This window comes from Thermoproteus thermophilus, assembly GCF_055392855.1.
Genome location: NZ_AP042466.1, coordinates 1,535,528 through 1,645,676, shown reverse-complemented (window position 1 = coordinate 1,645,676; position 110,149 = coordinate 1,535,528). Strand labels below are relative to the sequence as shown.

The 110,149-nt window shown below is 58.8% G+C and carries 121 protein-coding genes and 5 tRNA genes (2 of these 126 cut by a window edge); 67 read left to right on the top strand and 59 right to left on the bottom strand.

What is annotated here, in order from left to right; all coding sequences use genetic code 11:
* Together hisG and ACZ5PA_RS09490 are read right to left on the bottom strand one after the other, a co-directional pair.
* On the bottom strand, positions 1–484 hold the 5' portion of the coding sequence (gene hisG / locus ACZ5PA_RS09495; protein WP_464930093.1) for an ATP phosphoribosyltransferase. 329 nt of this gene lie to the left of the window's left edge; the window shows 484 of its 813 coding nt (coding positions 1–484); the start codon lies at positions 482–484; the stop codon falls past the left edge of the window.
* 70 nt (positions 485–554) lie between these two features.
* Complete coding sequence (locus ACZ5PA_RS09490) at positions 555–1,577, bottom strand: pyridoxal phosphate-dependent aminotransferase (protein WP_464930092.1); 1,023 nt, start codon at positions 1,575–1,577, stop codon at positions 555–557.
* A gap of 63 nt (positions 1,578–1,640) precedes the next feature.
* Here ACZ5PA_RS09490 and hisI point away from each other — a divergent pair, with 63 nt between their 5' ends.
* Positions 1,641–2,042 carry a phosphoribosyl-AMP cyclohydrolase gene (hisI, locus tag ACZ5PA_RS09485; protein WP_464931248.1) on the top strand — a complete coding sequence of 134 codons (402 nt, stop codon included), beginning with the start codon at positions 1,641–1,643 and terminating at the stop codon, positions 2,040–2,042.
* Here hisI and hisE read toward each other — a convergent pair.
* Together hisE and hisD are read right to left on the bottom strand one after the other, a co-directional pair.
* A complete protein-coding gene (gene hisE, locus ACZ5PA_RS09480) occupies positions 2,023–2,325 on the bottom strand; it encodes a phosphoribosyl-ATP diphosphatase (RefSeq protein ID WP_464930091.1) in 303 nt (100 codons plus the stop codon). The genes hisI and hisE overlap by 20 nt on opposite strands.
* On the bottom strand, positions 2,322–3,437 hold the full coding sequence (gene hisD, locus ACZ5PA_RS09475) for a histidinol dehydrogenase (RefSeq protein WP_464930090.1): 1,116 nt from the start codon (positions 3,435–3,437) through the stop codon (positions 2,322–2,324). The genes hisE and hisD overlap by 4 nt, the downstream gene beginning before the upstream one ends.
* An 80-nt stretch (positions 3,438–3,517) precedes the next feature.
* On the opposite strand from hisD, the gene ACZ5PA_RS09470 reads away from it, so the two are divergent.
* The 6 genes from ACZ5PA_RS09470 to ACZ5PA_RS09445 are packed head-to-tail and all read left to right on the top strand — an operon-like array spanning position 3,518 to position 10,862.
* Positions 3,518–4,921 (top strand): hypothetical protein, encoded by a 1,404-nt coding sequence (locus tag ACZ5PA_RS09470; RefSeq protein WP_464930089.1) that lies wholly within the window; start codon positions 3,518–3,520, stop codon positions 4,919–4,921.
* On the top strand, positions 4,918–5,361 hold the full coding sequence (locus ACZ5PA_RS09465) for a hypothetical protein (protein WP_464930088.1): 444 nt from the start codon (positions 4,918–4,920) through the stop codon (positions 5,359–5,361). The genes ACZ5PA_RS09470 and ACZ5PA_RS09465 overlap by 4 nt, the downstream gene beginning before the upstream one ends.
* Positions 5,358–8,978, top strand: a complete 3,621-nt coding sequence (locus tag ACZ5PA_RS09460; RefSeq protein WP_464930087.1) for a hypothetical protein — start codon at positions 5,358–5,360, stop codon at positions 8,976–8,978. Before ACZ5PA_RS09465 ends, ACZ5PA_RS09460 begins: the two co-directional genes overlap by 4 nt.
* Entirely contained in the window at positions 8,975–9,658 is a 684-nt protein-coding gene (locus tag ACZ5PA_RS09455) for a hypothetical protein (protein ID WP_464930086.1), read from the top strand. The genes ACZ5PA_RS09460 and ACZ5PA_RS09455 overlap by 4 nt, the downstream gene beginning before the upstream one ends.
* Positions 9,655–10,236: a hypothetical protein gene (locus ACZ5PA_RS09450; RefSeq protein WP_464930085.1), complete on the top strand. Its 582-nt coding sequence runs from the start codon at positions 9,655–9,657 to the stop codon at positions 10,234–10,236. Before ACZ5PA_RS09455 ends, ACZ5PA_RS09450 begins: the two co-directional genes overlap by 4 nt.
* Positions 10,237–10,247: 11 nt before the next feature.
* Positions 10,248–10,862: a 6-hydroxymethylpterin diphosphokinase MptE-like protein gene (locus ACZ5PA_RS09445; RefSeq protein WP_464931247.1), complete on the top strand. Its 615-nt coding sequence runs from the start codon at positions 10,248–10,250 to the stop codon at positions 10,860–10,862.
* Here ACZ5PA_RS09445 and ACZ5PA_RS09440 read toward each other — a convergent pair.
* On the bottom strand, positions 10,845–11,132 hold the full coding sequence (locus tag ACZ5PA_RS09440) for a hypothetical protein (protein ID WP_464930084.1): 288 nt from the start codon (positions 11,130–11,132) through the stop codon (positions 10,845–10,847). The two genes, ACZ5PA_RS09445 and ACZ5PA_RS09440, sit on opposite strands and share 18 nt — an antisense overlap.
* 87 nt (positions 11,133–11,219) lie before the next feature.
* Here ACZ5PA_RS09440 and ACZ5PA_RS09435 point away from each other — a divergent pair, with 87 nt between their 5' ends.
* Genes ACZ5PA_RS09435 through ACZ5PA_RS09420 form a run of 4 tightly spaced genes read left to right on the top strand, consistent with a single transcriptional unit; the run spans position 11,220 to position 14,984 of the window.
* Positions 11,220–12,782 (top strand): type II secretion system F family protein, encoded by a 1,563-nt coding sequence (locus ACZ5PA_RS09435; RefSeq protein WP_464931246.1) that lies wholly within the window; start codon positions 11,220–11,222, stop codon positions 12,780–12,782.
* Positions 12,779–14,266 carry a type II/IV secretion system ATPase subunit gene (locus tag ACZ5PA_RS09430; RefSeq protein WP_464930083.1) on the top strand — a complete coding sequence of 496 codons (1,488 nt, stop codon included), beginning with the start codon at positions 12,779–12,781 and terminating at the stop codon, positions 14,264–14,266. Before ACZ5PA_RS09435 ends, ACZ5PA_RS09430 begins: the two co-directional genes overlap by 4 nt.
* Positions 14,266–14,475, top strand: coding sequence for a type II/IV secretion system protein (locus tag ACZ5PA_RS09425; RefSeq protein ID WP_464931245.1), 210 nt, complete (start codon positions 14,266–14,268; stop codon positions 14,473–14,475). Before ACZ5PA_RS09430 ends, ACZ5PA_RS09425 begins: the two co-directional genes overlap by 1 nt.
* Complete coding sequence (locus ACZ5PA_RS09420; protein ID WP_464930082.1) at positions 14,472–14,984, top strand: secretion system protein; 513 nt, start codon at positions 14,472–14,474, stop codon at positions 14,982–14,984. The genes ACZ5PA_RS09425 and ACZ5PA_RS09420 overlap by 4 nt, the downstream gene beginning before the upstream one ends.
* Here the strand turns inward: ACZ5PA_RS09420 and ACZ5PA_RS09415 are convergent, their stop codons facing one another.
* Complete coding sequence (locus ACZ5PA_RS09415; protein ID WP_464930081.1) at positions 14,985–15,422, bottom strand: phosphatase domain-containing protein; 438 nt, start codon at positions 15,420–15,422, stop codon at positions 14,985–14,987.
* 40 nt (positions 15,423–15,462) lie between these two features.
* Here ACZ5PA_RS09415 and ACZ5PA_RS09410 point away from each other — a divergent pair, with 40 nt between their 5' ends.
* Genes ACZ5PA_RS09410 through ACZ5PA_RS09390 form a run of 5 tightly spaced genes read left to right on the top strand, consistent with a single transcriptional unit; the run spans position 15,463 to position 21,408 of the window.
* Positions 15,463–18,207, top strand: coding sequence for a DEAD/DEAH box helicase (locus ACZ5PA_RS09410; protein ID WP_464930080.1), 2,745 nt, complete (start codon positions 15,463–15,465; stop codon positions 18,205–18,207).
* Positions 18,208–18,243: 36 nt separating this feature from the next.
* Positions 18,244–18,573: a hypothetical protein gene (locus ACZ5PA_RS09405; RefSeq protein ID WP_464930079.1), complete on the top strand. Its 330-nt coding sequence runs from the start codon at positions 18,244–18,246 to the stop codon at positions 18,571–18,573.
* 33 nt (positions 18,574–18,606) lie between these two features.
* Positions 18,607–19,722 (top strand): substrate-binding domain-containing protein, encoded by a 1,116-nt coding sequence (locus tag ACZ5PA_RS09400; protein ID WP_464930078.1) that lies wholly within the window; start codon positions 18,607–18,609, stop codon positions 19,720–19,722.
* Positions 19,722–20,516, top strand: coding sequence for an ABC transporter permease (locus ACZ5PA_RS09395; protein ID WP_464930077.1), 795 nt, complete (start codon positions 19,722–19,724; stop codon positions 20,514–20,516). The genes ACZ5PA_RS09400 and ACZ5PA_RS09395 overlap by 1 nt, the downstream gene beginning before the upstream one ends.
* Positions 20,494–21,408, top strand: coding sequence for an ABC transporter ATP-binding protein (locus tag ACZ5PA_RS09390; protein ID WP_464930076.1), 915 nt, complete (start codon positions 20,494–20,496; stop codon positions 21,406–21,408). The genes ACZ5PA_RS09395 and ACZ5PA_RS09390 overlap by 23 nt, the downstream gene beginning before the upstream one ends.
* Here ACZ5PA_RS09390 and ACZ5PA_RS09385 read toward each other — a convergent pair.
* Entirely contained in the window at positions 21,405–21,608 is a 204-nt protein-coding gene (locus tag ACZ5PA_RS09385) for a hypothetical protein (protein ID WP_464930075.1), read from the bottom strand. The genes ACZ5PA_RS09390 and ACZ5PA_RS09385 overlap by 4 nt on opposite strands.
* Positions 21,609–21,660: 52 nt before the next feature.
* On the opposite strand from ACZ5PA_RS09385, the gene ACZ5PA_RS09380 reads away from it, so the two are divergent.
* Together ACZ5PA_RS09380 and ACZ5PA_RS09375 are read left to right on the top strand one after the other, a co-directional pair.
* Positions 21,661–23,133: a DUF3536 domain-containing protein gene (locus tag ACZ5PA_RS09380; protein WP_464930074.1), complete on the top strand. Its 1,473-nt coding sequence runs from the start codon at positions 21,661–21,663 to the stop codon at positions 23,131–23,133.
* A 126-nt stretch (positions 23,134–23,259) separates the two neighbouring features.
* Positions 23,260–24,450, top strand: coding sequence for a pyridoxal phosphate-dependent aminotransferase (locus tag ACZ5PA_RS09375; protein WP_464930073.1), 1,191 nt, complete (start codon positions 23,260–23,262; stop codon positions 24,448–24,450).
* On the opposite strand, the gene ACZ5PA_RS09370 is transcribed toward ACZ5PA_RS09375, so the two are convergent.
* Together ACZ5PA_RS09370 and ACZ5PA_RS09365 are read right to left on the bottom strand one after the other, a co-directional pair.
* Complete coding sequence (locus tag ACZ5PA_RS09370; RefSeq protein ID WP_464930072.1) at positions 24,431–25,381, bottom strand: mechanosensitive ion channel family protein; 951 nt, start codon at positions 25,379–25,381, stop codon at positions 24,431–24,433. The two genes, ACZ5PA_RS09375 and ACZ5PA_RS09370, sit on opposite strands and share 20 nt — an antisense overlap.
* Entirely contained in the window at positions 25,378–26,295 is a 918-nt protein-coding gene (locus tag ACZ5PA_RS09365) for an MBL fold metallo-hydrolase (protein ID WP_464930071.1), read from the bottom strand. The genes ACZ5PA_RS09370 and ACZ5PA_RS09365 overlap by 4 nt, the downstream gene beginning before the upstream one ends.
* A gap of 100 nt (positions 26,296–26,395) precedes the next feature.
* Between ACZ5PA_RS09365 and ACZ5PA_RS09360 the strand changes: the two genes are divergently transcribed.
* A tRNA-Val gene (locus tag ACZ5PA_RS09360) sits at positions 26,396–26,514 on the top strand.
* 34 nt (positions 26,515–26,548) lie between these two features.
* On the opposite strand, the gene ACZ5PA_RS09355 is transcribed toward ACZ5PA_RS09360, so the two are convergent.
* From ACZ5PA_RS09355 to pyrE, 3 genes are read right to left on the bottom strand one after another with little or no spacing between them, the layout of a single operon-like run.
* Positions 26,549–27,505, bottom strand: a complete 957-nt coding sequence (locus ACZ5PA_RS09355; protein ID WP_464930070.1) for a M42 family metallopeptidase — start codon at positions 27,503–27,505, stop codon at positions 26,549–26,551.
* A 47-nt stretch (positions 27,506–27,552) separates the two neighbouring features.
* The gene (locus tag ACZ5PA_RS09350; RefSeq protein WP_464930069.1) at positions 27,553–28,446 is read right to left on the bottom strand and encodes a beta/alpha barrel domain-containing protein; all 894 of its coding nucleotides are present in this window, start codon (positions 28,444–28,446) and stop codon (positions 27,553–27,555) included.
* Entirely contained in the window at positions 28,440–29,021 is a 582-nt protein-coding gene (pyrE, locus tag ACZ5PA_RS09345; protein ID WP_464930068.1) for an orotate phosphoribosyltransferase, read from the bottom strand. Before pyrE ends, ACZ5PA_RS09350 begins: the two co-directional genes overlap by 7 nt.
* Positions 29,022–29,218: 197 nt before the next feature.
* Between pyrE and ACZ5PA_RS09340 the strand changes: the two genes are divergently transcribed.
* Both ACZ5PA_RS09340 and ACZ5PA_RS09335 read left to right on the top strand, forming a co-directional pair.
* Positions 29,219–29,331, top strand: a tRNA-Glu gene (locus ACZ5PA_RS09340).
* 177 nt (positions 29,332–29,508) lie between these two features.
* A tRNA-Glu gene (locus ACZ5PA_RS09335) sits at positions 29,509–29,597 on the top strand.
* Between the two features lie 403 nt (positions 29,598–30,000).
* Here ACZ5PA_RS09335 and ACZ5PA_RS09330 read toward each other — a convergent pair.
* Together ACZ5PA_RS09330 and ACZ5PA_RS09325 are read right to left on the bottom strand one after the other, a co-directional pair.
* Positions 30,001–30,762, bottom strand: coding sequence for an enoyl-CoA hydratase/isomerase family protein (locus ACZ5PA_RS09330; RefSeq protein WP_464930067.1), 762 nt, complete (start codon positions 30,760–30,762; stop codon positions 30,001–30,003).
* 162 nt (positions 30,763–30,924) lie between these two features.
* Entirely contained in the window at positions 30,925–31,098 is a 174-nt protein-coding gene (locus tag ACZ5PA_RS09325) for a hypothetical protein (RefSeq protein ID WP_464930066.1), read from the bottom strand.
* Positions 31,099–31,518: 420 nt separating this feature from the next.
* On the opposite strand from ACZ5PA_RS09325, the gene ACZ5PA_RS09320 reads away from it, so the two are divergent.
* Entirely contained in the window at positions 31,519–31,743 is a 225-nt protein-coding gene (locus ACZ5PA_RS09320; RefSeq protein WP_464930065.1) for a hypothetical protein, read from the top strand.
* Here the strand turns inward: ACZ5PA_RS09320 and ACZ5PA_RS09315 are convergent.
* The gene (locus tag ACZ5PA_RS09315; protein WP_464930064.1) at positions 31,720–33,069 is read right to left on the bottom strand and encodes an acetyl ornithine aminotransferase family protein; all 1,350 of its coding nucleotides are present in this window, start codon (positions 33,067–33,069) and stop codon (positions 31,720–31,722) included. The genes ACZ5PA_RS09320 and ACZ5PA_RS09315 overlap by 24 nt on opposite strands.
* A gap of 197 nt (positions 33,070–33,266) precedes the next feature.
* Here ACZ5PA_RS09315 and ACZ5PA_RS09310 point away from each other — a divergent pair, with 197 nt between their 5' ends.
* Positions 33,267–33,929, top strand: a complete 663-nt coding sequence (locus ACZ5PA_RS09310) for an ACT domain-containing protein (RefSeq protein WP_464930063.1) — start codon at positions 33,267–33,269, stop codon at positions 33,927–33,929.
* Here ACZ5PA_RS09310 and ACZ5PA_RS09305 read toward each other — a convergent pair.
* Together ACZ5PA_RS09305 and ACZ5PA_RS09300 are read right to left on the bottom strand one after the other, a co-directional pair.
* Positions 33,881–34,879 carry a TIGR00269 family protein gene (locus ACZ5PA_RS09305; protein ID WP_464930062.1) on the bottom strand — a complete coding sequence of 333 codons (999 nt, stop codon included), beginning with the start codon at positions 34,877–34,879 and terminating at the stop codon, positions 33,881–33,883. The two genes, ACZ5PA_RS09310 and ACZ5PA_RS09305, sit on opposite strands and share 49 nt — an antisense overlap.
* Positions 34,876–35,091 (bottom strand): hypothetical protein, encoded by a 216-nt coding sequence (locus ACZ5PA_RS09300; RefSeq protein WP_464931280.1) that lies wholly within the window; start codon positions 35,089–35,091, stop codon positions 34,876–34,878. The genes ACZ5PA_RS09305 and ACZ5PA_RS09300 overlap by 4 nt, the downstream gene beginning before the upstream one ends.
* Positions 35,092–35,158: 67 nt before the next feature.
* Here ACZ5PA_RS09300 and thyX point away from each other — a divergent pair, with 67 nt between their 5' ends.
* The 6 genes from thyX to ACZ5PA_RS09270 are packed head-to-tail and all read left to right on the top strand — an operon-like array spanning position 35,159 to position 38,448.
* Complete coding sequence (gene thyX / locus ACZ5PA_RS09295; RefSeq protein ID WP_464930061.1) at positions 35,159–35,890, top strand: FAD-dependent thymidylate synthase; 732 nt, start codon at positions 35,159–35,161, stop codon at positions 35,888–35,890.
* Positions 35,863–36,735, top strand: a complete 873-nt coding sequence (locus ACZ5PA_RS09290) for a hypothetical protein (RefSeq protein ID WP_464930060.1) — start codon at positions 35,863–35,865, stop codon at positions 36,733–36,735. Before thyX ends, ACZ5PA_RS09290 begins: the two co-directional genes overlap by 28 nt.
* Before the next feature lie 23 nt (positions 36,736–36,758).
* A complete protein-coding gene (locus tag ACZ5PA_RS09285) occupies positions 36,759–37,331 on the top strand; it encodes a 50S ribosomal protein L15e (protein ID WP_464930059.1) in 573 nt (190 codons plus the stop codon).
* Positions 37,328–37,660 carry an RNA-binding domain-containing protein gene (locus tag ACZ5PA_RS09280; RefSeq protein WP_464930058.1) on the top strand — a complete coding sequence of 111 codons (333 nt, stop codon included), beginning with the start codon at positions 37,328–37,330 and terminating at the stop codon, positions 37,658–37,660. Before ACZ5PA_RS09285 ends, ACZ5PA_RS09280 begins: the two co-directional genes overlap by 4 nt.
* Positions 37,644–38,171: a hypothetical protein gene (locus ACZ5PA_RS09275; RefSeq protein ID WP_464930057.1), complete on the top strand. Its 528-nt coding sequence runs from the start codon at positions 37,644–37,646 to the stop codon at positions 38,169–38,171. The genes ACZ5PA_RS09280 and ACZ5PA_RS09275 overlap by 17 nt, the downstream gene beginning before the upstream one ends.
* A complete protein-coding gene (locus tag ACZ5PA_RS09270; protein ID WP_464930056.1) occupies positions 38,164–38,448 on the top strand; it encodes a hypothetical protein in 285 nt (94 codons plus the stop codon). The genes ACZ5PA_RS09275 and ACZ5PA_RS09270 overlap by 8 nt, the downstream gene beginning before the upstream one ends.
* 76 nt (positions 38,449–38,524) lie before the next feature.
* On the opposite strand, the gene ACZ5PA_RS09265 is transcribed toward ACZ5PA_RS09270, so the two are convergent.
* The 4 genes from ACZ5PA_RS09265 to sufC form a co-directional block, all read right to left on the bottom strand.
* On the bottom strand, positions 38,525–39,421 hold the full coding sequence (locus ACZ5PA_RS09265) for an ATP-grasp domain-containing protein (RefSeq protein WP_464930055.1): 897 nt from the start codon (positions 39,419–39,421) through the stop codon (positions 38,525–38,527).
* A gap of 33 nt (positions 39,422–39,454) precedes the next feature.
* A complete protein-coding gene (locus tag ACZ5PA_RS09260; protein ID WP_464930054.1) occupies positions 39,455–40,084 on the bottom strand; it encodes a hypothetical protein in 630 nt (209 codons plus the stop codon).
* Between the two features lie 29 nt (positions 40,085–40,113).
* The gene (gene sufB, locus ACZ5PA_RS09255) at positions 40,114–41,541 is read right to left on the bottom strand and encodes a Fe-S cluster assembly protein SufB (protein WP_464930053.1); all 1,428 of its coding nucleotides are present in this window, start codon (positions 41,539–41,541) and stop codon (positions 40,114–40,116) included.
* Positions 41,542–41,607: 66 nt separating this feature from the next.
* Complete coding sequence (gene sufC, locus ACZ5PA_RS09250) at positions 41,608–42,360, bottom strand: Fe-S cluster assembly ATPase SufC (RefSeq protein WP_464930052.1); 753 nt, start codon at positions 42,358–42,360, stop codon at positions 41,608–41,610.
* Between the two features lie 77 nt (positions 42,361–42,437).
* Here sufC and ACZ5PA_RS09245 point away from each other — a divergent pair, with 77 nt between their 5' ends.
* Positions 42,438–44,825 (top strand): valine--tRNA ligase, encoded by a 2,388-nt coding sequence (locus tag ACZ5PA_RS09245; protein WP_464930051.1) that lies wholly within the window; start codon positions 42,438–42,440, stop codon positions 44,823–44,825.
* Here the strand turns inward: ACZ5PA_RS09245 and ACZ5PA_RS09240 are convergent.
* The 3 genes from ACZ5PA_RS09240 to ACZ5PA_RS09230 form a co-directional block, all read right to left on the bottom strand.
* On the bottom strand, positions 44,822–47,056 hold the full coding sequence (locus ACZ5PA_RS09240) for a DEAD/DEAH box helicase (protein WP_464930050.1): 2,235 nt from the start codon (positions 47,054–47,056) through the stop codon (positions 44,822–44,824). The two genes, ACZ5PA_RS09245 and ACZ5PA_RS09240, sit on opposite strands and share 4 nt — an antisense overlap.
* A gap of 38 nt (positions 47,057–47,094) precedes the next feature.
* Positions 47,095–47,586, bottom strand: a complete 492-nt coding sequence (locus ACZ5PA_RS09235; RefSeq protein WP_464930049.1) for an adenosine-specific kinase — start codon at positions 47,584–47,586, stop codon at positions 47,095–47,097.
* Between the two features lie 90 nt (positions 47,587–47,676).
* Positions 47,677–48,096: a Fur family transcriptional regulator gene (locus tag ACZ5PA_RS09230; RefSeq protein ID WP_464930048.1), complete on the bottom strand. Its 420-nt coding sequence runs from the start codon at positions 48,094–48,096 to the stop codon at positions 47,677–47,679.
* A gap of 81 nt (positions 48,097–48,177) precedes the next feature.
* On the opposite strand from ACZ5PA_RS09230, the gene ACZ5PA_RS09225 reads away from it, so the two are divergent.
* Complete coding sequence (locus tag ACZ5PA_RS09225) at positions 48,178–49,422, top strand: NAD(P)/FAD-dependent oxidoreductase (RefSeq protein WP_464930047.1); 1,245 nt, start codon at positions 48,178–48,180, stop codon at positions 49,420–49,422.
* On the opposite strand, the gene alaXM is transcribed toward ACZ5PA_RS09225, so the two are convergent.
* Genes alaXM through sucC form a run of 6 tightly spaced genes read right to left on the bottom strand, consistent with a single transcriptional unit; the run spans position 49,419 to position 54,944 of the window.
* A complete protein-coding gene (alaXM, locus tag ACZ5PA_RS09220) occupies positions 49,419–50,132 on the bottom strand; it encodes an alanyl-tRNA editing protein AlaXM (RefSeq protein ID WP_464930046.1) in 714 nt (237 codons plus the stop codon). The genes ACZ5PA_RS09225 and alaXM overlap by 4 nt on opposite strands.
* A gap of 35 nt (positions 50,133–50,167) precedes the next feature.
* Positions 50,168–51,379 carry a threonine ammonia-lyase gene (gene ilvA / locus ACZ5PA_RS09215; protein ID WP_464930045.1) on the bottom strand — a complete coding sequence of 404 codons (1,212 nt, stop codon included), beginning with the start codon at positions 51,377–51,379 and terminating at the stop codon, positions 50,168–50,170.
* Positions 51,376–52,578, bottom strand: coding sequence for an aminotransferase-like domain-containing protein (locus ACZ5PA_RS09210; protein WP_464930044.1), 1,203 nt, complete (start codon positions 52,576–52,578; stop codon positions 51,376–51,378). Before ACZ5PA_RS09210 ends, ilvA begins: the two co-directional genes overlap by 4 nt.
* A gap of 44 nt (positions 52,579–52,622) precedes the next feature.
* Positions 52,623–52,883 carry a hypothetical protein gene (locus tag ACZ5PA_RS09205; protein ID WP_464930043.1) on the bottom strand — a complete coding sequence of 87 codons (261 nt, stop codon included), beginning with the start codon at positions 52,881–52,883 and terminating at the stop codon, positions 52,623–52,625.
* 34 nt (positions 52,884–52,917) lie between these two features.
* Entirely contained in the window at positions 52,918–53,799 is an 882-nt protein-coding gene (sucD, locus tag ACZ5PA_RS09200) for a succinate--CoA ligase subunit alpha (RefSeq protein ID WP_464930042.1), read from the bottom strand.
* Positions 53,796–54,944, bottom strand: coding sequence for an ADP-forming succinate--CoA ligase subunit beta (gene sucC / locus ACZ5PA_RS09195; protein ID WP_464930041.1), 1,149 nt, complete (start codon positions 54,942–54,944; stop codon positions 53,796–53,798). Before sucC ends, sucD begins: the two co-directional genes overlap by 4 nt.
* Positions 54,945–55,128: 184 nt before the next feature.
* Between sucC and ACZ5PA_RS09190 the strand changes: the two genes are divergently transcribed.
* From ACZ5PA_RS09190 to ACZ5PA_RS09180, 3 genes are read left to right on the top strand one after another with little or no spacing between them, the layout of a single operon-like run.
* Positions 55,129–56,244 (top strand): Nramp family divalent metal transporter, encoded by a 1,116-nt coding sequence (locus ACZ5PA_RS09190; RefSeq protein ID WP_464930040.1) that lies wholly within the window; start codon positions 55,129–55,131, stop codon positions 56,242–56,244.
* A gap of 1 nt (position 56,245) precedes the next feature.
* Positions 56,246–56,662, top strand: a complete 417-nt coding sequence (locus ACZ5PA_RS09185; RefSeq protein ID WP_464930039.1) for a metal-dependent transcriptional regulator — start codon at positions 56,246–56,248, stop codon at positions 56,660–56,662.
* Positions 56,659–57,144 (top strand): CPBP family glutamic-type intramembrane protease, encoded by a 486-nt coding sequence (locus tag ACZ5PA_RS09180; protein WP_464930038.1) that lies wholly within the window; start codon positions 56,659–56,661, stop codon positions 57,142–57,144. Before ACZ5PA_RS09185 ends, ACZ5PA_RS09180 begins: the two co-directional genes overlap by 4 nt.
* On the opposite strand, the gene ACZ5PA_RS09175 is transcribed toward ACZ5PA_RS09180, so the two are convergent.
* On the bottom strand, positions 57,130–57,750 hold the full coding sequence (locus ACZ5PA_RS09175; RefSeq protein WP_464930037.1) for a class I SAM-dependent methyltransferase: 621 nt from the start codon (positions 57,748–57,750) through the stop codon (positions 57,130–57,132). The two genes, ACZ5PA_RS09180 and ACZ5PA_RS09175, sit on opposite strands and share 15 nt — an antisense overlap.
* Positions 57,751–57,786: 36 nt before the next feature.
* Here ACZ5PA_RS09175 and ACZ5PA_RS09170 point away from each other — a divergent pair, with 36 nt between their 5' ends.
* From ACZ5PA_RS09170 to kae1, 4 genes are read left to right on the top strand one after another with little or no spacing between them, the layout of a single operon-like run.
* Positions 57,787–58,188 (top strand): phosphate-starvation-inducible PsiE family protein, encoded by a 402-nt coding sequence (locus tag ACZ5PA_RS09170; protein ID WP_464930036.1) that lies wholly within the window; start codon positions 57,787–57,789, stop codon positions 58,186–58,188.
* 30 nt (positions 58,189–58,218) lie between these two features.
* Positions 58,219–58,584 (top strand): 30S ribosomal protein S24e, encoded by a 366-nt coding sequence (locus tag ACZ5PA_RS09165; protein ID WP_464930035.1) that lies wholly within the window; start codon positions 58,219–58,221, stop codon positions 58,582–58,584.
* A complete protein-coding gene (locus ACZ5PA_RS09160) occupies positions 58,581–58,766 on the top strand; it encodes a 30S ribosomal protein S27ae (protein ID WP_464930034.1) in 186 nt (61 codons plus the stop codon). Before ACZ5PA_RS09165 ends, ACZ5PA_RS09160 begins: the two co-directional genes overlap by 4 nt.
* Positions 58,766–59,791: a KEOPS complex N(6)-L-threonylcarbamoyladenine synthase Kae1 gene (gene kae1 / locus ACZ5PA_RS09155; protein WP_464930033.1), complete on the top strand. Its 1,026-nt coding sequence runs from the start codon at positions 58,766–58,768 to the stop codon at positions 59,789–59,791. The genes ACZ5PA_RS09160 and kae1 overlap by 1 nt, the downstream gene beginning before the upstream one ends.
* Here the strand turns inward: kae1 and ppsA are convergent.
* On the bottom strand, positions 59,760–62,174 hold the full coding sequence (gene ppsA, locus ACZ5PA_RS09150) for a phosphoenolpyruvate synthase (RefSeq protein WP_464930032.1): 2,415 nt from the start codon (positions 62,172–62,174) through the stop codon (positions 59,760–59,762). The genes kae1 and ppsA overlap by 32 nt on opposite strands.
* Before the next feature lie 94 nt (positions 62,175–62,268).
* On the bottom strand, positions 62,269–62,973 hold the full coding sequence (locus ACZ5PA_RS09145; protein ID WP_464930031.1) for a hypothetical protein: 705 nt from the start codon (positions 62,971–62,973) through the stop codon (positions 62,269–62,271).
* Between the two features lie 46 nt (positions 62,974–63,019).
* On the opposite strand from ACZ5PA_RS09145, the gene ACZ5PA_RS09140 reads away from it, so the two are divergent.
* Positions 63,020–64,255 (top strand): TIGR04013 family B12-binding domain/radical SAM domain-containing protein, encoded by a 1,236-nt coding sequence (locus ACZ5PA_RS09140; RefSeq protein ID WP_464930030.1) that lies wholly within the window; start codon positions 63,020–63,022, stop codon positions 64,253–64,255.
* Here ACZ5PA_RS09140 and ACZ5PA_RS09135 read toward each other — a convergent pair.
* Both ACZ5PA_RS09135 and ACZ5PA_RS09130 read right to left on the bottom strand, forming a co-directional pair.
* On the bottom strand, positions 64,214–64,534 hold the full coding sequence (locus ACZ5PA_RS09135; RefSeq protein ID WP_464930029.1) for a hypothetical protein: 321 nt from the start codon (positions 64,532–64,534) through the stop codon (positions 64,214–64,216). The two genes, ACZ5PA_RS09140 and ACZ5PA_RS09135, sit on opposite strands and share 42 nt — an antisense overlap.
* Before the next feature lie 37 nt (positions 64,535–64,571).
* A complete protein-coding gene (locus tag ACZ5PA_RS09130) occupies positions 64,572–65,195 on the bottom strand; it encodes an ABC transporter ATP-binding protein (protein WP_464930028.1) in 624 nt (207 codons plus the stop codon).
* A 222-nt stretch (positions 65,196–65,417) separates the two neighbouring features.
* Between ACZ5PA_RS09130 and ACZ5PA_RS09125 the strand changes: the two genes are divergently transcribed.
* From ACZ5PA_RS09125 to ACZ5PA_RS09115, 3 genes are read left to right on the top strand one after another with little or no spacing between them, the layout of a single operon-like run.
* Positions 65,418–66,452 carry an extracellular solute-binding protein gene (locus ACZ5PA_RS09125; RefSeq protein WP_464930027.1) on the top strand — a complete coding sequence of 345 codons (1,035 nt, stop codon included), beginning with the start codon at positions 65,418–65,420 and terminating at the stop codon, positions 66,450–66,452.
* Positions 66,453–66,467: 15 nt separating this feature from the next.
* Positions 66,468–66,896: a tRNA (N6-threonylcarbamoyladenosine(37)-N6)-methyltransferase TrmO gene (gene tsaA / locus ACZ5PA_RS09120; RefSeq protein ID WP_464930026.1), complete on the top strand. Its 429-nt coding sequence runs from the start codon at positions 66,468–66,470 to the stop codon at positions 66,894–66,896.
* Complete coding sequence (locus ACZ5PA_RS09115; RefSeq protein ID WP_464930025.1) at positions 66,889–67,647, top strand: ABC transporter permease subunit; 759 nt, start codon at positions 66,889–66,891, stop codon at positions 67,645–67,647. The genes tsaA and ACZ5PA_RS09115 overlap by 8 nt, the downstream gene beginning before the upstream one ends.
* An 8-nt stretch (positions 67,648–67,655) precedes the next feature.
* Here the strand turns inward: ACZ5PA_RS09115 and ACZ5PA_RS09110 are convergent, their stop codons facing one another.
* Both ACZ5PA_RS09110 and ACZ5PA_RS09105 read right to left on the bottom strand, forming a co-directional pair.
* The gene (locus ACZ5PA_RS09110) at positions 67,656–68,246 is read right to left on the bottom strand and encodes a helix-turn-helix transcriptional regulator (protein WP_464930024.1); all 591 of its coding nucleotides are present in this window, start codon (positions 68,244–68,246) and stop codon (positions 67,656–67,658) included.
* Positions 68,247–68,303: 57 nt separating this feature from the next.
* The gene (locus ACZ5PA_RS09105; protein WP_464930023.1) at positions 68,304–68,930 is read right to left on the bottom strand and encodes a superoxide dismutase; all 627 of its coding nucleotides are present in this window, start codon (positions 68,928–68,930) and stop codon (positions 68,304–68,306) included.
* A gap of 99 nt (positions 68,931–69,029) precedes the next feature.
* Here ACZ5PA_RS09105 and ACZ5PA_RS09100 point away from each other — a divergent pair.
* Positions 69,030–69,138 (top strand) — tRNA-Trp (locus tag ACZ5PA_RS09100).
* 15 nt (positions 69,139–69,153) lie between these two features.
* On the opposite strand, the gene ACZ5PA_RS09095 is transcribed toward ACZ5PA_RS09100, so the two are convergent.
* Entirely contained in the window at positions 69,154–70,332 is a 1,179-nt protein-coding gene (locus ACZ5PA_RS09095; protein ID WP_464930022.1) for an enolase C-terminal domain-like protein, read from the bottom strand.
* Between the two features lie 54 nt (positions 70,333–70,386).
* Between ACZ5PA_RS09095 and ACZ5PA_RS09090 the strand changes: the two genes are divergently transcribed.
* From ACZ5PA_RS09090 to ACZ5PA_RS09080, 3 genes are read left to right on the top strand one after another with little or no spacing between them, the layout of a single operon-like run.
* Positions 70,387–70,581, top strand: a complete 195-nt coding sequence (locus ACZ5PA_RS09090) for a chromatin protein Cren7 (RefSeq protein ID WP_464930021.1) — start codon at positions 70,387–70,389, stop codon at positions 70,579–70,581.
* Positions 70,582–70,591: 10 nt separating this feature from the next.
* On the top strand, positions 70,592–71,182 hold the full coding sequence (locus ACZ5PA_RS09085) for a MarC family protein (RefSeq protein WP_464930020.1): 591 nt from the start codon (positions 70,592–70,594) through the stop codon (positions 71,180–71,182).
* A gap of 20 nt (positions 71,183–71,202) precedes the next feature.
* Positions 71,203–72,465 (top strand): hypothetical protein, encoded by a 1,263-nt coding sequence (locus ACZ5PA_RS09080; protein WP_464930019.1) that lies wholly within the window; start codon positions 71,203–71,205, stop codon positions 72,463–72,465.
* Here the strand turns inward: ACZ5PA_RS09080 and ACZ5PA_RS09075 are convergent.
* The 4 genes from ACZ5PA_RS09075 to ACZ5PA_RS09060 are packed head-to-tail and all read right to left on the bottom strand — an operon-like array spanning position 72,462 to position 76,589.
* Positions 72,462–73,613, bottom strand: a complete 1,152-nt coding sequence (locus ACZ5PA_RS09075; RefSeq protein WP_464930018.1) for a cobalamin-independent methionine synthase II family protein — start codon at positions 73,611–73,613, stop codon at positions 72,462–72,464. The genes ACZ5PA_RS09080 and ACZ5PA_RS09075 overlap by 4 nt on opposite strands.
* Before the next feature lie 32 nt (positions 73,614–73,645).
* On the bottom strand, positions 73,646–74,191 hold the full coding sequence (locus ACZ5PA_RS09070) for a Zn-ribbon domain-containing OB-fold protein (RefSeq protein WP_464930017.1): 546 nt from the start codon (positions 74,189–74,191) through the stop codon (positions 73,646–73,648).
* Positions 74,188–75,360, bottom strand: a complete 1,173-nt coding sequence (locus ACZ5PA_RS09065; RefSeq protein ID WP_464930016.1) for a thiolase domain-containing protein — start codon at positions 75,358–75,360, stop codon at positions 74,188–74,190. The genes ACZ5PA_RS09070 and ACZ5PA_RS09065 overlap by 4 nt, the downstream gene beginning before the upstream one ends.
* On the bottom strand, positions 75,357–76,589 hold the full coding sequence (locus tag ACZ5PA_RS09060) for an acyl-CoA dehydrogenase family protein (RefSeq protein WP_464930015.1): 1,233 nt from the start codon (positions 76,587–76,589) through the stop codon (positions 75,357–75,359). Before ACZ5PA_RS09060 ends, ACZ5PA_RS09065 begins: the two co-directional genes overlap by 4 nt.
* Positions 76,590–76,665: 76 nt before the next feature.
* Here ACZ5PA_RS09060 and ACZ5PA_RS09055 point away from each other — a divergent pair, with 76 nt between their 5' ends.
* The 8 genes from ACZ5PA_RS09055 (at position 76,666) to ACZ5PA_RS09020 (ending at position 84,134) form a co-directional block, all read left to right on the top strand.
* Entirely contained in the window at positions 76,666–78,399 is a 1,734-nt protein-coding gene (locus tag ACZ5PA_RS09055; RefSeq protein WP_464930014.1) for a long-chain-fatty-acid--CoA ligase, read from the top strand.
* Positions 78,396–79,340: an aldo/keto reductase gene (locus tag ACZ5PA_RS09050; RefSeq protein ID WP_464930013.1), complete on the top strand. Its 945-nt coding sequence runs from the start codon at positions 78,396–78,398 to the stop codon at positions 79,338–79,340. The genes ACZ5PA_RS09055 and ACZ5PA_RS09050 overlap by 4 nt, the downstream gene beginning before the upstream one ends.
* Positions 79,341–79,367: 27 nt before the next feature.
* On the top strand, positions 79,368–81,026 hold the full coding sequence (locus ACZ5PA_RS09045; RefSeq protein ID WP_464930012.1) for a long-chain-fatty-acid--CoA ligase: 1,659 nt from the start codon (positions 79,368–79,370) through the stop codon (positions 81,024–81,026).
* 122 nt (positions 81,027–81,148) lie between these two features.
* Positions 81,149–81,661 carry a hypothetical protein gene (locus ACZ5PA_RS09040; protein ID WP_464930011.1) on the top strand — a complete coding sequence of 171 codons (513 nt, stop codon included), beginning with the start codon at positions 81,149–81,151 and terminating at the stop codon, positions 81,659–81,661.
* Between the two features lie 291 nt (positions 81,662–81,952).
* Positions 81,953–82,819, top strand: a complete 867-nt coding sequence (locus ACZ5PA_RS09035; protein WP_464930010.1) for a ZIP family metal transporter — start codon at positions 81,953–81,955, stop codon at positions 82,817–82,819.
* A 42-nt stretch (positions 82,820–82,861) separates the two neighbouring features.
* Positions 82,862–83,401, top strand: a complete 540-nt coding sequence (locus ACZ5PA_RS09030) for a hemerythrin domain-containing protein (protein ID WP_464930009.1) — start codon at positions 82,862–82,864, stop codon at positions 83,399–83,401.
* Entirely contained in the window at positions 83,391–83,714 is a 324-nt protein-coding gene (locus ACZ5PA_RS09025; RefSeq protein ID WP_464930008.1) for a hypothetical protein, read from the top strand. The genes ACZ5PA_RS09030 and ACZ5PA_RS09025 overlap by 11 nt, the downstream gene beginning before the upstream one ends.
* 282 nt (positions 83,715–83,996) lie before the next feature.
* Positions 83,997–84,134: a hypothetical protein gene (locus ACZ5PA_RS09020; RefSeq protein WP_464930007.1), complete on the top strand. Its 138-nt coding sequence runs from the start codon at positions 83,997–83,999 to the stop codon at positions 84,132–84,134.
* A 54-nt stretch (positions 84,135–84,188) separates the two neighbouring features.
* Here ACZ5PA_RS09020 and ACZ5PA_RS09015 read toward each other — a convergent pair whose 3' ends face one another.
* The 4 genes from ACZ5PA_RS09015 to ACZ5PA_RS09000 form a co-directional block, all read right to left on the bottom strand.
* Positions 84,189–84,590, bottom strand: coding sequence for a CBS domain-containing protein (locus ACZ5PA_RS09015; protein ID WP_464930006.1), 402 nt, complete (start codon positions 84,588–84,590; stop codon positions 84,189–84,191).
* A 346-nt stretch (positions 84,591–84,936) separates the two neighbouring features.
* Positions 84,937–85,731, bottom strand: coding sequence for a hypothetical protein (locus tag ACZ5PA_RS09010; protein ID WP_464930005.1), 795 nt, complete (start codon positions 85,729–85,731; stop codon positions 84,937–84,939).
* A 658-nt stretch (positions 85,732–86,389) separates the two neighbouring features.
* The gene (locus tag ACZ5PA_RS09005; protein WP_464930004.1) at positions 86,390–86,602 is read right to left on the bottom strand and encodes a TRASH domain-containing protein; all 213 of its coding nucleotides are present in this window, start codon (positions 86,600–86,602) and stop codon (positions 86,390–86,392) included.
* A complete protein-coding gene (locus ACZ5PA_RS09000) occupies positions 86,586–87,371 on the bottom strand; it encodes a sulfide-dependent adenosine diphosphate thiazole synthase (protein WP_464930003.1) in 786 nt (261 codons plus the stop codon). Before ACZ5PA_RS09000 ends, ACZ5PA_RS09005 begins: the two co-directional genes overlap by 17 nt.
* A 180-nt stretch (positions 87,372–87,551) precedes the next feature.
* On the opposite strand from ACZ5PA_RS09000, the gene tenA reads away from it, so the two are divergent.
* Both tenA and ACZ5PA_RS08990 read left to right on the top strand, forming a co-directional pair.
* Positions 87,552–88,190, top strand: coding sequence for a thiaminase II (gene tenA / locus ACZ5PA_RS08995; RefSeq protein WP_464930002.1), 639 nt, complete (start codon positions 87,552–87,554; stop codon positions 88,188–88,190).
* Positions 88,177–88,767: a thiaminase II/PqqC family protein gene (locus tag ACZ5PA_RS08990; RefSeq protein WP_464930001.1), complete on the top strand. Its 591-nt coding sequence runs from the start codon at positions 88,177–88,179 to the stop codon at positions 88,765–88,767. Before tenA ends, ACZ5PA_RS08990 begins: the two co-directional genes overlap by 14 nt.
* 9 nt (positions 88,768–88,776) lie before the next feature.
* Here the strand turns inward: ACZ5PA_RS08990 and ACZ5PA_RS08985 are convergent, their stop codons facing one another.
* The 4 genes from ACZ5PA_RS08985 to ACZ5PA_RS08970 all read right to left on the bottom strand — a co-directional run bounded on the left by ACZ5PA_RS08985 (position 88,777) and on the right by ACZ5PA_RS08970 (position 91,398).
* The gene (locus ACZ5PA_RS08985) at positions 88,777–89,874 is read right to left on the bottom strand and encodes a 5-(carboxyamino)imidazole ribonucleotide synthase (protein ID WP_464930000.1); all 1,098 of its coding nucleotides are present in this window, start codon (positions 89,872–89,874) and stop codon (positions 88,777–88,779) included.
* A 75-nt stretch (positions 89,875–89,949) separates the two neighbouring features.
* Positions 89,950–90,438, bottom strand: coding sequence for a 5-(carboxyamino)imidazole ribonucleotide mutase (gene purE, locus ACZ5PA_RS08980; protein ID WP_464929999.1), 489 nt, complete (start codon positions 90,436–90,438; stop codon positions 89,950–89,952).
* Positions 90,439–90,511: 73 nt separating this feature from the next.
* The gene (purQ, locus tag ACZ5PA_RS08975) at positions 90,512–91,147 is read right to left on the bottom strand and encodes a phosphoribosylformylglycinamidine synthase I (RefSeq protein WP_464929998.1); all 636 of its coding nucleotides are present in this window, start codon (positions 91,145–91,147) and stop codon (positions 90,512–90,514) included.
* On the bottom strand, positions 91,144–91,398 hold the full coding sequence (locus ACZ5PA_RS08970; RefSeq protein WP_464929997.1) for a phosphoribosylformylglycinamidine synthase subunit PurS: 255 nt from the start codon (positions 91,396–91,398) through the stop codon (positions 91,144–91,146). Before ACZ5PA_RS08970 ends, purQ begins: the two co-directional genes overlap by 4 nt.
* Before the next feature lie 153 nt (positions 91,399–91,551).
* Here ACZ5PA_RS08970 and purL point away from each other — a divergent pair, with 153 nt between their 5' ends.
* The 4 genes from purL to ACZ5PA_RS08950 all read left to right on the top strand — a co-directional run bounded on the left by purL (position 91,552) and on the right by ACZ5PA_RS08950 (position 95,637).
* On the top strand, positions 91,552–93,645 hold the full coding sequence (gene purL / locus ACZ5PA_RS08965) for a phosphoribosylformylglycinamidine synthase subunit PurL (protein WP_464929996.1): 2,094 nt from the start codon (positions 91,552–91,554) through the stop codon (positions 93,643–93,645).
* Between the two features lies 1 nt (position 93,646).
* On the top strand, positions 93,647–94,912 hold the full coding sequence (locus ACZ5PA_RS08960) for an amidophosphoribosyltransferase (RefSeq protein WP_464929995.1): 1,266 nt from the start codon (positions 93,647–93,649) through the stop codon (positions 94,910–94,912).
* Between the two features lie 85 nt (positions 94,913–94,997).
* Positions 94,998–95,153, top strand: coding sequence for a hypothetical protein (locus tag ACZ5PA_RS08955; RefSeq protein WP_464929994.1), 156 nt, complete (start codon positions 94,998–95,000; stop codon positions 95,151–95,153).
* Positions 95,154–95,382: 229 nt separating this feature from the next.
* A complete protein-coding gene (locus ACZ5PA_RS08950; protein ID WP_464929993.1) occupies positions 95,383–95,637 on the top strand; it encodes a hypothetical protein in 255 nt (84 codons plus the stop codon).
* A gap of 5 nt (positions 95,638–95,642) precedes the next feature.
* Here the strand turns inward: ACZ5PA_RS08950 and ACZ5PA_RS08945 are convergent, their stop codons facing one another.
* Positions 95,643–96,770 (bottom strand): citrate/2-methylcitrate synthase, encoded by a 1,128-nt coding sequence (locus tag ACZ5PA_RS08945; RefSeq protein ID WP_464929992.1) that lies wholly within the window; start codon positions 96,768–96,770, stop codon positions 95,643–95,645.
* A gap of 511 nt (positions 96,771–97,281) precedes the next feature.
* Between ACZ5PA_RS08945 and ACZ5PA_RS08940 the strand changes: the two genes are divergently transcribed.
* Positions 97,282–99,171, top strand: a complete 1,890-nt coding sequence (locus tag ACZ5PA_RS08940) for an acetate--CoA ligase (protein ID WP_464929991.1) — start codon at positions 97,282–97,284, stop codon at positions 99,169–99,171.
* Here ACZ5PA_RS08940 and ACZ5PA_RS08935 read toward each other — a convergent pair.
* Together ACZ5PA_RS08935 and ACZ5PA_RS08930 are read right to left on the bottom strand one after the other, a co-directional pair.
* Complete coding sequence (locus tag ACZ5PA_RS08935) at positions 99,168–99,440, bottom strand: hypothetical protein (protein ID WP_464929990.1); 273 nt, start codon at positions 99,438–99,440, stop codon at positions 99,168–99,170. The genes ACZ5PA_RS08940 and ACZ5PA_RS08935 overlap by 4 nt on opposite strands.
* Positions 99,440–99,715, bottom strand: coding sequence for an ArsR/SmtB family transcription factor (locus ACZ5PA_RS08930; RefSeq protein WP_464929989.1), 276 nt, complete (start codon positions 99,713–99,715; stop codon positions 99,440–99,442). The genes ACZ5PA_RS08935 and ACZ5PA_RS08930 overlap by 1 nt, the downstream gene beginning before the upstream one ends.
* 78 nt (positions 99,716–99,793) lie before the next feature.
* Here ACZ5PA_RS08930 and ACZ5PA_RS08925 point away from each other — a divergent pair, with 78 nt between their 5' ends.
* The gene (locus tag ACZ5PA_RS08925) at positions 99,794–101,065 is read left to right on the top strand and encodes a hypothetical protein (protein WP_464929988.1); all 1,272 of its coding nucleotides are present in this window, start codon (positions 99,794–99,796) and stop codon (positions 101,063–101,065) included.
* Positions 101,066–101,133: 68 nt separating this feature from the next.
* Here the strand turns inward: ACZ5PA_RS08925 and ACZ5PA_RS08920 are convergent.
* From ACZ5PA_RS08920 to ACZ5PA_RS08900, 5 genes are all read right to left on the bottom strand, one after another.
* Positions 101,134–101,231: transfer RNA gene (locus ACZ5PA_RS08920), tRNA-Ser, on the bottom strand.
* 47 nt (positions 101,232–101,278) lie between these two features.
* A complete protein-coding gene (locus ACZ5PA_RS08915; protein ID WP_464929987.1) occupies positions 101,279–102,202 on the bottom strand; it encodes an aldo/keto reductase in 924 nt (307 codons plus the stop codon).
* 4 nt (positions 102,203–102,206) lie between these two features.
* Positions 102,207–103,199, bottom strand: a complete 993-nt coding sequence (cobT, locus tag ACZ5PA_RS08910) for a nicotinate mononucleotide-dependent phosphoribosyltransferase CobT (RefSeq protein ID WP_464929986.1) — start codon at positions 103,197–103,199, stop codon at positions 102,207–102,209.
* Positions 103,200–103,256: 57 nt separating this feature from the next.
* Positions 103,257–103,898: an adenosylcobinamide-GDP ribazoletransferase gene (locus ACZ5PA_RS08905; protein ID WP_464929985.1), complete on the bottom strand. Its 642-nt coding sequence runs from the start codon at positions 103,896–103,898 to the stop codon at positions 103,257–103,259.
* Positions 103,888–104,829 carry an aminotransferase class I/II-fold pyridoxal phosphate-dependent enzyme gene (locus ACZ5PA_RS08900; protein WP_464929984.1) on the bottom strand — a complete coding sequence of 314 codons (942 nt, stop codon included), beginning with the start codon at positions 104,827–104,829 and terminating at the stop codon, positions 103,888–103,890. Before ACZ5PA_RS08900 ends, ACZ5PA_RS08905 begins: the two co-directional genes overlap by 11 nt.
* Positions 104,830–104,870: 41 nt before the next feature.
* Here ACZ5PA_RS08900 and ACZ5PA_RS08895 point away from each other — a divergent pair, with 41 nt between their 5' ends.
* Complete coding sequence (locus ACZ5PA_RS08895; RefSeq protein WP_464929983.1) at positions 104,871–105,407, top strand: nicotinamide-nucleotide adenylyltransferase; 537 nt, start codon at positions 104,871–104,873, stop codon at positions 105,405–105,407.
* Here the strand turns inward: ACZ5PA_RS08895 and ACZ5PA_RS08890 are convergent, their stop codons facing one another.
* Entirely contained in the window at positions 105,408–107,618 is a 2,211-nt protein-coding gene (locus ACZ5PA_RS08890) for a bifunctional alpha,alpha-trehalose-phosphate synthase (UDP-forming)/trehalose-phosphatase (protein ID WP_464929982.1), read from the bottom strand.
* Positions 107,619–107,692: 74 nt separating this feature from the next.
* On the opposite strand from ACZ5PA_RS08890, the gene ACZ5PA_RS08885 reads away from it, so the two are divergent.
* The 4 genes in view from ACZ5PA_RS08885 to cutA are tightly spaced (at most 21 nt apart) and all read left to right on the top strand, a layout consistent with a single transcriptional unit that may run on beyond the window.
* Positions 107,693–108,739, top strand: coding sequence for a glucose 1-dehydrogenase (locus tag ACZ5PA_RS08885; protein ID WP_464929981.1), 1,047 nt, complete (start codon positions 107,693–107,695; stop codon positions 108,737–108,739).
* Between the two features lie 21 nt (positions 108,740–108,760).
* Positions 108,761–109,600: a glyceraldehyde dehydrogenase subunit beta gene (gene cutB / locus ACZ5PA_RS08880; protein WP_464929980.1), complete on the top strand. Its 840-nt coding sequence runs from the start codon at positions 108,761–108,763 to the stop codon at positions 109,598–109,600.
* Positions 109,597–110,043 carry a 2Fe-2S iron-sulfur cluster-binding protein gene (locus ACZ5PA_RS08875; protein ID WP_464929979.1) on the top strand — a complete coding sequence of 149 codons (447 nt, stop codon included), beginning with the start codon at positions 109,597–109,599 and terminating at the stop codon, positions 110,041–110,043. The genes cutB and ACZ5PA_RS08875 overlap by 4 nt, the downstream gene beginning before the upstream one ends.
* Positions 110,040–110,149, top strand: the beginning of a protein-coding gene (gene cutA / locus ACZ5PA_RS08870; protein WP_464929978.1) for a glyceraldehyde dehydrogenase subunit alpha. Its footprint extends 2,080 nt past the window's final position; 110 of the gene's 2,190 nt are visible here — the first part of the coding sequence; it begins with the start codon at positions 110,040–110,042; the stop codon falls past the right edge of the window. The genes ACZ5PA_RS08875 and cutA overlap by 4 nt, the downstream gene beginning before the upstream one ends.

Sequence of the window (110,149 nt, the reverse complement as noted above, 5' to 3'; positions counted from 1 at the left end):
TCTCGAGGGGCTGAAGGCCGTGTAGCGCCAGCGTCGTGCCGGTGGCCATGACGTCGACCACGACGTCCGCTACGCCGAGGAGAGGCATGACCTCGACCGAGCCCGACACTTTCACTATCCTCACCTTTTTCCCCCTCTCCTCGAAGAACTTGGAGGCTATGTTGACGTACTTAGTGGCGACCTTGACCCCGTCGGGCAAATCGTCGACGGAGCTCCACTTCCCCCTGACGGCGGCGACGACTATGGAGCCTTTGCCTATTCTCAAATCCAACAGCTCCTCCACGTCCGCGCCCGACTCCACGACGTAGTCGTGGCCCGTGATGCCAGCCGCGATCCTCCCCGCCGACACTATCTGCGGTATGTCCTCGGGCCTGAGCTTGACCACGTTGAGGTCCGGCCAATTGGTCGGCAAGATGATGGACCTCTCGTCGGATGCGAGGAGGCTTATGCCCGCGAGCTCGAGGAGCTTAAGCGCGGGCTCCATTAAACGGCCCTTATTGGGGACCGCCAACAATATGGGGACTGTCCGTAGGCATGTCGCCCTTGGAAGGCCCTTATATAAATCTTTTCACCGCGTCCGACAACGCGGCGAGGAACTTGTCCATGACGTCCATGGGCGCCACGGTGAACCTCAAGCAGGACTCGCAAAGGGGCTTCCCGCCGAGCGCCCTCACCGCGAACCCCCTCTTGTAGAGCTCTGAGGCGATCGCCTCTGCGTTTTCGAGCTTGAGCGTTATGAAGTTTGCCTCGCCTACGTATTTGTCGAAGGCCAATCTACGCGCCACCTCCTCCCTCACAGCTCGCGCCTCGTCCACGGACCTCCTCACGTAGCCCTCCAAGGCCAACGCCCTCTCGACGACTTTGGCCGAATAGCTACTTATGGGGTGGGGATAGGCCAAGGCCCTAAGCGCCGACGCCAAGGCCCTCCGGGCCACGAGATAGCCGACTCTGAGGCCCGCGAGGCCCCAAGCCTTCGAGAAGGTCCTCGCCTCGACCACGTTGCCGTACTCGTAGAGCTCCGGCCTCCACAGCCCCGCGAACTCGGCGTAGGCCGCGTCGTATATGAGGAGCCCCTCGAGGCGTGAGGCCAACTCCTCTAGCTCCCTCACTAGATGGCCCGTCGGGTTATTGGGGGAGCAGACGTAGACGGCGCCGCCTTTAGCCGTCTTGACCAGCTCGTCGACGTCGACGCCGAGGTCTTGCCTATACGACAACTGGATGTGCTCGACGCCGAGCTGTTCGGCGAGGATCCGCGGCATGCTGTAGGCGGGCTCCAGCACCACCAGCCTCTTCTCTTCTGCGAAGTGGAGCAACTGGATGGCGAGTCTCAGCCCGTCGTCGGCGCCTGCGGTTATCACGACGGAGCCCCTCGGGAGGCCCATGTGGTCCTCTATCTTGGCCGCCAACGACGCGTTGTTGGGCTGAGTGTAGAAACGCGCCTCCCAGCTCTCCAAGCCGTCGAGGATCTCCTTGTAGTACTCCTCGGGCAAGAACAAGTTCTCGTTGAAGTGTAACCTATACACGCCGTATCCGACGTCGGGCTCTTCGTAAAATACCGGGAGCTTTTTGAACGCCATGAGGGGGCCGCCTCGGATCCTTAAATACGCGTCTAGGGAAAACCTATGGCGGCGTTGAATATCGTGGAGCCCAAACCCCTCGCGTCGGCCGAGGAGGCCTGGAGGATAGCCAATGGGCTCAACTACCGCCAGAGAGACGGCACGGTCGTGGCCGTGGTGCAGGACGCGGAGACGGGCGAGGTGCTCATGGTGGGCCACATGGACCCCGTCGCGGTCTTCCTCACCCTCATCACGGGTGTAGCGCATTATTGGTCCACCAGCAGGAGGAGGTTGTGGCTTAAGGGCGAGACGTCGGGACACTACCAATACGTGGTTGAGTTCAGGAGCGATTGCGACGGCGATGCTGTCTTGTTGAAGGTGGTGCAGATAGGGGCCGCATGCCACACGGGCTCCCGTTCTTGTTTCAGCTCTAGGCAATCTCGGCTTCTGCCCAGCCCCGAGAAGCTCAAGGCGAGGATCGACTAGCCCCTCTACGCCGCCTTAACTCCGCGCACACGTCCTCGAGGCTTAAGCCTTGCGCCGCGAGGAGGACCAGTAGATGGTACAAGAGGTCGGCCGACTCCTCGACCACCCTCTGTCTCCCCTCGGCTAGGGCGGCGACCGCCAGCTCCACGGCCTCCTCGCCGACTTTCCTAGCTATATAGCCCACGCCTTTGCTATATATAGCGTAGGTGTAGCTGTTGGGGTCGCGCGAATTTATCCTCTCCCTTATCACGCGCTCGAGCTCGTCCAAGACGGCGCAGCTCATCGCAAGGCCTCGGCGTGTTTCTTAAAGCCCTCGTATTCGGCCAACCTCACCGCATGTCCCCTCAGCTTGGTGTCCGCCAAAAGCCAGGCGATGCCTATGGGCTTCATGAAGGTCAAGGGCGTCACGGGGCCCCTCCACTTGGCGCTGCCGCCCGTGGGCAACACGTGCGATACGCCCGCCACGTAGTCGAGCAGAGGGCTCGGCGCGTTGACGGAAATCGCGCCGACGTTTTTGACCATATACGCCAGCTCGGGCGCGCCCCAGACCTCGAGGTGTTCGGGCGCCGTCTCGTCCACTACCCTCGCGGCCTCCTCTAGCGACGAGACCCTCTGCGTCTTCAAAGGCCCCATGGAGCTGGTCCTCTCGGAGGCGTATATGCGCTCTACCCCCTCCAGAAGCGCGGGATCTCTGGAGAGGACCAGCGCGAAGGACGCGGGCCCGTGTTCCAGCTGGGCGAGGGCCCCGGCCGCGGCGCGCCGCGGCTCCACGCCCTCCGCGTACACGACCAGCTCGGTGGGCCCCTCGATACCGTCGATGCCCACGTAGCGGGATAAGACGTACTTGGCCGCCTGCACGTAGACGCCGCCGGGCCCCGCCAACATGTCAACGCCTAGGTGGAAGGCCGCGTACGCCAGCCCTTGTGGGCCCCCCAACTGGACGATCCCCTTGACGCCGAGCTTTTCGGCCACGGCGAATAGCTCTGGCGTGGCGCCTCTGGGCGGCGTCACGACGTATATGTCGGAGACGCCGGCTATCTTTGCGGGGACCACCAACATGACCAAGGTCGATACATAACGGGCCGGCACGTAGAGCGCGGCCGCCTTCACGGGCTTCCAGAAAAGCGCCCTCAATATGCCCTCGTAGTAGTCCACCGCATCGGACGGCTTGACCTTGACGTAGAGGCGCTCCAGGGACTTGGCCGCCTCGAGCGCGGCCTCGACCACGGCGGGATCGGCGTTAGGTCTCAACGAGGGGGGCGCCACGAGCTCGTCGGGGGCTACGCCGTCCAGCCGCCTCGACCACTCGAGCGCGGCCGGAGCTCCTCTATCCCTCACATCCTTGACGATTTCATAAGCGGCTTTCAAGGCCTCTTCGGGGAAGGCCTCCCGCATGCCGCGGAGGGGGTCCGGGTATATAAGCAAGCGCTTGCCGACGCAACGTAAGGTTTTTATCGAGCTTCTCAACTCCCAACGTGCAGTCCATAGAACTCGCCGTAATCGGCTTTATTATCGTGTTCTTCATAGCAATCACGTTCTACATTGTGGGGGCCATGTCGGCGAGCCAACAACAAAGCCAAGCCGAGTTGAACGTACTAGCTCAACAAATACTCCAGAGGATTACATCGTACGCGGCGTATAATTTGTCCAGAGATATCGGCGTGGCCAACCCCAGGGCGCCGGGCTATCTCAACGACTACGCCATCGATTACTTAGCCCTGGCGTCCGTTCAGCTATCCGGGTATCCGGCTTGCTACGTGTGGAACCCGCAAAGCACGTTGGCGCAAGCAGTGGGCAACACGGTCTACATGGCGGGATACGGCTACGTGATACTGAACGTAATAAACACTGCGTTAAATTTGACGTCAATAGCTAAGAGCCTCTTCGGCGAAAAATACGCCAAATACGATGTCGAGATCCAGATAAAGCCGCTCGTGAGGTTGGCCGTATGTCCGTACGTGAACTCCGGCGGCGTGGCCTTCAAGAATAACGATCCAATATGTCAAAAATTCTATTCTTCCTATAATCTCAACAACGGGACTATATACATAGTGGCCAGAGGCGTTGGGTCGTATCCTCAAGGACAAGTGGTGTATACCCTCTACTACTGTACTACGTCCAGTTGCTATCCGCCGTATACCGGCAACGTCGTCCTCACGCCCCTTCTAAACGACGGGAGGTACTATTACAGCTATGCCGCTATCGCCGCGACGCCCCCCTTCGTGGACTATAGCCAGATAGCCCAGCTCAACGCTGCGTTGGTGATCTACGCGCAGAAGACGACTTATCCCTACAGCGCGTCTTTCTACGTCTTCAACGCGACCTCTGTGTCGCTCATATACGGAGCCCCGTTTCCCGGCACTACGTCCACGACCTTGTACCTAATACACGACGCGGATTACGTGTACCCGAACAGCAACACGCCTTGTGATAGAGCTCCTAGCGCGCAAGGCCGCCAATCGCTCGGAGTGAGATACCTATCGCTCTACACGGGCCAAGGATTCTTGACCTATGCGTCCAATATAATCTTAGATCCGGGGACGGGGAACTCCCCCGTGAAGGTCGACAACTGCAACAACTGCGTGCCCAACGCTCACTGCACTGCTTGTTGGGCTGATCTGCCGACCGACGCGTTGCTCGCCGTAGTTTACGTGACGCCTAGCTCTAGCTCCGGCAAGATACCCAACGCGGCGTTAGTCCCCATACCCCTCTTCCCGGCGCCTCCCGCCGTCGACGTCGATATAAGGACTTGGCTTAGGTGGGGCTTCACCAACACGCCGCAGACCTACGCCGCGTCGGCCTGGGGAGTTTTCAACTCGCTCACCACTACGTATCTCGTCAACGTGACGGTCTACGAGTACCCGAGCCCGTTGAGATGAGGTGGCTCCTCGAGCTCCTATTCGCCGTCTTGTTGGTCGCCTTGGCCATATACGCGTTGACGTTGCTCCCGAAGAACCCTGTGTCGGTCACGGCCGGTAGACAAGACGTGGAGACCGCCTACAACACGCTCCTCCAGCTGGCGCTGAGCCCTACGTTCCTCAACGCCTTATTGTCGTCCATATGTTCCAACAATGCAGCAGCCGTAAAGGCCGCGTTGGACTCGGCCATACCCCAGCCCTACGTCTACAACTTCACCGTATATCTAGCCGGAGGCCCCCCGCCCTCTTGCCTCGTATGCGCCTCTTGGAGCCAAAAGCTCCTAAGCGTCGCGAGGCCCAACGGCTGGAGCGGAACGACCTCCACCGCGTCGGCGTCGATAACGACGGTCCTCCCTGACGGAACTCAGGTAAGGCTAGTGTTATACATAGCTAGGCCATGAAGCGGCTTAGGCCTATGGCCGCCCGGAGAAACGCGCCGCGCGTTAGGGGTCAGTGGATAATCCTCACTGCACTCGCCGTCGTGGTGGCCGCCGCGGTGATATATATGGCGTACGTCGCCACGAGCATAACCCCCCTCGCCTCGGTGCAGAGGCCCGCCTACGGCATAATGAGCCAGAACTGGCCAGAGCTGGTCCAGCTACTCGCGGGGTACACGGCGTTCCTCGCCCAAAGCGGGGCGTCGAAGGTCTCCACTGCCGCGCTCGAAGCCGGGTTGTACAACAACTTGGTCCAAGGATATCCTAGTTCGTATTTCCAACTCCAGTCGGCCTCCCAGTATTTAAGACAAGCTCTACAAGCAGTGGAGCAGAGCTTGATACCTCTCGGCACCTTCGTGACGGCCAACTATAGTATAAGCCAAGGAGGCTTCGGCGGCACTCTAGGCCCCTACCCTGCTGCCGTTGTTTTGAGCGACTCCTACAACTTCACTTACTGGTGGCTACAAGGGGCCCTCTCGGCGCCGGGGGCCTATAAGGTTTACAGATTCGTCGTCACGCCCTATACGTCAATACAGAGCGATTATGTGATCATATATTCGGCAGACGTCAGAAGGCCCGCCTCCATCGGGGAGCCCTACAACGAGGCTGTGTCCGAGATACTTAAGCAAGCCCAAAACGGTAATGGATACGACGCATCTCTCCTAAAACGTAAGCTGTACTTGATATTAGTCAACAACACGGCGCTTAGAGAGGCCTTGGCCTATTACGCTAATCAACTTTGTAATTACCACAACCCCAACGTAGTCGAGGAATTCAACGAGATGCTCTCCAAGGCCTTCGTGCAACTCCCCTGGTGGTCCGAGTATTTGAAATGCCCCTTCTGCCTCTTCGACTTCAAGATGCCGAGGGGATCTTTGACCTCGCCCGGCGTGTCGGACGAGGTCATGGTCGTCCTCTACAACAGCCCCACCGACAACGTGTACTTAACGCTCAACATACCGTTGATGTTATCCCTCTTCGGGATCACGCCGTCTCAGCCCTTCTGCTACGACCCGGCCAATTATTATTACACGTACCAAGTGCCGGCGTTCCCCGACCTCAACAACAACCCATATGCCACATACACCATAGGCGGATCCCAGTGGTTCGTCAGCGCGGCCGGGCTGTATAATTGGCCAAGCGCTATTGTCGAGAGCACATGTCACATAATTTACCCTCCTCAATCCAGCCCAACGCCGATAAAACAACTGATCCCGACGTCCGTCTACGGCAACTCGACGCAAGGGCTCCTCCTAGGCGCCGTGTACCCAGCTGGGATTCACGACGTGGGGTACCAAATATGGAACAACTACTCAATACCGTCTAGCTGGCCCGGTTTCCAGGTCAGAGTGTTGGTGAACGTGACGACGATCGGCAGAGAGAAGATGGGCTATCTGGCCTTGTTCTGGGGCGGCTATGACGGCGGAACTTTCCCCTGGTGCGCCGACATGGTCGCGGTGCAGCCGGAGAGCTATCCGCCGTCTTTCGTCTGGTCCTACCTGCCCAATGGGATCTACTCAGGTCCTTGGCAGACCTATTTGTGGGACTATGGCGGCTCTTTCGTGGGCTTGGAACAAGGCCGGTGGTACGTGCTCTCGATATCCGGTATATTGCAGGGCAACAACGCGGGCAACGTGTACCTCTCGGTTTACAAATTCCTCTCGAACAACACCGGGCCCATGACGCAGTACGTTGGGCAGTGGATTTCGGCCCAATTGCCGTTGAGTTTTAACGTAGTCCTCGGCACCGACACAGAGGATTTCCCGCAGTCCAGCTCCACGCCTTGGAGCAACGCCGCCGTGTACGACTTCTTGGCCATAAGGCCTTGGACCTACCCCGAGCCGTCGGCGGTGTTGACCGCGCTCGGCTCAGCCCCCGTGGTGGATTCGCCTAGGCGGGTGGTGTTAGCTTGGGGCAACTCGTCCTACGTTAACGCGAGGGCGTCGGCCGTGGGCAACATATCGCTGGCGCTCGTGGTGGGCCTCAACATAACCCAGAGCGCCTACGTCAACGCGTCGGCGTCGAGGGCCTTTGTATACCCCTTCAACACCACACACGTGAGGTACAGCTACGGAGTCCTCGTCAAGTCAAACGTCCCCAGAAGCGCATTGGGAGCCTCGTTCACCCTCTATATAAATACAGGTAACGTGCTCTATAATTATACTTGTGGTATAACTAATATATGTAATTTAACTCTTGTTACATATTATGGATATTCCAGCGGCGTGGACTCAGCTCTATATAATTTGACCTTCCTCGTGCCCAAGTACTCGAGCTTCTCGCCCGTGTTGCGGTTGCTGGGGGCCCAGCTGGCCGTCAATAACTTAACTTTGGTTCACCCGCAAGTGTACTACTTATGGAGCGGCAACTCCTTGTACTTGATCAACGTTGGCAATATGGATGCGCTTTTCTACTTCCCCTGGCGGTCGGGCCAGCCCGTGGTCCAGTCGGTTTCGCCCAACGACGGGGTCTTCGGAGCTCGCCTCGATATATCCAACGGTAGCGCCAGCTGGACCTTGGTGATGGTCCCGCCTCGAAGCGCCGTGAACGTTACCCTCTATCCGGCCTACGTACAACAAATACAGGGGGCGTTCCCGACCGGCTACGCGCCGGTTTGGGAGCTGAAATACGTGAGCCCAATACAAATCGCGTCGGGATGCCGCGTGCTCCAAGTGTACTTCCCCTCGGCCTACGCGGGCAGTTACTTCGTCTTGGTCATACCGCCGAGCCTCTTGACCGCGCTCGGCTTTAGCGACTTCACTAGGCTCAACATGTACGTGTTCACGAAGAGCGGCTGGAGCGGCCCTCTCGCGTACTCCGTCGCCGCTTGGAACGACGTATGGGTCAAGATAGTACAGAGCCCCGGCTGGTTCGCCTATAGGGGCACGTTGCTCGAGATATGTCCGTCGAGCCAAACGACTGCCAGATCTCTATCGCAAGTGGTGGACCTATACGTGCCGAAGACTAGTTCCTCCTCGTACACGTTCAGCACGCCTGTATCTCTCCTCAACTACCCCTCGGGCTTCGCCGTGATCGTGAACATGACCCTCGCCGTGAAGAACGGCTACCTGCCCTCTCGATATCTCCAGTATATCTACTTGGCCAACTCCACCAACACTATCACCTACTGTGTAGAGGGCTCGCCCGCTGGTAGGTTACTAGAGTTCTACAACGGCTATCTGACCGGAATTCCCGGCTGGAATATTTGGTGGAACCAATACGCCAGCGTGTGCGCCGATCAGTACGTGTGGACGACGTACGGAAACGGCATTGAGGCGTACTTCATCTTCGCCCTAACTCCGCAATTCGCCAACTTCCACATAGCCACTGTCGGCGGCTCGCAATTAAACCCCTATAGCTCTTGGTGGTACAACGGCTGGCCCAACACGGCATATAGCCCAGTTCTGCTCACGACTAATCCTCCGTGTAGCAATCTGCAGAGTTGTAACGGCCCCATGTGGAGCTTCAATAACTTGTACGTCGGGTGGTCTGGCAGTACTTATTACGGCATCGACGTCATCCCGTACATGTGGCCTCTCCCGTACTTCGTTCTGAACGGCAAGACCTATCAGACCATATGAGGGGCCTGGAGGCCGTCGAGACGGCCATATTGCTCTCCATATCCTTGGCGATAATATTCGCCGCTATTCCCTACATAATACAGAACATCTTCCAGATAGAGGCCGGGCTCGAGGCTAGGAACGTCCAAGCGCTCCTCGTCGCGCTCGCCGACTCGCTCGAGGCGGATTTCGGGATGACGGGGGTCCAGAGGACGTATCAACTCCCCTCGACTTACTTCGGCACGTTCTACGTCAGAACCCCGGGCCTCTCGGTGACCGTGAACTGCAGCGGCGTCTCGAAGACGTACTACTTCAAGGAGCTGATAGTCGGGTACAACTCGACCTACGCCGAGTTCGGCACCAACATGTTGAGAGGGCTCGTCGACTCCACGGTTGTGCAGATAGGGGAGCCCGTAATAGCGGTGAAGTCCATCTACCCGCGCACGCTTATGTTGTACAGCAGAGTGGTGTACGTCAACGGCTCCTCCCTCTATCTATACACCATATCGGCCTCCTTATCGGTACAAGGGAGCGGGCAAGCGTTGTCGTACGCGATCGGGCCCCTTAACTCGACCCAACTGATCTGCTCCGGCCCCGCCACCGTCACCGTCTCGGGCAAATACGGTACGGCCTCAGTCGCCTTCAAGGGGATAAACGCGGTGTACCTCGTCTGGAACAACGTGACGATTTTCTGGAAATGAGGAGCATAGCGGCCGTCGAGGCGGCCTTGCTCTTCAGCTTCATGGCCGCCGCCTATATAGTAGCGGCGTATCTGGCCTGGTCCTCGTCGCTACAAGCGTTCCAGAACGAGGCCGCGTCCACCGCGTCGTTGATGGTCCGCTACGTCGCGTCGCAGACGGCCGACCTGATATCGTCCTCGTTGACCCCCGGCGTCGTCGCCATCAGCTATAAACTCTTCCTCCCCACGCAGTTCCCCAACTTCGACGCGTACGGGTACTCGATAGCCCTCGTCAACAACTCCACGAGGCCCGGCGTCGTGGCGCTCTACGTCGTGGCCAACTTCACGGCGTATCGCGGCTCCTTCTCGGCGTCCCTCTACCGCGTATCGGCGTTCGCCTACAGCCTCAACGCGTCGTTCGCCAGAGTTAAGATATACGCCACCAACTTCGACCGCGTCATAGGAGGCGCGGCTTGCCTCGCGCCCTCGCCCGTAGTCCCCGGGGCGCAAGCCGTCAACTTGACGATGCCGGGCTGCGGCGCGCTCTGGTACGCCCCGACGCCTTCGAACTACAAGCTGCTCACCGTGGTCAGGAAATGAAAAACGACGGGCTGTGGCTCGTGGACCCCTTGGAGTGGCGATATGTGATGACCTTGGCTAAGGCCCTCTTGCCGGAGCTCTCGTTCTGGAAAGACGCCGAGGCCGCCGAGCTTGCCTCGCGCCTCGGCGGTTTGCCCGTCGACGTGTTGTTCAAGCTGGACTGGTCGAGGCCGGTGATATATATGCCTCCCTTTAAACGACTCGCCGAGGGGTCGGTGATCGTGGCGGTGGAGGGCTTCACGGCCAAGCGCCTCCTCGCCGAGGGCGTCAAGCCCGACGTGGTGGTGACCGATCTCGACTACGAGCCGGAGCACGTCGGCGTCGGCCGAGTGGCGGTGGTCCACGCCCACGGCGACAACATCGCAAAGCTCGGCGCGGCTCCCCCGCGCAGAATCTTCACGGTCCAGACCGAGCCGCGGCCGGGCACCTACAACGTCGGAGGCTTCACCGACGGCGATAGGGCGGTCTATCTGGCGTACGCCATGGGCGCGCGGGAGGCGACCATAAGCGGCTTTTACCCCGACGTCGAGATAAAACGCGCGGACTCCATAAAGGCCAGGAAGCTCGCGCTCGCCGCGGCCCTGTTGCGCCGGCTGTCCCGGCGGCTTTCACTTCGCCTTCTCTGAAAACGAGGCGAGCATCTCCAACGATTTGGCCAACTGCCTCAACCTCTCCTCGTCGTTCTCGAACTCCAGATAGCGCTCTAGGGGAAGCCTCATGTCCATCATGTCCTCCCCCGCTATGTAGACGCAGATAACTCCCCGGCACACCGTTAAGGTGTATATGGTCCTATAGGGGTAGAGCTCTGTGTAGTACCACAAGAAGCCGCCCATAGAGCGCAACGCCTCGACGACGTTAGGATCCCTCGCCAGCTTGAGCATATACTCCTTGTCCACGTATGGGAGCAGTTTTACATTTATAACATTGCCGCCGTCCGGCAGCTTAACGCAAAAAATATATCTAAGAACTGGGCATATCGCGTGGTGAGTATATACAACTTCCTCATGAAGGGCATAGAGAGGACCGATCTGGACCCCCTCAGATTCCGCCAGACCGTTAGACTGGCCCTTCTCGGAGGCGTCGCGTTGGCCGCGCTGGGCGCCTTCTTCACGGCAACGCGCTCCTTTCCCCTAGGCCCTCTCTTCCTGGGGCTGGGACTCTTCCTCTTGTTCACGCCTAAAGTCATAATAAGAGTCCGCGCTATGTCCATAAGGGAGATGCTCAACATGGAGATACCGTTCTTGACGGTGTTGATCCAGATGACGTTCGCCACGAAGGCCCCCTTAGACTTGGCCATCCAGCGCATGATGCGCTACAAGGAGCTCCCCGGCATAAGGACCCTCTCGACCGCCGCCTGGAACAACACGCGTATGTTGGGCATGGAGCCGCTGGACGCCTTGAAGAGAGCCGTGGAGAAGCTGGCGCCTCAGAAACTAGTGTACCGCTTCAACTCGTTGTACACAGCTCTGAGAGTAGGCGAGGACATAATAGCGAAGCTCTCGTTGTATATGGATATGGACATGGTGGAGTTCTCCACGGCGATGCAGAGGAGGACCGATTCCTTGGTGTCGGCCATATCCGCCACGATAGTGGGCTTGGCGATGCTCTCGGTCACTGCGATAGTCGTGGGCCGCGGCAACGCTGGGATTTTCGTGCTCATGGGAGGCCTTCTGCCGGCGGTGATGGGGGCCATTATGGGGCTAGTGATAAACGTCCCTCTGCTCAAGATGGATTTCAGAATATGGCCGGTCATCGCGGCCATAACGTCGGGCGCGGCCATGGTGGTGTTGGGCTTCTTCTTGAACTTCGGCATCTACACGCCCCTGGCGGCCGCCGCCATATCCGGTATCGGCTACCTCGCGACTAGGGAGAGGGTGAACGCGCGCTCCTTCGAGAGGGGGTTCATGGACTTCTCCTATGTTGTCCTCGACGAGCTCAAGCGCTCCCCCTCGGTGGTCAAGGCCATGGAGAACGCGATAACGTACGGCAATTTCGGCGACTTCACGCCTAGGGGCGCCGCCATGCTCAACGCGGTGAAGTCGGGCGTGGCGGAGCTGGAAGAGATAGTGGTCAAGGGGATGCAGCCCATAATGGCGATAGTGAGCAGGATATTCTTCGACATACACAGGCTGGGCACTCTCCCCCGCTCCACGATCGACCAACTACAGAACTTCGTGGCCAAGCTTTTCGATTACCGCGAGCAGTTGAGCAAGTCGTTGGGCATAGTGAGGCTCCTCGCCGTGTTAGGCGCCGCCATGGTCGCATTCGTCAACGCCTCGATGGTCATAATGAGCCAGGCCATGGCCAACGTGGCCGGAGGAGGCGTCGGGGGCCTCGCGGGGGGAGGAATAGGCATGAAATTCCTCTACCTCGCCTTCGGGATGTTGGCCGTAGGCTATTACTTCCTATTCGCCAAGGTCAGCTTCTCCACGAGAGGAGGCCTTATATATCTCTCTATCTTCTACGTGGCGATGTTCGTAGTAATAATGCTCACAACGAGCATCTTGAAGCCGCCTAGTAACCCCTCCGCCCCGGGAGCGCCATGAGCGCGCGCGGCCTGGGCTTCCGGACTGAGCAGTGCCCCGGGATCCCCGTCGAAGAATACGCCGTTGAGGGGGCGAGAATAGTGATACACAAGTTCGAGGACGGCTTCTGCTACTCGGTCAACTACGCGTTCCCGTACTCGGACAAGGTGGGGGAGTACGTCTACAAGGTAATAGAGTACTTGACGGCGAGGCAAGTGGTCAAGCCCGACATGACGAGGGAGGAGCTGGGCAAGCTCATCGAGATGGCCATGGCCGACATAGGCGTTCCGAGGCCTCTGAGGGCGCCCGTGCGATTCTACGTCCAGCTGGAAGCCGCCGACTACTCCTACCTCACGCCGCTCCTCTACGACGTGAGGCTCGAGAACGTCAACATAAACGGGACCAACAGCCCGATCTACGTCGATCATAGGGATTACGGGTACAACATAAGGACCAACATAGTGCCCACCGACGGCGAGGTGCTCCTCAGGATAGTGGGCAGAGTATACGCCGAGACCGGCCGTCCTCTAAACGAGCAATACCCCATACAAGACACCTACCTGCGTCTGTCCAACGGCGCCTTGTTGAGGTTCGCCACGGCGATGTCTGGCAAGACCTCGCGCAATCCGCCCTACGTCTCCATACGTATCCAGCCGCCGGAGCCTATATCGCCCACTAAGCTCATCAAGAACAAGACAATCTCGGCGCTCGGCCTCGCTTATTTGTGGTACCTCTTTGAGAACCTCAAATCGATACTCATTATAGGAGGCACGGGCTCCGGCAAGACCACTCTCCTCAACGCGTTGTTGGTCCTCTTGCCACATAAGCGCATAGCGGTGGCGGAGGAGACCCCCGAAATACGCTTGCCGAAGAGCTTCACCAACTCGGTCCTGCTCTTCACGTCGCCCCTCTACGACTACCAGAAGAACTTGCCCGGATCTGAGTCGGCCATCTACTTGATCGACTTGGTCCGTTATCTGTTGCGCGCCAGACCCGATATAGTCGTGATAGGGGAGAGCCGCGGCCGCGAGATACACGAGCTGATACAAGGCATCTTGACGGGACACGGAGGCGCGACGACGTTCCACGCCGAGGACATGGTCGAGGCCTTCATGAGGATGACCGGAGAGGCCATGGGAGTCTCGCCCGAGCACATATCGGCGTTCAGCGCCGTCGCCGTGGTGAAGAAGTTCGATTGGGGGAGGCGCGTCACCTCGCTCACAGAAGTGGTGTGGCTCAGGGCATATCCGTACCCCGCCCTCAACAGGATAAAGATAAAGGACGAGGAGTTCGGCCTAGTGGAGGTGGGCGTGTACGACCGCAATAAGGACGTCTTCACGATGGATCTCAAGAGGTCTTTCTGGCTCCAGAGACTGGGCGGCATCGAGGAGGTCATGGCGCGCGCCGAGCTCCTACAAGCCCTAGCCGACAAGGGCGTGCTCGAGGCGGAGGCGGTCGCCGAGGCCGTCAGGCAGTACTATAGGCTGAGGAAGAAATCGCCGTGATGTTGTACGGAACGCCCGAGGAGCTTATCAAGGCCTTGGAGGAGGAGTCCTATAAATTAATCTCACTTAAAGGCAGAGACCCCCATCTCGATAAGTTCATAGACAAGAAGTTGAGGATCTTAAAAGAGTGTATAACTAAGTTAAGACAAGCTAAGTCCAATAAGGTCCAAGTAATAGCCATCTCCTCTTGTTATTTAGTGGAACTATGATGGACGTCTATGTGGCCCTCTTCGTAGCTCTCCTCTCCGCCTTAGGGGGCGCTCTGATTAGGAGAGATATACTCGCCCTCTCCATTTACGTGGCTCTGGTCTCAGCCGCAGGCTTCTTGATCAGCTTCTTGTTGAACGCGCCTGCAGCGCTCCTCGGCCTCTTGGGCCTATCGACGGCGGCTTACAGAGTGGTTAAGATATCCAGCTTAAGAGCGCCGAGAATTAGGATATATAGATCCCGGCGGAGGCTACAAGAGTTGGAGGAGATGACGCGCAGCCTCGCGCGCGTGAATATCCTAGACGTAGTGCCCGCCGGGTCCAAGAGGGCGCTTCACCCTAAGATAGTCGAGATGATAGAGATAGCTGAGAGAGCGCGCTCTTTGGGGTATAGAGTTGAGGAGCCCGGCTGGCTCAAGGACGCGAGGACTTACAGGAGGCTTCTCGGCTCCCAATTCGTCTCCGACGAGGACACCGTGGTGGGCGAGACTGAGGTGTTCGCGCTGGGGTAATCAGTAGATCAACACTGCGTCTATCCCCAGAGCCTTGAGCGCCTTTACGGTCTCCGCATTGTCGTCGAAGTGGACTAATACTTCGACGCCGTTCCTCCTCAAGGCCGCCACGACATCTGCCTTGTAGAGAGGGTCGCGCCTCCTATCGCCGTCCGGCCTCATGTACAATGCTCTGTACTCCACGCCGTAGTGTTTAAGTTGCTCCTCGGTGCACTCCCTCATCCTCTCGGGTCTACCCGTGATCACCACGACGTGGTGTCCCCTCTTAGACAAGAAACGCGTCAGCTCGACGTTATGCACCTTGGGCTTGTCGAGGGCTAACTTCTCGCAGTCCAGGAAACAATCCCAGTCCACGTCATCGCCGTTTAGGCACAAACGTAATCTACTCAATGCGTCGACCAATACGCCGTCTATGTCGAAGGAGATGGCGAAGCGCATGGGGCCTCTAACACTTTTTATTTAAGATATCCCCCAGCGCGTGGTCTTCGATCTGTTGAGGAGGGAGCTCAGAGAGGCCATAAGAGAGTTGGGCTACGAGAGGCCCACGCCAGTGCAAGAGGCAGCAATACCAGTCGTCCTCTCCGGCGCGCACGTGTTGATAGTTGCGCCCACGGGGTCGGGGAAGACCGAAGCCGCCGTGTTCCCCATCCTCTCCAAGATGTTGGACGAGGGGCTCGAGGAGTGCGTGCAGGCGTTGTACGTGACTCCTCTCCGCGCCTTGAACAGAGACGTGTTGAGGCGGCTGTCCGCAATAGCCGAGGCTATAGGCGTTAGAATTGACGTAAGGCACAGCGACACGGCGGAGTCGGCCAGGAGGAGGGTCTACCGCTCGCCTCCCAATTTGTTGATCACGACTCCCGAATCCTTCCAGATCTTGCTCCTCAACAGAGCCATGAGGCGCGCCCTCAAGTGCGTCCGCCACGTAGTGGTGGACGAAGTCCACGAGCTCGTGAACAACAAGAGGGGGGTCCAGTTGGCCCTAGGGCTCGAGAGGCTCGTCGAGCTGGCGGGCGAGTTCCAGAGGATAGGCCTCTCTGCGACTGTGGGCGACGTCGAGCTGGTCGCCGCGTTCCTCGGAGGGTCCGGGCGGAGGGTCGAGGTGGTGGACGTCTCGGCGGCGAAGAGGTACGAGATATCGGTCGTGGCGCCGACGCCTTCGGAGCAGGACTACGCCGATGCCGAGAAGTACGACGCGACGCCTGAGACTTTGGCGCGGCTTAGGTACATAGCCGACGTGATCGCCAACGAGAAGAGCGGCGTCTTGATATTCACCAACACTAGAGACGGCGCCGAGTTCCTCGCGGCTAAGCTAAAGGCTTTGTTAGGCGATGTTGTCGACGTGCACCACTCCTCCCTATCGAGGGAGCATAGGCTCTCGGTCGAGGAGAGGCTCAGATCCGGCGAGCTCAAGGTGGTCGTCGCTACCTCGAGCCTCGAGCTAGGCATAGATATAGGCCACGTGGGGCTGGTTATCCAGTACGGCTCGCCGAGGCAAGCTATTAGGCTCGTGCAGAGGGTGGGGAGGAGCGGACATAGGCTAGACGCCGTCTCGCGCGGCATCGTCGTCGCCTCAGACCTAGAGGACTACTTGGAGTCGGAGGTCATAGCGGAGAGGGCCGCGGAGAGGAGGCTGGAAAAGGCAGTGGAGTACCACGAGGTCGCCCTCGACGTGTTGTTGCACCAAGTAGTGGGCATGGCGCTCGAGGCTCGGCTGGACGGCCGCCCTCTGGCGTTCGAGGACGTCCTCCGCATGGCCAAGAGGGCGCACCCCTATAGGTCCCTTACGCCGGACGACTTGAGGCTAGTCTTGGACTTCGCGCAGAGGCATCGCCTCCTCGACGGGCTTAGGCCGAGGAGAGGGTCTATAAAGTACTACTTCGAGAACGCGTCGACAATACCGGACGAGAAGAGCTATAAGGCCGTCGACCAGACCACTGGGAGGATCGTGGGCGAGCTCGACAGGGAGTTTGTCTTCACGGTGGAGCCCGGGACTAGGATAATCCTATCGGGCAGGGCGTGGACCGTCTCCAGAGTCGAGGGCGACGTCGTCCTCCTATATCCCGAGTTGGACTTAACCGGGGCTCTGCCCGGATGGCTGGGCGAGGAGATACCGGTGCCGAGGGAGATAGCAGAGGAGGCTTGTAGAAGGAGGGCCGAGGCCCTCAAGGCGGCCCTCAAGGGGGAATACGCGGGCCTCGCCGACGTGGAGGGCCTCTCCGAGGAGGACATACCCACCCCCGACGTGGTCCGCGTCCACCTCTTCGGCAAATACGCGGTGGTCCACGCGTGTCTGGGCTCCAAGGGCAACGAGGCGTTGGGCATGTACCTATCGCACCACCTCTCGGCCTATTTGGGTCCTGTAGGCTACAGAGCCGATCCCTACAGAGTCCTGTTAATACACAGAGAGCCAATACCGCAGACGCCCCTCTCGGAGGCCTTCTACAGAGACGCCGCGTACGTCCAGAGGACTTTGATGAACGCCGTGAGGTCGTCGCGTTTGTTCAAGTACAGGTTCATGCAAGTGGCCCAGAGAGTGGGCCTCTTGTCGAGGGAGGCCGAGGAGGTGCCGGCCAAGCTCGTCGACGCCTACGTCCACGATTTGCCGGGCATAGAGGCCGTGAACGAGATCTTCGTGGAGAAGCTCGACCTCAAGGCGTTGTTAGACCTCTTGGAGGGCATCAAGGCGGGGAGGATCGAAGTGCGGGCCAAGAGGCTCGCAACGCCGACCGCCTTGGAGAAGCCGATCCTCGAGGAGGCCCTCCGCGTGGACTTCACCTACAAGGGCCTATCGCAAGAGGCCGTGAAGGACCTAGTGCGCAAGAGGATATTGAGCAGAGAGGTCTCCCTCTTGTGCCTCAACTGCGGGTGGACGTTCAGAGGCAAGGCGTCTACGTTGCCCGAGAGGATACGGTGTCCCAAATGCGGCGTGGGGGCCATCGCAGTCGTCAAGGGCAACTTGGAGCGGGCGCTTGAGGTATGGAGGAAGTTCAAGGCCAAGCGGAAGCTGGACAAGGAGGAGGCCAAGGAGCTGGACGAGTTGAGGCAGAGCGCCTCCATAGTCCTAGAGCACGGCAAGGTGGGGGTGTTGGTGCAGTTGGCGCACGGGGTGGGCCCCAAAACCGCCGTGAGGATCTTGAACAAGCTAGCCGCAGGCGGCGATTTGTGGAGCGCCATAATAGAGGCAGAGAGGCAGTACGCCGCGACGAGGGCTTTCTGGGATTAGGGCTCCAGTTTTATTAACCGACACCTCGGCGCTTTTATGATCTCCATACATAGGGACGAGGCAGGCGAGAACTTGGCCAGGGTCATAGACTTGGGCGACGTCAGGGTCGTCTCGATGGACGTATTCTCCGAGGGGGTGCCCGTGCCGAAGGACGCGGAGGTCTTGGAGTTGGCGGGGCGTTATAGGATATACGTTGCGTCGGAGGAAGCGCCGGGCGGGCGCATCGAGATAGTCGTTTATGATAATGGATCTAAAAAACAGTTGATAAACATTAAGTATATCGGGAAATTATCGAGCGAGGAGGCCTTGGCTTATCTTAAGACCTTCGTTGAGCGCATTAGAAAATCCTTAATATCAGATATATGATAAAAACTTAAATGGGGGTTAGAGAAGGAGGGCATGGACATCAAGGGGCTAGTCCTGGGCATAGTGATAGGCTTCTTGTTGGGCTTTGGGGCCCTTTACGGATATTTCCACGCCGCTGGAGCTCCTAAAACGTCCGCGAACATCACGACGGCCCCGCGCCTCTTCTCAGTCGGGGCCGCGGGCACTTTGAAATTCGCCTTCAGCAAGCTCTTAGGCGTCTACTCCCAGCTGTACCCCTCGGTGGCCGTGGGGCAGCCCCTCTTCGAGGGCAGCGGCAAATTGGCCCAAGACGAAGTAGCCAGCAAGCAGTTCAGCCTAGTCGCAGCGGCCGACACCACCACTATACCCGCCGTCCTCTTCAAGAACAACTTAACCGATTACGAGATCGCCTTCGGCATAACGCAGATGGCCGTCATCGTGAACCTCAACACGACTGCCGGGAGGGAGGTGTACGACCTATGGAGGCAAGTCCAAGAGTACCAGCCGTTCTCGGCCCAATGGAACTCCACTTGGAGGGAGATATTCCGGATAATCGCGTTGAGCCAAGCCAAGGTCGGCGTCTCCGACCCCTTCACGGATCCATCTGGCTATCAAGCTATTTGTATGATAAAGCTGGCCGGCCTCACGTTCTTCGGAAACTCCTCCTTGTTGTACAACGCCATATACGGCAATACGTCTAAGTACGTCATGAGGACCACCGAGGTGGATCTGTTGTCGCTCATGGCGTCGGGCCAGATAGACTTCGTGTTGTCGGCCTACCTCTCCAACGCCATACCGCAAGTGCAGGAGTATAAGGGGCTTGCCTACATAACGCTTCCGCCTCCAGTGAACTTGGGCTCCCTCGACTATGCCTCCTATTACCACTCGGTCAAGGCGACGTGGACCGAGGCCGGGCAGACTAAGACCTTCGCCTGCAACCCAGTGATATATACGTTCACTGTGCCCAAGACGGCGCCGAATCCAGAAGCCGCGGTGAATTTCGCGTTGTTGTTGTTCAGCCCAGAGGGCCAAAAAGTGCTTGAGAGCTACGGCATTCAGCCCATATCGCCTGGGGTAGTCTACGGCAACTACTCCGACGTCCCGGCCCCGCTCAAGCCCTTCGTAGTGCCGTTGTCTCAAGTGCCGCAGTACGCGCCGGCGTTTCCCTAATGGCTTGGTTCAAGGCATCGGCGATTCTAGCCCTCTTGTTGGCCCTTAGTTTTTTCCTCTACCCCCTCTTGTTCTTGATATACCTCGGCTGGGGTAGCTTGGCGTCGGCGCTCGCCACGGGGTCCTTCCTGCAATCCCTAGGCATCACTGCGGCTATATCGACTCTCGCCTCGTTGATAGCGGTGTTGGCCGGCATACCGACGGCGTATGTGCTGGCCCGTTACGATTTCCCGCTCAAGCCGCTAGTGGATGCGATAATCGATATCCCCGTTGTCGTGCCCCACACGGTCGTGGGCCTCATGGTGATCTTGGCCTTTGCATCGTATGGGCTCGGGCCCTTGTTGGGCAAATTAGGCCTACAGATAATCGACGCCTTGCCGGGCGCCGTGATAGCCGTCTCCTACCTCTCGGCCACCTACGCGATCAGGACTATAGAAGGCGCCGTGAGGCTTCTGGATCCGGAGCTCGAAAACGCGGCGAGGTCGCTGGGCGCGAGCCCCTTCAAGGCCTTCGTGGAGGTCGTGCTCCCGAACATCAAGGAGGCCGTGCTCGACGGCGCGCTCCTCTCGTGGGCTAGGTCGGTCTCGGAGGCGGGCGCCTTGTTAGTAGTGGCGTATTATATAATCCTGGGCAACTCCTCGATATACCCCGCCTCTATATACATATATCAAGCATATATCGGCCTAGGGCTGAACGAGGCGGTCAAGTACTCCGCGGCCCTCGTCTTGTTCGTCCTAGCCGTGTTCTTGTCCTTCAGAGCCGTGATAGGCCGTGTTGGAGCTAAGAGGCGTTAAGGCCAAGATAGGCGCGTTCCAGCTCGGCCCAGTGGACCTCGTAGACGACGTCGGCTACCTAGTCGTGATGGGCCCCAACGGCGCTGGGAAGACGAGTTTATTAAAAGCCGTGGCCGGCCTTCTGAAGGCCGAGGGCGTCGTGTTGTTAGACGGCGTCGATATATCCAAGCTGCCTCCCGAGAAGAGGAACATAGCCTATGTGCCCCAATCCTACGCTTTGTTCGACCACATGACTGTCTTCTCGAACATCGAGTTCGGCTTGAGGATGCGCGGAGTGCCGCGTGACGAGAGGCGGGCCGCGGTGATAGATATAGCGAGGAGGTTGGGCATCGAGGACCTCCTCTCGAGGAGGCCTAGCCAGCTCTCGGGCGGGCAGAAACAGAGGGTGGCGCTCGCCAGAGCCTTGGCTATAAGGCCGAGGTTGCTCCTCCTCGATGAGCCCATGGCGGGCCTCGACCCGGACATAAAGGAGGCCGCTTTGTCCTTGTTGAAGGAGTTGCCCGCGGAGTACGGAGTATCCGTCGTCCACGTGACTCACGACCGCGAGGAGGCGTATTCCCTAGGGGATATGGTCGCCGTCATGTACGGAGGGAGGATAATCGAGGCAGGAAGGCCCGAGGAGATCTTCAGAAGACCGAGACACGCGGTGACCGCCAAGATGGTGGGGCTACAAGTCTTGGAGATGGAGGGAGGCTGTTTCGGCGTAAGGCCCGAGGATGTCGTGGTCGGCTCGGGCCCATTCAAGGCGCGCGTGATAAGGGTGGTCAAGTCCTTGAGGGGGAACAAGGCGCTTCTCGATATCTGGGGCCAGCGGCTGTGGGCGTATGTGGACGGGATGGTGGAGGGCTACGTGGAGGTGGAGCTCCGGGAGCTCGTGCCCCTCGAGTGTTAAGACGCCAAAAAGGCCACGAGCGCCATGACGGCGGTCTGTACGGCGACTATTAAGGCAATTACGGCTAGCTCCTCAGCCTTGACGCAGCTAAGGACTCGGCCCCTGCAGCCGGGCGTCATGCGGACCAAGTAGAAGTACGTCGCGAGGAGGATCGCCGCGTATATAGCCGACGCAACTGCCAGAGCCTCGGCCGCGGTCATGATACGGCCTTATTATAGGCCCAAGCTTATATACTATCGCACCGATAGGTCCGTGTTCGTCATCCACGGGCATTTCTACCAGCCTCCCAGGGAGGATCCGTGGCTGGAGACCATACTGCCGGAGCCCTCGGCGGCTCCTTACAGGCATTGGAACGAGAGGATAACCTTCGAGTGCTACGAGCCCAACGCGTTGTTGGGCAACTACACTTGGATTAGTTTCGATTTCGGGCCCACGCTTCTGGATTGGTTGCGGCGGAAAAGGCCGCACGTCTACAGCGCGATTATAGAAGCCGATGCGGTGGGGCGAGAGAGGTGGGGACACGGCAACGCCTTGGCCCATCCCTACTACCACGTGATCTTGCCTCTGTTGGACCGCAAGGAGAAGGAAGTCGTGGTGGAGTGGGGCATAAGGCATTTCGAGAGGCATTTCGGGAGATACCCCGAGGGGATGTGGCTGCCTGAGATGGCCGTAGACGTCGAGACGCTGGAGGTTTTAGCCGAATACGACATAAAGTTCACCGTCCTCACCCAGAGGCAAGTAAAGGGCGGAAAGGCGGGCGGGCCCTACGAGGTCCTCTTGCCGTCTGGGAGGAAGATCTTAGTGTTCGTCAGAGACGAGGCGCTTTCGGACAAGATAGCCTTCGGGGAGCCGGACGAGTTGACCAAGGCTATGGAGGCGGCCCCAGAGGATCGCTTGACGTTAGTAGCGCTGGACGGGGAGACCTTCGGGCACCACAAAAAAGGCGAGGAGCGCGTCTTGGCCACGGCGATAGCGCGATTCGGCGGGAGGTTGGCCAATTTAGGCCTCGCCGCCGAGCGGCTCAAGCCGTTGGGGACCGCGGAGATAATACCGGGCACTTCCTGGAGTTGCCCGCACGGGCTGGGGCGTTGGACCAGAGACTGCGGATGCGACGGGCCCGCCCCGTGGAGGCAACCGCTCAGAGAGGCGATAAATTGGCTCAACGACGTAGTTGACGATGCCTTCGACAAGTGGAGCAACTCCCGCGGAGTGGACGGGTGGACCCTCTTGAAGAAATACGCGCGCGTGCTCTTGGGCGAAGACGCCGAGGCGTTCGCCAAGGACGTAGCGCCTCAGATCCCGCCGCGAGAGTTGCTTAAGATGTTAGAAGCTGAGAGGGCGAAGCTCGCGGCCAACACCAGCGATGCGTGGTTCTTCGCCCGCCTCGGCCTCGAGGCCAGCATATCCGTGAAGTGGGCCGTCCGCGCGTTGGAGTTGTTGGGGGATGAGGCTTTGTTGGATGAGTTCCTGAGAAAGCTCTCCGAAATAAGGGGCCAGCCGGCCGGCAACGCCGCGGCCCTCGTGCCGACTTTGCGCGGGCCTCTAGTGGCCGTCTCCACGGCTCTGGCGGCCACGATATCCGGGTATACCGTCGAGGAGCTGGGGCCCTACCGGATCTACCTCAACGGGGTGAGGGTCAAGATAATAGATAGGAGGACCCTCGAGGTCTGGGAGCTGGATTATTCCGAGTTCGGGGTACCTGTACTGAGGCTTGTCGAGCAATAACGCAGCCGCGTCCTGTATACAACTCCACGACAGGATCGACTAGAAGGTATATTGTACTTATAGGCTTCTTCCATCTTCGATATATGTATACGCTACGTTTTATATAGGGGACTTCTCCCTCCTCCTATGAGGACTTTATCCGAGAGGCTGGTCCACCTCAGGGAAAGCCCCACGAGGAAGATCGACGCGTTGAGGGAGAGGCTGAAGCGTGAGGGAAGGGACGTCATAGTCCTCTCGGCGGGCCAGCCCAGCATACCGCCCCCCATAGAGGTAAGGCGCAAGATGGCCGAGCTGTTGCAAATAGACAGCATGGAGCTCTACGGCTATACCCCCAGCCAAGGCATCTACGAGCTCAGAGAGGCCATCTCCGAGGACTTGAAGAGGCTGGGAGGACTGGACGTGCCGCCCGACCAGATAACCGTCACGGCGGGGGGCCAAGCAGCCATGTTCTCCACCTTGGCGGCGATAATTCGGCCCGGCGACGAGGTCGTGTTGATGGACCCCACGTACTTCGGCTATAAGCCCCTCATAGAATACTTCGGAGGGAGAGTAGTAAGACATAGGGTATACTTAGAGGAGGGCTTCCAGCCCCGCGTAGAGGAGCTCAAGGGGCAGATCTCGCCGAGGACAAAAGCAGTGGTGTTGGTAAGCCCCGACAACCCCACCGGCAGGTTGTTGAGCCCCGAAGCCGCTAAGGCCCTCGCCGACCTCGCAGTCGACCACGACTTCTGGCTCGTAGTTGACGAGGCCTACAAGACTATGATATACGAGGGGGAGCACGTCTACCTCTACAAGCTGGCGCCGGAGCACGTGATCTCTATAAACACGTTCTCCAAGGACCCAGCCATACCCGGCTGGAGGCTGGGCTACGTCTACGGGCCCAAGGAGGTCGTGGACAAGGTCAAGTTGTTGAACGAGGAGATGGTGTACTGTCCGCCGTCGTTCGCGCAGAAGATGGTGGCTGTATACCTCAAATCGGAGATCAGGTTTAAGTACATCAAGGAGGTTGTCGCGGCCTATAAGGCGAGGCGCGACATCGCCGTCGACGCGCTCAAGCGGTACGTGCCCGAAGGGGCGTTCGTCGTGCCTCAAGGCTCGATGTTCGTATTCGTAGACCTATCGAAGTATATAACTGATGGCGAGGCCTTCGCCCAGAGGCTCTTGGAGGAGTACTCGGTCGCCTTAGTCCCCGGTAGCTATTTCGGCGAAGCGTACAAAGCCGCAGTTAGGATCTCCTTCGTGGCCGAAGGCCCCGAGAGGCTCGTCGAGGGCATAAGGCGTATGGGCGAGGCGCTTTCTACTTACAGACGCCCCTAGTGAGGCAGAGATAGCGTTGCTCCTCTGCTTTTATCAACGCATCTCTGAACTTCAATAGCCTCTTGAGGGCCTCCGACTTCACGGCCCGCCAATCCTCGCCTCTGGGCACGGCCAATCTCGCCAACACTATGACGTAGTCCTTATCGCTTTGCTCGTTGAGGTACACCGCCTTGACGCCTAGATCCGATAATAGATCGCGGATTTGTCCTTCGAGTTTGTCCAAGTCCACCACAGAGAGGGGCAGCTCGACGCGTACGTTGATCAAGAGCTCCTGCGCCCACTGCGGCGTCGACTCGTCTATAATAGCGCCGCCTAGGATTATGGAATTGGGTATTTTCAACTCTCTTCCCACGTCCGTTACGATCACGGTGTAGAACAAGTTCACCTCCACGACCTTTCCCTTAATGCCCGGCGTGATGTAGTCGGGCGAGAAGAACTTATAAGCGGGGAGGTTGGCGAATTGATAGGGCACTTGCCAATTGAGTACTCTCACGACGTCGCCGACGCGCACGAAGTTCGTGGCTATGACGAGTATTCCCGCGAAGAGGTTGCCCAAGGTTGGCTGCAAGGCGAGGCCGAGGACTATGCCTGCCACCGTGCCGCCCAGTAGCGCTATTTGGCTTATGGGCCCTATCTTGAGGAAGCCGGCGGTTATTGCGGCTATATAGCCAATTAACTTAAACGCGTTCCCCACGGAGTATGCCCTATCCCCTATCCTGGGCCTCAGTTCGCTCACTAGGTAATCGCCAAGGGCCTTGACGGAGGCGGTGCCGCCGCCTATGATTATCGCCGCCTTAGCTAGATCGAAGACATACGCGGGCACGCCCGGGAACCTCGCGGCCAAGAGATCCACGAAGACGTAGATCACCGCGCTGATCGCGCCAATAGAGATAAGCTCCGAGACGACCTTTAAGAGGGCGCGCGCCCTCATTCCTCCTCGTCGTCCTCCGCGCTCCTGAGCTCGGCGGGCATTAGTCTATAGAGATCCCTCCTGCGCGCCTCGAGCAACTCGTCTTGTTTGCCCAAAAGCCCGGCGTAGGTCTTGACCTCGACGCCGGCCTTGGACGCGGCCTCGAAGACTTGCGCGAGCTTTTCCCTCCACTCCAGATCCCTCAAGGCGTGGTGGGCGATCACCAACATCGTCAAGCCCGGCATGGAGGCCAGCTTGGCGAGGTTCTGGACCCCAACGGCCCACTCCACGTTGTTCAGATAAGTCGGCGGGCCGCCCACTATGGCGACGGTCGGCGCAACGGTATACGCAAAGCTAAGGGCTGCGTCGTTGGCGGGCCCTTGGACGTCCGGCATGAACAAGAGCCTCTCCTCCCTGTCCTCGACCACGAACGCTATCACGTAGCCGGTCTTGGCCCCCTCGGGCCCATGCGGCAACGGGGGCGACACGGTCACGGCCGTCCCGCCGAATCGGTAAGTCTTGCCGTCGGCGTACTCCAGCCTAGCTATGGGCTCCACCGCTTTCTTGAAGCCGTGATGGCGTCTCCGTTGGCTCCAGTTGATACCCTGCGGCGATTTCGCCAAGACGAGTTTTCCCCTATATATCTGTACGTACGTGGTCTCGTCGGTGGCCATGTACTCACTCCTATACCACGGCGTGAAGTGGTCTCTGTGATAGTGGGACACGGTGATCACGTCGGCCGACGAGGCATACTCGACGATCTTCGCGCGTAGCTCTCTCACCCGTTCCAGCTCCAACGGGTGAGGCGGGAGGCCGAAGCGGCGCGGCGAGAGCGAGATCCCGGCGTCGAAGAGTATCGACACGTGCTTAGTCTGTACGAACAACGCCATGGACCTCACGCCGAGGCTCTCCTCGGCAAGTGGTATTATCTCCACGAGAGCTCGGGCGGGTCGATAAAAAACGATTTTCGTAGAGCCAATCGCCGCGCGGGATCGCGGAGGAAAAACTTAAACCCCGCTTGTTCAAGACCCGTGGGGGCCCGTAGTCTAGCGGCTAGGATTGAACGCTGTTCCCTAAAGCCCGCCTTACACGGCGCCCGCGCTTAAAGGGCTTAGGAGCGCGGGAGATCCCGGGTTCGAATCCCGGCGGGCCCACTCCTCCAGTCGTCTGCAAAACGCTACGGCTCACTCAAATACGCTGGAGCTCCTCGGCGAGCGCTGCTATGAGCTCCACGGCGTATTTTAGATCATCTTTGTGGGCCATCTCGACAGGGGAGTGCGAGTACTTGCTCAATATGCCGATGGACACCGCCGGAATTCCTGATACGAAGAAGGCAGCGGCGTCCGTCCCCCCGCCGCCTGCGCCTATCTGAACAGGGATGCCCCTCTTCTTAGCCACCTCCAATACTTTCTTGGCCAACTTGTTGTTATAAGCGCCGTAGTTGTCGAAGATCCTAATAACGGGGCCATTGCCGGGCTTAACGCCGCCCGTGAAGTTGGGGTGGCAACACGCCATGGTGTCGATTATTATCGCGCTCCGCACGTTGGATCTGCTCGCCAAGGCCCTGGCTCCCATTAGGCCAACCTCCTCTTGCACCGTCCAGACGAAGGTCGCGTCGACGCCTCTCTTGTAGGCCTCTATCAATGCCCAACAGCCGGCTCTATCGTCTATGGCGGTTGCCGAGACGAAACGGCCCATCTCGGCGTACTCCCTCTTAAACGCGGCGGGCATCATGGGCGTTACGCCCATGGACTCCGCCTCTTGCCTAGAGGTAGCGCCTATGTCTATATAGAGGTCTTGCCAAGAGGTCTGTTGTTGCTGTTGTTGGAAGTGAGGGGGTTGAACGCCTATCACGCCCTCGACTCTGACCCCCTCGCCGTATAGGACCACGCGCGAGCCGGGGAGTATTTTGTCGTCCACGCCGCCCACTTTCCTGAACTTGAGCCTCCCGTCGTCCTCGACGGAGGTCACCAGAAGGCCTACCTCGTCCATATGCGCCACGAAGGCCACGCCCGACTTGCCGCCGACCAACACGTTGCCGAAGTCGTCAACTTCGGCCCCGCCCACGGCCTCCAATATCCTCCTCCTCACGTCCTCCTCGAAGCCCGACACGCCAAACGCCTTGGTCAGAACTTCGAGGCTCATGAATGGGCGCATGCACGTCTTTTTTTGAGTTTGTCCCACGTAGACCGCTACAGGGCGGATCTGGCAGCCGCGGCGCAGGCGTTCAGCAGTCCGACTAGCTGGGGGCCGTAGTAGAGTATGCCGGTCAACACCTCGACGGCGTCGGCGAATTTTAGGACCGCCCTCGCTTGTTTACAGCTCATCACGCCGCCGACGGCTATTATGGGGACGTCTTTGCCTAAATACGACCTGGCTTTCTCGAGCATTCTCGTCATGAGGGGGTAGAGCCAAAGGCCGCTTACGCCTCCCATCCCGGCGCCCAGGTGCGGGTCCGCCGCGGGCAAGGTATTCGTGATCACCAATCCGTATCCTCTCTTTTTAGCCAATTCGAAAAACGCCTTGAGTTCCGACGAGGGCCCCACCTTGATGAAGAGGGGCTTCTTGGACTCGAGCAACGGCGCCGCCCGATCCCATAAGCCCTTATAGGTCGGGCTGGACAAGTTGACCTCTACAGCGAGTACGTTGTGCCCGTGCCTCTCCACGTAACGTATCTGCGCCAAGAGCTCCTCCGCGGTGAAGCCGGCCACGCTCACGAACAACGGGTAGTCGACGCCTGAGATCCTCGAGATGACCACCGGCAGGCCGGGGCTCGGGAGGCCCATGGCGTTGATCAAGGAACGCGGCCTCAGCCTAGCCGCGAGCGGAGGCTTGTTACCCCTCCTGGGCCTCGCCGTGGTGGAGCCGACGACTATGAAGCCTGGACAGAAATAGGACAAGGCCCTCGTGTATAGCCCCTCCTTGTCGAGGCCGGCGGCAATGCCCACAGGCCCGTTGGTCTCCACCCCGCCTATCCTCCAGCTAGTCCTCTTACCGCAACGAGGCAACGGCACGGCGAAAAGGGCCTTGCCCAAACGCCTAGTCACCTCGGGAGGTATCCTCTCTAAGATATCTGCGATCAACACTTGAAGCTCTCCACGTACTCCTTCACTTGGCGGTATCTAGCAAGCCCTATCAAGTCCTTGATCTCCTCCAGGACGTCGAGTATCCTATATACGGCCTTCACGGGCACGCCCGTCGTCCCCTCGACTCTCCGCACGCCGCATTGCTGTCTGTCCAAGAAGACGGCGGCCGCCACGACCTTAGCGCCGGCCTCTTTGAGCTTGTCTATAGCGCTCACCAAGGACTCGCCTGTGGTTATCACGTCGTCCACGACGACGACGCGGGCCCCCATCCATATGGCCCCCTCTACCTCCTTCCTAGCGCCGTACCACTTCCTCTCCTCCCTCACGTACGCTATGGGCTTGAACATGTTGAAGCCTAGTATCGAGGCGTAGGGTATGCCGCCGGTCGCCACGCCTGCTATCACGTCGAAATCGACGTCATTGAGCAAATTGCCGTACTTGGCGACCACCCACCTCAGTAGATCGGGATACGCGAGTACTTGCCTTAAATCCACATAGTAGGGGCTATACCCCCCGCTCGAGAGCTTAAAATCGCCGAACTTGATTATCTCGCGTCTGACGAACTCGTCCCACACATCGGCCTCACATGGTGCTTTATATAAACTCTACTGGCGAGGGCTACGGCCTCGGCGAAAAACGCCGGCAACTTATGCGCGGCCCTCCGGCCGTCACGCTCGGCGCGCTTGCCGACGGAAATCGTCGAAGCGCTCCGAGCGGCAGATCGGCTTTACGCCGAGAAATGCTTTTATAGATCGGGGCAGTTATCGCCGAGGCCCCGGTCGTCTAGCCCGGTCAAGGATATGGGCCTTTCGCGGCCGCGCCGAGGAGAGCCCAGGACCCGGGAAGGCGAAGGCCTCGGGATTTCAAATCCCGGCCGGGGCACCAACGTTGCTCGTTCTGTTGTCGACGAATCCGCTAAGCGCGGCGACCCGCTTGCGAGCAACGCGCAGCCTCCTCGTGTCGCGCTTAGCGGGGAAAAGGATATATACCCGTTATGAATCCTCCGACAAGGCCCCGGAGGGGCTGGCCGGGCGACGTCGGGGGCCGTGGACTGGCACCCCAACCGGTCGTTTAGCCCGGCCAAGGATGCGGGCCTCTCGCGGCAATGCCGGAAAGAGCCCGTGACCCGGGTTCAAATCCCGGCCGGGGCACTATTAAGGCATCGAGTCTCTGGACTCCAGTCGAATTCATGGACGCGTCCGTCAAGAGGATATAGGGGATTGAAGATCGTGAGGATGGTGAAGCAATGTAGGCTCACCGCGTTTATGAAAACCCATAAGCGCAGCTTAACACGCGCGCTGAAATATTATGACGATAACGATGAGGAGTAGCATGCTGTTAGTAGGGTTGCGCATACAGCCAGGTGGCTAGCCCTGTTCGGCGGCTGCTTGGCGGCGCGCTCCCAATTGAAGTCGAGCGAGTAAGCGCCCGCGCTTAAGCGATAGGCAAGCCGACGAAACCCGCGCATAAGCCTCACGCTCTGCGTCATGGACTTCGCGTGGGGCATAGGGCCTACGCCGAGCAGAACCGAGCTTAACCCGATCAACCCAAAGGTTAAATGGTCTCATTGTGCTTACGCCTCCGCCTCTCCTCGATGAACTCCGACATCCTCCTCTTGGCGTCTTGGGCTATCGACATTAGGGTTAATTCTCTGATCGCCGTCCTCAAGGCCTCCTTGTTAGGCTTGGTCCACTCCTTAATGATCCTTATCGAGCTGGGGCTCGTTCTCCTTATGCTGTTAACCACCTCTTCGACCTTTTCCATGAGCTTATCTCCGGGCACTACGTAGTCCACAATGCCTAATTCCTTGGCCTCCACGGCGCTTATAGGGTCCCCCGTTATGGAGAGCCTCCTCACAAGCCTAAAGCCCAAGGCCTTGGACCCGATCGTTATCATCATCGGCGGTATCAAGCCCAGCCTGCCCTCCGGCACTGCGAACGACGCGCCCTCTGCGGCTATCACCACGTCGCAGAACAACAGCAATTCCATGCCGCCGCCGTATGCCAGCCCGTTGACCGCGCATATTACGGGCTTTTCGCAATCCACAACGGCCTCCACGGCCGAGTACAAGGTGTTGAAGAATTCCTCAGCCTCCTCCACACTCCTTAACTCGTACATGGCGTATATGTCGTCGCCTGACGAGAACGCCCTGCCGATCCCGGTGATTACTACGGCATCAACCCCCGAGTCGCCGCACAAGGCCTTCACGGCATTGCCCAAGGACGACCAGGAGGGCTTATCGAGAGCGTTTAACCTCTCGGGCCTATTAAGGATTATGAAGCCAGTCTTGTCCTTGACTTGAACCTCGACGACCATCGATTAGGTTCGCAGCGCCGGCGTTATTAAGTTTCAAAACACGCAGCAGAGAGCCCCACATCGTCGGTTAAGACCGGGAGCCAACGGCCTCAGCCCATTCAGACGGCCGGCGTGGCTCGCGCTGGGCAAGCCCCGTCTTTGGGAGGGCCCTTATCTCTGCGATTAATTACGTAGATAGGGTGCCGAGTTGTTCAACCCCATCGAGCTCGTGTACGCCGCGTCCATCAACGCCTTAACGTACGCCATCGCCTTACTGGCGCGGCGATATGGGCTGACTGCGACGACGGCAAGCCTCGCGGCGCGCAAGATCTGCGATTGTGACGAGTTCCAGGACACGATCGCGGATACGGCTATAATAGAGGACGACCGCCGGAAAAGCATCCAATTAAACTTCCATTCGCGCCGGCTCGCCGCTCGGAAGGGGATACCCAACGTAGTGCGAGGGTCTGCTATAACTTCTCGATGTCAAGAGTCCAACGCGCCGAGCTGTGCTGATGGACGGCGAAGAAACCAATAAATAACCGTCGAATCCGAGAAGATATAAGCTAGCGCTGATGGATACTACACTTATAATACACAAAAAGAGTAACAATACTCGTATTATATTGTATATATATATCCAGTATCAATATCAGTGAGACTAATATAAACATATATTATATTATACGATTGATTTTTATTAAATTTAAGAGATGGCCGTTTTTATGTCCGAATGATTTAAAATGTTGTTTTTAAAAGCAACATCGGTATATTTACATGTACTGGGTGTTGGTGGACAGGAAGGGGGGCAGGGTCCTAGTGACGGGCCGCCCCTCGGATGTCGAAGAGCTCGGCTGGGAGGTGGTGTACGAGACCGAGACGTGGGACGAGGCGTACGAGGCCGCCTTGCTCATAGCGGACGAGGAGGACCTCGTCTTGGAGTGGTACCTCGAAGACGTCGTGAAGAGGAAAAAGGCGTTAGCGAGCCTTAAGAACTCCTAGCAATATATCGACCCCCTTTAACGCCATATCTCTAGGAATCACCAACGGAGGGGCTATCCTGATAGTGGAGAAGCCGGCCCCTATCACCGCCAAGCCGCGTTTGAAGCTCTTGACGAGGACCTCCTCCAAGTTCTTTGCGGGTTTCCCGCCCTCGTCTAGTAGCTCGACGCCGATCATAAGCCCCAGACCTCTGACGTCGTGCCTTCCCTTGAGCTCCTCGGACAACGCCCTCTTGATCTCATCGCCCAAGCGCGACGCGTGCTCCAATAAGCCCTCCTCCTCTATGACGTCCAACGTCGCCAAGGCAGCCGCGGCGGCCACGGGATTTCCGCCGAAAGTATTGGCGTGGGATCCCTTGGGCAACGACATGACCTCCTCCCTCCCTATTATGGCGCCCATGGGCAGCCCCGACGCTATGGCCTTCGCCGTCGCGATTATGTCGGGCTCCACGCCAAAGTGCTCCACGGCGAACCAACGGCCGGTCCTGCCGAAGCCGGTCTGCACCTCGTCGACGGCTAGGAGGATCCCGTGCTCCTTGGTCAGCTCGCGTAGCCCTCTCATAAAGCCTCGCGGCGGGACCACATAGCCCCCCTCGCCTTGTATCGGCTCTATCAACACGGCGGCCACTTCGTCGGGGCTCACCAGCCTCTTGAAGACCCACTCCTCGATGAACTCGAGGGCGTACTGTCCGCACTCCTCGGGGTCCTTGGCCTTAAAGGGGCAGTGGACAGGGTGGGGATACGGCACATGGACGACGTTAGGCATCGCGGGCGAGAAGTACTTTCTGTGGATCGGCTTAGAGGCGCTCAACGACATCGAGGCGTAGGTCCTCCCGTGAAAGGCCCCGTAAAACGCTATTATATAAGGCCTTTGCCCCTTAAAGTAGCCCCGCGCTATTTTGACGACGCCTTCTATCGACTCGGTCCCGCTGTTGGTGAAGAAGACCTTCTTTCGCCCCGATATGGGGGCTATCGAGACGAGCCTCTCGGCCAAACTGACTGCTATCTCGTAGTAGAAATCGGTGAGGGAGTAGTGCAAGAAGAGCTCGGCTTGTCGTTTTATTGCCTCGACGACCTTGGGATGGGCGTGGCCGGTCGCCGTGACGGCGATGCCGGCGTTGTAGTCTATGTACAAGTTCCCGTCGACGTCCTCAACCACGGGGCCGTAGCCCCTCGCTATGACTAAGGGATACCACCGCACGAAGGACTGCATCAAGACCGACTCATCCCTTTTGACGATATCAAGCGCCTTGGGCCCCGGGGGCTCCACCCTAATTAAGGGCACCTTATCGGGATCTATCTGGGGCCAATGCCATTTGGGCGGCATGTATTTACCGAACTACTTCTATTAAAGTTATATAGCCCTATTTAGTCACCTGGCTCCTAAGTCGACATCGGGCGAAGCCCTTCCGCAACCCAGCCCCGATCACCATTCTCGAACCGCATAAATGATTTAAACATATTCCCGCGGGCGCCCGCCCTCTGTCCGGGGATAAGTTTTTAAATAAGGCGTAATGCTGAGCGATGCTGAACCGCGAGATCTACCTCATTATCAACAACTTAGGCGGCAAGATAGGCGAATACCTCGTGGAGCTAAACTTCGACCAGCCGGGCATCTTGGCCGCCCTCTCGAACGTATTCGCCGACAGCAACGCCAATATATTGAACATAGCCCTAGACTCGGGGCGGACCAAGATGCACTTCATAGTGGACGTGACCTCGGTGGACGAGCAAGACCTCGAGGAGCTCCCCAAGAGGCTCGGCATGTTTGCCTTCGTGAAGAAGATCCACTACAGGGTCTCCTCCAGGAGGATCTTCGTCCCCAGGTGGATCACCCACGTGATAAACAACGAGCCGGCGGTGGCCATCGAGAGGGACTTCGTGGCGAAGCTCTCCGATCTAGACAGAATAGCGCTGGACATGGCCAAGAGAGACGCCGAGATAGTCAAGTCGGCCCTCCAAGACGGCGACTTGGAGGAGCTACGCGAGGCGGCCTACGTAGTGCAGTTGAGGGGCCTAGCCACGGTCCAAGAGGACAACAGCAACAACAACGCGGTCAATATAAAATACTGCAGGACCGTCTATCCGTTGTTTAGGCGCTACATAGACACGTTCATTTCGTCGATCTCCAACAGAGGCTACAGGCTGGTGGACGAGGGGGGTTGCGTCAGGCTCCAGATAGCTTGATGTCTGAGATAGCCCTCTAGGAGGCCGGCCTTTTCGAAGATCTCGCAAGTCCTGCAGACGTCTCTCGCCGAGAGGGCCCCGCAGTATTTACACCTCCTATAGCCGCCCTCGGCCTTGAGCAGCTCGCCCAGCCGTTTGCCAAAGCTCACTAAGTTGTACTTAACGTGGGGGATCCTCTCCTCGAGCTCCGCCAGCGTGAACTTGAGGCTGTATCTGGGGTTGTTGTAGACGTACGGGCACTCCAGCTCCATTAGAGGAATACCGCGGTAGTGCGCATAAACGGCTATCTCCTCCTCTCTTATATACTTCAATGGTTTTATGCGCCTTATTAGGTCCTTCTCCTCGGCGCCCTCTAGGTCGAACCAAGCGAACCTCTTCAAGTTCCCCATGAGCACGTTCAACAAAACTGTCTGCGCCTCGTCGTCGAGGTTATGCGCTGTGGCTATCTTGGTCCAACCGCGCCTCTTCCCTATTAAGTTCATGGCCCTTCTGCGCAACACGCCGTCGATAGTGCACATGTGGATTTCTACGCCCCTTTTCGAGAGGCCCTCGGCGACCTCGAGAGCCGAGTATCCGAACACCTCCTTGAAGGTGTAGACTGAGTACGTTATGCCGTAGCGCTCCGCGAGGGCCCTCACGAAATCAGCCCTCGACATGCGGTAGAAACAGCTATAGGGATGGCCCTCGTTGATGGTGAAGGCCTCGAGCTCCACGCCCTTTAAGCGCCCCTTCTCCTTGAGCCGTCCCAATAAGTCCAAGAGCACTAAGCTATCCTTGCCGCCCGATATGGCTATCGCCACTCTATCGCCCGGCTCTATCATCCTCTCGTCCCGTATAGTGCGCCATACCTTCTCCTCTATAGACTTGAACAGACACTGGAGGCAGAGCCTCTCGCCGCTAGTCCGGCGAAAGAACTGCGCAGGCCTTTTGCCGCAAGAGTCGCAAATCATTGTATATGGGGAATTCCTCCGTGTTTTTTCTCGGCCCTCTCTATCTGGATAGTGTACGTATCCAGCCGAGTCCTGAAGATGTAGAACACAGTGCCGCAGTGTTTACAACGGGCTATCATCACGGTGTTCTCCGGCCCTTTATGCCTGTAAGTATGCGGCGGCGGCATCGCCTCCCATTCGGGGAGGTTACAGACGGGACAAACGATGGACACGACGGCTCCTCGAAGCTAGTATAAAAGTGATATGCGAGCTGTTTTTTATTGGGAGTCTGGACACTACGTGAAGTTCGTGAGGCCGTCGGCGGTCCTCATAGGCCGTTGGGGCTCGGAGGAGTTGGTCTCGGCCTTCGCAGACGCGCTATACCGCGGCGTCCCCTTCGAGGAGGCCTTGAAGGCCCAGACTCCCGAGCTTGTCGCCAAGAGGATATCGGCGTTTTATAGGCAGGGCCATTGGTCGGTCTTCGAGTTCATGGGCGCGCAGTTCCTGGTGGAGTGCTCCCGCGCTTGCCACACGCAGTTCATCAGACACCGCATGGCCTCCTACTGGGCCGAGTCGCAACGTTATGTGGATTATGCGAAGAGGGAGATCAGATTCGTGGTGCCGAGCGGGTTCCCCGAGGACGTCTTGAGGAGGGCCTACGAGGACTACCTCAAGTTGCGGGAGTCCTTCCGCCCCGAGTACGCCCGCATGGTTCTCCCCAACGCCGCGGCCGTGAAGTTCGCGGTCCAGATGAACGCCAGGGAGCTCTTGTTCAACTTCGTCCCCCTGCGTTGCGCCTCGACCGCCCAGGCGGAGATAAGACACGTATGCTGGCAAATGCTCGCCCACGCGTGGGACCTCTGGCCCACCCTGACGAGGCTCGTGTGGGAGGACTTGCCCGCGCTCCATAGGGATTTCTGCACTAAGGTGCCCAAGGGCGAGGACTGCCGCCTATACGCCATAGAGGACGCCGAGAAGGCGCACGGGCCGTTGCCCAGAAAGCCGTGGGTTGGACAAATCGCAAGGTCCTAATAAGGGGACTCGAACCCGGCTCGGCGTATTTGGCATATCTCTTCGCCAAATCGGGCGACCGAGTCGTGGTCCAGACGACGAGGCCTGGGGACGTCTACATTTACGACGTACCTCCCCCCAACCTCTTCATGAGGAGGCGCTTCCTCGAGGACCTCTTATTCGTGGAGTTCGTCGAGTCGGCCGATCAGGATAAGTTCGACGTAGTGGTCGACTCCTGCGACGTCGAGATGGACTTGGAGCTCTACAGAGGAGAGGAGGCGGTGTATGTAGAGGGCGATCCCTGGCTCTCCGCCACGCTCTCGTTTTCCAGAGGCTTGCCCGCGCCGGATCTCGTGGGGTTGCCGGTGGAGAAGACCAGCGCGTTCAAACGCGTCGAGGTGAAGATCCGCGAATACGAGGGCGCGCCGTATACGCTCTGTAGGGCAGTCGACAGCTCGTCGGGAAAGCCCTATAGGCCGATGCGGGCTCTCGAGAGGGTATACCTAGCCGCCGATATTTTCAAGGAAATTAAAGGGCTTGGCCCGCGGCCCAGGGCCCTCAAGCTGGAATACGCGGTGGGGCGCGACGTCTTTTTCATGGGCATAGGGATGGAGGCCTCGGGGAAGATCTCTCGGGTCGCCGCGGGCGGCATAACGGCGTGGGTCTACGGCGAGGCGGGGAGGACTAAGTACGTACTGCTCAAGGGCGAGCGGCGTTATTTCGAGAACGCCCTCCGCTTGTACAACGCGCTTAGACTCGACGAGTACTTCTACCTCTACGACTTGGGGGCCGAGAGAGGGGCGTTGAACATAGCGTCGCTCGGGCACCTCATGCGCTTCATGAGGCGCCGGCATGGGAAAATATAAAAACGCCGTAGTGCTCTAGCGCGATGGCCAAATCCGCGTACGCCTACATGGCGATGTGGTACTCCAAGGAGGGCAGAGAGGTCGAGGAGAAGGTCATGCGGGAGAGGCTGATAAAATGGCGCAAGGAGCCGGCCATCGTCAGAGTGGACAAGCCCACTAGGCTCAACAAGGCCAGAGCCTTGGGCTACAAGGCCAAACAAGGCGTGGTGGTCGTGAGGGTTAGGCTCAGGAGAGGGCCCTTCAACAGGAGGAGGCCCGACTCGGGTAGGAGGCCTAAACGCATGGGCGTGTACGGGATAACCTTGTGGAAGAGCTGGCAACAAGTAGCCGAGGAGAGGGCCGCCAAGCGTTTCCCCAACCTAGAAGTCTTGGGCAGCTACTGGGTTGCCGACGACGGCATGTACAGATACTTCGAGGTGATAATGATAGACCCCAACGCCCCGACAATAAGGAACGATCCGGATTACGCGGGCATAGTGGGCAGGGAGGCCAAACGCAGATGGAAGGCCAGGAGGCTTAGACAGAGGCAGAAGAAGCTGATAGAGAAACTACGCGAGACGCTCCTCCCCAAGCTGAAGTCCCAGGATAAAGGGTGAGATGCTTTGCGGAGATAGAGGTCTTAGTGCACGCCACCGAGGATTTAGATAGGGTTGTAGAAGCGCTTAGGTCCTTCTTCGGGGATCTCCCCTACGTCATCCAAGCGCTGGAGGGCCATTACGGGAACCCTATCTATTTGATCACGGCGTTTCTGGACGACTGCCGGCGGTTGTTGGAGAAGCTATGTCCCCACGTTCAACCCCCGCCGGGACAAGAGCGGGAGTGGTACATAAGGCTCGACAAACAGAAACTGGTCAAGGGCGTGGTGACCCCCTCGAGCTCCGACGACGTGGTCAGGATAAGGGTGAGAGGTGGCGGATGTAATTAGGATAAGGAGAGGGTTCGTGGAGTGGGACCTACGCGATCCCTCGGCCGAGGACCTCCTATGGGAAGTGGGGGTGAGGGTTGCATTGGTCAGACGCGGCGTAGTCACCCAGAAGATCGCGCCGGTGGTCAGGGGCGTCGACGTGGGCGTTGCCGACGTGCCGAATAGGTCCAAGTTCAACGTATTGGTCCACAAGGAGGACGTCCAGATCCTATCGGTGAACCCGCGCGAGGTCCTCACAAGAGATCAAGTGAAGACCTCCTTGAAGATGGGCAAGTACATAGAAGTAAAGCTGAAGCCGTTGTTGAAGGACTTGGAGCTCCTCGCAGAGTGGCTCGAGGTGCTGGAGCCCGACAATACCCTGTTCGCCACTCCCGTCGAATCGCCGAGCGACGTCAAGTCGCCCTTGGACGTCGAGAGCTTGCTCGTGGAGTTGACCGGCGATAGCTCTTGGAGGCGCCCCCTCAGGAACGGGCTCAACGCGCTCGTCGACCTTCTGGTGTCCCATGTATAGGTACCTCATCATTAGAGCTGACGACGCCTTAACGTGCCTCAACGACTTAAGCGAGTTGTTCATCGCGGTATTCGGCATGAAGTACAAGGTGCTCAAGTTCGACGTAGTGGGCGTGTACGACGACGTGGTAGTAATAGGGGTGCCGAGAGGGCTGGTCCAAAGGGCCAGGGCCCTCGTGGCCCTAATGGAGGGGTGTAGAACGGTCAAGGTCAGAGGCACCGTCAAATCGGCGAGAAGGACCGCGACGTCTATAAGGCGTAGGCCGCCAAACGCTTAAATATCGAGACCTCGGCCATCAACGGTGATGACGGGTATCAATTCGCGCCGTATATGGCGTGCTCGCGACGGACTGATCACCTCTTGATCTTCTCTACGAGGTGGTCCACTATGTGTTTAGCCGGGTTGATCCCCGTCGCCGCCTTGAAGCCCTGCCACGACATAGTCGGATTGACCTCGAAGACGTAATACCCCTCCTTGGTCTCGGCTATGTCGACCCCTCCGTATTCTAGGCCGAGGGCCTCGACGGCCTTGACGGCTAGCTCCTCCAACTCCTTGTTCAGCCTAGCGGGCTCCGGCTTAGCGCCTTGCGCTACGTTGGACTTCCAGCCCTCGGCCCTCCTGAACTCGGCCCCGATCGCCCTCCCGCCGACTACGACGACTCTGTAATCACCGCCGTTCTTCTCGACGTAGCGCTGCACGTAGAACGGCTTGTTGAGGTTGGTCAACATGGAGAACACGTGCATGGCGACGTCGGGGTCCTCGAGCTTGAACACGCCGTAGCCCATGCTGCCTCTGAGCGGCTTCACGACCGAGCGGCCGAAAGACGAGACCGCCCTATAGGCCGAGAACATGTTCTCGCTGACTATGGTGGGAGGGACGGGGAGGCCCGCCTTGACTAGCAACATGGCGCTGGCCATCTTGTCGCTAGCCACAAGCCAGCCCATCACGGGGTTCACGACGAACGTCCCCGCCAACTCCAAGGCCCTCGCCGCGAAGACTCGGTACGAGAACTGCTCGAAGTCCCTGAATATGCCCAGATGCCTCAAGACGGCGCCGGGCACCTCGACCTTGACCGGCTCGCTTCTCCCAATTCCTTGATATATTTCTATCCCCTTCCCGAGCCTCACCTCCAACATGTCGACGTAGATCCTGACGGGTCGATGCCCCCTCTCCGTTATGGCCTCCTCCAAGTCGGCCACGTCGCCCGGGTGGAACTCCACCTCGTAGGGTCTAATTATGCCTATATCCACGAGAGCGGGGGAAATTGTGTATTTAGGCTTCACCTAGAAGAATTCAAACGCGCCTAGATCGACTCCGCGCAGATCGCGGCATAGGGCGGGCAACAAGTACTTCGCCACTAGGTCAGGCTCGGCGACCTTGAGCGTTTTTATTTGGCTCGCGACGAGCGCCACGGGCTGTCCCACTATCTGTAAGGCCGGGTTGTATATCTGGCATCCTTGAGGGTGGTCGTAGAGCGTTATGGGCTCAGGGGCGATCTCCTTGCACGAGCCCGCCTCGCATAAGTAGATCCCCGACGGCCTCTGTACGATGTATCTGTCGGGGCCCAGAGGCACTATGGGGCCTACGGGGCAGAGGCACTCGCCGCCAGCGGCCTCGTAGAGCTCCAAGAGGATCTTCAAGACCCCCTCCTCGCCTAGCTTTTGCCTATACCTTTCGTAAAAGGTCTGCACAGGCCTCTTTATGTTGCCGCTTATTCTGAGGCCCAACGCCCTCTTAGCCTCTCCCGGATCGGCGCCGAGGGCCACGAGGACGCCCACTATGTCGTAGCGGCTAATGCCGTATTTCTCCACGAGCTCCACCCCGCGCCTCAAAAGCGCTGAGGAGTTCCTGGGCGGGCACTCGAGGCCCACGACGGCGCCCTCGCAGAGCTTAAAGGCTGTCGTTTGGGCCATGTGATAATGCCGCGCTATTAAAATATTGCTCAGCCGACTCTGCCCAGCTTCGAGAACTCGAGCTCTAGGACGCGTTGTAACACCACCGCGTATTCGAATGGTAAGTCCTTCACCACGTCCGACACGAAGCCGAGCACCACGGACGCCTTGGCCTCGTCCTCCGTGAGGCCTCTGGCCCTTAAGTACATCAATTTCTCCTCCGAGATCCTGCTGGCCGTCGCCTCGTGGGTGACGACGGCGGTCTCCTCGAACACTTGGTCGTGGGGTATAGTTATGTTGGCCGACTCGCCGTCGAGCACCAAGGCGTCGCACTGGACGTGGCTCCTCGCGTACTTAGCGCCCTTGGCCACGTACACCATCCCTCTATAGACCGAGGTGCCGCCGTTGGCCGAGATGCTCTTGTTAACGACCCTGCTTTTAGTATCGGGGGCGAGGTGCCATACCTTCGCCCCGTTCTCCTTCCAGAGCCCCCCGTTGGCCGCGGTTATTCCGTATATCTCGGTAGACGCCCCCTCGCCCTTCAATATAGTCGAGGGGAACGTATAGGTGGTCTTGCTCCCGATGCTGCCCTCTACCCACTGCACGTGAGCGCGGGCCTCCGCGACCGCCCTCTTGTTGTTGAAGTTAATTATATCGCGCGACCAGTTCTGGACCGTGGTTATCCTGAGGTCCGCCCCCTCGTGGGCGTAGCCCTCCACCATGCCGTTGTGGAAGCTGTACTTGAGGAGCCTGGGCGCCGAGCAAGCCTCTATCCAGTGTACTTGGGCGCCCTTATCGGCCACCACTATGCTGTGCTCCATTTGGCTCTCCAAGGAGCCGCCTATCAAGAAGAAGGTCTCCAACGGTTGCTCTATCCTAACGCCAGGGGGCACGTAGATGAAGGTCCCTCCCGACCAGAGAGCCCCGTGCAGTGCGGCGAATTTATGCTCGGCGGGGAACACCCTCATGAAATACTGCTTCACCAAGTCGGGGTATTTCTTGACGGCCTCCTCCATGGGGAGCATTATGACTCCTTTCTCCTCCAGTTTGCGCTTGAAGTTGAAGTAGACTATCTCGCTATCGAATTGAGTGGCTAGCCCCAGAAGGGCCTTGGCCTCAACCTCCGGCAAGCCCAGCTTCTCGTAATACTCCCTTATCTCCTTAGGCAGCTCGTCCCAGCTCCTGGCGGTCTGGGCCTGGGGCTTCGCGTAGTGGACCAAGGCCTCGAGGTCTATCTCGCCGACGCCTCTAACCCATCTCGGCATGGGGAGCTTCTCGAAGAGCTCCAACATCCTCAGCCTCAGCCTGCGCATCCAGTCGGGCTCTCCCTTCAGCTTGCTGATCTCCTCGACCATATCCTTGGTTATTCTGCCCTTCAACTCCACCGCGCGGGGCACCGGCTTGGCCACTCCTAAGAGCTCCGGCACGCGCTCGCTCTCGCCGATCACTCCGCGGACGTTTGCGAGCTCTTGTTCCATGTGATCTCTTCGTCTCCGATTTATATATCTCCCGAATTGTACGACTAAAGGGTATTTGGGAAATCGCTAAGCTATCCCGACCTCCTTGAAGAGCTTCTCGTAGCCTACTTCCTCGACCTTCTTGACAATCTCGGGACCCCCCTCGAGGACCAACCGCCCGTCGTACATTACGTATACCCTATTCGGCTCCAAGAACTTGAGTATCCTCGCGTAGTGGGTCGACAACAAGATCCCCGAACCCCACTCGGCCAGCCTCAGAAGGGCCTTGCTTATCGCCGCCATTCCGTCTACGTCGAGGCCAGAGTCGGGCTCGTCCAACACGGCTATGGACGGCTTGGCCAAGAGGGCCAACAACACCTCGGCCCTCTTGAACTCGCCGCCGCTAAAGCCCGCGCCAACCCCTCTGTTAAACACGTCGTGCCTCAGCCCAAGCTCTCCGGCCAGCTTGTACGCCTCGGCTATTCTCGGATTGGCGTCGCCTAGCTTTTTCCCGGCCTTCTTGTTCAACATTGCTTGTATCAAGAAGGCGAAGCGCACTTCGGGGATCGACACGGGAGATTGGAAACCCACGAAGACCCCCTTGGCGAAGCGCTCCTCCGGCGCCATGTCCTTGATGGACACGCCGTCGAGCAACACATCGCCCTCTACGATTTGATAACGCGGATTGCCCGCTATGGTCTGGAACAACGTCGACTTCCCCGACCCGTTGGGGCCCATCAACGCCACTACTTCCCCCGACCTCACCGCCAAGGATACCCCTTTGAGTATCCTCTTCCCGTCGACCGCCACGTGTAGATCCCTCACCTCCAAGACAGCCATGTGGATGTCCCCGAATTGGGCTTAAAAATTCAGAACTCGGCGGGTTCACATTAAAAACGTGGTCAACCACATCCCCCGTGCCCAAGCTCAAGGAGGCTAGATGGAGTCAAGAATGGGAGGAGGAGCTGATAAGGATTTGGGAGAGGGAAGGGCTCTTCGCCATTAGGATCAACCCAGACGGCGACTTCCTCGTGATCGACACGCCGCCGCCCTACCCCTCGGGCCGTCCGCATATAGGAGGCGCCGCCCATTACGCCCAGATAGACATGGTGGCTAGGTTCTACAGGATGAGGGGTTTCAACGTGATATTCCCATTCTACCTCGACCGCAACGGCCTACCTGTCGAGGTGCAAGTCGAGAAGAAATACGGCATAAACGCCCACGAGGTGCCCCGCGAGAAGTTCCTCGAAATGTGCAAGGCGGAGCTCGACGCCTTGGAGAGGGAGTTCGTCTCCATCTTCAGGAGGTGGGGAATGACGTTCACCTATTGGGATAAGGGCACCGACAGCGAGGAGTACCGCGTCATGACCCAGAGGACCTTCATCGAGTTGTGGAGGAGGGGCTTAATATACGAGGCCGAGAGGCCGACCCTCTGGTGTCCTCGTTGCCGCACGGCGTTGGCAGAGGCCGAGGTGGAGTACAAGGAGGAGGACACCTATTTGAACTACATAAAGTTCAAGGTCAAGGAAACGGGCGAGGACATCGTGATCGCCACGACGCGCCCCGAGCTCTTGCCGGCCACCGTCGCGGTCATATTCAACCCCGCCGATGGGAGGTACAAAAGGCTGGAGGGCCTACACGCGCTCGTGCCGCCGTTGTGGCAAGAAGTCCCGATCTTGCCCCACCCCGCGGCTAATCCCAATTTCGGGACTGGCCTCGTGATGATCTCCACATTCGGCGACACGCGCGATTTGGCCATAGTCAACGAGCTGAAGTTGCCCGTCAAGGTCGTGGTGGACGATAGGGGCAGGATCAAGGAGGGACCCTACGCCGGCCTATCCATCAAGGAGGCCAGGGCCAAGATCGTCGAGGACCTCGCCAAGGAGGGCCTCGTGGTTAAGAGGGAGCCGTTGCACCACACGGTCCCCGTCTGTTGGCGTTGCGGGACGCCCCTCGAGATAATCACGACTAGGGAGCTGTTCGTCCACCAGCTCAGGTTCAAGGACAAACTGCTGGAGCTGGCGGACAAGATGGAGTTCAGACCGCCCGAGTTCAAGAACATGTTAAAGGACTGGATAAAGTCCTTGGAGCTCGACTGGCCGATATCGCGGCGTCGTTACTACGCCACCGAGGTGCCGCTCTGGTACTGCAAGAAAGGCGACGAGATGACGCCCATAGTTCCCGAGGGCGGGCGCTACTATAGGCCGTGGCGCGACGAGCCGCCGCCCGAGGTCAAGGCCAAGTGCCCAGACGGGGAGCTAGTGGGCGACACGAGGGTGTTGGACACTTGGTTCGACTCGTCCATAAGCTGGATGTACGCGGCTGGGTACACCAAAGGCCTAGGCATCTTCGAGCGGGTATATCCCGATAAAATACTACGCCCGCAAGGCTACGAGATAATAAGGACGTGGCTTTACTACTCTCTTCTGAGAGCTTTCTTGTTGCACGGCAACGTGCCGTTCAAGTACGTCCGCATCAGCGGCATGGGCCTCGACGAGAGGGGAGAGGCCATGCATAAATCCAAGGGCAACATAATCGATCCGTTGCCCCCCGTCCAGAAATACGGAGGCGACGCAGTGCGTTTCTGGGCCGCCGCCGCGGCCAAGCTGGGCAGCGATTACCGCTACCTCGAGTCGTTGATAAGGGAGGGCCGCGACTTCGTCACTAAGATATGGAACATAGCTAGGTTCGTCTCCTCGTTCGAGGAGCCCTCCTCGTATAAGCTGATGCCGATAGATAAGTCCATCTTGGCGAGGGCGTACGAGGTGGGGCACGTCGTCATAAAGGCCTATAGCGATTTCGACGTGTACGTGCCGGCGTTGACTCTATACGACTTCATCTGGCACGAGTTCGCGGACCACTACATAGAGACTGTTAAATCCAGAGCGTATAATAGAGAGGGCGTGTTCTCGAAGGAGGAGCAAAACGGAGCTATATACGCTTTATACGCAGTGCTCAAGTACAGCTTAAAGTTGCTCGCGCCTGTGATGCCCTTTGTGACCGACAAAATATGGCGCGAGCTCTACGGGAAATCCATACACAAGGAGAGGATAGAGGACCCGCCCGAGGAGTGGAAAGGCGATGTCTCGTTATTCGCGTTGGTGAGGAAGATAAACAGCGCGGTGTGGAGGTACAAGAACAAGCGCGGCGTGAGCTTGGCCGATCCCCTAGGCGCCGATCTCTACGTCCCAGAGCTCGCCCTAGAGGCCGCGGAGGACCTACGCCTAACGCATAAGGCCAACTCGGTCAAGACCGGCAAGGGGAGGGAGCAAATCGACGAGGAGGGCCTCGTCTGGATAGGCTAGACGATCCCCTTGCTTTTGGGCACCTCGCCGACGATCGAGGGAGCGGCCCCGCCCCTCAACACCGCCTCTAAGATCCTCGCCGCATTGCGCCTGGACAACATCTTGTTGTTGTTGCCGCAATACGGCGAGAAGACGCATTTGGGGCATCCATCTACGCAATCACAGCCCTTTACTATCTTCAAGGCTATCTCCAACGCGGTCCTGAAATGGCGCAATAAGAGGCGGGAGGTCCCGTTGCCGCCTATATGCGAGTCGTAGATGACTATGACGCCGTCGGGGTAGCTTATGCCGCCCAGGTCGGTCTTGGACGCGCCGACAGCTATCTCCGACGCCGATATTATCACGTGCTCCGCCGCGTGATATCCCTTTGCCCTCTCCTCCCAATCCACGACGTCGTTGGGGCTAAACCTCAGAGTCGGCATGTAGAGGACTACGCCCTTAGTGGAGAACTCGTACGAGATCGGGTCTATGGGATATTCGCCGAGCGTCTCGTCGGTGGTGAAGCGTTTTAGGGCATAGCCGTACACCGTCACTCGTATCCTCAACCTCCCGAACTGATACGGCACGCCCTCCACTCGCCCCTCCTCGACGACCTCCTCCAGACGGGGCTCCATGTCCTCCAAGGCTTGCGTGGAGAGGTCCTCAGCGTCTATGGGCTCCACGTAGGCGACCTTCTTGTCCAAGTCGAGCGATTTGACCAAATAGGAAATTCCCCCGTGTATGTAGATGGCCTCGGGGTGTAGCTCGTACAAGGCCAAGGGCAGTTCCCTATGCCCCACAGTCCTCCCGTCCGTCGTCTTTATCCGCACCACTTGCGGGCTCCCCCTAAGAGATAGCTCCGAGAGCCTCTCGCGCCCCCTCTTGGTGATCTTGTAGAACCTCCCCGCCCTCTCCAAATAGCCCTCTGCGCGCAGTCGTCTGAGCAAGACGTCCAAGTATCCGCCGAGCTCGCCCTCCCTTATGGGCCTATCCAGAGCCATGGCCAACAAATGCAACGCCGCGACCTCGTCGTTTTCCCGCTCGAGCCCGAGCGGCTCCGGCCCTCGCTCGAAGAAATCCAGGGGGTTGTTCTTGTAGTAGTTGGAAATAGGATCGTTGCCGAGGATCTGCAAGACGTAGCCTGTCTGCCCCCTTCTGCCCACGCGGCCGACTCTCTGGAGATATCTGTTAAACGTCGGCGGCACCGAGGCCAAGATAGCCGCGTCCACATCGCCGATGTCTATGCCGAGCTCCAGCGTGGGCGTGGCTATCACCACGTCGAGATCCCCCCTCCGGAATGCCTCCTCTACTCTGCCCCTCTCCTCTGCCGTGAGCCCGGCCCTATGCACCGCGGCCCTATCCCCGTATCCGCGCAACTTCAAAGCTCTATAGATCATCTCGCTGTACTTGTGGCTGTCCGTGAAGACTATGCACTTGGTGTCCGAGTCTATGCACAACGCGGCCAAGGAGGCGGCCTCGGCCCACTTGGACCTAAAACGAGGGCGTAGAAGCACTTGGACTAACTCGCCCCTTCTCCCCCTAGGCCCTTGCACTACGTTCGCGTCTCTGTCGAGCAAGAGCTTGGCGAACTCGGCCGGGTTTCCCAGAGTGGCCGACGTGGCGACGTATTGGGGCCTCGCGAAACGGCCCAGCCTTTTCAAGAGATAGTACATATGGCTGCCGAGGACTCCGTTGTAGACGTGGAAGTCGTCGAGGACTACGTATCTGACGCGGGAAAGCAGTTGGCGGAACTTGGGCACGTACATCAACGCTTGGCTCACCATGTCGGGGTTCGTCACTAATATATGCGGCGGGTTCTGGTACAACAACCTCCTCTCCTTGGGGGGAGTATCGCCGTCGTAGGCCATAGCCCTTACCCCTAACTTGTCCGCGAGCGCCCTCACCCGCGCCAATTGATCCCTCGCGAGCGCCTTGGTGGGGTACATGATCAGAGCGACCGGCGCCCTCAACGCGTCTAGGCTCTCCTCGAGGATGGGGGCCAAAAAAGCCTCGGTCTTGCCGGTGCCCGTGCCCGCTATGATTACTGTGTCCTTGCCCGCCCTTATGCTCTGTATGGCGTCGAACTGGAATTGGTAGAGCCTCGTCACGCCGGCTTTTTTAAGGGCCTCCGCCACCTCGGCCCTCACGACCGCATCCACGTCGCAACAAGCCTCTATCGCCTCAGGCCTCTCCGTCTTGACGTAGACTATCTCCCTCTCGGGATCGCCGAATACTCTGGATAAAAACTCCACAAGCCCCGCGCGATGTTCTGCTTAAACTCTTTCTTCGCCTATAGTTTATAGCCTATCTTCCGGAGGAAGGCCTTCCTCTCCTCCCTATCCTTATCGCCCTCGACTCCCAGCGGCGAGTGGCCGTCGACGACGCCTATAACGCCGCGCCTCTCGGGCTGTACCTCGGCGACGATCACCATGAGCGGATTCGCCGTGGCTGCGTATATCCTGACGACCTCCGGCACGTGTTTTATCGCGTTCAAGACGTTTATGGGATAGGCGTTTCTTATGTAGATCACGAAGGTGTGGCCGGCGCCTATTTTCAAGGCCACGTCTATCGCCAACTTCCGCAACTCATCGTCATTGCCCTCATGCCTCACCAGCCTCTTGCCCGAGGCCTCGCAGAAGGCTAGGCCGAACTTCACGCCGGGGACGCTGTTGACCAACGCCTCGTATAGATCCTCGACGGTCTTTATGAAGTGCGCGTGGCCTATTATCACGTTAGCCCCCTCCGGGATGGGCACTTCGATAACCTCGAATTTGAGGGACATGACTATTCCCCCGGTATTTAATTTTCAGCTGTGGATTCTATCCCTCACCCATCCGCGGCGCGGTATACCTCATCACGCTGTCGTCGAACACTAAGCTTTAGGGCCTTCGGCGCGCGGCGAGGCGCCGCAAACGGCCTTGACCACGATAGATATGGGCGTAACGCCAGCGTTTTTCAACTCCTCGAGCACCCTATCGTTGTGTATGTCGATCACCTTGTTGTCGTCGATACACACCACGTTTATATGCGGCTCGACCTTGTCGTAATAGGTCCTTCCGTTGTGTTCGAACGAGATCAACACGCCGTTGTCCTCCAGCAACTTCAAGATGTTGTAGACAGTGCTAGCGCTGATGCTGGGCATCTTGGACTTAACCTCGTTCAAGATATCGTTGAAGGTGGGGTGTTCCCTCCTCTCGAGCTTCTCGAGCACTAACTTTAAGACCTCCATTCTTTGCGGGGTCAGTCTATACCCCCTCTCCTTTAGTATGTTCAATGGAGTTAGTTGCTCCACGTAATAGATTTGTATCTACTATAAAAGTATATTCGCCGTTCGGCGGCCTATAGATATATAGGTCTATTTATCCCGAATTCCATGAAGGTCGTCGTAGTCGGCGCAGGCATCGTGGGCTTGTCCACGGCCTATCACATCAAGAGGTCCGCGCCCTCGGCCGACGTGTTGGTCGTGGACATGATGTCGGGGGCGGGCATGGGCGATACGGGCAGATCGGCCGCGGCCTTTAGGACCATATTTACATCGCGCCTTAACAGGCTCTTGGCCAAGACCACAGTGGATTTCTACAAGAACGTGCAGAAGAGCGGCTACAACTTGTCCATGAGGTTCGTCGGGTATCTCTTCCTCGCCGGAGAGGAGGAGGTCAGGACGCTGAAGCCCGTCGTCAACGAGTTGAAGGCGATGGGGCTATCCATAGAGTTCGTCGAGCCTCCCCGCGGCGTGAGGGCCAAGGTAGCCGACGACGAGGAGGCCAAGGAGATGGGCCTTCAAGACATAGAGGCCGGAGTGTTGATAAGAGACGCCGGTATTCTAGACCCCGAGAAGGTGTTGAGGTACTACGAGGAGCAGTTCTTGAAGATGGGCGGACGGACGGCGTATGGGGCGAAGGTCACCGGGCTGATCCTAAAGCCCAAGAGGCCTTTGGGGATACCCGGCGAGCCCTTCGCGTGGCAGGACTACGAGGTCAAGGGCGTGGCGACCACGTTGGGCGACGTGGAGGCCGACGCGGTGGTGTTGGCCACCGGCGCGTGGACCGGCGACTTGGCCGCGTCGCTCGGGTACGGCCTTCCCCTAAGGCCTAGGAAGAGGCAAGTCTTCGTGGTGAGGGCCGAGGGCGACTTGAGGCGTATGCTTTACGACGACTCGCTCACGGGGGAGGGCGCCATGCCCTTCTTGATCTTGCCCAAGGGGATCTACGTGAGGCCGGAGCCCGATGAGGGCAATTTCTGGATAGGCCTCGCCGATAGGAGGCCCTTCGGCTTCGAGGAGACGGGCGTGGAGGAGGGGCTATGGCGTTACGGCATATACCCAGTCCTCAGCAAATACATACCGGCCTTCGAGGGCAAGACTCCGCACAACGCCTGGCACGGCTACTACGACGAGAACGTAGTCGACGAGACGCCCGTCGTCGACAAGTTGGCCGATGGGCTCTACGTGGCGGCGGGGACCAGCGGCAGCGGTATCATGAAGGCCGACGCCATCGGGAGGTTGGCCGCCGCGTTGGTATTAGGCGAGGGCAAGGCGGAGCTCTTCGGGGGCGTCGAGGTGCCCAGCAACGCGCTCGCCAAAAATAGATGCCTCGAGCCCGAGAGGCTAGTGCTCTAGACCGTGTAATAGATCCGTTTCTTGTTCCTCCCTCTGTTCTCTATCTTGAGTATCTTGATCTGCCCTATCTCGGCTGTGTTCTTCACGTGGGGGCCTCCGTCTGCTTGGATATCCACGCCCGGTATCTCGACTATTCTGAGGACTGGGAGATCTGGAGGGGCCCTCTCCGCCAACTTCGTGATGCCCGGTATCTTGAGCGCCTCCTCCCTCGGCAGCCAGTAGACCTTGACCTCTATCCCCCGTGCCGCCAGCTCGTTCACCTCGGCCACGGCCTCCTCGAAAGCCCTCCTCACTTGGCTCATATCGCCCTCTATGCTGAAATCGTCTCTGGCGTACTCGGGGGTTATGTCGCCGCCCGTTATTAAGGCGTTGTACTTCTTATATAGCACTGCGGAGAGCATATGGGCGGCCGTGTGGAGCCTCATCTTGCGATAGCGGGGCTCCCAGTCTATCACGCCCTTGACCACGTCGCCGGGCTTCAACGAGTGCCCGCCCTCTATGACGTGGACCACTTCGCCCCCCTCTCTGCCCGCCTTGGCCTTATATCTAACTCCGGAGGCCTCTAGATAGCCCGTGTCGGCCTGCACGCCGCCCTCCCCGTCGTGGAAGGCCGTTTTGTCCAAGACGACCTTGTTGCCGAACACGTCCAAGACGGTAGCCTCGAACTCCCTTATGTAGCTGTCCTCTTGGTAGAGCAACTTGGTCCGCATATTAGGATATCGATCCCCATTAAATGGTCTTCTCTCTAACGTACGTCGAACTTGAAGCCCCTCCTCTCCAGCTCCTTCAACACGAGCCCCACGTCGAGATCCCCAGGCACCTCGGTCACGAAGACTAACTCGACGTAGTTGGGCCTCTGGTGGGGGTCGTACCTTTCGTGGTACACGTCTATTATATTAACGCCGTGTTCGGCCAGGACAGACGCGGCGGTCGCCAACATGCCGGGCCTGTCCGGCACCTCGCCGACGAACTTGATTATCCTCCTCTGGCGTGCCATGGCCTTGTTGAGGACTCTCACCAAGATAGTGGCGTCTATGTTCCCGCCGGAAACAACGGCCACGGCCCTCCTCCCCTTCACGTCTATTTTCCCGGCCATCAAGGCGGCCACCGAGGCCGCGCCGGCGCCTTCGGCGATTACCCTGGTCCTCTCGGCGAGTAGGTAAATCGCATCCGCTATCTCGTTATCGTCGACTAACACGACGTCGTCTACGTACTTCTCTATGAACGACATGGTGAGCTCGCCGGGCCGCTTGACTGCTATCCCGTCGGCTATTGTGTCCACTTTGTCCAAGACGACGATTCTGCCCTCCTTCAGGGACTTGTACACCGACGGGGCGCCCGACGCCTGCACTCCATACACCTTGACGTTCGGCCTAGCCCTCTTCACCGCATAGGCTATGCCCGAGATGAGGCCGCCGCCGCCCACGGGGACTACCACGACGTCCACGTCTTGTAGATCCTCCAGTATCTCGACCCCGATAGTGCCCTGGCCCGCTATGACGTATAGGTCGTCGTAGGCGTGTAGGAACTTGGTATCCGGCGCGGCTAGCTCCAACGCCCTCTTCTCCGCCTCGTAGTAGCTCTCGCCGTATAGGACGACCTCCGCGCCGTAGTCCTTGGTCTTCTTTACCTTAAGCCACGGAGTAGTCGTGGGCATGACGACCGTGGCCTTGACTCCGTGTAGCTGAGCCGCGTAGGCCACGCCTTGGGCGTGGTTGCCGGCCGACGCCGTGATGAACTTCCTGTACCCCTTGCCTATGTATTTGTACATCGCGTAGTAAGCGCCTCTTATCTTGAAGGAGCCGGTCTTCTGGAGCGCCTCCAGCTTCAAGAACACCTCGCCTCCTTGGGCCCTCGAGAGCGACTCGGATCTGAGGAGAGGCGTCCTGTGTATGAGGCCTTTTTTCTGTTGTTCTCTTATTATCCCTGTGGCCTCCTCGAGGGGAGGCTCGTTCATAAAAACTCGCGTATAACGTCGGCGAGGCGCTTAATGCCGACGTCTATCTGCTCGAAAGTGCTGTACGTGAAGTTCAAGCGCATGGTGTTCCTGCCCTCGCCCTCGTTTATGTGGAAGCCGTGGCCGGGGACATAGGCCACCTTGTACTTTGTTATGGCCACGTTCAACATCTCCTTAGTGTCTATCCTCTCGGGCACTCTGACCCATATGAACATGCCGCCGGAAGGCCTCGTCCAAGTCACGCCGTTGGGCATATACGCCTCCAACGCGGCCAACATGGCGTCGCGCTTCCTCTTGTAGAGGTCCACTATTCTGGGTATATTCCTCTGTATCACGCCCCTCCTCAGCCCTTCGAGGAGCAAGTACTGGTTAAACGTAGGCGTGTTGAGGTTGAGGGCTTGTTTGGCCAACGCGAACCACCTTATGAGCTCTTGATCCGCCACGACCCAGCCTAGCCTTAAGCCTGGGCTGAATATCTTAGAGGCCGTCGATAGGTATATCACCCTTCCCGACTTGTCCATGGCCTTGAGCCTAGTCACAGATATGTTGTCGAATATGAAATAGCCGTAGGGGTCGTCCTCGACGACCAACAAGTCGTTCTGCTCGGCTATCTCGAGCAGATGTTTCCTCCTGTCGTTAGACATAGTGACGCCTGTGGGGTTCTGGGCCGTGGGGACCGTGTATATGAACTTTATGGCGGCGCCCTCGGCTTTGAGCCTTCTGACCCGCTCCTCTAGCACGTCGGTCCTCATGCCGTTGTCGTCCATGGGTATCCCCACCAGCCTAGGCCTATAGACGCGCCAGGACTGGAGGGCCGCTATATAGGTGGGGTTCTCGGCGATGACCACGGAGCTCTCGTCGAGGAACAACCTGCCGAGCAGCTCCAAGGCCTCTTGGCTCCCCACCGTGACTATCACGTTGTCCGCGCTAGCCCTTATCCCGTTGCTTTCGACGAACTTGGCCAGCTCCTCCCTAAGCTCGGGGACCCCCTCGGTCTGGCCGTACTGTAGGGCCTTACTGCCGTAGGTCTCGAGCACGTACGCGCTTATCCTCGCTATATCCTCTAGCGGAAACGTCGACGGGTCCGGCATACCTCCTCCGAACGATATAACGTCTGCGGTGGCCCACTTGAGGAGCTCCCTTATCTCGCTGGCCCTCATATAGGCGGTTCTGCCCGCCAACAGTTTCGACAAGTCCATATATAGGCCAAAGGAACCCCAATAAATATTTTGACATATATAAACTATATACTGATTCCACTTGCCGACTTGAGGCACTCATGGCATATGCGCAAAAGGCCCCTCCGCACGCTACAAGCCTCGCACACCAGCCGCCCGCATTTATAACAAGTCGACACGGCGTACCGAACGCCGCATAGCCTACACAAGGTCTCCTCGCAAACCTTGCAGTACCTCTCGCCCATGTCGTATTTGCAGACGCGTCGCCCGCACTTAGGGCATACGAACTCGGCGGGCTCCCAGCCGCATATCTCGCATAGAGGCATAGATCGGTAATTGCGAAAACGACGCGTGGAAAACCTATTTCTTCAAGGCCTTCAAGACCAGCCGAGGCACCTCCATCGGCGTGTCCGCGACCGGTATGCCGGCCTCCCTAAACGCCTTGACTTTGCTGTTGGCATCGCCGGAGCCCAACATCACTATGGCGCCTGCGTGGCCCATGCGTTTCTCAGGCGGCGCCGTCCTGCCTGCCACGTACCCCACGATCGGCTTCCCGATTGCGCCCTCGGCGTATAGCTTGGCCAACCTCTCCTCGGCATCGCCTCCGACCTCGCCTATGACCACTATGGCGTCTATTTCGGGGTCCTCGGCCATCTTCAACGCGGCCTCAACTAAGTCTGTGCCCACTATGGGATCGCCGCCGACGCCTATTGCGGTGTTTATCCCGAGCCCGGCGCGCGCGAGCTGGTACGATATCTCGTAGGTCAAAGTGCCCGATCTGCTCACGACGCCGATTCTGCCCGGCGTCTGGTAGACCGAGTTGGGCATAATGCCCAGTTTAGTCCTAATCGGAGGGGCGACGAGGCCGGGGCAGTTGGGCCCTATCACGGTCGTCCCGCGCGATCTGGCGTAGTTGACGAAGCGCAACGTCTCGTGCACCGGGATGTGCTCCGTTATGACCACCACGAGCTTTATCCCGGCGTCCACGGCCTCGTAGACGGCCTCGGAGGCGAACTTGGCCGGCACGAACACGACGCTGGCGTCCGCGCCCGTGGCCCTCACGGCCTCCTCGACAGTGTCGAAGACGGGAAGCCCGGCGACGGTCGCGCCGCCTTTGCCCGGCGTAACGCCTCCCACCACCTTGGTGCCGTATTCCAACATCCTCTGCGCGTGGAAGCTCCCCTCCCTTCCAGTTATGCCTTGTACTATGACCTTCGTGTTGGGGCCTACTAGAACCGTCATGAGCTGGCCAACTCCACTGCTTTTTGTGCCGCCTCTTCGGCATTTTCGTATAGCGGTATTCCCAATTTGGCCAACATCTGTCTGCCCAACTCCTCGTTGGTGCCCTTCATCCTCACTATGATCTTCTTATTGGTCCCCCCCGCCTCGGCCAAGGCCGCCTCTATGCCGGCGGCCACCTCGTCGGCCCGCGTGATTCCGCCGAATATGTTGATGAATATCACCTTGACGCGCGGGTGCCTCAAGAGCACTTTGAGCGCCTCCTTGACCACGTCGCGCGACGCCCCGCCGCCTATGTCGAGGAAGTTGGCGGGCCTACCGCCGAAGTGGTAGACGAGGTCCATCGTGCTCATGGTCAGCCCAGCGCCGTTTCCTATAATCCCGATATCGCCGTCCAGCTCCACGTAGTTGAAACCTATCCTCTGGGCGTAGCGCTCGAACTCCGTGACGTCTCTGGGATCCTCCTCGTAGGCCTTCTCGAGGTCGGGGTGTTTGAAGAGCGCGTTGTCGTCCACTATGATCCTGGCGTCGAGCAGCACGACCTCACCGGACTTAGTCACGGCGAGCGGGTTGGACTCGACGAGCTCTGCTTCCAGCTCCGTCATGGCCTTGTACATGGCCCTCACGATGGCCGCCGCTTGATCCCATTGAGGCGTCCCTTGCTTGAAGCCGAGCCAAGACGTTATGGACTTGACGTGGAAATCCCTGAGCCCCTCGAAGGGATCGACGTAGACTCTCTTTATCTTCTCGGGCTCCCTCCGCGCTATCTCTTCGATATCCACGCCGCCGATCGGCGAGGCCAAGAATAAATAACGCCTGGACGCCCTGTCTATTATCAACGAGAGGTACATCTCCCTCTCCACTTCCTGATACTCCGTGACGTAGATCTTCTTAACGACTAGGCCTTTTATGGTCATGCCGAACATCTGCCTCGCCAAGGCCTCGGCCTCTTCGGGCGTCTTCGCGACCTTTATGCCGCCGGCTTTCCCGCGCCCTGCCACTGTCACCTGGGCTTTGAGGACGACCGGCTTCCCTATCTCCTCCGCGATTTTCTTGACCTCCTCGGGGGTGTAGGCCAATTTGCCGAACGGTATCTTGACTCCGTATTTCGCCAATATCTCCTTCGCCTCGTATTCGTACAGCTTCATGTAGTTGGTCCAGAGACCTCGTTTTTAGCATTGACTACGCAGTGAGCCGTTTAGTGTTTAGACAAAGCCGTTACCCATTTAGCCACATCTAACCTCCTCGGGCGGATCCTATAGAGATACTCGGAATATGCAAGCTCGTTTCTTTAGCTTAGGGAAAAATTAATAACCAGGGTATACGACGCTCGTGGACTTGATAGGGCCAGCCACGGTCGTGAGCGTAGCCTATATCGATCCCGGTAACTTCGGCGCCAATATAGCCTCGGGATCGACGTACGGCCTCGATCTGCTCTGGGTCGTATGGTTGTCGGGATTTATCGCGATTATGTACCAGTACATATCGGGCGTTCTGGGGCTCGAGAGCGGCAGAGGGCTCTTGGACCATATATGGACTAGGCTGAGGCGCCTGCGCCCGCTCTACGTCACAGTTCTGTTCGCTATGGCCCTCTCGACGGATCTGGCGGAGTTCGTGGGCCTCATCGTGGCCTTCGAGCTCTTGTTGGGCCTGCCGGCGTACTTGGCCGCCGTCCTCGGCTCCATAGACGTTGTCTTGTTGCTCCTCTTAGGGGATAGAGGAAGGGCCTACTTCGCGGCAATAGGCGTGTTGGCGTCCGTCGTTGGCTTGAGCTTCCTCGTCGAGCTGATATTGATAAGGCCCGACTTGGCGCTGATAGCGTACCATTCGTTGGTCCCGACCTTGAAGAGCGGGGAGGCGCTCTACGCCGCGTCTATATTGGGCGCCACTGTGATGCCCCACGCGGTCTTATTGCACTCGCATATAGTCGAGGGCCTAGACAAGCGGAGGCACAGGATACAAACGCTCTACAACCTAGGCGTAGCCTCGGCCGTAAACGCGGCAATGCAAGTCATGGCGGCCTACGCCTTTTACGGGAAGTCGGTCGACATAACGACGGCGCCGAGGATCTTGGAGCCCCTTTACGGACCTCTGGCGGGCCTCGCCTTCTCAATCGCCTTGTTGTCCGCAGGCCTCGCGTCGTCGGCGGTCTCCGTCCAGGCCGGCGCGTTGATCTTGGAGCGCGTCCTAGGGAAGAGCGTGGCTAAATATAAGGCCAGGTTAATGCTCAGATCGATCAACATAGCGCCCACGGCCGCCGTCTTGGCGGCCGGCTTAAACCCGTTGGAGCTCTTGGTCTACACGCAAGTGGTCTTGAGCTTGGCGCTACCCGCCGTGTTGTTGCCCTTGGCGGCCTATGCCTCCCCCTATATATCCAAGCGCCTCGCAGTCGCGGCGTATGCAGCAACAGTCTTTGTTATACTTATAGATGCGTTGATCTTCCTCTGACGTGGACCTCGCGTCGATGAGGAGAGGCCACGAGATGAAGGATGTAAGGCCCGAGCACTATCTAGAGGCCATCTACGCGTTGTCCAGGGAGGGCAAGGCCACTCTGAGCGCCTTGGCGAACGCCTTAGGCGTCAAGCCCAGCTCGGCCCAGAAGATGTTGAGGAAGTTAGACGAACAAGGGTACATCGTGTATAGAGGACGCGGCGGGATAGAGATAACGGAGCGCGGGCTGGCCTTGCTGGAGGAGCTCAACAAGTCCCACAGAACCCTCGCGGAGTTCTTCAAGCTCATAGGCGTCGAGGAGGAGTTAGCCGAGGCTGAGGCCGAGAAGCTCGAGCACTTAATGGACCCCAGAGTGGTGGAGAGGGTGGCCAAGCTCGTCGAGGCCTTGAAGTCGTTGAGAGGGGCGTTGAGGTGACGGGGCGTTGGGCCGACTTGGCGGTATTCTTGGCCTCCCTAGCGGCCTTAGCCCTATGGCCGGCCTTATGGGGCTACCTCTTGGCCTTAGCCATATCGTCAATCTCCTTCAAGAAGCTCGTCTGGCTCCGCCTAGACGTCGTCTATATCGCCGCGGCTCTGGCGGTGTATTCCATTGCCTTCGTCGCGGACCTCGCGTCGGGGCCCAAGGGGCTTCCCGCGAATCCATTCGTCGCGGACGTATTGGCCCCAATAGTCGAGGAGGTGGTCTTCAGAGGCTTGGCCTTTAGGGCGTTGCCGCGTTGGGGGGCGTTCATCATATCCACGGCGGTCTTCGCGGCGTTGCACCCGCACCCTCTGTTGGCCCTCGCCTATGCCTTGGCGCTCACGTTGGCCTATCTAGGCGGCGGGTTGGCCGCCTCGATCTCGCTACACGCGTTCAACAACGCCGTGTGGACCGCCATATACCTAGGCCTTCTTTAGCTCAACGCAGACGAAGCCGTAGCGCTCGGCCTCGTCCAACGTCGGGTTCTCCACTGGGTACTCCGCCTCCTTCTCGCCTCTCAGAGTGGCGGATACGCGGCCCGGCTTCATGCCTGCCCTTACGCCAAACTCCACCACTTCCGACACGGTGTAGAACCTCGCCTTGGAGTAGAACGGATGGCCCGCCTCGCCCTCGCGCCTATACCGCACGCCCCATGGGGACTCCCTGGGGACTATGCACGCGACTACCCTCTCAGCCGCCCTTGACGCCTCTGCTATCATCATAGCAGGATCGTCGGCGAAACACAACGTGACCACTATCAACGCGCAGGGAAACGCCTTGTCTCTGAAGGGGAGCCGCTCGCCCACTGCGGCTACGAGGTCGAGGTCCTTAGGGGCGAGCCTCAACATGGCGATAGAAGGGTCCACGCCGGCTCTCAGCCCGAGCGGCACGGCGAATCGGCCAGTGCCGACGCCCACCTCGACGCCTCCTTCGCAGTCGAAAGCCGATGTTGCCTTCAACTCGCTTTCGTAAAGCGCCTTGTGTTTTTCGTACCAACTATCGTACCTGTCAGCTAACGCGTCGAAGACGTCCTTGGCGCTCACGACCAGCGTCAAATTTTTAGATAAAGTCTTTCTGCCGTGGATTACGTCAAGTGGCTTAAGCACTTGGAGGCGGCGCTCTACGGCCTTGCGCTGGCGGTGGCGATCGTGTTGGCCGGATATTCCTTCCTTCTAGTACTAGACGGCGTTATGTCGTTGACAAAGGCATCTAGCGAACACTATATATATTCAATATTAGGTAATCTATTTTTATTTATAATATTTATAGAATTAATTGATACATTTATAACATATATTCAAAATAAAGAAGTTATTGTCTATAAGATCATAGATGTTGCGTTGGTGGCGTTGGCGAGGGAGATCATAGTCTACATGTCGCCTGTCAATAGCCAATTCGATACTACCCACGCCGGCGTGTTGATCGCCTCGGCCCTCGTGTTAGGTATCGTAGACTACCTACAACACAAACGTTCTGCGTGAATCTTTATAAGGCGGTCCAATAAGGCGGCCGTGGAGCTCAAGCTAGAGCAGATCAAGGAGAACAAGCTCCTCGGCAGGAGGGAAGTCGTGGCCTTGATAGTCCACGAAGGGGCCCCCACGCCGACGCGGCAACAAGTTAAGGAGGCCGTGGCGTCACAGCTGGGGGTCAGCCCCGAGTTAGTCTTAGTCAAGAACATCGAGACGGAGTTCGGCAGAGGGGTCTCTAGGGCCGAGGTTCACGTCTACGACTCTGAAGCGCAAGCCAAAATTATCGAACCGCTCTACATTATCGCCCGCAATTTGCCCGACGGCAAGAAGCTCTTGGAGGAGGCGAGGAAGCGCAAGGCCGAAATACGCGAGAAGAAGCGCAGGAAGAAGAAGGGCGCGAAGAAATGAGCGAGGTCAAAAAGCTCCCGAGGGCCGCCACTTGGTACCAATACGACTACGAGAAGGGCACTATAAAGTTCTTGAGAAGGCTTTGCCCGCGTTGCGGCTCCGTCATGGCGTATCACAAGGAGCCTGTGCCTAGATGGCACTGCGGCAGATGCGGCATGACCATATTTGAGACCAAGAGGTAGTGCTCGTAATCGGCGTAGAGTCGACGGCGCACACTATAGGCATCGGCGTAGTCGAGGACGGGAGGGTTCTCGCCAACGTCAACGACACTTACGTCCCTCCCTCAGGCTCCGGGATACACCCGCGCGAGGCCGCCGAGCATCACGCCAAAGTCGCTGTTTCCTTGTTGAGGAGAGCCCTCGACCACTCCGGGAAGAGGCTAGACGACGTAGACGCCGTGGCCTACTCGGCGGGCCCAGGGCTGGGGCCCGCATTGAGGATAGGGGCAGTCTTGGCGCGCGCTTTATCGGTCAAGCTCGGCAAGCCGTTAGTGCCGGTGCACCACGGCGTAGCCCACGTGGAGATAGCAAGGGCTTTGACCGGCAGCTGCGATCCGCTCGTGCTTCTGATATCGGGCGGCCACACGATGATCGTGGGCTTCGCCGATGGCAAATATAGGGTCTTCGGAGAGACCCTCGACTTGGCCATCGGCAACGCCATAGATAAGTTCGCCAGGGAGGTGGGGCTGGGCTATCCGGGAGTTCCGGCAGTGGAGAAATGCGCTGAGGGCGCCAAGTCGGTGGTGCCCTTGCCCATGAACATAATAGGCCAAGACTTGGCCTTCTCAGGCTTAGTCACCAGGGCCGTGGACTTGTACAGAAGAGGGGAGGTCGAGCTCCCGACCTTGTGCAAATCGTTGGTGGAGACCGCGTATTACATGTTGGCCGAGGTGCTCGAGAGAGCGTTGGCGTATACGGGCAAACGCGAGCTCGTGGTGGCCGGAGGCGTTGCGAGGAGCGCGAGGCTTAGGCAAATACTCGAGGCCATAGCCGCCGACAGGGGGCTATCGCTCAAGATAGTCCCGCCCGAATACGCCGGCGACAACGGCGCAATGATAGCCCTCACCGGGTATTACGCGTTCAGAAAAGGCGTGAGGGTATCAGTGGAGGAGAGCTTCGTGAGGCAGAGATGGCGCCTCGACCAAGTCGATGTGCCTTGGTTCTACGACCTATGCCCTAATACTTCATCCGGCCGAACACCTTCCTGATGATTTCCTTGAACTCCTCGTCCTCGTCGATCTTGTAGAGGGATTTGTAGACAGCGTCTAGCCTCTCCCTCAACACCTTCATCTCGATAGACGCCACTAGGACCCTCGTGTTCAACACGGCGTCGGGGTTCACGGATATGCTGTCTATTCCGGCCCTCACCAAGAACTCCACCATCTGGGGGTACACGGAGGGCCCTTGTCCGCATATGGACACGGTGAGGCCGTGTTTGTGGGCCTTGTTTATCAACTCGTATATCGCCTTGAGGACGGGCGCCTCCCGCTCGTCGAAGTACTTGGGGTTTATCCTCACGAGGAAGTCGTTGTCGCGGTCGACGCCCAACGCCAATTGGGTCAAGTCGTTGGAGCCCACAGAGAACCCGTCGAAATACGGCGCGAACTCCTCGGCCATGAAGACCACCGAGGGGACCTCGGCCATGGCCCAGACCTTGAAGTCGCGGTCTCGGTAGAGGCCCTCCTCCTCCAACAACTTCGAGAACCTCTCGGCCTCCCACACGGTCCTCACGAAGGGGGCCATGACCCAGATGTTGGTGAGGCCCAGCTCCTCGCGCGCCTTCTTGATCGCCTTGAGCTCTAGCCTAAACGCCTTTTCGTACTGCGGCGATATGTACCTCGACACGCCACGCCAGCCCAACATGGGGTTCCGCTCGTCCGGCTCGAACTTCTCCCCGCCCCTCAAGCTCTTGTACTCGTTAGTCTTGAAGTCCGAGAACCTCACCACGACGGGCCTTGGGTATATGGCGGACGCCACCTTGGCTATGCCCTCGGCCATCTTGTCCACGAACTTCTGCTCTTGCCCTATGGAGAGGAGGTAGAGCGGGTGCTCCCCTATCCAGCTCGACACCAAGAACTCTATCCTCATCAGCCCTATGCCGTCGAAGGGCAGATCCTTGTATTCGTCTATCTTATCGGGCTCGCCTAAATTCATGTACACCTTAGTCCCCGTCGGGATGGCGCGGTATATGTGTATTATTATATCGGGGCTCGCCTTCGGGGCCTCGACGACCTTGGCCTCGGCCTTGCTCTCCACGGCGCCGAGCAGGACGACGCCCTTAGTGCCGTCGACTGTGTAGAGCTCCCCGTCCTTCAGCACTTGGGTGGCGTTGCCGGTCCCCACGACGGCGGGTATGCCCAACTCGCGGCTGACTATAGCGGCGTGGCTGGTCCTCCCGCCCTCGTCGGTTACTATGGCCGAGGCCAAGCGCATGTAGGGAACCCAATCTGGATCGGTCATCTTGGTCACTAGTATATCGCCCTTCTGTAGCTTCCTCTTGGCGTCCTCTAGAGTTAGGCATATCTTGGCCCTCCCGACCGCCACGCCGGGGCTGGCCGCGATCCCCTTCACGACCACTACGCCGCCCTTGGCCTCCTCGGCCTTTACCTTTTTCCTGCTCCACACGGTTTCCGGCCTGACTTGAACCACGAAGAGGTTCTCGGGGAATTTCATGTCGGCGTCCACCGAGAACTCTATGTCGAGCGGATGCCCGTAATAGCGCTCAAGCTCCAAGGCCATTTTGGCGTATTGGACGACCTCCTCGTCGGTGAGCGCAGGGGCCAAGGCCTTCTCCTCCGGGAGCTCCACCTCCTTGGTCAAACCGCCCTCGTCTCTAACAACGGCGACTTTTTTCCTCGATACCCTCCTGTCGATGATAGTCAGAGTGGACTTATCCACTACGAACTCGTCGGGGGTGACAATGCCTCTGGCGACCCCCTCGCCGAGCCCCCAGCCGGCCTCGATCACTATCTTGGACGTATCGCCGTTGGTGGGGTCCAAGGTGAACATCACGCCGGCCGATCTGGCGTTGACTAGCTTTTGCACCAACACGGCTATGGCCGCCCTCTCGTGCGGGATGCCCATCTGCTCCCTGTAGTATATGGCGCGCGCGGTGTAGAGGGAGGCCCAGACCTTCTTCACGTAGTCGATGACGTTCTCGACGCCTCTGACGTTGAGATAGGTGTCTTGTTGGCCCGCGAAGGAGGCCTCTTGGATGTCCTCCGCGGTTGCCGAGGAGCGCACCGCGACCGCGACGTCCTTGACGCCCACGAGCTCCGAGAGCCGCAAATAGGCCGATGCTATCTCGTCGGCTATCTCTTTGGGCATCGGCGTGGACTCTATCAAGCCCCTTATGGCGGCGGAGGCGTTTTCGTAATCCTCGGGGGATCCTCCCCTAACGGCCTTGAGCGTCTCCAAAATCTTGGGGCCCAGCCCGGTGGCCTCTATAAAATGCCGGAAGGCCTCGGCCGTGACGACGAACCCCGGCGGAACCCTCGCTATCTTCGCGACCTCTCCGAGGTTCGCCGCCTTTCCGCCCACTAAGTCGTGGTCCTTCCGCGAGACCTCGTGTAGCCAGACGATGAGCCCCATAGGCGGTATTAACAAGTGTTATTAATTTTAACGGTTCTACTCACGAAAATTCCTCATAGCGTCTTCTGGCGATAATAGGCCTTATCTATAATTGTTAAAGTACGACAAGTTTTTTAGGGAGCGCGCCTGAGGCCAGCCTTTTGTGTATCGCGCGTAATATCTCGGGCCTCAACGTCGGCTTGCGCTGAGTTAAGACCCCCCTCAGCGAACGGCCGCAGTAGATGCACCGCGAGATCTTATCGCCGTACATCAAGAAGTCCACTCCGCAGTGCGTGCATCTGCCTATCTCGGGCAGATACGACGCCTCCTCGAAGGCGACTAGGTCGGGCGGCCCCCTCAAGACTACGCCGGACGCCAGAGGGCCTAGCCTCAACGCCTTCTCGAAATCGGCGGCTAACAACACGTCAACGCGCCTCCTGTATATCTCCCCGGCGCGCCTCAAGGCCCTTCTGATCTCGCCCTCGTCGTCGGCCTCTATTACGACAAACGCCGAGTCGTCGGGCCTTTCAGGAACGCCGAATCTGTGCTTCACCTCCTCCAAGGCGCCGTCGGCCCCGCCGGCATATGCGGCCAACAACTCCTCCCGATCGCCGCCTCCGTAGAACACCCTTATGCCTTTTTCCTTCAACAAGAACACCGCGGTGGCGAGCGAGGTCAACTGCGCTAGCCTCTCCGGCGACGCGCAGTCGCCCACGGGCTCCCCCAACGCTATAGGCGTTCCGTCAACCGGCGAGCGGGAACAGAGCCAAGACCCCGCGAACACTGCGACGGGAGGCCCCTTGCCGTAGGCCACTATCACGTTGCGAGGTCGCTGAGGTGTTTTTAAGGTCTGCCACCCGCAGTACGTGTTGATAGCCAGAGAGCTGCCGGGCGCTCGCAACGGCCTCGCATACGCGTTGGCCGCCGTGGAGGACAGGGAGAGGGTCCTCGTGGTTAGGAGCCGCGAGGAGCTCCTAGCCGCCATAGACAAGTCGGAGAGGCCGTTGGTGCTCTACAGCTTGTCCACGCCGTCGTTTATAGAATATTGGCGGGAGGTGGCCGAGGCGGCGTCCAAGGCGGTCGTCATAGCGGGAGGGCCGCAAGCCGTCGGCGATCCCTTGATCCTGTTGAGGCTGGGCGTCAAGTACGCGGTCGTGGGCGACGGCGAGGTCGCCTTGCCGGCTATAGTGGAGAGGGAGCTGGGGCGGTCGGACGCGGCGCCGCCCAATACGCTCTACCTAGACGGCGGGATAAAGGCTGGGCCGAGGGTCTACGTCGACTTGGACGACTACAGGACCTACAGCAAAACGCTGGACGCGTATCCGCCAGTGGAGATAATGAGGGGCTGTCCCTATAGATGCTCTTTTTGCGCGACGTGGCGCTTCGGGCCCGTGAGGTACAGATCGGTCGAGTCCGTGGCCGAGATGGCGAGGGTCTACGTAAGCAAGGGCGTGAAGGCGATAAGGTTCATAGCGCCTGTCGGCTTCCTGTACGGCTCCCGCGACGGCAAGACCCCCAACGTAGAGGCGCTCGTGGAGCTGTTGGAGTCTGTCAAGAGAGCCGGCGGCAGGCCCTATCTGGGGACTTTCCCCAGCGAGACCAGGCCGGAGACCGTCACGGACGAGGTGTTGGACGCCATCAAGGGCCTCGTGGCCAATAAGAAGATCTCCTTCGGCCTACAGACGGGCTCTCATAGGCTCTTGAGGGCGACTAAGAGGGGTCACGACGTCGAGACGGCCCTCGAGGCCGCGGAGGTCGCGAGGAGGCACGGCTTCACGCCCGTGGTGGACGTGATAGCGGGGCTGCCCGGCGAGGGCGAAGAGGACGTCGAGGCCACCGTGGCGGCCATGGAGCGCTTGGTGAAGATCGGGGCGAAAATACGGCTACACTACTTCATCCCCCTCCCCGGAACTCCGATGTGGGGTATGAGGCCTGCCCCCCTACATAGGGCCTACGTCGAGTTCGCGAAGAGGCATAGGCCCTACGTGGAGGGCTATTGGGCCGAGCAAGTGGAGCTCTCGCGGAGGATATATGAGGGGTACGACGAGATACGCAGACACCTATCCGAGTTTAATAAGCCCCAAGTCTTGGGCGATCGATAAGTACCACATGGCCAAGTGTTTAGCCAAGGACTTCACGGACAACTCCTCGTCGTAAACGCCGGTCACCTCGGCGTATGCCAAAGCCGCTATGCGTTTATCGAGCTTGTTCTCTATATACTTCGCCAGCCTCTCCAAGGCCTCGGCGACCGACGAGCCCGCCATCGAGGCTATGAGGTCCATTACGGTCCTATCGGGCGCCAGGCCCTCGGCCAATTCGACGAGGCCTTTCTCCAATAGGAGATCCCTATATTTAAGTATAAGCGGATCCGTCAACTCCACATCTACTGTATTTCTGGATTATATTTTTTCCCGCACGCTAGCCCACGATAGCCCCCTCGGACATGAAGTAGGTGACGTCGCAAGGAGTCAAGGGGTCTTCATGGGAGACGTAGCCGATCACCATATTCGCCGACGCCTCCCGCATCGCATCGGCGAGTAGCCCCCGGCCTTCCTCGTCCAAGTAGGACTCGGGCTCGTCTAACAACAAGGCGCTTTTACTGCACGAGAACGCGAGCGCTAGCTGGACCCTCCGCCTCATGCCGGGCGATAACGACGCGGCGTTCTTGTCCAACAACCCTGCCACGCCGAAGTATTTGGCCCACCTCATGGCGGTTTCCTTGTCTCTACAAATAGATAAGAGGGATTTTACAGGCACCGAGAATAACTCAGTTGTCTGGGGCAGATAGACTATCTTGCCCCTGATCTTCTCCGCCTCGCGCCAAGCGGACGCGTCCACCCTTGTGCCGAAGAACACCACTGTGCCTTTGTCGGGTCTCTCCAGAAACGACAATATCCTCAGCAAAGTGCTCTTCCCGGCGCCGTTGGGGCCCCTTATGCAGTTAACGCCTCTGCGCAACGTTATATGTACGCCTTTAAGTACGTAAGTATTACCGAAGGATTTCCAGATATCTAGGCCTTGGATCACGCCTTGATTTTTCATTGAACTTAAGATCTTTCAATATTTTTAAATTAAGTTTATTCTAAATAAATATTTATAAAATTATCATTATATTTAATAATGAAAATAATCTAAATTATTATAATATTTTTTGTTTATCAAAATTCTCGATAAATTAATATAATAATCCCTTAAGTTTAACTTATTAAAATATAATTTGTTACTATAAAATAAGCTATAAGAATAGCGATGAATTTAGGCTACATGCGCAGGGCTTTGTACGCGATTGTCGCAGTCGTCGTGGCGGCGGTCGCCGTTGCGCTGATGGTCTACTCCACGTGGCGGGCGCCCGCTTCAATAGTTCTATGCATCGCTGGTGCCTACGCACAAGAGGGCCACATGCTAGCCGATATGTTCGGCAACTCTACGGGAGTTCAAGTCGTCGTCAAGCCCGGCGGCTCCTTCGCGTTGGCTCACCAAATAGCGCTGGGTACGCCGTGCGACGTGTTCATGCCGGTCGCCTTCAGACAAGCCGTCGTCGGCACCGGCAATTACAACCCGGGATGGGCCATAGCGATAGTTGCCGACAGCAACGTGTTGGTCTACTCCGACGCCTCCGTGAAGACGTTTCCCGGGATGGCCGATCTGATATCCCTATACGAGCGGGCCTACACGACTAACGACAGCAAGTTGTGGTATCAATTCTTCTACGATCTGACGTCGGGTAGATATCCCTTGGGCATCGCCGATCCGGCCACCGATCCAGAAGGCCTCTACGCCATGTTGATACTCAAGGCCGCGGGCAAGCTCTACGCAGGCGACGAGAGCTTCTTCGTAGCGAGGATGATCCAGAACCGCGCTAATATAACGAGGAGCAGCACTTTCTACTACGTCGTGCCGATGAAGGAGGGCCAGATAGCCTTTGTGTTCTCGTACAAGTCGTACGCGGTGGCCAACGGGCTGAAGTACCTCGAGCTACCGCCGTGGCTCAACTTCGGCGACGTCGGCTACTCGAGCTGGTACGCCCAATTCTCGTGGACTATACCTATCGAGGGCAAGCCCGTGCAGATAAGGGGATCTCCAGTATATTTGTACATTACAATACCCAAGAGCGCCGAGAACTCCCGTCTAGCGTTGCAGTTCCTCTTGTTTGTATTGAACAACAGAGAGGCATTGTCTAGGTACGGCTTAACGCCCTTGGAGAAGCCCATAGTCTTCGGCGACGTCAACTCCATGCCGGCCCAGCTCAAGGACTTATTAGATAGAGGAGATCTACAATACGGAGGGCCGTTAACTTGAAGAGTGGAATTAATCATGTTTAGGCCCATCGGCGTGGTCCGACACCAGTACCCGGACGACGAGGTCAAGAAAAGGCTTGTGGACGGCGTAATAGTCCTGGACGAGGAGTACGTACAAGGGTTGAAGGGCTTGGACGAGTTCAGCCACATAATCGTCGTGTCGTACCTACACAAGTACAGGGGCTCGCCGCTGGTCGTCAGGCCGAAACGCGTCAGAGGCGTGCCGGCGCCCGAAGTCGGCGTCTTCGCCACGGACAGCCCGGATAGGCCTAACCCCGTAGGCGTCTCGATAGTCAGGCTGTTGAGGATAGAGGGGAACAAGCTGTACGTGGCCGACCTCGACCTATTCGACGGCACTCCAGTCCTCGACATAAAGGGGTTCTCGCCGACGCGTTGCCCCAAGGACGCCAAGGCGCCGGCGTGGGCGTTGGCCGACCATGTATAGGCTCGTAACAGCCTATTCCGTAATAGCGTTGGCCTTGCTCCTCTCGCCCTTCGCCGCGCTTCTGTATTACGGGTATGGGCCCTTCCTCAACAAGTACGCCTTCGACGAGGCCTTATTGAGGTCCATGGGCTTGACCTTCTTCGCCTCGTCCATTGCAGTTCTCCTGGACGCGGTCCTCTTCACGCCGTTGGCCTACCTCATGGCCAGGAGGAGAAACGCGATCATGAACGCGCTGGCCGACGTGCCGGCATCTGTGCCGCATCCGCTGGTGGGCATAGCGCTCGCGCTCCTCTCTAGCCCCCAGACGTTTGTCGGAAAGGCCTTGAAGGAGCTGGGCCTCAGCCTATTCGATACATATGCCGGCCTAATAGCCGCGTTAGTGATAGTCTCGGCGCCTGTTTACATCAGGGCGGCCCAGAGCTATTTCGAGGCCTTGCCGAGAGAACCCGAGCTCATGGCCATGAGCATGGGGGCAAGCGATCTGCGCATCTTCTGGCTAGTCCTCCGGGGATCGGCTCGGGGGCTCCTCGCCTCCGGCTTGACCGCCGCGTCTAGAGCCATAAGCGAGTTCGGCTCAGTGGCCGTCATAGCTTATTACGTATCGGGACCTCCCTTCGGGCTCGCGAGCCCTGCCTCTGTCTATATATGGAATCTCTTCGAGACGTATTACCTATCGGCGATATCGGCGACGGCCACGCTCTTCTTGTTCTCGCTAGCTGTGTTGGCCTTGGCCCACTGGCTGAGGCTTTGAGCCGGCCCTCAGCTCGGCCCGCCCGCCGGGACCGCCTCCTCGTACTTCTTGTACTTCTCGACGAGTTCCTGCGACGTCTTATCCTCGGGCATCAACACCACGAACTCGACGTCCTCTTCGCCGTATCTATAACTGCGCCAATAACGGAATCTGTTATCGCCAGTTAAGTACAACATGGCGAGCCTCCGCTCGCCGAATGCGTGCCTCAGCTTGCACTCGCACCCCTCTATCCTTTCATCGGATATGACGTAGTAGCCGGTCCCGCAATCGCATAGCCAATAGACGTCCCTCTTGACGTGGACGAAGAGGAACGAATCGACCCTATTGCCCACTCTCCTGTAGATCGGCTCCACCACGCCCTCGAGGTAAAGTATAGGCGAAAGCGGCGTGTGGAGCGGGTATATCGCCATCTCGCCGGAGGCTAAACGCCAGACGTACCTCCTGCCCCTCTTGATGGGCTCCACTAATCCCTTGAAGTAGAGCTTGTTGAGGGCCCGCAACACTTTGTGTCTGGGATAGCCCGTCAACTCCACTAGCTCGCTCGTGGAGGCCTCGCCCCTCTCCTTTATTATCTGGAGCAGCCTCTCCTCCACCTCCACAACTCTTGTCGACTTAGAGATTTATATATTTACTCGACAAGAGGAAAAAATGGGGGATTAGACCAACTTGGAGAGCTTCTGCTCTGCGTAGTCCCAGTTGACTAGGTTCCACCAAGCGTTGACGTAATCGGCTCTCTTGTTCTTGTACTGGAGATAATAGGCGTGCTCGAACTCGTCTACTATAATCAAGATCGGCGCCTCCCCTATATGGTTCAAGAAGTGGTTCTCGAACGTCATTATCTGTAGATTGCCCGTCTCGACGTCGTAGTACAAGGCCGTCCAGCCGGTGCCTGGGAGCGAGTTAGCGGCCTCCGTGAAGACCGCCTTGAACCTGTCGAAGCTCCCGTATTGTTTGTTTATGAGATCGGCCAGCCTTCCGCCGGGCTTGCCCCCGCCCTTGCCCGCGGGCGCCATGCTCTTCCAGTAGAGGTCGTGTAGCTTATGGCCGTTGATGTTGAACGTGAGCCCCCTCAATATGCCTTGTATGTCGTAGTGGCCTTGTCCCAACTCGCCCTTGATTATCTTCTCCATCCTCTCCAACAAGGCGTTCGCCCCGTTGACGTATCCTCTATGATGCCCGTTGTAGTGCACGTCGACTATCTCCTTGCTTATGTAGGGCTCCAGCGCGTCCATGTTGTAGGGAAGCGGCGGCAGTTCGTACCTCTTGAACAAGCTCGCCGACATGTCCCCATACCCGCTTCTTATATTTAAGCATTGAGTTCTTGCTAGAACCCGATTCCGCGGGGCCGCTAAATTTTTAACCACGGCCCATTATGCCATATAGGGCCCGTAGCTCAGCAAGGTAGAGCGGCGGAGGCAAAGCCGCCGTTGCTCCAGACCCGTAGGGCGGGGGTTCAGGCGTAGCCGCCCAGAAATCCCTCCGGGCCCACCACTCTCTTCATCGCCGCTAGAAGCTCCTCCACGTCCCCTTCACGACCCATATGGGCTCCTCGACGTTGAGGCCGTCAGCCTCAGTCCTCAACTCCTCCACCAACTTCTCGTTCACCTCGACCCCAAGCCCCGGCCTATTGGGCACCTTGGCGTAGCCCCCCTCTATTGGGGTCCCATCGTATATCAAATCCCTTTTCCATTTGGGGAACCAGTCGTAGAAGGACTCCTGGATGTAGAAATTCGGTATTATCGCGTCCAGCTGGAGGGTCGCCGCGTTCAAGATAGGCCCTTGGGCGTTATGGAACGCCATGAGCACGTCGAAGGCCTCGGCCATGGCCGAGACCTTCTTCGCCTCGGTTATCCCGCCGATTCTGTACAGATCTACTTGGAGGAAGTCCACGAGCCCCTCTTTCATTAGCTCCAAGGCTTGGCTCTTCGTTATGATCCGCTCGCCCAGCGCTATCCTCAACGAGGTCGCTCTCCTGTACCTCCTCAAGCCCTCCACGTCCTCCGGGTGCACGGGCTCCTCCACGAAGCCAGGGCTGTATTTCTCGAGCATCTTGGCTATCTTGATGGCCGAGACTGCGTTGAATCTGCCGTGGTGTTCTACGAATATCTCGATCTCGTCCCCCACGGCCTCCCTCACGGCCTTGACCCTGGCCTCGGCTTGCCTAAGCCCCTTCTCGTCTATCGAGTCGAAGTAGTCCCCGAACGGGTCGAACTTCAACGCCTTATAGCCCCTCTTGACCACTTCTTTGGCCCTCTCGGCGAAGTCCTCCGGCCTCACGCAGTCTTGGTACCACCCGTTGGCGTAGACCAAGACGTCCCGCCGCGTCTCGCCTCCGAGTAGCTTATATATCGGCGCGCCTAGCTCCTTCCCTATTATGTCCCAAGACGCCATGTCCACGGCGCTTAAGGCGGCCATGGACTCTAGCGATATGGAGATGTTGAAGTCGTGTTTATACCACTCCAGCCTATTCCTCTCGACGTTGAACGCGTCTTTGCCCCTCAACACCGCCTCTATCCTCTTCACTAGGCTCGCCACGGCTTTAGACCTCAAACCGCCTATGGCCTCCCCCCAGCCCACCTCGCCCCTCGTCGTGACCACCTTGACTAACACAGTCGTGGAGGCCCATTGGGCGCTGGTGCTTTGGCCTCCCAGTATATACGCCTCTATTTCCGAGATAGTAGCCATCGGCATATGCCGCTCCGCTTTTTTATAACTCATCTGTGTGCGAAGCGTTTATTTATGGGAGCGGGTGGATACGTGTCGGACCTACTCGACAAGGAGTACGAAGTGGAGGTGGAGGGCAAGAGGTACCTCTTAAAGCCTGAGAAGATCTGGGTCCTCCAGCCCCCGGGCAAGCCCGGGGTGTTGGTGGCGCTCTTCAAGACGCCGGACGGGAAAAGGGTGCGCAAGATCATAGGCAAGGTGCCCCCGTAGCGCCGCCTTTATGCAGCCCTTCTCGCTCGTCGACGCCCTCGTAGGCGCCGCCCAGCTCTACGCCATAATCGACCCGCTAGGCGCCGTGCCCCTCCTCGCGGTGTTGCCGGATTACGAAAGGCTACATGGGCGATTTCTGAAACTCGTGGCGGTCACCGTGCCGTCCTTGTTGCTCCTCTTCGCCTTGGCCGGGCCCTATATTTTCTACATCTTCAATATAAACATCAACGGCTTCAGAGCAGCCGGCGGCATCCTCCTCTTGGTGATAGCTATCGACATATTGAGGGAGGGCGCTCCGAGGACCATGGGGATAAACCCTGAGGATTACGTCATAGTGCCGATAATCACGCCGATGTTGGTGGGGCCGGGCGCCATAACCTCGGTCATGGTGATGGCCACGTACTACAACCCGTTCTCGCTCGTCTTAGCGATAGCCGTGGCCTCCGTTTTGACGTACGCCACGATCAGGTATTCGATCTTATTGATCAAGCTAGTCGGTAGCAATACGCTGAAGATATTCTCGCGGTTCTTCAGCCTCATAGTAGCTGCGTGGGCCGTCCAGCTGATCGCTGACGGCTTCTTGGGCTTGATGAAGTCTTAAAAAACGCGGCCAGATATCACGTGTACTACGAAAAGGAGCTCGTCAAGAAGGAGATCTTCAACTTCTCGCGTAATCGTTGGGCCGCTGTGTACGGCAAGGCGTTTACGCGCTACGACAAGTCGGGCAAGCCGTTGGTCATAGAATCGCCCGACGATGTGCCGAGGTTGGCCAAGGCCTTGGGCGTCAGGACGTTCTACGCCACCGCGGCCCTTTACGGACCCATCAAGAGCCAAGAGGACGTGTCGGACTCGAGGATAAAGGCCTATACCCCTTTCTTCGACATAGACACCAAGATAGATAAATGGGAATTCGCCGTCAAGGCGGCCGAGGTGATAGTATCGGAGTTGGACAAACTAGGCGTCTCTAAATCCGTATATGTGCTCTGGTCCGGCGAGGGGATACACGTGAGGATAAACGAGAGGGCCCTCCCCGGCGTTAGGCCGGTCGAGGAGGCCCATGCCGTTGTCAGATACGTGCTCAAGAAGGCGGCCCAGCCCCTTAAGGAGCTCTCGGAGCGCTCCGGCTGGGCGCTCAAGGTCGAGGACTTGATAGACCCCAAGAGGGTCTTCACGGCGCCGCTCTCGTTGCACAAGGAGCTGGACTACGCGGCGGTCTGCGTGCCGCTCGACAAGCTCTCGGCCTTCTCCCCCGATTGGGCGAGGCCCGACAATCCCCGACACGAGGAGGGCTGCTACGCGCGGGCGGAGCCCGGCGAGGCGGCGCGGCTCGTGGAGGCCGCGTTGGCCGAGTACGAGCCGGTCCACGCGCCCATAACGGCGGAGCGAGGCGGTGCGTCCAAAATAGGCAGGTTCCAAGTCATGGCGCTCCTACAAGCCGCTCGGTATTATGTACTATACGGAGATCTGGAGAAGGCCAAGTCCTTCGGCCTCAACAGGGCCATATTCTACGCGTGGGCTAAACACTACGGACCTGCGTCGAGAGGCGGCGCGAGGGGGTCCACGAAGGCCCGTGGCGTCGGGCGCGAGAGGAACTTCGTAACGGTGGCGGGGGAGGAGGTGCAAGTGGACGATGAGACGGGCTTGTTCATGATAGGCGGTAAGCCCCAGAGGCCTCAAGATTACGATAGGGAGGTCGCGTGGAAGATAGACCTCGTGGTGCCCTACCAGAAGGCCTGGGAGGCGGCCGTCCAATACGTCTCCTCCTTTCCCAGAGAGGTTCTGGAGAGCCAATCCCGCTTCTACAAAAGGGTCTACGAGCCGGTCAGGGACACGTTCTTGGAATCCGTCGTCTTCAAGAAAGGCAGAGGGGGGTTGTTCGGCTAGGCCCACCAATACTTCTCCCTGAGCCTTCTCGCCGCCTCGACCATCGCCTTGAGCTTGGCCCTGGCCACGTCCCTGGGAAATGCCCTGAACTGGCCCGGCGCGAACCCGCAGTCGGGGTTAAGCCATATCCTGGTCGGATCGACGTATTTGACTATCCTCTCCACGTGGTTCACCACCTCCTCCGGCGTCTCGACCCTTTTGTGGTCCCTCACGTCGATAGAGCCCAAGCCTATCTCCTTATCGCTCGGGAGGACCTTGGCGAACTCGACGGGATCGCCCATCCTGGGCGCTTTGTACTCCACGACGTATTGTTTGACCTTTACGTCGAATATGGCCGGGGCCAACTTCTCGTAGCCGACGATGGGGGAGTCCTCCGTGGGCCATCTGTCCAAGTGCATACCTATGCGGACGGACGTCCCGTAGCCCTGCACGGCCTCGTTGACTAAGTCCACGGCCAGCCTTATCTCGTCCTTCAGCCCTCTGTATTTCTGCCCGTATATCTCGGCCGCGACCTTCTTGTAGCGGTCTGGCTCGTTCTCGGAGGCCTCGAGCAGATCGCCCAACATGGGCTCGTCCAGTTGTATGAAGGCGACCCCGACGTCTATGAGCCTGGCTATCTCCCTCCTCAAGACCTTGGCGTAGGCCTCGGCAGCGTCCTCGGGCCTCGGGTAATAAGGCGCCGATATCTTGGCGTGCCAGCTCTCCCACATGATCAAATACGGCGACGGGAGGGTCACCTTCACGGGCCGCGAGGCCACCGATTTGGCGAACTGGGCCTCGTCAGCGGCTATGACGCTGTCTTCTATATACCCTGAGATCACGGGCCTCCAGATCGTCAACGGGGCCTTGTACTTCTTCATTATCTCGCGAGCGTCCGGGTGGAGCTCCTCGCTCTTCACCACCTTGAACCCCTTCAGCTTCTGGCCCACGAACGCCACGAAGCTGGTCCTCCTCTGCTCGCCGTCGGTCACCACGTCTATTCCGGCCTCTTCTTGGTCCTTTATCGCCAACCTCACCGCGTCGTCCATGTACATCTTGAGCGTCTCGTCGTCCACCAAGCCCGCCTCTCTCCTCTCGAAGGCCTCCAAAAGCCATTTGGGCCTAGGCCACGACCCGACTACGCTAGTTATGAAAGCCCTCGGCAACATTGGCCCGAGAGAGACCTTAGTTAAAAATATTATTACGCTGGCTTAAACCAATAAGTGATGTAGTTCTCGCCGGGCCTCCTCCCGACGACGAGCTTGAGCCTCATGCCGGGCCTCAACGTGGAGGGGTCGGCGTCTACCCACGCCGTAATGTTAAAGCCCTCGGGCATCCTGACTATCCCGACTACGTAGTCCTTGTGGTGGGCGAAGCTGGCGGGCTTTACATTAATCACAGTCCATGTGAGTAGTTCTCCTTCCTTGGATACTTCCCTCCACTCCATGTCTGACGTCCTGCACTTGGGGCAGTCGGCTTGTGGGGGGAAGTACACAGCGCCGCACTGCTTACACTTAGTGTAGTATAGCTTCTCCTGTGCGAGCCCTTCTACAAACTTAGCGATTTTGTTAACTGACAGCTGGAACTTGAGCCTTAACTCTCTCACGTCGACCCACAGCAAGGCCCCGGTCTTGGGGTCTTTGTAGACGGGTAGCCCAGTGGCGGCGACAAGTTGGTCTAATTGTCTAAGCGCCTCCGCCTCGGCTTTGTCGAGATTCTCTCTTAGTTTTGTAATTATAGTACTCATAGAGACAAAATTGTAACAAAGGCGTAGTGGCCTGTACCCCCCACGTTGTGAGCCAGCGCCATGCCCTTTTTAATAGGCGCTTGCCTCCCCCTCTCCACCTCTTGTCTCAACTGCCTCGTGAGCTCCGCTATCATGGCCACGCCGGTAGCGCCTATTGGGTGGCCCTTGGCCTTGAGCCCTCCGCTCAAGTTGACAGGTATCACCCCGCCTATATACGTCTGCCTCTCCCTAGCCAGTTTATAGCCCTCGCCCCTCTTGGCGAAGCCGAGGTCCTCGTAGGCCATTATCTCCGCTATCGTGAAACAATCGTGCACCTCGGCCACGTCGAGGTATTTCGTAGGCTCGTTGGGGTCTATGCCGGCTTTCTTGTACGCCTTTTGGGCCGCCAGCCTGGCCGCCTCGAGCCCCGTGAAGTCCTCCCTCTTGCTCAAATTACTAGTGCCGTTAGCGGCGCCTATGGCCTTTATCCAGACGGGCGTATCGGTTATCTTCTTGGCGACATCCTCGCTGGCGAGTATCACCGCGGCTGACCCGTCGGTTATGGGAGACGAGTCGTACAGCTTTAAGGGCCACGCCACGTACCTGGACTTGAGGCACTCCTCCAACGTTATGGGCCTCTGGAACTGGGCCTTGGGGTTGAGCGAGCCGTAATAGTGGTTCTTGACGGCTATTTCGCAGAGGTCGGCCTCGGTCGCGCCGTATTTGTTCATATAAGCGGTGGCGTGTAGGGCGTAGTAGCCGGGGAACGTGAGGCCGAAGTTCTCGAACTCCCAGAAATAGTTGCCGGCCCTGCCTATGAACTCGACTACTGTCGGCGTCGGGGACTCGTTCATCTTCTCGACGCCTATGGCCATGACGATATCGGCCTCGCCGCTGGCGACCATGTAATACGCCGTCCTCACCGCGGCGGACCCGCTGGCGCAAGCGGCCTCGACCCTTATGCCGTTGCTGGGGGTCAAACCGCAATACTCGCCTACGACCACAGCGGGGAGCAACTCGCTGGACCAGCCGCCCACGTTACCCACGACGTACGCCTCCACGTCCTTGTTGTCCAGCTTGGCGTCGTCCAACGCCTCCTTGACGGCCTCCCAGGCGAGCTCGGGCAAAGATACGTCCGGCCTATAGCCGAACTTGGAAACGCCTACGCCCACTACGGCGACTCTCCTCATGTGACGATCTTGGCTATCTCCTCAGGTATTTGCCCCTTCTCTCTCAAAAGGCGTATCAGTTGGCGATACGCCGTAAGCCTCTGGATGTTGTTGGCGCCCTCGTAGATCTGCGTTATCTTCACGTGGCGGAGGAACCTCTCTATGCCGGTCTCGACTATCACGCCGACTCCGCCGTGGAGGTTTATGGCCTCCGATATTATCGACTCGGCGACTTCGGTCGCGTAGAACTTCGCCAACGACGCGACGAAGGTGAACTCCCTCCTGCCCTCGTCGGCGAGCTTCGCCGCCAAATAGGTGAGCAACCTCGCGGCGAAGAGCTTAGCGGCCATGTCCATTAGGCTGAACTGTATCGCTTGGAAGTAGGCCACGGGGACCCCGAAGGCTTGCCTCTGGTGCACGTATTGAAAGGCCTTCTCGAAGGCGGCTTGTGCCATGCCCACGGCCTGTGCGGCGACGCCTATCCTCGTTCTGTCGAAGGTCTCCATGGCGTATATGAAGCCCATGCCCTCCTCGCCTACTCTGTTCTCGTCGGGCACCTCGACGTTCTCGAAGACCAACTCGCAGGCGTTATCGCCTTGAAGGCCCATCTTGTGGTAGCATTGCTCCACCTTGAAGCCGGGAGTGCCCTTCTCCACCACGAAGAAGGTGAGGCCGAGGTATCGCGTCCTCCTATCCGGCGGCGGGTAGGTCCTCGCCAGGACTATGAAGTAGTCGGCCACGTCGGAGCTGCTTATGAAGGCCTTCCTCCCGTTTATGATCCACTTATCGCCTTTCTTCTCCGCCCTTGTCTGTATCCCCGCCACATCGCTTCCGCAACAAGGCTCCGTCACAGCAAACGCCCCAAGCTTCTCGCCTCTGGCTATGGGCGGGATGTACTTCTGCTTCTGCTCCTCGGTGCCGAAGAGGAGTATAGGGGTTGCGAACAACTCGTTGGTGCCGAAGTAGACGCTGAGGCCTGGCAGAACTCTGCAGAACTCCTCCGACATTATGGCGGCCATGCGGTGATCCCCGCCCTGCCCTCCGTATTTCTCGGGTATACCTATCCCGAAAAAGCCTTGCTCTGCGATCTTCTTTATAAGATCGAGCGGAGGCTCGCCTTTCTCCTCCACCTCCATGGCCCTTGGCGCTATTTCCCTCTCGACGAACTCTCTGACCGCTTTCCTGAACATTTCGTGCTCCGGCGTCAACACCACTGAGTAGTCCGTTATCGAATCTAACGGGAATACCATTACGCGGATTCTCTAAGTCTATTATTAAAGATTCTCTTCGTCTAGAGGCTAACTCAATTCTTAAATTTATTTTGACATGTTAGTTTTGGTGAACTCCCAAGAGGTCTTTGAAAGATATATAAAAACAAGACCTTGGACAAAGAACTACGATGACGGCGTGCCGCCAGATGTCGAGATAAAGCCAGAGCCTCTCTTCGTCTATCTCGACAGAGCGGCCGCCCGCGGCGATAGGCCCGCTTATATTTATTTTGGCGGCAAGGTGACCTACAAGGCTTTGGCCGACCACAGCGATAGGGTCTCTAAGGCGTTGAGGGAGGCGGGGATCTCTAAGGGCGACGTAGTGGCGATATACATGCCCAACCACCCGGCGTTCGCGGTCGCCTATTACGCAGCTCTGAAAATCGGCGCGACGGTGACTCCGATGAACCCCTTATACACCCCGGGAGAGGTCGTGAGGCAGTCCAAGGACTCCGGCGCCAAGGTCTTGTTCACGGCAGACGTGCTCTACGACAAGGTCCTCAAGGCGCTGGACGAGTACAAGTTCGAGCGGGTCTACGTCGTCGAGATGACCGACTACATGCCGGCGTGGATTAAGCCCTTGGCTAGACGTAGGTTGAAGGCCCCCAAGATAAAATACGGCGGGGCCGTCGCGCGATACGCCGATTTGCTCAAGTACGAGCGGGAGGTCAACAGGGCGTCCGTGTCGCCGGAGGACCTAGCCGCCTTGATGTACACGGGCGGGACCACCGGAATCCCCAAGGGCGTCGAGATAACCCACGCCAATATATCCGCCAATCTACAACAACTAAAGCCCTTCTACGACGTGGTCAGAAGGGCGAGGGGCATGCCTCCCGATGAGCCGATGGTCCTCGTAGGCGTCCTCCCCTGGTATCACATCTATGGACAAATCACTGTAATGCACTACGCCATATTCGAGGGACACACGGTGCTGGTGTATCCGCGTTTCGACCTCAAGCGCGTCCTCTCCGATATAGGCAAGTACAAGGCATCCGTCTTCCACGGAGTGCCCACGATATATAATCTGATAATAAATAGCCCCGACGCCTTGAGGTACAACTTGAGGAGCTTGGCCTTCTGTATATCCGGCTCGGCGCCTCTCCCAGTCGAGGTCGCGAAGAAGTTCGAGGAGCTCACCGGAGCTCCTTTGAGGGAGGGATACGGCATGACGGAGACGGCCGTGGTCACACACCTCAACCCCTTGTTGAACGGCAAACACAAGCCCGGGTCCATCGGCTTGCCCATACCGAACACCTACGCCGCCATAGCGGATCTCGACAAGCCTGAGCTCCTCCCGCCCGGCCAAACGGGCGAGTTGGTAGTATCGGGGCCGCAAGTCATGAGGGGATATCACAACAAGCCCGAGGAGAACGAGGTGGCCTTCTTCTGGTGTTGCGGCATGAGGTGGTTCAGGACAGGAGATATAGCGTATATGGACGAGGAGGGCTATTTCTACATAGTGGATAGGAAAAAGGACATGATAAAGTACAAGGGCTATTCCGTCTTCTCCAGGGAGGTGGAGGAGGTGCTCTACCAACACCCATGCGTCAAGGAAGCCGCCGTGATAGGAGTCCCCGACCCCGAAGCCGGCGAGGTGCCGAAGGCCTACGTAGTCCTCAAGGAGGAGTGCAGAGGCAAGATCTCGGCGGACGATATAATCAAGTGGACGTCCGAGAGGCTGGCCTCATACAAGCGCCCAAGGATCGTGGAGTTCAGGGACGATTTGCCTAAGACCCCAGTGGGCAAGATATTGAAGAGGGCTTTAAAGGAGGAGTTGGCCAAGAGGTCGTGAGGCTGGGCGGCTTGAAGGCGAGCGATATAGGCATCGGCGCTTGGCAGGCGGGCGGCAAGGCTTGGCTCGCGGATAGGGGCGAGCTCATTAGGGCGTACAGAAGGGCGTTCGAGCTCGGGATAAACTTCGTGGACACGGCCGAGCTCTACGGGTGGGGGGAATCGGAGAGGCTAGTAGGCGAGGCCGCGCGGGGGTACGACGTGATAATAGCGACGAAGGTGGCCGGTTTCCACTGGGGCAGGATCGAGAAATCGGCTAGGGAGAGCTCGAGGAGGTTGGGCCGCATCGACCTCCTCCAGCTTCATTGGCCGCCGCCCTTCTACGTCCCCCTATGTAGGGCCATCAGAGATCTCGAGCGCCTCAAGGAGGCGGGCCTAACCGCCGAGATAGGCGTGAGCAACTTCGGCGCCGATCTCCTTCGCAAGGCCGCGGAGTGCCTCAAGAGGCACGAGATCGTGTCCGACCAAGTGGAGTACAACCTACTCAACAGAGCCGCTGATAGCGAGGAGTTCAAGAAAACCGTCGATGAGCTCGGCGTGGGGATAATAGCGTGGTCGCCGTTGGCCAAAGGGGCGGTTTTGGGCAGATGGGGGCCCGATAAGGCCAGGAGGGTGGACCCCTCGTACCGGAAGGCCTCGACCGAGGAGGGCAGACGCGTGGTGGAGGCCGTATTGCGCATAGCTAAGGCCAGAGGCATTTCGGCGGCCCAAGCGGTCTTGGCGTGGCTGAGGCATAGAGGCGTTTTGCCCATACCCGGCGTCAAAAACGTGGCGCAAGCCGAGGACGTGGCGGGCGCCCTCTCCGTGCAGTTGCCGGAGGAGGATCTGTTGCTCCTAGATCGTCTAAGCGAACCGTTCACGGCCGGACCAGTCGGCATGGCCTCTATAAGGTACGTCCCGGGCTTCCTCCAGAAGTTGCTCCTTAAACTCTACCCGTTATAATTTAAAAAATTACGAAAATAATTTCGTATGGCCTACAAATACCAATTAACGCTAAACAATCTGTTGAGGTATATAAACTATGTTTTCAGCGATGTGCCCATAGTTTATAGGCCCCCGCACGGAGCCGACATACGCTCGACATATGGACAAGAGTATAGGCGCATATTGAGGTTGGCCGACGGGCTGAGGAAACTCGGCGTAGGGCCAGGCGATAGGGTAGCTACCTTGGACTGGAACACCATATGGCACTGGGATCTATATTGGGCTGTGCCCGGCATAGGGGCGGCCCTCCACACCGTGAACGTGAGGTTGGCTCCTGAGGATATAGCGTATACGATAAACCAAGCGGGGGATAAAGTTCTCATATACCACAGAGACTTCGCGCCGCTCGTCGATAAGCTGAGACCCCACCTTAAGTCCGTGCAGACGTATATCCAGATATCCGACGGCATGGGCGTCGCGGGCAAAGACGTCGAGATAGAGGACGTGATAAAGTCGGGGGAGGAGAGGGAGTTGCCCGACGTGGGCGAAGACGTCGTGGCCACGGTGCTCTACACATCGGGCACCACGGGGAGGCCCAAGGGAGCCTATTTCACCCACAGACAGCTGGTGTTGCACACCTTCAGCGTGGCGCTCGCGGCGGTCGGCTATAGGGGTTTGGCCAGAGGCGATTGCGCCGACATAGACGGAAGGCCTTGCGCCGCGCTCTACCTAGTGCCGATGTTCCACGTCCACGCCTGGGGCTTGCCTTGGGTCTACGCCTTGATGGGCTGGAAGCAAGTCCTGCCGGGCAGATTCGACTACGGCCATATACTCAAGCTAATAGTGGAGGAGGAGGTCAAGGCGATGGCCGGCGTGCCCACGATACTCTACATGCTCGTGACGCACCCCGATCTGCCGAAATACGTCGCGGGCATAAGGAGGCTGGCGCCTATATACATAGTAGGAGGCGCCGCGCTCCCGAAAGAGTTGGCCAAGAAAGCCGCCGATGCTGGGTTCGTGCCCAGGGTCGGCTACGGCTTGACTGAGACCGCGCCGGTGGTCTCGTTAGGCTTCTTCAGGCCCACCGAGAAGTTGCCCGAGGACGCGGACAAGGCCTTTGACCTAATCGTGATGACGGGCCTCCCCAACCCGCTCGCTGAATTCGTCGTGGTCGACGAGAACGACAAGCCGGTGCCCAAGGACTGCAAGACCGCGGGCGAGCTGGCCTTAAGGGCGCCGTGGATAACCCCCGAGTACATAGGCGATCCCGAGAAGACCAAAACGGCGTGGCGCAACGGCTGGTTCCACACAGGCGACGCCGCGGTGTGGTGCCCCGACGGCAGGATCAAGATAGTGGATAGGCTCAAGGACGTGATAAAGTCCGGGGGCGAATGGATATCGTCTTTGCAGCTCGAGGACCTCATAATGATGCACCCGTCCGTGGGGATCGCGGCCGTGGTGGGCCTGCCCCACGAGAAATGGGGCGAGAGGCCCGTGGCCTTCGTGGTGCCCAAGCCGGGCGTTTCGGTGAGCCCGGACGAGATATTGGCGCATCTCCAGAAGTTCGTGGAGGCGGGCAAAATACCCAAATGGTGGCTCCCCGATAAGGTCCTAGTGGTCTCCGATTTGCCCATGACGGGCACCGGGAAGATAGACAAGAAGGTGCTCAGGGAACGGTACAAGGACCTCCTTAAAAACGCCTAGTTTTTCTCGCTCAGTTGTATCCGGCATCCGCGACGGACCTCTAGCGCCGCGGCTGTTCAAGTGCGCGCGGATGCCCGGGCATTGTCGGAGGCGAAATTTAATATACATGAAATCGAGAGCGCATGGAAGGGGCCGAGCTTGAGTATAGGGCCCTCTTGGCCAAGATATATGCGGAGAGGCTCGTGCAAGACCTCGACGAATTCGTAATCATATACGACAAGACGCCCAGTTGCGCGGCCATGGCCTCTGCCGTGTTGGCACTCGTCTGGGCCCGAGGAGCGAGGGCGAGGGCAGTGGCCTACGACGAGCTCGATGAGGATGTCGACAACGCCCTCCTCCTCATGAGCCCATATGTCGAAGGGCTGGAGGAGAGGGCCGTGAGGGCGCTCAAGCGCGTGAGGAGAATAGCTATACTGCACACCCCCGTCTTCTACGCCCTAGACGAGGCCGAGGGGGCCGAGGAGGTCTTAAAAGACAAGGAAGTACGCTACGCGGTGAGGGAGACTCCCGGCGAGATAAACATATACAAGGTGCGGGTGGAAGGCGAAAAGGCCATGGCTGAGTTGTACGACGCGTTGAGGTTAAATCCCCACGAGGCTCAGATCGTGAGGCGGTACGAGGCCTCGAGGGGCTAGGTCGGCCCTGCGTTTATTACCTGGCTTTTAGACTCCGAGAGGTTGCCTAGCCAGCGGCCCAGCTCTTGACATAATAAAGGTTTGACCCTAAGAGATATCCGGAACAGCCCGCTAAGTCGCAGCTTCACGGGCTCCTATGTTGTAGCTGTTTCAACTTCACACGTCCATGCTACGGTTATTGCGACAAGCCCATCTCGACGTCGATGGCAACTAAATGAGGAATTGGAATCCAGTTCTAAAAGAAAACATTAACATTGTTAATGCTTAAATGTCTATTTCGAGGAAGTCTTCGTGAAGAGAATCTGGGCTGGACTGTGGATCACGCTGGCCTCGGTGCCTTTGGCCAAGGCGACCGCGACACCATCAGATTATGCCCTACTGCCAGTAGTCTTTAGCCTCATGGCTGGCATAACTGTGTTTATAGGGGCTTTGGCCTTGTATTATTTACGGGAGAGACTCAGCAACACCTCCCTCGGCTTCTTACAAGCGCTTGCGGGCGGCATCTTGGCCTATTTAGCTCTGGAGACCGGCCACGCGGCCTCTGAATACGTCGAGGGGTTGGCCAGATGGGGGACCGCCGCAGAGTTCGTAATTGCGGCTGTCGCGACCACTCTCGCCTTCGTCTTTACCTTCCTGGCGCTTGCGCGCGCAGAGAGGGCGGCTATTCGCGAAGGCCTGGAGCAGTCCATGGCCACGGCCTTTGTCATAGCGGTGGCGCTCGGCGTGCACAACATGGGCGAGGGCTTCGCCATAGCGGCGAGCCTTCTAGCAGGCGCGTTGGCTTCGGCTGTGTTGTTCACCGTGGGCTTCGCGGTCCACAACGCAACTGAGGGCTTCGCCATAGCGGGGCCTCTCTTGGCGAATAGGAGGGGGCGACCTCTCATAACGCCTATTCTAGGAATGTCCATATTAGCCGGCTTGCCTACGGTGGCCGGCGCCGGCGTGTACTACTTGGGCGTATCTAACGGGCTTTTCCTCGCCGTCTTGAACTCGGTGGCCAACGCCTCCATAGTCTATGCCATGTTGCACGTGAACCTCAGCGCCTTGTCGAGGCTAGGCGGCTTGACGAGCCCCAAATTCTGGATTGCCATAACCCTAGGAATAGTTTTAGCATTTACCACAGAAAGTGTCATTTTATTTTCGGGTTTTAAGTTCTAAATTTAATAGAAAAATTTTTAAATACCAAATAAAATAATAACTATGGTCAAAATAAGAGTGAAGTACGTCACCTCAGCTCTGAGAGAGCACCATGAAAAAATCCTAGAGGCTTTACAAATCTTAGATAAAATATTATCTGCTCAAAACCCAGACCCCGACGATGTCCTCAAACTCATACACTTCGCTCAACACTTCGTAGACGCGTGCCATCACGGGATCGAGGAGTACATCCTCTTCCAAGGGGCTAATAGGGCCGGCTTCCCCTTTGCCGAGGGTCCCATATACGTCATGGTCTCCGAACACGGCGTGGGGAGATACTTAGCAAGGGTGATGGAGGAGCTATACAAGGCGTGGAGGGAGGGGGATGCCGGGGCTCTGGCGGAGCTCGTGGACTACGCCAAATTGTATGCAGACCACTTAGCTCAACATATCGAGAAGGAGAACATCGCATTGTTTCCAATGCTCGAGTCCGCAGTCGTCGAGATCTCGGCGAGCAAGAACGTGGAGGATTTGGAGAGGGAACACCAATACGAGAAGTGGATAGCACTGCTCGACGAGTTGAAGAAGAAGTATGGACTTTAGCCTCGTCCTCTTCATGCCGATGTTCTACAAACACGCTTGGACTGCTGTCAATTCTCGGCGGGGGAGGTTCCCGAAAGGCCTCTGGGCCAAGGCCGTCGCGGTCTACGAGGCCTTGTTCTACCTCTGGGCCTTGACGTTGGGAGGCGCGTTGGCGCCCCTCGTATTCCTAATGGCGTTGATACATTTCGTGGGAGTTCCCTTGTACTTCACGGGCGTGTTGTCGAGGTATTCCCAATACGGGCGCCACTACTCGGCGTTCGAGGCCTTCGAGCTGGCGTTGCTCGTCGCCTTGGCGGCGTTGTTAGTAATATAGGCCATCTCTAAACCTCCATCACGGTCGCGAGGGCTTGGAATAGGTTCTCGACATCGCGTGCTCGAGACGAGGCGGAACCCTCTCAACCAAGCAAGCCCCTCGTGGTAGCCTCCAAGCCCAACCCGACCGGAGCGCACACGGCGTAGGGCATTAAGCCTATTACCGACTGGTACGTCGCTAACTGTCGAGCAACAACGCGGGCCCCGCATCAGAGGCGCCGTGAGGGACGAGATTTAGCTCGAGAGATCCGCAGAACTTCGCGCCGAGGACGTCTCGTGGAATATGCAACGCCGTAGAGCTAGCACTAGGCGAGGGACGATAGGCGAGCAGAAGAGGCTCAGAGGCACAACTACCTTGCCCTTATCTACGATGTCAGCCGACGGCTCTCGCGCATGCATGGGGGCGGAGGCCTTGGTGTAAGGGCAGTAGTTATAGTCTAGCTTCGCCAAGGGCGCGTAAAGGAACGGGGGAAAACTACTGAACTTCTAGGGCTATTATCTTGCCCAACGCCCTCACCACGTCGCGCATGGATATGATCCCGTACAATTCGCCGTTTCTCTCTAGGACGAGGACGTGCCTTATCCAGTGTTTGTTCATCATCTCCACGGCCGCTTCCACCGGGTCGTCCACGTACACGTAGACGAGCGGGTGCGTGGTCGCCGCCTTGTCCACAGTCACGGTCAAGGGGGCCTTTCCCGCGATGGTCCTCACCACGTCTCTCTCAGTCAATATGCCCACCGGCCTCTTGGAGCCTTCACCGCTTACCACCACCAACGCGCCTATATCGTGCTGAGCCATTATCTCTATGGCCTCCTCCAACGTTGTGTTGGGCGTCACGGTCACCACAGGCCTAGAGGCTAAATCCCTACATTTCATGAAAATCTATATAATTATGTGCTTAAAAATTTATCCTTATAATTATATTTATACAATCTTATTAATTTATACAAGAAATTATGTGTTTAAAATAAAAAAGAAATATATATTAATATTAAAAATTATCTTATAACTCAATATATCTTTAATTGTTGATATAATGCACAATTCCTCTACTGATGTAGTTCCTCGCAAGCTCGATCAGGCACTCTAACTGTAGCCGAACCCTGGCGGTCGTAAGCCCTTCCTCGCTTAGAACGTGCGGCGCGTGTTAATTGGTTGCCGTGATCTACGTATGCGCGTCGGCCGCCGTCGTTCGGCCGATCGCCTTAACCGAAGACCGCGGCTAATACACGTACACCAAGATGCCTTTGCCCTTGGCATATGACAAGACATCTTTACCCATCAAGGCGCCCGCCAGGACGGGCACGGCCGGTTTGCCCACTTTGTCGCCCACTACCTCGGCCTTCGCTAACAGAGCGCCCACGTCCTCTACCCTCGGCCTTACCTTGACCTCCACTACGTAAACCCTCTTGTCGGTCTCCACGAAGAGGTCCACGTCAACGCCGTCGAAATCGGCGTTTCGGACGCGCCTCAAAACGACCTCCCCTGACGTCGTGAGCTCGGCGTTTAAGTCCTCCCAGACGTAGTGCGTGTACGTGGACTCTGTCAACGCGCCCAAGCCCTCCTCAAGCCGGGAGAACCTCTTGTTGACCTCGTCCCTAAAGGCGAAATAATCGTCGAGGAACCTCTTCCAGATCTCAAACCACTCCTTCCACTTTCTATCGTTCTCCTCCCATCTTCGCCAGTTCTCCTCCCAACGCTTCTCGTTCTCGAGCCACCTCCTCTCGTTCTCTTCCCACCGTTTTTGGCTCTCCTCCCACCTGCGCCAATTCTCTTCCCACCGTTTTTGGTTCTCGAGCCACATCTCCTCGTTCCGCCTCCACCTCTCCTCCTCTAGTTGGACGAAGTGATTGAAGTCTTCGCGTAGCTCCTCGATCCTCCTCTCGAGCTTGTTGAAGTCCTCTCTCAATCGTCTTAACTCCCTCAGTACCTCTTCAAGGCCCAGTAGCCCTGCTACTGCTAGGCGGAATTCCTCGTCCTCCTTCAAGAGCTTCAAGAACTCCTCCTTGAGGCCCACGCAGATGTGCGACCTCCGATATATATTTATGGCCTCCAAGCCAATAGATACACGACGCGTTAAGTTTAGTGAGCCCCGGGGCTAACCCGCTCAGCACCGTCGGCGGTAAGGCTAGCCCTAGATCACAAGGCCTAAAATTTATGGCCGTGGGACTGATAACCTACGCGATTACGTGGTCGGCGAGTTCGATAGAGTATTTAGACGCGAGTTACGACTTTCCTGGGCCGTCGCGTCCAATAGTAGACGCGCGGCTCGAGAGATATTTACATAAGCTTCGACAAGGCCGAGGACTTCGTCGAAGTGAACGCCAAGGTCATAATCGGCGTGAAGAACGGCGAAGTTGTAGACGTAGAAATCCTCCTAGACAAAGAAGAGATAGAAAAGCTAAGAAAAACATTTTTTGAAACCACTATTATTAAAAGAACGTGCCAACTGGTTTTTCAATAACGACTACTATAAGGCGCTCGCCGTAGGGGATCTCTAGCCGGCATCTAGGCCCCTCGATGCCCTCTCTATCAAATACATGACGGCCCCCTCCGACGACTCCCCACCATCTGCAACAACTTCTCAAGGCCTATTGGCTCGCTAACCATAGCTCGCCGCCTCGGCGGCGTTTTAGAGGCCGTACCCTGTTCTCGTTACAAAAATTTTAGCGCCTCTAGACTACGCCTCTTCTCAAAACGCCGCCTCTGCCGGCGTCTTGGTTCCGGGTCCACTTCATCGTGAATTGTCTCTGACACTCACGGCTACAGAAAACCCAGGGCTTGTTGACGCAACACGTCTTCACGACGATGGGCGTGCCCTGGATGATCCTCCCGCAGTTGGTACACCGTAGCTCCGTGACCCTCGCGACTTTAAGCTCGAACGGCATGGGCCTCGGCTGTGAGGTCCTTGGCCACCACCTCGGCGATTTTCCTCCCCGACATAAGCATCCCGCCGAATATAGGCCCCATTCTGGGAAGGCCGTATACGGCGCAGACCGCCATACCCGCCGCGTAGAGGCCAGGGGCTACCCTGCCCGTGTGCTCGACCACTAGCTTCTCGGACACCTCCGACCAGGCGGACTTCTCTCCCTGTAGCTGTATGCCGAGCTCCGGCACCTTCCTGGCAGCCACCGATATAACTTCGGCGTCGTGGCCTGTGGCGTCTATCACGGCCTTGGCCTGGGTGTAGAGCGGGTCCACGTGCATGCCCGACATCTGTATAGGCGTCCATATCCACAAGAGCCCCACCACCCTCGGCGGGTCGCCTCTGAAAATCACGTCGTCTACGTGGACTCCTAGGATTATCTTAGCGCCGGCGTCTATCGCCCCAGCCGCCAGCTTCGCGATCAGCTCGGCGGGGTCGACGGTGTAGAGGCCGTCTCCCACCGGCTTGTACCTCACCTTGAAGTCGCGGAGTATGGGCACCGCATCTTCTTGCACCACGATCTTCGGGATCATGTTCCCGCCTGGGCCGATGCCGCCGCCGAAGGAGAAACGCCTCTCGTACACCACCACCTTGAACCCCTTCTCGGCCAAGTACCTAGCCGCCGTGAGCCCCGACGGCCCGGCGCCCACGATAGCCACGTCCACTTCGCTGTACTCGTAGAGGTCTTCGAGGCCGTGTTTGATTATCGCCCTCCCTATCCTTAACTCCATGGAGGCCGTCAGTTCTGTATATTAAAGGTTTATCGAGCGCGGATAACGGAATTATTGTCGGCTATTTGCTGGGGTCCGTCTAGAGGATTCCGCGTTTATCCGCACAGCTCGGAGCGCCGTCTAGCACGGGCCGAGCCAGCCGCGGTAATAAAATTTTTATCTACTTAATATAACCTATTTATGATAACGGAGGAGTTGAGGAAACGCGCCGACGGGATCTGGCGGAGGATCTTCGCCCATCCCTTCGTGGCGGAGCTCTACGGCGGATCCCTCCCCGTGGAGAAGTTCAAGTATTATCTACTACAAGACTACAATTATTTAGTGAACTTCGCCAAGGCCCTCTCGTTGGCCGCGGCGCGGGCCCCTAACGTGGAGCTCATGAAGACCGCCCTTGAGCTCGCACACGGCACGGTGACCGGCGAGATGGCCAACTACGAGGCGTTGTTGAGGGATGTGGGGCTGACGCTCAAGGACGCCGAGGCGGCCGAGCCGAACGGGGCGAACGTGTCCTACATGGCCTACCTCAAATCGGTCTGCGCACTCGAGGGCTTCTACCAATGCATGGCGGCGCTCCTCCCGTGTTTCTGGAGCTACGCCGAGATCGCGGAGGTCCACAAGGACAAGCTGTCGGGCAACCCCGTCGCCGTGTACAAGAAGTGGGCGTCTGTCTACTTGAGCCCTGAGTATAAGGCCTTGGTGGCCAAGCTCAGGGAGGTGTTAGACGCGTCGGGACTCCCGGCCGAGGAGCTGTGGCCGTATTTCAAGGAGGCGTCCAGATACGAGCTGGAGTTCTGGCAAGCGGCCTATGAGGGTCATTGAGACTATAAGGAGGGAGCTGGAGCCGCTGAACGCGGAGATACGCGCGGCGTTGAGGCCCAGCAGAGAGGCCTTGGCCAAATTCGTCGCGAACCAGCTGTACATCGTCCCGCACGACCTCAAGGCCCTCTCGACGGCCATGGCCAAGGCCAAGGAGCCCGACGAATACCGCTTCGTCAAGGCTTTGATCGACGGGGATTACCAAGCCCTACAGCTGTTGAGGGAGCTGGCCGAGGAGATCGGCGTTTCCTTCTCGTGGGAGGCCCTGGACCCCTCGGCCGTGGCCTACACGCATTTCCTCTCGTGGTTGGCGCTACACGGCACCATGGGCGACTTGGCGGTGGCCATGACCGTGAACTTGCCCGTCTGGGGCGAGAACTGCTCCGTCCTCGCTAAATGGGCCCGGGACCAAGGGGTCAAAAAGCTGGGCTTCCTGGAGATGTTCGCGGGGCCCTACGAGGAGCTCGAGGCCGTCGCCGAGGCCATAGCCCAGAGGTATCTGGACTGGGGTAGGTACAAGTTCGTCGCCAAGGCGATACAGCGCTACGAGCTCGAGTTCTGGAAGGCGGTGTCCGGATGAGGAGCGGCCCTAGGCCGTCGAGAGGCGAGGCGTAGATCTCAAGACCAGCAAGGGGAAATCCCTCCCGTATATCAGCTTGAGCGCCTCGCGGGCCTTGGCCGTTGCCTCCTCAGCGGACGAGGCCGTGATGTTCACGTGGCCCATCTTGCGCCGCGGCCTGGCCTCGGCCTTGTAGTACCAATAGACTTTCCCGAGCCGTTCCAGCTCCTTCAAGGGCAACCTCTTGAGGTCCACGCCGAGTATATTCACCATGGCCGTCGGGGCCATCGCGCGCGGCCGGCTGGGCGGGAGCCCCAAGACCGCGCGGACGTGGTTCACGAACTGGCTGGCGTCGGTCTCGAGAGTCCAGTGGGCCGTGTTGTGGACCCTCGGCGCTATCTCGTTCACTAACAAGCGGCCGTCCCTCGCCTCGAAGAACTCCACCGCGACGACGCCCACGTAGTTGCCCCATTCTAGTATACGGCGCACGTACTCGTACGCCTCCTCCGGCGCCTCGACGGGCGCGCGGTTCCACACCAAGATGCCGTGCACGTAGTAGTTCTCCGCGGGCGGGTAGAAGTAGATATCGCCGTCCTCCGACCTAGCCGCCACGATTGAGAACTCCCGTTTTATGTCCACGTACTCCTCTACGAGGAGCTCGCCGGCCAGCCCCCTTATATAGGAGGCCTCGTGCGGATATACGAATTGCCCCTTCCCGTCGTAGCCCCCGGCCGGGACCTTCACGTAAGCTCTGCCGAAGGACTCGGCGATCTTCACGGCGTCTTCCCACCCGGAGGCTCTGCGCCAAGTCACTGTGGGCACGCCTATGGAGTCCAGGAACGCCCTCTCCTCTATCCGGCTTCTCTTCAACTTGAGGTAAAGCAACGGAGGCCTCAGCTTTCTTTTCCTCTCGGCGTATTCGGCTATGGAGATATCGACGTTCTCGAACTCGAAGGTGACCGCGTCGGCCTCGTCGACCGCCTCGAACGGGTCGAGGGGCCTCCTAGCGCATCGATACGCAGGAGCCCTCGGGTCTGGGTCGTACACGACGAAATCCACAGGGATCCTCTGGGACTCCCAACACATCATAAGCGCCAGTTGGCCTCCGCCGAGGACGAGCAACCGCATGGCGTCTTGGACTTTGCGCCTTAAAAGCTTTATTTAAAAACCCGCCGCTTATGTTCCAGCTGGCCGGTTCATTTTTTAAGTAGTAGATGAAAACGACTTTATGAAAGACTTGGAGAGGACCTCCTCCTTCATCCTCCTCATATGCTCGCGCACCTTCTCCCTCACCTCAGGGTACTTAACGCCGAGGATCCTCGCCGCTAAGTAGGCAGCGTTGGCCGCGCCCCCCACGGCGACTGTGGCGACCGGCGTGCCTCTGGGCATCTGGACTATCGAAAGCAAGGAGTCCAAGCCGCCCAGATGCCTCGTGGGTATGGGAACGCCGATGACTGGGAGAGGCGTAAGCGATGCAGTCATGCCCGGCAAGTGGGCCGCCCCTCCCGCCCCGGCGATTATCACGTCGAACTCCTTCTCGGCCTCTTGGGCGAATTGGAACATGTAGTCGGGCGTTCTGTGAGCGCTGACGACCCTCGCCTCGTAGGGTATCCCCAAGGCCTCTAGGACTTCCAGCGCCTCCTTCATGACCTCCAAGTCGTTTATAGAGCCCATGATAACCGCCACTTTCATATATCGAAGGCCCGGCGGGCTAATAAACATATAGCGCAAGTTGCGGTATTCGCGGGGCGCGCGCCGAGGAGGCTCATCTCTTCAGCCACTCCTTTAAGCTGAGCCAGAGCTTGAGCCCCCCGACGCCGTTTCTAGACACGTGCGGGTCGACGGCCCGCTCCGGGTGGGGCATTAGGCCGAGGACACTCCCCTGGGCCACGCCGGCTATGTCGTCGACGGAGCCGTTGGGGTTCTCCACGTACTTGAAGGCGACTCTCGGAGCCCCGACGGGTATATAGCGTCCCTCTGCGTGGGCGACCGGCATGTAGACCACCTCGCCTCTTTGGTAGAGGAGAGTGAAGGGCGTTTCGTTGTCGACGACGCGGACGGGTATCCATTTGCTTATAAAGCCGGGCGGATCGTTGGGCGCTAGGGCGCCTGGGAGCATGCCGGCCTCGACCAAGATCTGGAAGCCGTTACATATGCCCAACACAGGCGTCGCCCTCTCGGCGTCTTCGCGGACGTGCTCCACGGCCTTCGTGGCCGCGGCCACGACGCCGGCCCTTAGCCTATCGCCGTAGGAGAAGCCGCCGGCTAGGACCACCGCGTCGTACCTCCCGGGCGCATAGTCCTTATACCACACTATCTCCCCCCTCAGCCCCGCCAGCTCCAACGCCCTGATCACGTCGTGATCGCCGTTTGTGCCGGGGAATTTCAAGACGGCTATCATGCCTCCGCCACCTTCAACACCTCCACGACGTGTATGTTGGGGTTGCCGAGGCGGGCCTCCTTGGCTATCCTCAAGGCCGCGGCCCTCGCCTCTTCGGGCCCTTGCGCTTCGACGTATAACGCCAAGCACTTCCCGGCGCGCACCTCGACGTTGTGGCCAAGCCGCGCCAAGAGGTCCTTAGCGATGGTCTCGCCCTCGGGGTCCCTTATGGAGGGCTTATAGGCGATGTTCAAATAAACCACGTACTTCATAAACATAAGGGAAAACGAGCGTTTAAAGGGTTTTCTCCTTTAAGCAATCGCTTTATTGTGATTTAAACTATTTACTTAAAGTACAGCGGAAGACTCCGAGCAACGCTCCGGTATTTTTTAAGAAAAATTTTAAAGTAGACTAATTCGATCGACATGGCCTTGAGCCGCCAAGAGCTGGAGGCCATAGAGAGAGGCCTCGGCAGGCCTCCCACGCAAGTCGAGCTGGCGCTCTTCCGTTCGCACTGGTCGGAGCACTGTTCCTATAAGTCGACCAGGATGTGGTTGAGGCGGTTGCCCTCTAAGGCGCCGTGGGTCTTAAGAGGGCCCGGCACCGACGCCCCCCTCGTCGAGATCGCCGAGGGGCTCTACGCCACTTTCAAGATCGAGAGCCACAACCACCCCAGCGCCGTGGATCCCTACAACGGAGCCGCCACGGGCGTGGGCGGCGTGATACGAGATATCTTGACCGTCGGGGCTAAGCCCATAGCGCTCCTCGTGAACCTCCACTTCGGGCCTCTCGAGCACCCGCACGCTAGATGGATAGCCTCGAACGTGGTCAAGGGGATCTCGGACTACGGGAACAGAGTCGGCATCCCCGTCGTCGGCGGAGAGACTTGGTTCGACGAAGATTTCACCTACACGCCCATAGTCCTCGCCACGTGCGTGGGCATCGCGACGCCCGACAAGGTGCCCCCCGGCGGCGTGGAGGAAGGCGATCTAATAGTCGTGGCGGGGCTCAGCGCGGATAAGAGCGGCTTGGGAGGCTCTGCGTTCGCCAGCAAGACGTTGGGAGGCGACGTGGAGGAGGACCTAGGCGCTGTGCAGGTGGCCGACCCCCTCATGGGGAAGAGGCTTATCGACGTAGTCCAAGAGGCGACGAGGTGCGTCAAGTTCATAAAGGACCTAGGCGGAGGGGGCCTCGCCACTGCGTTGGCGGAGCTGGCGGATTGGTTCGGCCTAGGAGTGACGGCGGAGCTGGACAAGCTCCACAAAGCGGACGAGGAGATGGGCCCCGTCGAGTTGCTCACCAGCGAGACCCAAGAGCGCCTCCTCTTCGTCGTCTCGAAGAGCCGGCTGAGGTGCATCGCCGATCTGCTGGAGCGGTACGAGGTGCCCTACTCGATAATAGGCGAGTTCACTAAGACGGGCCGAGTGGTCCTCTTGTGGCGCGGCGAAGTCGTCGGAGATATCCCCGTCGAGTTGGCCGCCAAGGCGCCGGAGATTGTCTGGCCGGCGGCCCCCTATGAGCCCCCGCCTCTGCCCGACGTGCCGGAGCCCCCCATCGATAAGGCCATAGACCTAGTCCTCTCTTCGCCCAACGTGGCGTTGAAGGAGGCCATCTATCGCCGTTTCGACTTCGACGTGGGGGTGAGGACCGCGGTGAAGCCAGGCGAGGGCGACGCGGCCGTCCTCAAGTTGTTCGAGAGGGGCAACTTAGGCGTGGTGGTGAAGGGCGACGCGAATCCGCGCTACACGTACTTGAGCCCTAGGCTGGGCGCCGCTAACGCCTTCGTGAAGGCGTATAGGAACGTGGTCGTGGCGGGAGGGGCGCCGAGGGCGGCCGTCGATAGCATAAACGTGGGGAGCCCCGAGAGGCCCCACGTCTATTGGCAATTCGTGGAGGCCGTGGAGGGCCTTCGCGAAGCCGCCGAGGGCCTCGGAGTTCCCATAGTCGGCGGGAAGGTGAGCCTCTACAACGAGCACGAGGGCCGGGCGGTGAAGCCGACGGTGGCCGTCGTGGTGTTGGGCGTCATAGACGACGTCTCCAAGGCGCTTATGGCCAAGTGGAAGGACGGCGATGGGGTCTACGTCTGGGGCTACACCAAGGCGGAGGTGGGCGGCAGCGAGTACTTGTACAGAGTACACGGGCTGATAGCGGGCTGGCCCCCCAGCGTGGATTACGCAGTCGAGAAGAAGCTGGCCGAAGCGGTGCGGAGGTGGCGGGATAGGCTGACGGGCGCCAAGGACGTGGGCCTGGGCGGGCTCGCCGCTACCTTGGCCAAGATGGCGGTTGCGAGCGGCGTCGGCGCCGACGTGGACGTCTGCAAGGCGCCGGGAGATGCCGGGCGGCTGGACCTCCTCCTATTCAGCGAATCCAACGGCAGGTTCGTGGCCGCTGGAGAGGAGGGGCCGGGCGTCAAGATAGGCGAGGCCGGAGGCGATGAGTTGGCGCTTAGATGCGGCTCGGCCCTCGTCTACAAGAAAAGCGTGGAGGAGTTGAAATCAATTATGGGATTGCCGCTTTGATATGTGCGGCATAGGCGGAGCTAGAGGGGCTGGGGCCGGGGCCTTGGTGAAGGGGATGGCCCCTTGGCTGATGCACAGGGGGAGTGAAGGAGTCGGCTACGCCTACGCAGGCCCCGACGGGTTGAAGATGGGCGAGCCTCCCGACGACGCCGAGGCCGCGTTGGTGCACACCAGGTACAGTACATCGGGCGAATACGGCGTCCAACTACAGCCCGTCATCGCGAAATATCGCGACTTGGAGCTCGCCGTGGTGTTCAACGGGACCGTGGTGAACTACAGAAGGCTCGCAGAGGGGGCCCGCTTCGACGGGGAGGCCTTGGCCAAGGCCTTGGCCGAGGAGATATGGGAGAGGGGGCTCGAGGAGGGGGTCTCCAACGTCTACTCCAAGATCGTGGGCGCCGCCTCCCTCATAGCCTTGACCCCTTGGGGCCTACTCGCAGTGAGGGACCCCAGAGGCGTGAGGCCTCTCTCCTACAAACGCGGCGACGGCGGCGTCGTCTTCGCCTCGGAGAGTGTGGCGGTGAACGGAGGCGAGGAGATGCCGCCGGGACTCGCGGTGTTATACGGCGAGAGGACAACGGCCTGGAGGATACCGCCGGGGAGCGGCGGGGTCTGCTCTCTGGAGCTCGTCTACTTCGCCCACCCTGCCTCGAGCATGGGGGGTAGGCGAGTCGCCGATGTGAGGAGGGAGCTGGGAAGGGCGTTGGCCGAGATCGAGACCCACGACGTGGACGTCGTCGCGTACGTGCCGGAGACCGCGAGGATCGCGGCCGAGGCCTACGCGGCGGCCTTGGGGAAGCCGCTGGTGGACGCCGTCGTGAAGAACAGATTCGCCGGCAGGATCTTCATCGCGCCGCCGTATCTCCGAAATCCTGGAGAGGCCTTTAGAGTAATACCGGAGTTCGTGGCCGGAAGGAGGGTCGCCCTAATCGACGATTCGCTGATAAGGGGCACTAACGCCAAGGCCGTGGTGAGGATGTTGAGGGAGGCCGGCGCAAGGGAAGTGCACGTGAGGATCGCCTCTCCTCCCGTAAGATGGCCTTGTTTCTTCGGCATGGATTTCCAGACGCGGAGGGAGTTGATTGCATATGGCCGCGGCTTGGAGGAGATGAGGAGGCTAATAGGGGCCGACAGCCTCGTCTACCTCCCGACGGATAAATTCAAGGAGATAATAGGCGACGCGTGTTTCGGGTGTTTCACGGGCGAGTACCCCATGCTCATAGACGTGGACGAGGCCGAGAGAGAGGTCGTCGCGTCGCGGCGTTGAGGCCGGCTAGGGCTCACGCCGATGGCGGATAGCCGTTAGGCTACTATCGGCAGAAAGGAATATATAAATAGTCTGATACAAAGTTATGGGCAAGTGGACCCTGGCGGCGGCCCTCGTGGCGATCGGCGCATTGGCGGCGGCCTTGTACTTCGGCGTGTTGAACGCGCCGTTCGGCTTCGGCCAGCCGTTTAGCAAGGACAACTTCGAGGTCAACTACACTTTGGGCTCTACTACGTATTAGGCAGACATCGAGAGGAGTAGCTGTTGGGGTGGATCGTCGTGGGCAACGGTCCGCCGGGGAACTACACATACGGCGTGTTGATGGGCATAAACTTCGAGGCTGCCTCGCAAGGCAATTCACTCTATGCCAAGACTTGTAGCCCGCTCGGCATCTGTATCAGATTCCAACAATCGCCGCCGCTCCTCCCCCCTCTACTCGAGGCCTCCAACGGGTCGGGAGCTGCCAGTTCTTGGGCTATTCGGGCGCGCTGTACAGCGGGAGCTCGTCTGAGAGCGTCGCGATTGTCGAAGGTCCGTTTAGCTCTGGCGGCCAAGTCAACATAAAGGTATGTGCCGTCAACGAGGTCCCGCTCTGGGTCCGCTTAGTCTCCGCCGCGAGCTTCTTGGGCAGAACGGCCTACTACGCAGTACTAGACATAAACGCCACTAAAGCGGGCCCGTTCAACGAGCAGACCTACCGCAAGATATTATCTGAGGTCAAATAACCCCCTCATCTTCTTTCCTCCAAGGGGACGTATTTTAGGCCAACGGGTCCGACGTACTTCTCGGTGGGCCTTATGAGGCGGTTGGCCTGGCGGTACTCGAGGACGTGGGCCACCCAGCCGGCCACCCTCGACACGGCGAACGTGGGCAAGTTGATGTCCACGGGCAGGCCGAGGTAGCGGAAGATCACCGCGGCGTAGAGATCGGTGTTGGGGTATATGCCCTTCTGGGCCAACTTCGCCGTGACGTACTCCTCGAGCCTCTCGGCTATCTCGAGCCATCTGTAGTCGCCCCTCTCGGCGGCGAGCTTCTTGGCTAAATCGCGGAGGACCTTGAGGCGGGGGTCGGGCCCCTTCTTGTATATCCTGTGGCCGAAGCCCGGTATCCTCCTCCCCTTGGCCAACTGTTCGTCGACCCAGCCCTCCACCCTCTTGGCGTCTCCTATCTCTTCCATCATCTTAGCTGCGTCCACGTTGGCTCCGCCGTGGAGGGGCCCTTTAAGGCTCGCTATAGCCGCAGTGATGGCAGCGTACATGTCGGAGAGAGTAGAGGCCACGGTGACGGCCGTAAAGGCGCTGTTGTTCATGGAGTGCTCCGCGTAGATTATCAACATGGCGTCCATGGCCTTGGCCTCGACGTAGCTGGGCCTCTCGCCTTTCAGAGCCCAGAGGTAGTACTCGGCGTGGCTCTCGGCCTCGGCCGGGTCGAGGGGCTGGAACCCCCTCCTCAGCCTATCGAAGGCCGCCACGACGTAGGGCATAACGGCAGTCGCCTTGATCCCCCTCCTCAGCTCGGCCTCCAGCCCTCTGTCCGAGAGGTCCTCGCCGAGGGCCATGGCCGATATCGCGGTTCTCAACACGTCTATGGGCTCGGCGCTCGGCGGGACGGCCTTGAGCAGACGCTCGACGTGTCCTGGAGGATTTCTATTCCTCTTGAGCTCGGCCTTGAGCTCCTCTAGCTCCGACCTCTTGGGCAGGCGTCCGTGCCACAACAAATAGACGACCTCCTCGAAGGTGGACTTAGCCGCGAGTTCCTCGAGGTCGTAGCCTCTGTAGTAGATCTTGGAATTCTCAAGGTCTATGTAGCATATCTTGGTCTCCTTCACGACGACGCCCTCGAGCCCCGGCGAATACATATGACAGGATTTAAATATCCTTATATACATAGTACCCGATTCTCGCCGACGGTGGCGTAGACGGCCTTTGACCTAGAGGAAGAGTATCGGTGCCTAGCGTGCGGAGGAGGAGCCCGCGCCGCGCGGCCGTCGGCGCCGATTTAGCCGACACCCAGCGCTGGGCGGGGCGGCCCGCCAGCGCCGCCGGTTTATCCCCCGTCCCCAGCCGGCGAGGCCGGCCGGGTTAGGCCGAGGGGCAGCCGAACGGCGCGGGTTATACCTACTTACACTCGTCTTTTATAACGGTACATAGTATTACTATAATAATATTTATGTGTTATTTAATATATCCAACTGCTTGCTACGTCGATCTGTTAACTCTATGAAGGGCTTATTGGGCCCCGCCCGCGGTCGCGCTGGCGTCTGCGCTATTCCATTATTTTCATTTATTTGTAATTATTTAAAATTATAAAGTTATTTAAAGAAATATTACTATATAAAAAAGTTATAAAAACATTAAATTCAAGGCGATATGTCTCAGGAATTCCTCAAGGTTTACGAGGAATCTATGAAGGATCCAGTGGGTTTCTGGGAGAGACAAGCGGCGAGGCTCTACTGGCGCGCTAAATGGGAGAAGGCCTACGACGACTCTAATCCACCATTCTACAAGTGGTTCGTCGGCGGCGAGACCAACATAGCCTACAACGCCCTCGATAGGCACGTGCAGAGCGGCCGCGCCAACAAGGCGGCCTTGATATGGGTCTCCTCCAGCGGCCAGACCAGAGTGCTCCGCTACTGGGACTTATACAGAGAAGTGAACAGGCTGGCCGTCCTCCTGCGCATGCGGGGCGTGGAGAGGGGCGATAGAGTCGCGATATATATGCCCATGGTGCCGGAGGCCATGATCGCCATGTTGGCCGTGAACAGAATCGGCGCGGTGCACACAGTGGTCTTCTCCGGCTTCGGCGCCCAGGCCTTGGCCGATAGGATCAAAGACGCCGACGCCAAGATGGTAATAACGGCCGACGCCATGACGCGTAGGGGGAAGATCATACCTTTGAAGCCAACCGTCGATGAGGCGTTGGCGTTGGCCGGAGTGGACGCCGAGGTTTTGGTCTACAGAAACGTAGGCACGGGCGTGCCCATGAGGGAGGGGAGGGACTTCTGGTGGCAAGAGGAGATGAAGTCCGTGCCGCTGAACGCCTACGCCGAGCCCGAATGGGTGGCGGGGGACGAGCCGCTGTTCATACTCTACACCTCGGGCACCACGGGCAAGCCCAAGGGCATCCTCCACCTCCACGGGGCCTACATGGTGTGGATATGGTACGCCTTCAACCACCTCGTCGGCGCCGAGAGGGAGTTCAGGGACGACATCGTGTTCTTCTCCACGGCCGACATAGGCTGGATATCGGGCCATCACTATGGGGTTCACGGACCCCTGCTCAACGGCCTCACCGTGTTGTGGTACGACGACGCTCCCGACTACCCACATCCCGGCATATGGTGGGAGATAGTGGACGCCTACAAGGTGACCCACATCCTCTTCTCCCCCACGGCGATTCGCTTGTTGATGAAATACGGCGACGAGTGGCCCAGGAGGTATAAGCTGGACACCCTCATGGCCGTCTACCCCACAGGGGAGGTCCTCAACGAGGAGGCCTACAAGTGGTTGAGGACTTACATATGCAAAGAGCCTTGCCAGATAGCCGATATATGGGGCCAGACAGAGACTGCTTGTTTCGTCACGGCGCCGGGCTCCATGAACTCGGGCGGCTTCCGCTACAAATACGGCTCGGTGGGCTTGCCGTACCCCACGCTCAACTTAGTGGTGCTGGACGACGAGGGCAAGGAGCTCCCGCGCGGCCAGAAGGGGCACGTGGCGGTGAAGCCGCCTCTGCCGCCCGCCTTCTTGCACACGCTCTGGAGGGACCCCAAACGCTACGTGGAGAGCTATTGGTCGAAGTTCAAGGGCTACTACCTCACGGGGGACCTAGGCTATATAGACGAAGAGGGGCACCTCCACATATTGGGCCGCTCCGACGACGTGATCAAGGTGGCGGGCCATCGCCTCTCCACGAGGGAGGTTGAGGACGTAGTCGCGTCGCATCCGGCCGTTGCCGAGGCCGCCGTGGTCGGCGTGCCGGACCCGGTGAGAGGCGACGTGTTGGCCGTGTTCGTGGTGCCCAGGGCGGGCAAGTACATAACCGAGGAGGAGGTAGTAGCCCACTTGAGGAAGAACTTAGGCCCCGTGGCCGCGGTCGGGAAGGTCGTGATAGTGGAGAAGCTCCCCAAGACCCGCACGGGCAAGGTTATGCGGAGGGTGTTGAGGGCCATGGCCTTGGGCCAGCCGCTCGGCGATTTGAGCACTCTGGAGGACGAGGAGAGCATAAAGGAGCTCGAGGCCAAGCTTGGCGGTGCCTAGATCGACACGAACTCGTAAAGGCTTATGGCGGATAGCGCGAGGAACACGGCGGCGGCGAGGGACGGAAGCGCTATCTCGGCTCCGTACCCGCGGAGCGCCCAATAGGCCGCCGCCAAGAGCTCAGTAATTGCGGACAAGAACAAGAAGAGGAGCGCCAGGAATAGCCTCCGGCCAGCCCTCTTGGACCTCAGTCTAATTATAGACGCCATGGAGAGCGCGGCCGCCAACGCCGAGGCGGCCCCCAGCGCCATTACGACGTACCAGAACATCATTCCAGAAGTCCCCAATATTTTCTCAACAACCCCGATATCGTGTACACGGCGCCGTAGCTATCGCCGAGCCTCTCCACTAGCCCGTGCTCCAAGAGGACCTCCAAGTGGTGCCTCACGGTCTTGTAGTCCAGGCCCAACTTCCTAGCGAGCTCGTTGGCGTTCATGGGCCTCTCCGCGAGCGCCTTCACTATGGCCAACCTCGTGGGGCCTCCCCTCGTCGCGTGGAAGAGGAAGGCGATGAGCCGCTTCGCCTCGCGCTCGCTTAACCACACCGGCGCAGCGAATTGGCCTTATATATTTTTTCCCAAATTTTTGGGAAAAGGCATATCACCTCATATCCACGAGGGGCCATGAAGATCGGCCAACTGATAATCGGGCTAATAGTGGGGGTCATCATAGGGTTGGCCATAGGCTACTTCGCCGTGCCTCCGCGCACGATCGCGATCGCCAGCACTACAACGACGACCGTGACGCAAACAACGGCGATGACGCAGACAGTCACCAGCACTACGACTGCAACGACAACTCAGACCATCGCAACAACTACGACGGTCACGACGACGCAGACCGTCACGGCGCCTCCTCCGACGGTCCTCAAGCCCGTCTACGCGGCGTCAGCGGTCATAGACGGCGCGGGCGGCGGCGTCGTGTACGCGCCCCCGCTCCTGGTGGTGGTGCCGCCAGGCACATACGTCAAGATGGGCAACTCGACGCTATCGACCTATAATCTAACAGTAGTGTTGTACCCGCCGCCGGCGCAAGCGCCGCCCGACGGCTCCACGCCGGCTCTCACGTTCGCCTACTTCGTGAACGGCTACAGCGGGCCTAACGCCTTGTTCGTCGACGATAAGGGCAACCCCAAGCCCGTGATAACCATAGCGGACGTGCCGAGGAATTGGACCTCGTGGGCATACGCCGGGTACAGCTACTCGGGCCTAGCCATATCGGGCGGGAGATACCTCTTTCAGAACAAATGGATCGCCGCGAGCGGCTGGCTGGTGAACTTGCAGTTCGTCAGGCCCATCGCGTGGGTCTTCGCCGTCAGCAAAACGCCGGCGCCCGAGCCCCAGACGGTCGAGGCGATAAACAGCAAGGCGCCCGGCTTCGTCCCCATGTCGGCCGCCACTATTAGAATAGCCAACGCCAGCGGCGGCGCCGTGGCGTTGGGCAATCTGCTCGTAGTGGTCCAGCCCGGCGCCTATCTAGAACAAAACGGGACGACGACAGGCAACTACAACTTCTCGTTGGTGTACTACTTGGCCTTGAACGTGTCGGGCGTAGGCGCGCTACGGCCCATGACGGCGTACGCCTTCGCCTACAACGGGCTCGTGACGCCTGCGTTGTCCTTAGTGGACAAATACGGCAGGCCCATGCCGGCCATCACTGTGGCCTTGTGGCCGCCCGGCACTACCAGCTGGACGTGGATCCCCGCAACGTCGGCGCCCTACGACGCCACTCTGGTCAACGGCTCCTATAAATTCCCAGATACGTGGGTAAAAGCAGGACCCTATTTGGTCAACCTGCAGTTCTTCAAGCCGGTGCTCTGGGTCTTCTTGGCTAAGACCAGCGGCTTGTCTCAAAGCACGACCGGCGGCTACTCCGCTACGAGCGGCTACGGCTGAGCCCCCAATTCGCGTTTTTTATCCCTCACCGCTTTTTCTACGGAGCAAGCGCTCCGACGAACAATAAGCGCCGGGGGTGGGATTTGAACCCACGCCCCCTTGCGGGGACGGGCTCTCCGCCCGTCGATAGCAGGCCCGCGCCTTGGACCAGCTCGGCCACCCCGGCTATCTCCCGCAACGCCCTTTCTTTTAAATTTTACTCAGTACCGGGCCCTATCCCGCGAGCTCGTCCTTGTGCCTCTCCCAGAGCTCCGCCAACGCCTCCAAGTGCTCCTTGGGCAACGGCTTGCCGTCGCTCGCCTCGGCGTATTCCTCCAGCTCCTCCTCAGAGGTGGCGGTCACCAAGACCGACGTGATCGGGAAGGACAAGACGAACTTCAACGCGTATTGGCCCAAGGTCAGCCCGAGCCTCCTCGCCAAGGGGGCCACCTCGCGCTCCACGATCTCCCTGGCCTTTTTGAGCCATTCGGGGCGCCTCAAGGAGCGGTGATCGCTCGGCGGGAAGTGGGGCTTGAACCTATCGGTGAGGACCTCGCTGGCGTGCGGCACTCTGACCAAAAGCGCCCTCCCCGCGCCCTCGGCGATTAGGGTCCTCCCCGGCTCTTGTTCCAGTATGTTGAAGACGAACATCACCGAGTCGTACCCCGCCCTCAACGCGGCCCTCCCCTCGGCCAACACTTGCACCTCTGGGCCCAGCGCAACGCCGACGTATTTTGCGACGACGCCCCTCAGCTCCAAGAAATGCCCCGCGGCCCTTTCGACCTCGTCGGCCGGCGGGTTGTGCAGTTGGATCAAGTCGGGCCTTCTGCCGAGCCTCTCCACGGATTTCTTGACGGCGAATTCGAGATACCCCTTGTCGTATCGTCTAGGCGGCCTTTCGGGGTTGGAGTAGAAGTCGTAGCCGACCTTGGTGGCCAAGAAGACGTCCCTGCCGGCGAGGAGCTCCCCCAACAGCTCTTCCGACTTCCCTCTGCCGTATACGTCAGCTGTGTCGAAGAAGTTCACGCCTAAGTCCAAGGCCTTCTCCACGAGCCTCCTCGCCTCCTCCCGCCCCACATCGCCGTACATCCCGCTTATGGACCAAGCCCCGAAGCCTATCTCGGAGACCTCCGTATCGCCGAATTTCCTGTACCTCACGTCACTAGCGATTTGCGGATTTAAGGACGACGCGCTCGTATTCCTCCTCCACGAGCCTCAACGCGTTCAGCCCGAGCCTCTCCGCCCTCCACAAGGCGTAGCCCATGGCTACTCCCTCCTTCACGAAGCCCTCCTCGTATGCCCTCAAGCCTTGGTGCTTCGCCTCGGCGAACGACGTGTTGGACGCGGACACCTCGCCCACGCCCACCTCCCTCATCAGCCCCAGGAAATCGGCCGATTTGTCCTCGACTATCCACCGGGTCGTGACCACGCGGAGCTTGCCGGGGTCTCCGCCCAGCGCTTTGAAGAGAGCGGCCGCGGCGGCCATCTGGGTCCCGCCCGCCAACGTCACCGACGCCCCCTCCTCGACGGCGCCCAGCGCTATCGCCGCGACGGCCACGTGTACCGGGTCCCCCACCTCGGCGACGGCCGTCACGGGGTCTACTGGCGTCCTCAAACGCGACAAGGCCTCCTTCACTACTGCTATCTTGAGCTCTTTAGGGTTCAAGGGCGATGCGCTGCTGGTCCTCCCCCACGCGTTATAGCCCAGCGCTATCAATATAGCCATGGCCGTGGTAGTGCCGCCTGGGATGGTCTCGCCTATGGCCAACTTCAGGGGAGCTAGGCTCCGCCCCAACGTCCTCCCCCTTTCTATCAAGCGCTGGACGACGTCCTTAGGCAAAGCGCCCTTGCGTATATCGCCTCCGTGGGCGCCTCCTAGAACTACGACGGGCACTCTCGGCGGATATCTACAACCGGCATCGACGACGAGCTTAGGCAGACCTTTCGTGAGGGCCCTCGTCACCAACGCCGGCGTGGGTATCCCGGTCGGAGTGGCCGGAATTACGTCGAGGGTCAACGGCCTGCCGGCGATCAAGTACTCTACGTCTAGACTCGGCGTGTAGAGGGTCGCCTCGGGGGAGGGGCCCGCTATGGAGATCCCCGGTATCGTCGAGACGTCGGTAGTCCCCGCGACTACCACCAATAACTCCTCCATAGCTCCCGAAAAGCGCCAATTTAAAAACTTGGACATCTATCCAATATAAATATAAATTCAGTACAAATAGGCGACTCTCGACACCTCGAGCAACGCGCCGAGGAGATCGCCGTTAGTCCCGCCCAAATGCCTATACGCCGCGACGTAGAACAACAAGGACGCGACGAGGGCCGCCGAGAAGCGCATCGGGCTGAACCAAGCCGTCGCGGCCATGGCCGGCAACGCCGTTGGCCATTGCCTCCTCGCGTGTTTCACGAACTCGGCGCCGAGCCCCGGCTTGAAGGGCCTCGAGAAGCCAGCAGCGACCACCGCCAACGATTTGGAGAAGACCTCGGCCGCTATGTAGTGAAGCCACGAGCCGGGACTGGCCGACATGCCCAAGAACACAATGGCTACGACCGCGAAGATAGCCACGGCGCCTTTGCGCGGGTCCTCTAGCACCGCCTTGGCCCTCTCCTTGTCGCGGACCATCAAGGCGTCGGCCACGTCGGCTAGGCCGTCTACGTGGTTGAGGCCCGTGGCCAAGAGTAGCGCAAGATAGGCCAAACGCGCGTCGCCCGTCAAGGCGTAGGCCAAGCCGCCGACTCCTCCCACTATGGGGGCGACGACGTACGGCAAAGCCCAGAGGCATTCGAAGCCCAGCCCCCTCCCCTTGACGGGAAACGCCGTGAAGAAGGACAATAGATCCCTAATGCACATGGCCGCAGACCGCCTCCACGAGCGCGTCGTTTTGGCGCGGCGATTTCAAGGAGAACCTAAAGCCCTTGATCCCCTTGTCCTCGAGGGGCCTCACCTTAACGCCGCGCGGCGGATCGGAGAATACCACGTGGAAGTGGACTGAGCTGGAGGCTACGGGGACGCACCTCCTCAACGCGCCCAACACCCTGGGCTTCTCCGCTGCTATGAAGGCTATAGTCGCCCTCTTGTGCTCCCTCAGCCCCTCCGCCCCGATACGCCATATGGCGTAGTCGACGATGCTGTTGATGCGCCACGGCGGCTTGTGCCGTATCTCGAACAAGGCTCCCCCCACTCTGAGCCCCGGCGTTGCGAGGAACTTGCCGTAGGACTTCACCACGGGCACGTCGGGCGCGGCCGATCGCCCGTCTACGAAGTCCATGAAGGACTCGTCGACGAACAGCTGGGCCCCGCGGGCCTTCAGCTTTTTGGCCACGTCGACGACCCAGTCCCTCGGCAAATAGGCGCCTGTGGGGTTGTTGGGGTTGCACAAGACGACTAAATCGCCGGGCCCGGCCCGCTCCACGCCCCAAGGAGGTATGAAGAGATAGGGAATGCCTAAGACCTCGGCGATTCTGGCGTAGTCGCCGTAAGTGGGCCATACTATGAGCGCCCTGCGGGGCTTGAGCTCCAAAAAAGCGTAGAGCAAAGCCTCAGTGGCGCCGTTGAAGAGCGTTACGCGGACTCCCTCGTACTCCGTAAGGACCTCCTCGGCTAGGTGGGCGGGGAACCTCTCGTACACGCCCCTCGCGGCGGCCTCTTGGACCGCCTCGGCGAAGCCGCGGGGCGGGCCGATGGGGTTCGAGTTGTCCGAGAAGTCCAGATACGCCTCCTCGGCCCAGCTCGAGCCGCCGTGCCTCATGTAATAAAGGCCGCGTATATTTGCGTTAGCCACGCCGGCGGCCGCCGATATTTATTAAAAACGCGAATTAGACCGTGAGGAGGGGCTTATTCCCAGGGCGTTTCCAGCCGCCGCACTGGGGCCACGTCTACGCAGTCAGGGAGATCTTGAAGGAGGTGGACGAGTTGGTGATAGCGATCGGCTCAGCCCAGTTCAACTACATGTTGAAGGACCCCTTCACAGCGGGGGAGAGGATATGGATGTTGAGGGAGGGGCTGAAGGAGGGCGGAGTCGACCTATCCCGCGTGTTGATGGTGCCAATCCCCAACGTGGAGAACAACTTGGAATGGCTGGGGAGGGTCAAATCCTACGTCCCGCCTTTCGACGTGGTCTATACGGGCAACCCCTTCGTGGCCATGTTGTTCAGAGACGCGGGGTACGAGGTGAAGCAACAGCCCATGTTCGACAGGGAGAAGTACACGTCCACGAGGATCAGAGAGCTCATTCTCAAGGGGGATCCGGCTTGGGAGGAGCTCGTCCCCAAGTCCGTCGCCGAGATAGTAAAAAAGCTCGGAGGGGCGGAGCGGCTCAGGGTAGCGGCCTTGGGCGAGGCGGAGCCCCACAAGTGGTGATCAAGCGGCCAAGAGCCGACGCAACACCCCTCTGACCTCTTTGTAGTTCGCCAAGTAGTATCTGGCCAAGGATCTGCCCCTCCCCACTTTTATGGTGTAGGCATCGGGCGGCAACGAGGCGAACATATACTCGTCGGTCTCGTCGTCGCCGGCCGCCAGCACGAAGTCCGGCCTCAGCTCCTCCAACAGGCGGCTAACGGCGATCCCCTTGTTCACGCCCGCGGGCTTCACCTCGATCACCTTCTTGCCCCTGAGAACCGTCAGCCCGCTGCCCGTCAAGAGCGCTGAGAGGTTATCGACAAGCTCGGCGGCCGCGGCCTCGCCCGCGTTAGGATCGGCGTTTCGGTAATGCCAAGCTATAGAGGCCTCCTTCTCCTCGATATACGACCCGGGCACCCTCTCCACGAACTCCTCCATTATCCTCCTCACTTTCGGCTTCCAGGAGGGGTCCACTGCAATGACGGCGGTCCAGACCCCGTCAGGCCGTTTGATCCAGAGCCCGTGCTCGGCCACTATATATATCGGCAGATCCCTCAGCCACGTGTCCATGAAATCCCGCGGCCTGCCCGTCACCACGACCACGTGGACTCCCGGCTTTCTCGCGAGAGCCTCTAATAGGCGCAATAACTCCTCGTCGGGCACGGCTTGATAGGCGTAGGGATAGAGCGGCATGAGGGTGCCGTCGTAGTCGAGGAACAAGGCCCTGGACTTAGCGGCTTTGAAGGACTCCACCATCTGTTCCAATGCTTGCCCCTCGAGGGGCGTCGAGGTGGACAACTTGGCCTCTCTATCGGCCCGCTCTATCCTCGCGCCTATGAGCGACTGCACGAAGTCGAGCCCCCACTTGACCACGTCCTGTGCCCTCAACTTCCTCTGCATCTCGCGCAGACGACTGCATTGCTCCTCCTCGGGCATCGTCAAGGCCCTCTCGATCGCCTTGGCCATCCCGTCTATGTCGTTGGGGTTGACTATTATTGCCTCCGTGAGCTCCCGCGCGGCCCCCGCGGTCTCGCTGAGTATCAAGACCCCGCGGCAATCGCGCCTAGACGCCACGTACTCCTTCGAGACCAAGTTCATGCCGTCCTTGAGCGGCGTTATCAACGCCACGTCGGCCACGTTGTACATGGCCAACAACGTCGGCGTGGACAAGAACCTGTATAGGTATATTATGGGGACCCAATCGAGCTCGCCCAGCTCTCCGTTTATCCGCCCCACCTCCATGTCTATTTGCCTCTTCATAGCATCGTATTGCTGGATTCCCGTGCGCGATGGGACCACGACGAGCACGAAGGAGGCCCTCCTCCTCCACTCGGGACGCGATTTGAGGAACTTCTCCCACGCGTAGACTCTGTTTATCACGCCCTTGGTGTAGTCGAGCCTATCTATGGAGAAGACGACCTTGAGGCCCTTCAACAAGCGCTTGACCTCCTCCATCTCCTTGGCAACCTCGGGGTCCAGCGAGGAGTTGTAGAAACGGTCGAAGTCGATCCCTATGGGGAAGACGCCCACCTTAGCTTGGCCGTGGCGCGATTTGACCACGTCGATCTCGGCGCTGGCCCCCACGAACTTCACGGCGCTTCTGACGAAGTTGGACATGTAATCCGACGTGTGGAAGCCTATGAGGTCCGAGGCCAACAACGCGTCTAGGATCTCGTTGCGCCAAGAAGCCGGCAATAGCTGGAGGATCTCGGGCGGCGGGAAGGGTATGTGCAAGAAGAAGCCGATCCCGACATCGGGGACGGCGCCTCTTAAGAACAACGGGAGCAACATCAAGTGGTAGTCGTGGACCCAGACGTAGTCCTCCGGCCCGGCCCTAGACGCCACGACCTCCGCGAATTTCTTGTTGACGGAGACGTAGGCGTCCCAGAACTCGTCGCGGTAGACCGTGTGAGTCGTGAATCCGTGGAAGAGCGGCCAAAGCGTGGAGTTGGAGAAGCCCTCGTAGTAGAGCTCCACGTCTTTCTTCGTGAGGGGGACGGGCTCTAGTCCTTGTTCGCGGAGCCTCTCGGCCACTTCAGGCGGCTCGTCGGCGAGCCCCGACCAGCCTACCCAGACCACACTCTCAAAGCCCAACGCCTTGCCGCCCTCGGTGGCCGCCAAGAAGGTCTTCATGGCAGTGGCCAGCCCTCCAACGGATTCCTTGACGACCACTTCGCCGTCCTTTAAGGACACCGTCACCGGCAGTCTGTTGGACACGATAATCAAACGCACAAGTTTTCGAACAGCGCATAAATAAAAAGGTCTGCGGCGGCACACAGTAGATTAATAAACCGGTCTACACGGACATGAAGGCGGTGACCGTGGTCCCCGGAGTGCCCGAGTCCTTGAGGCTCAGAGACGTCCCCAAGCCGTCTCCGGGCAAGGGGCAGGTCTTGCTCAAGCCCTTGATGGTCGGCGTGTGCGGAACCGACAAGGAGATAATAGAGGGCAGATACGGCAAAGCGCCCGATGGCTTCGACTACCTCATACTGGGCCACGAGGCCTTGGCCGAAGTCGCCGAGTTGGGCGACGGCGTGGATAACGTATCGGTGGGGGATCTAGTCGTGCCCACCGTGAGGAGGCCTGTGAACTGCGATCTGCCCGTGGACTATTGCCCCGTCGGCAAATACGTGGAGCACGGCATCTGGGGGCTTCACGGACACGCAGCCGAGTACTCGGTGACGGATGCGGCTTATCTGGTCAAGGTGCCGAAGGAGATCGCCGATATAGCCGTGTTGACCGAGCCGCTCTCCGTGGTCGAGAAGGGGATCGAGGTCGGCCTCTCGGCGTATCAGTCGAGGCTCGGCAAGAGGCCCGAGACGGCGTTAGTGCTCGGCGCTGGTCCCGTGGGCCTCCTCGCGACCATGGTCCTAAGGCTAATGGGCCTATCGGTCACCACTGTGGCCACTAGGCCGCCCGATAGCTTAAAGGCCAAGCTCGCCAAAGAGCTGGGGGCGACGTACGTGGACGCGGCGCACGAGAAGCTCGCCGGCTCCTACGACCTCGTCGTTGAGGCCACGGGGGCCGCCTCCGTGGCCTTAGAGGGCCTCTCTAGGCTGGGCCCGGGCGGTGTCGAGGTGCTCCTCGGCGTGTACCCGTCCGGCGGAAGGCTCGAGGACGTCGGGTCCCTCCTCACGGACGCCGTGTTGAACAACAAGCTCGTGGTGGGCTCTGTCAACGCGGGCTTGAAACACTTCGAAGCCGCCGTAAGGCACCTCAAAGAGGCCCTAGACAGGTTCGGGGATTGGCCCAAGAGGCTCATCACCAAGACGGCCTCTCTCGATAAATATCAAGAGGCCTATTCTTGGACCCACGACGACATAAAGACGGTCTTAGTAGTACAACACTTATAAAAGAGACTCCATGAACGCGTAATGATACCGCCTCAGTTCGAATACCACAAGGCATCCTCGGTCGAGGAGGCCATTAAGCTCCTCTCGGAGGACCCCAACGCCAAGCCCCTAGCCGGCGGGCAGAGCTTAATCCCGCTCTTGAAGCTCAGGGCGTTGGCCCCCAGCAAGCTCGTCGACATAGGCAAGCTCAAGGAGCTGAGCTACATAAGGCTCGAGGGCAAGGGCCTCGCAATCGGCGCCTTGACCACTCACTGGGACCTCGAGAGCTGGAGCGGCCCGTGCGGAGTGTTGTCGGAGGCGGCGAAGCAAATAGGCGATCCCCAGATAAGGGCCGTGGGCACTATCGGAGGGAGCTTGGCCCACGCGGATCCCGCCGCCGATTGGCCCGCGGTCGTCTTGGCCCTAGGGGCCGTGATAGAGGTCAAGGGGCCCTCGGGCCTCCGTGAGGTGCCTGCGGCCGAGTTCTTCCAAGGCCCCTACACCACTGCTTTACAACAAGGGGAGCTCATCGTGGGCATCAAGATACCCGAGTGTCCGCCCAAGGCCTCCTACGTCAAGATATCCCGGTCCTACAACGACTTCGCCATAGCCGGAGTCGCGGCCGCTTTGTGGGTCAAGAACGGCGTCGTGGAGGAGGCTCGGCTAGCCGCCACCGGCGTCGGGCTGAAGCCGGTCAGGCTCAAGAAGGCAGAGGAGGCCGTCGTGGGGAGGAGCATTACGGCGGAGGTCCTGGCCGAGGTGGCCGACGCGGCGTCCAAGGAGGTCGAGCCCGTGTCGGACGTGAGGGCGAGCGCAGAGTATAGGAGGGCCATGGCCGGCGTGGCTGCGAGGAGAGCGGTCAGAAGGGCGTTGGGGCTATGAGGGTGAGGGTCAAGGTGAACGGTGTCTTGTACGAACGCGACGTCGAGCCGCGGAAGTTGTTGGTTCATTTCCTGAGAGACGACTTGGGCATCAAGAGCGTGAGGATCGGGTGCGATACGGGGAACTGCGGCGCGTGTACTGTTTTGCTCAACGGAAGGCCCGTCAAGAGCTGCAACCTCTTGGCGGTGCAGGCTGACGGCGCGGAGATAATCACGGCGGATTACTCCGACGAGCTCATGGAGCGCCTCAAGAGGGCCTTCCACGAGCGCCACGCGTTGCAGTGCGGCTTCTGCACCTCGGGCATGCTCTTGGCCTCTTACGCTCTCCTCAAGAGGAACCCCAAGCCCGCCGAGGAGGAAATAAGGGAGGGCATCAGCGGCGTGTTGTGTAGATGCACGGGCTACCAGAACATAATAGAAGCCGTCAAGTCGGCGGCGCTATGAGGTACATAGGCAAGCCGTTGCCTAGGCTGGAGGACTACCACTTGTTGTACGGCCAAGCGCGTTATCTCGACGACGTCGAGCTCCCGGGGACTTTATACGCCGGTTT

Coding starts and splice junctions, on each gene's coding strand:
- ACZ5PA_RS09460 (WP_464930087.1), top strand. CDS start 5,358: ATGAAGCGGCTTAGGCCTATGGCCGCCCGGAGAAACGCGCCGCGCGTT.
- ACZ5PA_RS09355 (WP_464930070.1), bottom strand. CDS start 27,505: ATGAGCCTCGAAGTTCTGACCAAGGCGTTTGGCGTGTCGGGCTTCGAG.
- ACZ5PA_RS09375 (WP_464930073.1), top strand. CDS start 23,260: ATGAGGACTTTATCCGAGAGGCTGGTCCACCTCAGGGAAAGCCCCACG.
- ACZ5PA_RS08925 (WP_464929988.1), top strand. CDS start 99,794: ATGAAGATCGGCCAACTGATAATCGGGCTAATAGTGGGGGTCATCATA.
- ACZ5PA_RS09210 (WP_464930044.1), bottom strand. CDS start 52,578: ATGGACTTGTCGAAACTGTTGGCGGGCAGAACCGCCTATATGAGGGCC.
- cutB (WP_464929980.1), top strand. CDS start 108,761: ATGATACCGCCTCAGTTCGAATACCACAAGGCATCCTCGGTCGAGGAG.
- sufC (WP_464930052.1), bottom strand. CDS start 42,360: ATGGCTGTCTTGGAGGTGAGGGATCTACACGTGGCGGTCGACGGGAAG.
- ACZ5PA_RS09400 (WP_464930078.1), top strand. CDS start 18,607: ATGGACATCAAGGGGCTAGTCCTGGGCATAGTGATAGGCTTCTTGTTG.
- ACZ5PA_RS09370 (WP_464930072.1), bottom strand. CDS start 25,381: ATGAGGGCGCGCGCCCTCTTAAAGGTCGTCTCGGAGCTTATCTCTATT.
- tsaA (WP_464930026.1), top strand. CDS start 66,468: ATGTTTAGGCCCATCGGCGTGGTCCGACACCAGTACCCGGACGACGAG.
- ACZ5PA_RS09260 (WP_464930054.1), bottom strand. CDS start 40,084: ATGGCCCAAACGACAGCCTTTAAGCTCTGCGAGGGCGCCGTCGTGGGC.
- ACZ5PA_RS09090 (WP_464930021.1), top strand. CDS start 70,387: ATGGGAGCGGGTGGATACGTGTCGGACCTACTCGACAAGGAGTACGAA.
- ACZ5PA_RS08945 (WP_464929992.1), bottom strand. CDS start 96,770: ATGTATTCGCCGGGGCTCGAGGGCGTCGTCGTGAAGGAGACCAAGATA.
- ACZ5PA_RS08875 (WP_464929979.1), top strand. CDS start 109,597: ATGAGGGTGAGGGTCAAGGTGAACGGTGTCTTGTACGAACGCGACGTC.
- ACZ5PA_RS09015 (WP_464930006.1), bottom strand. CDS start 84,590: ATGAAATGTAGGGATTTAGCCTCTAGGCCTGTGGTGACCGTGACGCCC.
- ACZ5PA_RS09125 (WP_464930027.1), top strand. CDS start 65,418: ATGCGCAGGGCTTTGTACGCGATTGTCGCAGTCGTCGTGGCGGCGGTC.
- ACZ5PA_RS09385 (WP_464930075.1), bottom strand. CDS start 21,608: ATGACCGCGGCCGAGGCTCTGGCAGTTGCGTCGGCTATATACGCGGCG.
- ppsA (WP_464930032.1), bottom strand. CDS start 62,174: ATGGGGCTCATCGTCTGGCTACACGAGGTCTCGCGGAAGGACCACGAC.
- hisE (WP_464930091.1), bottom strand. CDS start 2,325: ATGAGCTGCGCCGTCTTGGACGAGCTCGAGCGCGTGATAAGGGAGAGG.
- ACZ5PA_RS09320 (WP_464930065.1), top strand. CDS start 31,519: ATGTACTGGGTGTTGGTGGACAGGAAGGGGGGCAGGGTCCTAGTGACG.
- ACZ5PA_RS09285 (WP_464930059.1), top strand. CDS start 36,759: ATGGCCAAATCCGCGTACGCCTACATGGCGATGTGGTACTCCAAGGAG.
- hisD (WP_464930090.1), bottom strand. CDS start 3,437: ATGCGGGAGGCCTTCCCCGAAGAGGCCTTGAAAGCCGCTTATGAAATC.
- sufB (WP_464930053.1), bottom strand. CDS start 41,541: ATGGAACAAGAGCTCGCAAACGTCCGCGGAGTGATCGGCGAGAGCGAG.
- ACZ5PA_RS09205 (WP_464930043.1), bottom strand. CDS start 52,883: ATGCCTCTATGCGAGATATGCGGCTGGGAGCCCGCCGAGTTCGTATGC.
- purL (WP_464929996.1), top strand. CDS start 91,552: ATGGCCTTGAGCCGCCAAGAGCTGGAGGCCATAGAGAGAGGCCTCGGC.
- ilvA (WP_464930045.1), bottom strand. CDS start 51,379: ATGAACGAGCCTCCCCTCGAGGAGGCCACAGGGATAATAAGAGAACAA.
- ACZ5PA_RS09130 (WP_464930028.1), bottom strand. CDS start 65,195: ATGAAAAATCAAGGCGTGATCCAAGGCCTAGATATCTGGAAATCCTTC.
- ACZ5PA_RS09105 (WP_464930023.1), bottom strand. CDS start 68,930: ATGTCGGCGAGCTTGTTCAAGAGGTACGAACTGCCGCCGCTTCCCTAC.
- ACZ5PA_RS09395 (WP_464930077.1), top strand. CDS start 19,722: ATGGCTTGGTTCAAGGCATCGGCGATTCTAGCCCTCTTGTTGGCCCTT.
- ACZ5PA_RS08970 (WP_464929997.1), bottom strand. CDS start 91,398: ATGAAGTACGTGGTTTATTTGAACATCGCCTATAAGCCCTCCATAAGG.
- ACZ5PA_RS09270 (WP_464930056.1), top strand. CDS start 38,164: ATGTATAGGTACCTCATCATTAGAGCTGACGACGCCTTAACGTGCCTC.
- ACZ5PA_RS09450 (WP_464930085.1), top strand. CDS start 9,655: ATGAGGAGCATAGCGGCCGTCGAGGCGGCCTTGCTCTTCAGCTTCATG.
- ACZ5PA_RS09490 (WP_464930092.1), bottom strand. CDS start 1,577: ATGGCGTTCAAAAAGCTCCCGGTATTTTACGAAGAGCCCGACGTCGGA.
- ACZ5PA_RS09030 (WP_464930009.1), top strand. CDS start 82,862: ATGGTCAAAATAAGAGTGAAGTACGTCACCTCAGCTCTGAGAGAGCAC.
- ACZ5PA_RS09405 (WP_464930079.1), top strand. CDS start 18,244: ATGATCTCCATACATAGGGACGAGGCAGGCGAGAACTTGGCCAGGGTC.
- ACZ5PA_RS09465 (WP_464930088.1), top strand. CDS start 4,918: ATGAGGTGGCTCCTCGAGCTCCTATTCGCCGTCTTGTTGGTCGCCTTG.
- ACZ5PA_RS09115 (WP_464930025.1), top strand. CDS start 66,889: ATGTATAGGCTCGTAACAGCCTATTCCGTAATAGCGTTGGCCTTGCTC.
- ACZ5PA_RS09005 (WP_464930004.1), bottom strand. CDS start 86,602: ATGCCGTTCGAGCTTAAAGTCGCGAGGGTCACGGAGCTACGGTGTACC.
- ACZ5PA_RS09065 (WP_464930016.1), bottom strand. CDS start 75,360: ATGAGGAGAGTCGCCGTAGTGGGCGTAGGCGTTTCCAAGTTCGGCTAT.
- ACZ5PA_RS09160 (WP_464930034.1), top strand. CDS start 58,581: ATGAGCGAGGTCAAAAAGCTCCCGAGGGCCGCCACTTGGTACCAATAC.
- cobT (WP_464929986.1), bottom strand. CDS start 103,199: ATGGAGGAGTTATTGGTGGTAGTCGCGGGGACTACCGACGTCTCGACG.
- ACZ5PA_RS09000 (WP_464930003.1), bottom strand. CDS start 87,371: ATGGAGTTAAGGATAGGGAGGGCGATAATCAAACACGGCCTCGAAGAC.
- ACZ5PA_RS09040 (WP_464930011.1), top strand. CDS start 81,149: ATGGAAGGGGCCGAGCTTGAGTATAGGGCCCTCTTGGCCAAGATATAT.
- purE (WP_464929999.1), bottom strand. CDS start 90,438: ATGAAAGTGGCGGTTATCATGGGCTCTATAAACGACTTGGAGGTCATG.
- ACZ5PA_RS09095 (WP_464930022.1), bottom strand. CDS start 70,332: ATGGCTACTATCTCGGAAATAGAGGCGTATATACTGGGAGGCCAAAGC.
- ACZ5PA_RS08955 (WP_464929994.1), top strand. CDS start 94,998: ATGGGCAAGTGGACCCTGGCGGCGGCCCTCGTGGCGATCGGCGCATTG.
- ACZ5PA_RS08940 (WP_464929991.1), top strand. CDS start 97,282: ATGTCTCAGGAATTCCTCAAGGTTTACGAGGAATCTATGAAGGATCCA.
- ACZ5PA_RS09415 (WP_464930081.1), bottom strand. CDS start 15,422: ATGCGCTTCGCCATCTCCTTCGACATAGACGGCGTATTGGTCGACGCA.
- ACZ5PA_RS09310 (WP_464930063.1), top strand. CDS start 33,267: ATGCTGAACCGCGAGATCTACCTCATTATCAACAACTTAGGCGGCAAG.
- ACZ5PA_RS09315 (WP_464930064.1), bottom strand. CDS start 33,069: ATGCCGCCCAAATGGCATTGGCCCCAGATAGATCCCGATAAGGTGCCC.
- ACZ5PA_RS09225 (WP_464930047.1), top strand. CDS start 48,178: ATGAAGGTCGTCGTAGTCGGCGCAGGCATCGTGGGCTTGTCCACGGCC.
- alaXM (WP_464930046.1), bottom strand. CDS start 50,132: ATGCGGACCAAGTTGCTCTACCAAGAGGACAGCTACATAAGGGAGTTC.
- ACZ5PA_RS09425 (WP_464931245.1), top strand. CDS start 14,266: ATGTTGTACGGAACGCCCGAGGAGCTTATCAAGGCCTTGGAGGAGGAG.
- ACZ5PA_RS09430 (WP_464930083.1), top strand. CDS start 12,779: ATGAGCGCGCGCGGCCTGGGCTTCCGGACTGAGCAGTGCCCCGGGATC.
- ACZ5PA_RS08885 (WP_464929981.1), top strand. CDS start 107,693: ATGAAGGCGGTGACCGTGGTCCCCGGAGTGCCCGAGTCCTTGAGGCTC.
- sucD (WP_464930042.1), bottom strand. CDS start 53,799: ATGACGGTTCTAGTAGGCCCCAACACGAAGGTCATAGTACAAGGCATA.
- sucC (WP_464930041.1), bottom strand. CDS start 54,944: ATGAAGCTGTACGAATACGAGGCGAAGGAGATATTGGCGAAATACGGA.
- purQ (WP_464929998.1), bottom strand. CDS start 91,147: ATGATAGCCGTCTTGAAATTCCCCGGCACAAACGGCGATCACGACGTG.
- ACZ5PA_RS08935 (WP_464929990.1), bottom strand. CDS start 99,440: ATGTTCTGGTACGTCGTAATGGCGCTGGGGGCCGCCTCGGCGTTGGCG.
- ACZ5PA_RS09055 (WP_464930014.1), top strand. CDS start 76,666: ATGTTAGTTTTGGTGAACTCCCAAGAGGTCTTTGAAAGATATATAAAA.
- ACZ5PA_RS09070 (WP_464930017.1), bottom strand. CDS start 74,191: ATGAGTACTATAATTACAAAACTAAGAGAGAATCTCGACAAAGCCGAG.
- ACZ5PA_RS09020 (WP_464930007.1), top strand. CDS start 83,997: ATGCAACGCCGTAGAGCTAGCACTAGGCGAGGGACGATAGGCGAGCAG.
- ACZ5PA_RS09025 (WP_464930008.1), top strand. CDS start 83,391: ATGGACTTTAGCCTCGTCCTCTTCATGCCGATGTTCTACAAACACGCT.
- ACZ5PA_RS09235 (WP_464930049.1), bottom strand. CDS start 47,586: ATGTCCCTCAAATTCGAGGTTATCGAAGTGCCCATCCCGGAGGGGGCT.
- ACZ5PA_RS08905 (WP_464929985.1), bottom strand. CDS start 103,898: ATGTGCATTAGGGATCTATTGTCCTTCTTCACGGCGTTTCCCGTCAAG.
- ACZ5PA_RS09085 (WP_464930020.1), top strand. CDS start 70,592: ATGCAGCCCTTCTCGCTCGTCGACGCCCTCGTAGGCGCCGCCCAGCTC.
- ACZ5PA_RS08960 (WP_464929995.1), top strand. CDS start 93,647: ATGTGCGGCATAGGCGGAGCTAGAGGGGCTGGGGCCGGGGCCTTGGTG.
- ACZ5PA_RS09060 (WP_464930015.1), bottom strand. CDS start 76,589: ATGGTATTCCCGTTAGATTCGATAACGGACTACTCAGTGGTGTTGACG.
- ACZ5PA_RS09455 (WP_464930086.1), top strand. CDS start 8,975: ATGAGGGGCCTGGAGGCCGTCGAGACGGCCATATTGCTCTCCATATCC.
- ACZ5PA_RS09075 (WP_464930018.1), bottom strand. CDS start 73,613: ATGTTGCCGAGGGCTTTCATAACTAGCGTAGTCGGGTCGTGGCCTAGG.
- ACZ5PA_RS08990 (WP_464930001.1), top strand. CDS start 88,177: ATGAGGGTCATTGAGACTATAAGGAGGGAGCTGGAGCCGCTGAACGCG.
- ACZ5PA_RS09330 (WP_464930067.1), bottom strand. CDS start 30,762: ATGGTCGTCGAGGTTCAAGTCAAGGACAAGACTGGCTTCATAATCCTT.
- ACZ5PA_RS09305 (WP_464930062.1), bottom strand. CDS start 34,879: ATGATTTGCGACTCTTGCGGCAAAAGGCCTGCGCAGTTCTTTCGCCGG.
- ACZ5PA_RS09420 (WP_464930082.1), top strand. CDS start 14,472: ATGATGGACGTCTATGTGGCCCTCTTCGTAGCTCTCCTCTCCGCCTTA.
- ACZ5PA_RS08985 (WP_464930000.1), bottom strand. CDS start 89,874: ATGCGGTTGCTCGTCCTCGGCGGAGGCCAACTGGCGCTTATGATGTGT.
- tenA (WP_464930002.1), top strand. CDS start 87,552: ATGATAACGGAGGAGTTGAGGAAACGCGCCGACGGGATCTGGCGGAGG.
- ACZ5PA_RS09045 (WP_464930012.1), top strand. CDS start 79,368: ATGGCCTACAAATACCAATTAACGCTAAACAATCTGTTGAGGTATATA.